General features: G+C 46.3%; 90 protein-coding genes, 1 tRNA gene and 3 pseudogenes (2 of these 94 cut by a window edge). 43 read left to right on the forward strand and 51 right to left on the reverse strand.

Annotated features, from left to right (window positions below; translation table 11 throughout):
• On the reverse strand, positions 1-1,072 hold the 5' portion of the coding sequence (locus C9I98_RS06530) for a heparinase II/III domain-containing protein (RefSeq protein ID WP_036831808.1). 1,070 nt of this gene lie to the left of the window's left edge; the window shows 1,072 of its 2,142 coding nt (coding positions 1-1,072); it begins with the start codon at positions 1,070-1,072; its stop codon lies beyond the left edge, outside the window.
• Positions 1,073-1,381: 309 nt separating this feature from the next.
• On the opposite strand from C9I98_RS06530, the gene C9I98_RS06535 reads away from it, so the two are divergent.
• The 4 genes from C9I98_RS06535 to C9I98_RS06550 all read left to right on the forward strand — a co-directional run bounded on the left by C9I98_RS06535 (position 1,382) and on the right by C9I98_RS06550 (position 5,228).
• The gene (locus C9I98_RS06535; RefSeq protein WP_036831811.1) at positions 1,382-3,148 is read left to right on the forward strand and encodes a sodium:solute symporter family protein; all 1,767 of its coding nucleotides are present in this window, start codon (positions 1,382-1,384) and stop codon (positions 3,146-3,148) included.
• Between the two features lie 92 nt (positions 3,149-3,240).
• Positions 3,241-3,570, forward strand: coding sequence for a cupin domain-containing protein (locus tag C9I98_RS06540; RefSeq protein ID WP_036831814.1), 330 nt, complete (start codon positions 3,241-3,243; stop codon positions 3,568-3,570).
• 70 nt (positions 3,571-3,640) lie between these two features.
• Positions 3,641-4,573, forward strand: a complete 933-nt coding sequence (gene kdgK, locus C9I98_RS06545; protein WP_036831816.1) for a 2-dehydro-3-deoxygluconokinase — start codon at positions 3,641-3,643, stop codon at positions 4,571-4,573.
• A 31-nt stretch (positions 4,574-4,604) separates the two neighbouring features.
• Complete coding sequence (locus C9I98_RS06550) at positions 4,605-5,228, forward strand: bifunctional 4-hydroxy-2-oxoglutarate aldolase/2-dehydro-3-deoxy-phosphogluconate aldolase (RefSeq protein WP_036831819.1); 624 nt, start codon at positions 4,605-4,607, stop codon at positions 5,226-5,228.
• Positions 5,229-5,674: 446 nt separating this feature from the next.
• Here the strand turns inward: C9I98_RS06550 and C9I98_RS06555 are convergent, their stop codons facing one another.
• The 4 genes from C9I98_RS06555 to malE form a co-directional block, all read right to left on the reverse strand.
• The gene (locus tag C9I98_RS06555) at positions 5,675-6,439 is read right to left on the reverse strand and encodes a 3'-5' exonuclease (protein WP_036831821.1); all 765 of its coding nucleotides are present in this window, start codon (positions 6,437-6,439) and stop codon (positions 5,675-5,677) included.
• Between the two features lie 24 nt (positions 6,440-6,463).
• Positions 6,464-8,341 carry a DUF294 nucleotidyltransferase-like domain-containing protein gene (locus C9I98_RS06560; RefSeq protein WP_107271751.1) on the reverse strand — a complete coding sequence of 626 codons (1,878 nt, stop codon included), beginning with the start codon at positions 8,339-8,341 and terminating at the stop codon, positions 6,464-6,466.
• Positions 8,342-8,544: 203 nt separating this feature from the next.
• A complete protein-coding gene (locus C9I98_RS06565; RefSeq protein WP_107271752.1) occupies positions 8,545-11,364 on the reverse strand; it encodes an amylo-alpha-1,6-glucosidase in 2,820 nt (939 codons plus the stop codon).
• A 130-nt stretch (positions 11,365-11,494) separates the two neighbouring features.
• A complete protein-coding gene (gene malE / locus C9I98_RS06570; protein ID WP_036823171.1) occupies positions 11,495-12,679 on the reverse strand; it encodes a maltose/maltodextrin ABC transporter substrate-binding protein MalE in 1,185 nt (394 codons plus the stop codon).
• 214 nt (positions 12,680-12,893) lie between these two features.
• Between malE and C9I98_RS06575 the strand changes: the two genes are divergently transcribed.
• Both C9I98_RS06575 and C9I98_RS06580 read left to right on the forward strand, forming a co-directional pair.
• Positions 12,894-13,229 carry a MalM family protein gene (locus C9I98_RS06575; protein ID WP_158262666.1) on the forward strand — a complete coding sequence of 112 codons (336 nt, stop codon included), beginning with the start codon at positions 12,894-12,896 and terminating at the stop codon, positions 13,227-13,229.
• 248 nt (positions 13,230-13,477) lie between these two features.
• On the forward strand, positions 13,478-13,939 hold the full coding sequence (locus tag C9I98_RS06580; RefSeq protein ID WP_107271754.1) for a hypothetical protein: 462 nt from the start codon (positions 13,478-13,480) through the stop codon (positions 13,937-13,939).
• Positions 13,940-13,985: 46 nt separating this feature from the next.
• On the opposite strand, the gene C9I98_RS06585 is transcribed toward C9I98_RS06580, so the two are convergent.
• From C9I98_RS06585 to C9I98_RS06600, 4 genes are all read right to left on the reverse strand, one after another.
• Positions 13,986-15,170: a potassium/proton antiporter gene (locus C9I98_RS06585; RefSeq protein WP_036824796.1), complete on the reverse strand. Its 1,185-nt coding sequence runs from the start codon at positions 15,168-15,170 to the stop codon at positions 13,986-13,988.
• A 249-nt stretch (positions 15,171-15,419) separates the two neighbouring features.
• Complete coding sequence (locus tag C9I98_RS06590; RefSeq protein ID WP_107271755.1) at positions 15,420-17,252, reverse strand: alpha-amylase family protein; 1,833 nt, start codon at positions 17,250-17,252, stop codon at positions 15,420-15,422.
• 235 nt (positions 17,253-17,487) lie between these two features.
• Positions 17,488-18,369, reverse strand: coding sequence for a MalM family protein (locus tag C9I98_RS06595; RefSeq protein WP_107271756.1), 882 nt, complete (start codon positions 18,367-18,369; stop codon positions 17,488-17,490).
• Between the two features lie 122 nt (positions 18,370-18,491).
• On the reverse strand, positions 18,492-19,814 hold the full coding sequence (locus tag C9I98_RS06600; RefSeq protein WP_036820098.1) for a carbohydrate porin: 1,323 nt from the start codon (positions 19,812-19,814) through the stop codon (positions 18,492-18,494).
• A gap of 370 nt (positions 19,815-20,184) precedes the next feature.
• On the opposite strand from C9I98_RS06600, the gene glgX reads away from it, so the two are divergent.
• Positions 20,185-22,134 carry a glycogen debranching protein GlgX gene (glgX, locus tag C9I98_RS06605; protein ID WP_051902083.1) on the forward strand — a complete coding sequence of 650 codons (1,950 nt, stop codon included), beginning with the start codon at positions 20,185-20,187 and terminating at the stop codon, positions 22,132-22,134.
• 134 nt (positions 22,135-22,268) lie between these two features.
• Here the strand turns inward: glgX and C9I98_RS06610 are convergent, their stop codons facing one another.
• Together C9I98_RS06610 and C9I98_RS06615 are read right to left on the reverse strand one after the other, a co-directional pair.
• Positions 22,269-23,381 (reverse strand): tyrosine-protein phosphatase, encoded by a 1,113-nt coding sequence (locus C9I98_RS06610; protein ID WP_081878898.1) that lies wholly within the window; start codon positions 23,379-23,381, stop codon positions 22,269-22,271.
• 123 nt (positions 23,382-23,504) lie between these two features.
• On the reverse strand, positions 23,505-25,148 hold the full coding sequence (locus tag C9I98_RS06615; RefSeq protein WP_036820106.1) for a glycoside hydrolase family 13 protein: 1,644 nt from the start codon (positions 25,146-25,148) through the stop codon (positions 23,505-23,507).
• A gap of 241 nt (positions 25,149-25,389) precedes the next feature.
• Between C9I98_RS06615 and C9I98_RS06620 the strand changes: the two genes are divergently transcribed.
• Together C9I98_RS06620 and lamB are read left to right on the forward strand one after the other, a co-directional pair.
• Positions 25,390-26,304 carry a LysR family transcriptional regulator gene (locus C9I98_RS06620; protein WP_107271758.1) on the forward strand — a complete coding sequence of 305 codons (915 nt, stop codon included), beginning with the start codon at positions 25,390-25,392 and terminating at the stop codon, positions 26,302-26,304.
• 221 nt (positions 26,305-26,525) lie between these two features.
• A complete protein-coding gene (lamB, locus tag C9I98_RS06625) occupies positions 26,526-27,779 on the forward strand; it encodes a maltoporin LamB (RefSeq protein WP_036825305.1) in 1,254 nt (417 codons plus the stop codon).
• Between the two features lie 123 nt (positions 27,780-27,902).
• On the opposite strand, the gene C9I98_RS06630 is transcribed toward lamB, so the two are convergent.
• From C9I98_RS06630 to hppD, 7 genes and pseudogenes are all read right to left on the reverse strand, one after another.
• Positions 27,903-30,878 carry a hypothetical protein gene (locus tag C9I98_RS06630; RefSeq protein WP_245907103.1) on the reverse strand — a complete coding sequence of 992 codons (2,976 nt, stop codon included), beginning with the start codon at positions 30,876-30,878 and terminating at the stop codon, positions 27,903-27,905.
• Between the two features lie 130 nt (positions 30,879-31,008).
• Positions 31,009-31,539 carry an MltR family transcriptional regulator gene (locus C9I98_RS06635; protein WP_036827393.1) on the reverse strand — a complete coding sequence of 177 codons (531 nt, stop codon included), beginning with the start codon at positions 31,537-31,539 and terminating at the stop codon, positions 31,009-31,011.
• Between the two features lie 143 nt (positions 31,540-31,682).
• Positions 31,683-32,711 (reverse strand): annotated as a pseudogene (locus tag C9I98_RS06640) (PTS mannitol transporter subunit IICBA); the annotation flags it as partial.
• Positions 32,712-32,848: 137 nt separating this feature from the next.
• Positions 32,849-33,217 carry a hypothetical protein gene (locus C9I98_RS06645; protein ID WP_036827396.1) on the reverse strand — a complete coding sequence of 123 codons (369 nt, stop codon included), beginning with the start codon at positions 33,215-33,217 and terminating at the stop codon, positions 32,849-32,851.
• 89 nt (positions 33,218-33,306) lie between these two features.
• A complete protein-coding gene (locus C9I98_RS06650; RefSeq protein ID WP_170111209.1) occupies positions 33,307-34,452 on the reverse strand; it encodes a mannitol-1-phosphate 5-dehydrogenase in 1,146 nt (381 codons plus the stop codon).
• Positions 34,453-34,551: 99 nt separating this feature from the next.
• Positions 34,552-36,495: a PTS mannitol transporter subunit IICBA gene (locus tag C9I98_RS06655; protein ID WP_036827128.1), complete on the reverse strand. Its 1,944-nt coding sequence runs from the start codon at positions 36,493-36,495 to the stop codon at positions 34,552-34,554.
• A 586-nt stretch (positions 36,496-37,081) separates the two neighbouring features.
• A complete protein-coding gene (gene hppD / locus C9I98_RS06660) occupies positions 37,082-38,149 on the reverse strand; it encodes a 4-hydroxyphenylpyruvate dioxygenase (protein WP_036822548.1) in 1,068 nt (355 codons plus the stop codon).
• A gap of 274 nt (positions 38,150-38,423) precedes the next feature.
• On the opposite strand from hppD, the gene C9I98_RS06665 reads away from it, so the two are divergent.
• Positions 38,424-39,398, forward strand: coding sequence for a CHAD domain-containing protein (locus C9I98_RS06665; protein WP_036822545.1), 975 nt, complete (start codon positions 38,424-38,426; stop codon positions 39,396-39,398).
• On the opposite strand, the gene C9I98_RS06670 is transcribed toward C9I98_RS06665, so the two are convergent.
• Positions 39,395-39,877: a glutathione peroxidase gene (locus C9I98_RS06670; protein ID WP_036822542.1), complete on the reverse strand. Its 483-nt coding sequence runs from the start codon at positions 39,875-39,877 to the stop codon at positions 39,395-39,397. The two genes, C9I98_RS06665 and C9I98_RS06670, sit on opposite strands and share 4 nt — an antisense overlap.
• Positions 39,878-39,986: 109 nt before the next feature.
• Here C9I98_RS06670 and C9I98_RS06675 point away from each other — a divergent pair, with 109 nt between their 5' ends.
• A complete protein-coding gene (locus tag C9I98_RS06675; protein WP_036822539.1) occupies positions 39,987-40,538 on the forward strand; it encodes a hypothetical protein in 552 nt (183 codons plus the stop codon).
• A 359-nt stretch (positions 40,539-40,897) separates the two neighbouring features.
• Here C9I98_RS06675 and C9I98_RS06680 read toward each other — a convergent pair whose 3' ends face one another.
• The 13 genes and pseudogenes from C9I98_RS06680 to C9I98_RS06740 form a co-directional block, all read right to left on the reverse strand.
• Positions 40,898-41,917, reverse strand: coding sequence for an adenosine deaminase (locus C9I98_RS06680; protein ID WP_036823446.1), 1,020 nt, complete (start codon positions 41,915-41,917; stop codon positions 40,898-40,900).
• Positions 41,918-42,061: 144 nt separating this feature from the next.
• The gene (locus C9I98_RS06685; protein WP_036823443.1) at positions 42,062-42,331 is read right to left on the reverse strand and encodes a hypothetical protein; all 270 of its coding nucleotides are present in this window, start codon (positions 42,329-42,331) and stop codon (positions 42,062-42,064) included.
• A gap of 240 nt (positions 42,332-42,571) precedes the next feature.
• Positions 42,572-43,348 carry a lipid-binding SYLF domain-containing protein gene (locus tag C9I98_RS06690; RefSeq protein ID WP_107271761.1) on the reverse strand — a complete coding sequence of 259 codons (777 nt, stop codon included), beginning with the start codon at positions 43,346-43,348 and terminating at the stop codon, positions 42,572-42,574.
• Between the two features lie 395 nt (positions 43,349-43,743).
• Positions 43,744-45,135 (reverse strand): hypothetical protein, encoded by a 1,392-nt coding sequence (locus C9I98_RS06695; RefSeq protein WP_036819840.1) that lies wholly within the window; start codon positions 45,133-45,135, stop codon positions 43,744-43,746.
• Positions 45,136-45,476: 341 nt separating this feature from the next.
• A complete protein-coding gene (gene mog / locus C9I98_RS06700; RefSeq protein ID WP_036819837.1) occupies positions 45,477-46,010 on the reverse strand; it encodes a molybdopterin adenylyltransferase in 534 nt (177 codons plus the stop codon).
• A gap of 209 nt (positions 46,011-46,219) precedes the next feature.
• A pseudogene (gene ribB / locus C9I98_RS06705) lies at positions 46,220-46,849 on the reverse strand (3,4-dihydroxy-2-butanone-4-phosphate synthase); the annotation flags it as partial.
• Between the two features lie 52 nt (positions 46,850-46,901).
• A complete protein-coding gene (locus tag C9I98_RS06710) occupies positions 46,902-47,492 on the reverse strand; it encodes an NUDIX hydrolase (protein ID WP_107271762.1) in 591 nt (196 codons plus the stop codon).
• Positions 47,493-47,575: 83 nt separating this feature from the next.
• Entirely contained in the window at positions 47,576-47,965 is a 390-nt protein-coding gene (pcaC, locus tag C9I98_RS06715) for a 4-carboxymuconolactone decarboxylase (protein ID WP_036819230.1), read from the reverse strand.
• Positions 47,966-48,048: 83 nt separating this feature from the next.
• Positions 48,049-49,497, reverse strand: coding sequence for an NAD-dependent succinate-semialdehyde dehydrogenase (locus C9I98_RS06720; RefSeq protein ID WP_036819233.1), 1,449 nt, complete (start codon positions 49,495-49,497; stop codon positions 48,049-48,051).
• 95 nt (positions 49,498-49,592) lie between these two features.
• On the reverse strand, positions 49,593-50,105 hold the full coding sequence (locus C9I98_RS06725) for a flavin reductase family protein (protein WP_051902027.1): 513 nt from the start codon (positions 50,103-50,105) through the stop codon (positions 49,593-49,595).
• Between the two features lie 13 nt (positions 50,106-50,118).
• Entirely contained in the window at positions 50,119-51,597 is a 1,479-nt protein-coding gene (locus tag C9I98_RS06730) for an aldehyde dehydrogenase (RefSeq protein ID WP_036819234.1), read from the reverse strand.
• Entirely contained in the window at positions 51,587-52,447 is an 861-nt protein-coding gene (locus tag C9I98_RS06735; protein WP_051902029.1) for an alpha/beta fold hydrolase, read from the reverse strand. Before C9I98_RS06735 ends, C9I98_RS06730 begins: the two co-directional genes overlap by 11 nt.
• A gap of 9 nt (positions 52,448-52,456) precedes the next feature.
• A complete protein-coding gene (locus C9I98_RS06740; RefSeq protein WP_036819236.1) occupies positions 52,457-53,059 on the reverse strand; it encodes an amino acid synthesis family protein in 603 nt (200 codons plus the stop codon).
• Positions 53,060-53,575: 516 nt separating this feature from the next.
• On the opposite strand from C9I98_RS06740, the gene C9I98_RS06745 reads away from it, so the two are divergent.
• From C9I98_RS06745 to C9I98_RS06765, 5 genes are all read left to right on the forward strand, one after another.
• Positions 53,576-55,189 carry a BCCT family transporter gene (locus C9I98_RS06745; protein ID WP_036831921.1) on the forward strand — a complete coding sequence of 538 codons (1,614 nt, stop codon included), beginning with the start codon at positions 53,576-53,578 and terminating at the stop codon, positions 55,187-55,189.
• A gap of 77 nt (positions 55,190-55,266) precedes the next feature.
• Positions 55,267-56,304: an LLM class flavin-dependent oxidoreductase gene (locus C9I98_RS06750; protein ID WP_036831924.1), complete on the forward strand. Its 1,038-nt coding sequence runs from the start codon at positions 55,267-55,269 to the stop codon at positions 56,302-56,304.
• A 105-nt stretch (positions 56,305-56,409) separates the two neighbouring features.
• The gene (locus tag C9I98_RS06755) at positions 56,410-56,694 is read left to right on the forward strand and encodes a DUF1330 domain-containing protein (protein ID WP_036831926.1); all 285 of its coding nucleotides are present in this window, start codon (positions 56,410-56,412) and stop codon (positions 56,692-56,694) included.
• A 190-nt stretch (positions 56,695-56,884) separates the two neighbouring features.
• On the forward strand, positions 56,885-57,616 hold the full coding sequence (locus tag C9I98_RS06760) for a GntR family transcriptional regulator (RefSeq protein ID WP_036831928.1): 732 nt from the start codon (positions 56,885-56,887) through the stop codon (positions 57,614-57,616).
• Between the two features lie 51 nt (positions 57,617-57,667).
• A complete protein-coding gene (locus C9I98_RS06765) occupies positions 57,668-58,030 on the forward strand; it encodes a VOC family protein (RefSeq protein ID WP_036831931.1) in 363 nt (120 codons plus the stop codon).
• On the opposite strand, the gene C9I98_RS06770 is transcribed toward C9I98_RS06765, so the two are convergent.
• On the reverse strand, positions 58,027-58,428 hold the full coding sequence (locus C9I98_RS06770; protein WP_036831934.1) for an OsmC family protein: 402 nt from the start codon (positions 58,426-58,428) through the stop codon (positions 58,027-58,029). The genes C9I98_RS06765 and C9I98_RS06770 overlap by 4 nt on opposite strands.
• Positions 58,429-58,657: 229 nt before the next feature.
• Here C9I98_RS06770 and C9I98_RS06775 point away from each other — a divergent pair, with 229 nt between their 5' ends.
• Both C9I98_RS06775 and C9I98_RS06780 read left to right on the forward strand, forming a co-directional pair.
• On the forward strand, positions 58,658-59,578 hold the full coding sequence (locus C9I98_RS06775) for a M14 family metallopeptidase (RefSeq protein WP_036831936.1): 921 nt from the start codon (positions 58,658-58,660) through the stop codon (positions 59,576-59,578).
• 81 nt (positions 59,579-59,659) lie between these two features.
• Positions 59,660-60,793 (forward strand): DUF3626 domain-containing protein, encoded by a 1,134-nt coding sequence (locus C9I98_RS06780; protein WP_036831940.1) that lies wholly within the window; start codon positions 59,660-59,662, stop codon positions 60,791-60,793.
• Between the two features lie 87 nt (positions 60,794-60,880).
• Here C9I98_RS06780 and C9I98_RS06785 read toward each other — a convergent pair whose 3' ends face one another.
• Positions 60,881-62,158, reverse strand: coding sequence for an MFS transporter (locus C9I98_RS06785; protein WP_107271763.1), 1,278 nt, complete (start codon positions 62,156-62,158; stop codon positions 60,881-60,883).
• 51 nt (positions 62,159-62,209) lie between these two features.
• Entirely contained in the window at positions 62,210-63,688 is a 1,479-nt protein-coding gene (locus C9I98_RS06790; RefSeq protein ID WP_107271764.1) for a M81 family metallopeptidase, read from the reverse strand.
• A 1,193-nt stretch (positions 63,689-64,881) separates the two neighbouring features.
• Here C9I98_RS06790 and C9I98_RS06800 point away from each other — a divergent pair.
• The 8 genes from C9I98_RS06800 to C9I98_RS06840 all read left to right on the forward strand — a co-directional run bounded on the left by C9I98_RS06800 (position 64,882) and on the right by C9I98_RS06840 (position 75,078).
• Complete coding sequence (locus C9I98_RS06800) at positions 64,882-65,640, forward strand: MFS transporter (RefSeq protein WP_281260936.1); 759 nt, start codon at positions 64,882-64,884, stop codon at positions 65,638-65,640.
• Positions 65,567-66,367: a hypothetical protein gene (locus tag C9I98_RS06805; RefSeq protein WP_036829328.1), complete on the forward strand. Its 801-nt coding sequence runs from the start codon at positions 65,567-65,569 to the stop codon at positions 66,365-66,367. Before C9I98_RS06800 ends, C9I98_RS06805 begins: the two co-directional genes overlap by 74 nt.
• A 138-nt stretch (positions 66,368-66,505) precedes the next feature.
• Positions 66,506-66,871, forward strand: coding sequence for an MFS transporter (locus C9I98_RS06815; RefSeq protein WP_036829327.1), 366 nt, complete (start codon positions 66,506-66,508; stop codon positions 66,869-66,871).
• A 4-nt stretch (positions 66,872-66,875) separates the two neighbouring features.
• Positions 66,876-67,823, forward strand: a complete 948-nt coding sequence (locus C9I98_RS06820) for a nucleoside hydrolase (protein ID WP_036829325.1) — start codon at positions 66,876-66,878, stop codon at positions 67,821-67,823.
• Between the two features lie 170 nt (positions 67,824-67,993).
• Positions 67,994-69,448, forward strand: a complete 1,455-nt coding sequence (locus C9I98_RS06825) for a hypothetical protein (protein ID WP_036829323.1) — start codon at positions 67,994-67,996, stop codon at positions 69,446-69,448.
• A gap of 98 nt (positions 69,449-69,546) precedes the next feature.
• Positions 69,547-70,839 (forward strand): alpha/beta fold hydrolase, encoded by a 1,293-nt coding sequence (locus C9I98_RS06830; protein WP_036829320.1) that lies wholly within the window; start codon positions 69,547-69,549, stop codon positions 70,837-70,839.
• A 207-nt stretch (positions 70,840-71,046) separates the two neighbouring features.
• A complete protein-coding gene (locus C9I98_RS06835; RefSeq protein ID WP_107271767.1) occupies positions 71,047-72,960 on the forward strand; it encodes an ATP-dependent zinc protease family protein in 1,914 nt (637 codons plus the stop codon).
• Positions 72,961-73,260: 300 nt separating this feature from the next.
• Positions 73,261-75,078 (forward strand): ATP-dependent zinc protease family protein, encoded by a 1,818-nt coding sequence (locus C9I98_RS06840; protein WP_245907104.1) that lies wholly within the window; start codon positions 73,261-73,263, stop codon positions 75,076-75,078.
• Between the two features lie 107 nt (positions 75,079-75,185).
• Here the strand turns inward: C9I98_RS06840 and C9I98_RS06845 are convergent, their stop codons facing one another.
• Together C9I98_RS06845 and C9I98_RS06850 are read right to left on the reverse strand one after the other, a co-directional pair.
• Positions 75,186-76,121, reverse strand: a complete 936-nt coding sequence (locus C9I98_RS06845; RefSeq protein WP_036827752.1) for a bile acid:sodium symporter family protein — start codon at positions 76,119-76,121, stop codon at positions 75,186-75,188.
• 265 nt (positions 76,122-76,386) lie between these two features.
• On the reverse strand, positions 76,387-77,223 hold the full coding sequence (locus C9I98_RS06850; protein ID WP_107271769.1) for a bifunctional allantoicase/(S)-ureidoglycine aminohydrolase: 837 nt from the start codon (positions 77,221-77,223) through the stop codon (positions 76,387-76,389).
• 171 nt (positions 77,224-77,394) lie between these two features.
• Here C9I98_RS06850 and C9I98_RS06855 point away from each other — a divergent pair, with 171 nt between their 5' ends.
• Together C9I98_RS06855 and C9I98_RS06860 are read left to right on the forward strand one after the other, a co-directional pair.
• Positions 77,395-78,279: a LysR family transcriptional regulator gene (locus C9I98_RS06855; RefSeq protein WP_036821087.1), complete on the forward strand. Its 885-nt coding sequence runs from the start codon at positions 77,395-77,397 to the stop codon at positions 78,277-78,279.
• Positions 78,280-78,506: 227 nt separating this feature from the next.
• Complete coding sequence (locus tag C9I98_RS06860; RefSeq protein ID WP_036821084.1) at positions 78,507-79,823, forward strand: outer membrane protein transport protein; 1,317 nt, start codon at positions 78,507-78,509, stop codon at positions 79,821-79,823.
• Positions 79,824-79,883: 60 nt separating this feature from the next.
• Here the strand turns inward: C9I98_RS06860 and C9I98_RS06865 are convergent, their stop codons facing one another.
• The gene (locus C9I98_RS06865; protein WP_036821081.1) at positions 79,884-80,819 is read right to left on the reverse strand and encodes a LysR family transcriptional regulator; all 936 of its coding nucleotides are present in this window, start codon (positions 80,817-80,819) and stop codon (positions 79,884-79,886) included.
• Positions 80,820-80,958: 139 nt separating this feature from the next.
• Here C9I98_RS06865 and C9I98_RS06870 point away from each other — a divergent pair, with 139 nt between their 5' ends.
• The 4 genes from C9I98_RS06870 (at position 80,959) to C9I98_RS06885 (ending at position 87,018) form a co-directional block, all read left to right on the forward strand.
• Complete coding sequence (locus C9I98_RS06870) at positions 80,959-82,140, forward strand: M20 aminoacylase family protein (protein ID WP_081878916.1); 1,182 nt, start codon at positions 80,959-80,961, stop codon at positions 82,138-82,140.
• A gap of 110 nt (positions 82,141-82,250) precedes the next feature.
• Positions 82,251-82,523 carry a hypothetical protein gene (locus C9I98_RS06875; RefSeq protein ID WP_107271770.1) on the forward strand — a complete coding sequence of 91 codons (273 nt, stop codon included), beginning with the start codon at positions 82,251-82,253 and terminating at the stop codon, positions 82,521-82,523.
• A 384-nt stretch (positions 82,524-82,907) separates the two neighbouring features.
• On the forward strand, positions 82,908-85,457 hold the full coding sequence (locus C9I98_RS06880) for an Ig-like domain-containing protein (RefSeq protein ID WP_107271771.1): 2,550 nt from the start codon (positions 82,908-82,910) through the stop codon (positions 85,455-85,457).
• Positions 85,458-85,950: 493 nt separating this feature from the next.
• The gene (locus tag C9I98_RS06885) at positions 85,951-87,018 is read left to right on the forward strand and encodes a porin (protein WP_036822190.1); all 1,068 of its coding nucleotides are present in this window, start codon (positions 85,951-85,953) and stop codon (positions 87,016-87,018) included.
• 115 nt (positions 87,019-87,133) lie between these two features.
• On the opposite strand, the gene C9I98_RS06890 is transcribed toward C9I98_RS06885, so the two are convergent.
• The 3 genes from C9I98_RS06890 to C9I98_RS06900 all read right to left on the reverse strand — a co-directional run bounded on the left by C9I98_RS06890 (position 87,134) and on the right by C9I98_RS06900 (position 92,707).
• On the reverse strand, positions 87,134-87,319 hold the full coding sequence (locus C9I98_RS06890; protein WP_036822193.1) for a hypothetical protein: 186 nt from the start codon (positions 87,317-87,319) through the stop codon (positions 87,134-87,136).
• 195 nt (positions 87,320-87,514) lie between these two features.
• Positions 87,515-90,562, reverse strand: a complete 3,048-nt coding sequence (gene ydiJ / locus C9I98_RS06895) for a D-2-hydroxyglutarate dehydrogenase YdiJ (protein WP_107271772.1) — start codon at positions 90,560-90,562, stop codon at positions 87,515-87,517.
• Positions 90,563-90,601: 39 nt separating this feature from the next.
• Positions 90,602-92,707 carry a 3-hydroxyacyl-CoA dehydrogenase NAD-binding domain-containing protein gene (locus C9I98_RS06900; protein ID WP_158262667.1) on the reverse strand — a complete coding sequence of 702 codons (2,106 nt, stop codon included), beginning with the start codon at positions 92,705-92,707 and terminating at the stop codon, positions 90,602-90,604.
• 343 nt (positions 92,708-93,050) lie between these two features.
• On the opposite strand from C9I98_RS06900, the pseudogene C9I98_RS27085 reads away from it, so the two are divergent.
• The 9 genes and pseudogenes from C9I98_RS27085 to C9I98_RS06945 all read left to right on the forward strand — a co-directional run.
• Positions 93,051-94,235, forward strand: a pseudogene (locus tag C9I98_RS27085) (AMP-binding protein); the annotation flags it as partial.
• Between the two features lie 123 nt (positions 94,236-94,358).
• Positions 94,359-94,679: an AMP-binding enzyme gene (locus tag C9I98_RS27090; RefSeq protein WP_338049197.1), complete on the forward strand. Its 321-nt coding sequence runs from the start codon at positions 94,359-94,361 to the stop codon at positions 94,677-94,679.
• 35 nt (positions 94,680-94,714) lie between these two features.
• Positions 94,715-95,932 carry an acyl-CoA dehydrogenase family protein gene (locus C9I98_RS06915; protein ID WP_051902108.1) on the forward strand — a complete coding sequence of 406 codons (1,218 nt, stop codon included), beginning with the start codon at positions 94,715-94,717 and terminating at the stop codon, positions 95,930-95,932.
• Complete coding sequence (locus C9I98_RS06920; protein WP_081878908.1) at positions 95,929-97,110, forward strand: CaiB/BaiF CoA transferase family protein; 1,182 nt, start codon at positions 95,929-95,931, stop codon at positions 97,108-97,110. Before C9I98_RS06915 ends, C9I98_RS06920 begins: the two co-directional genes overlap by 4 nt.
• Positions 97,111-97,118: 8 nt before the next feature.
• Positions 97,119-98,327: a 3-oxoadipyl-CoA thiolase gene (gene pcaF / locus C9I98_RS06925; RefSeq protein WP_107271775.1), complete on the forward strand. Its 1,209-nt coding sequence runs from the start codon at positions 97,119-97,121 to the stop codon at positions 98,325-98,327.
• Between the two features lie 138 nt (positions 98,328-98,465).
• Positions 98,466-99,362 carry an amidohydrolase family protein gene (locus C9I98_RS06930; RefSeq protein WP_211318308.1) on the forward strand — a complete coding sequence of 299 codons (897 nt, stop codon included), beginning with the start codon at positions 98,466-98,468 and terminating at the stop codon, positions 99,360-99,362.
• A gap of 66 nt (positions 99,363-99,428) precedes the next feature.
• Positions 99,429-100,670 (forward strand): aconitase X, encoded by a 1,242-nt coding sequence (locus C9I98_RS06935; RefSeq protein WP_036816346.1) that lies wholly within the window; start codon positions 99,429-99,431, stop codon positions 100,668-100,670.
• The gene (locus tag C9I98_RS06940; protein ID WP_036816348.1) at positions 100,660-101,085 is read left to right on the forward strand and encodes an aconitase X swivel domain-containing protein; all 426 of its coding nucleotides are present in this window, start codon (positions 100,660-100,662) and stop codon (positions 101,083-101,085) included. The genes C9I98_RS06935 and C9I98_RS06940 overlap by 11 nt, the downstream gene beginning before the upstream one ends.
• 5 nt (positions 101,086-101,090) lie before the next feature.
• A complete protein-coding gene (locus C9I98_RS06945) occupies positions 101,091-101,828 on the forward strand; it encodes a sulfite exporter TauE/SafE family protein (protein WP_036816351.1) in 738 nt (245 codons plus the stop codon).
• A 108-nt stretch (positions 101,829-101,936) separates the two neighbouring features.
• On the opposite strand, the gene C9I98_RS06950 is transcribed toward C9I98_RS06945, so the two are convergent.
• The 10 genes from C9I98_RS06950 to C9I98_RS06990 form a co-directional block, all read right to left on the reverse strand.
• Positions 101,937-102,872, reverse strand: a complete 936-nt coding sequence (locus C9I98_RS06950) for a LysR family transcriptional regulator (protein ID WP_036816354.1) — start codon at positions 102,870-102,872, stop codon at positions 101,937-101,939.
• A 69-nt stretch (positions 102,873-102,941) separates the two neighbouring features.
• Positions 102,942-104,387 (reverse strand): sulfatase family protein, encoded by a 1,446-nt coding sequence (locus C9I98_RS06955; RefSeq protein ID WP_036816357.1) that lies wholly within the window; start codon positions 104,385-104,387, stop codon positions 102,942-102,944.
• A 142-nt stretch (positions 104,388-104,529) separates the two neighbouring features.
• The gene (locus C9I98_RS06960) at positions 104,530-105,996 is read right to left on the reverse strand and encodes a tripartite tricarboxylate transporter permease (RefSeq protein WP_107271776.1); all 1,467 of its coding nucleotides are present in this window, start codon (positions 105,994-105,996) and stop codon (positions 104,530-104,532) included.
• 61 nt (positions 105,997-106,057) lie between these two features.
• A complete protein-coding gene (locus C9I98_RS06965) occupies positions 106,058-106,582 on the reverse strand; it encodes a tripartite tricarboxylate transporter TctB family protein (RefSeq protein ID WP_107271777.1) in 525 nt (174 codons plus the stop codon).
• Positions 106,583-106,600: 18 nt separating this feature from the next.
• Positions 106,601-107,449 carry a tripartite tricarboxylate transporter substrate binding protein gene (locus tag C9I98_RS06970; RefSeq protein WP_051902200.1) on the reverse strand — a complete coding sequence of 283 codons (849 nt, stop codon included), beginning with the start codon at positions 107,447-107,449 and terminating at the stop codon, positions 106,601-106,603.
• A gap of 57 nt (positions 107,450-107,506) precedes the next feature.
• Positions 107,507-108,618 (reverse strand): IS3 family transposase gene (locus C9I98_RS06975; RefSeq protein WP_107271778.1). Its coding sequence is split into 2 segments (ribosomal slippage): positions 107,507-108,357 and positions 108,357-108,618, totalling 1,113 coding nucleotides; the frame shifts between segments, so codons are not numbered across the junction.
• Positions 108,619-109,323: 705 nt separating this feature from the next.
• Complete coding sequence (locus tag C9I98_RS06980) at positions 109,324-109,872, reverse strand: outer membrane beta-barrel protein (RefSeq protein WP_081879061.1); 549 nt, start codon at positions 109,870-109,872, stop codon at positions 109,324-109,326.
• Positions 109,873-110,433: 561 nt separating this feature from the next.
• Positions 110,434-110,508 (reverse strand) — tRNA-Gly (locus tag C9I98_RS06985).
• A gap of 193 nt (positions 110,509-110,701) precedes the next feature.
• Positions 110,702-110,878: a hypothetical protein gene (locus C9I98_RS26630; RefSeq protein WP_170111210.1), complete on the reverse strand. Its 177-nt coding sequence runs from the start codon at positions 110,876-110,878 to the stop codon at positions 110,702-110,704.
• Between the two features lie 148 nt (positions 110,879-111,026).
• The gene (locus C9I98_RS06990; RefSeq protein WP_107271779.1) at positions 111,027-113,375 is read right to left on the reverse strand and encodes a glycosyl hydrolase family 18 protein; all 2,349 of its coding nucleotides are present in this window, start codon (positions 113,373-113,375) and stop codon (positions 111,027-111,029) included.
• Between the two features lie 387 nt (positions 113,376-113,762).
• On the opposite strand from C9I98_RS06990, the gene C9I98_RS06995 reads away from it, so the two are divergent.
• On the forward strand, positions 113,763-114,671 hold the full coding sequence (locus C9I98_RS06995; protein WP_173424670.1) for a chemotaxis protein: 909 nt from the start codon (positions 113,763-113,765) through the stop codon (positions 114,669-114,671).
• A gap of 182 nt (positions 114,672-114,853) precedes the next feature.
• Positions 114,854-115,343: the start of an FMN-binding glutamate synthase family protein gene (locus C9I98_RS07000; RefSeq protein ID WP_107271780.1), read on the forward strand. It continues 992 nt past the right edge of the window; 490 of the gene's 1,482 nt are visible here — the first part of the coding sequence; it begins with the start codon at positions 114,854-114,856; its stop codon lies beyond the right edge, outside the window.

Here is a 115,343-nt window from a genome sequence, read left to right on the forward strand (position 1 = left end):
CTTCATTTAGCTCAACGCTGGGCCAGAATGGCGGTTCGACGTTGTCTTCTGCTTGGTGGGCTCGAGATAGTGCCAGGCCACATGCGTTCAGCCAAACTTGCTGCTGGATATCTGCCATACCTACCAGGTTTTTATCAAAACCATAGCGCTTGAAGTACATACTCACGGCAACAACAGCGCCCATGTCGGTAATACCCATGGTATGAGATGCATCGTTCAATGCAGGAAATTCGCCATTCGGGTACGCCGTTGCCAGCAGTGCTTGCGTGGTTTGCTTAATCACCTGCCCTTTGTAGTTATAGATATCCACTTCAGGCATGTGTCGATGGATCACTTCCGCAAATACAGCCAAAGGACGGATAGCGAAGCGATGATAATAAGGGCCTTCCATATAGTAGCCGGAAGGGGCAAACAACTGCGAAATTTGAGCCAGGAAACCACCGGTTTCGCCGTCACCGTTCAAGCCATATACGGACATTTCAAGGTACTTGCGCTCGCCAATAACGATACCGCAAATACCTACTGCAGCTACTGCCCAAATGCCGTGGTTATGAATACGGTCGAAATCATGACCATATTTAACAGTAAACATTTCGAGCATCGGCTTAAATAGATTATCAACGATATGAGCACGTTCTTGCTCTGATAGCCACGCACTAATGCAGGAATATCCTAAACTTGCATACATGAGCCACATATGCTCGTTCAAAATTTGGTGGAAGAGACGACCCGGAGGATTCGTGTTGCGCTGGATATGAAAACCAAACTTCAAGTATTTGTCTGCATACTCACTCAGTAATGCAGCAGTAAATTTCGCGTATTTTTCATCTTCAGTGATCAGGAACAAACGACCAGCCAAGTTAATGTATTGGTAGTTTTGCTTGTGCTTGTTGTGTTCGTAGCCACCAGCTTCACCGTGGCCAGGCACATCGATCGGCATTGCCATATAAGTATTCAATTCGGCTTTAAGCTTCTCGATAGTTTGCCCCATTAATGAATCAGTGCCGATTTCCTTTTTTAAATCAGCGACTTCCTCTTGGGTAAATAACACAGGCTGTGTTGTTGTGTTCATATTGACCTCAATTGAGAGATATTACTGCACTTAAGCGATAGACATAAAATAATACAAATAGGCAAATAATTCACGCTCGTTTTGATAAAAGTCGACCTGAATCACAAATCACCACCTGTGGTTGATTTACAGACAAAAACACACCAAACCCATTAAATACAACAATTTACACTCAACAAAGAAAATGCACCACTACCCAACGAAGAAAAATAAACATGATAGCCGTCACGAAAATAGCACCCTTGTATTACAATATAACTTTTCAAAACCTACACTAAGCGCAGTTCGATAAACTTAAGGCTGAAAAAAATGACCATAGATACTTTTGTAGTTCTAGCCTATTTCCTGTTTCTAATCGCTATCGGTTGGATGTTCCGTAAATTCACAACATCCACCAGTGATTATTTCCGGGGGGGCGGCAAGATGTTGTGGTGGATGGTAGGTGCCACAGCATTCATGACACAATTTTCAGCATGGACGTTTACTGGTGCAGCAGGGAAAGCATTCACAGACGGTTTCGCGATTGTAATCTTGTTTTTAGCGAACGCATTTGGTTACTTCTTAAACTATCTGTACTTCGCACCAAAATTCCGTCAGCTACGAGTAGTAACCGCTGTTGAAGCTATTCGTATGCGTTTCGGTAAAACTACTGAGCAATACTTCACTTGGGCAGGTATGCCAGATAGCTTGATCTCAGCCGGTGTATGGCTAAATGGTCTGGCAATCTTCGTTGCTGCCGTTTTCAACATCCCGATGGAAACAACCATTGTCTTCACTGGTGTCGTTCTGATGCTAATGGCGGTAACGGGTGGTTCATGGGCGGTTATTGCGTCTGACTTCATGCAGATGCTAGTTATCATGGCGGTAACCATTACTTGTGCGATTGCAGCTTACTTCCACGGTGGCGGCATCGGCAACATCGTTGACAACTTCCAAGGTGACTTCCTAGTTGGTAACAACCTCAACTACATCAGCATCTTCATTCTTTGGGTAGTGTTCATCTTCATCAAGCAGTTTGGTGTAATGAACAACAGCATCAATGCTTACCGTTACCTTGCTGCAAAAGACAGTGAGAACGCACGTAAAGCAGCTGGCCTTGCATGTATCCTGATGATCATCGGTCCAATCATTTGGTTCCTACCACCTTGGTACGTAAGTGCATTCATGCCTGATTTTGCTGCACAATACAGCGCAATGGGCGACAAAGCTGGCGACGCAGCTTACCTAGCATTCGTTCAAAACGTGATGCCTGCAGGTATGGTTGGTCTTCTAATGTCTGCCATGTTCGCGGCGACCATGTCTTCAATGGATTCAGGTCTGAACCGTAACGCGGGTATCTTTGTATGTAACTTCTACCAGCCGATTCTTCGTAAGAACGCGACTCAGAAAGAGCTTGTACTGGTAAGTAAGGCAACCACCATCATGATGGGCTTCATCATCATCTCGATTGGTCTGTTCATCAACTCACTACGCCACCTAAGCCTGTTCGATATCGTATTGAACATCGGTGCCCTAATCGGCTTCCCAATGCTTATTCCTGTCCTGCTAGGTATGTGGATTCGCAAGACACCCGATTGGGCTGGTTGGACGACACTAATTGTGGGTGGTATCGTTTCTTACATCTTCGGTATCGCACTTAAGCCATACCACATCGAAGCACTATTTGGTCTAGAGCAAGAACTCACTCGTCGTGAGTGGAGTGACCTTGTTGTTGGCCTAAGCCTAGCGGCACACGTAGTGTTCACCGGTGGTTGGTTCATCCTAACAACCCTATTCTACAAAGGCCTGACTCCTGAGCGTGAGAAGGAAGTTGACCAGCTATTCGAAAACTGGAATACCCCACTTGTTGCGGAAGGTGACGAGCAGCAGCAGCTAGATACTAAGCAGCGTTCAATGCTAGGTAAACTAATCAGCACTGCAGGTTTCGGTATCTTAGCAATGGCACTGATTCCAAATGACCCGTCAGGTCGAGCACTGTTTATTTTGTGTGGATCTATCGTGCTAACAGTAGGCATCTTGCTAGTGAATGCTTCAAGAAAAAAGCCTGAAACGGCTGCCGAGGTAAGCACCCTTTAAAGCCGATAACAATAAGAACAAGAGGTTGACCCTCTGTACCCTAATTTAAATTGTAATATTTTAACACATAAGTTTTTTTGGAGAATCACACAATGTTTTTCGAAATCAATAACACCCCATGGGAAGACCTAGGCGACGGTATCAAGCGTAAAATCGTTGGTCACACTGAAGACCTAATGGCTGTTCACCTAGTATTCGACAAGGGCGCTATTGGCCACCCACACGCTCACGATATCCACGACCAAATTGGTTACGTGGTTGAAGGTAGTTTCGAAGCTGAAATCGACGGCGAAAAGCGTGTGCTTAAGAAAGGTGATGCTTACATCGCCAAGAAGCTAGCCGTGCACGGTGCCGTTGCACTTGAGCAAGACAGCATCCTACTGGACGTTTTCTCACCTGTTCGTGAAGACTTCCTGAAGTAATCCTTCTTGTTTACCCTTGATGGGAAGGCAGTTCCCCAACGCCCTTCCCATCTCCTTTCCCGGAGTGACTATGGCCACATTCAACATTGCCATTATTGGTGAGTGCATGATTGAGCTGCAAGAAAAAGACGCGCAGCTTAACCGTACTTTCGGTGGTGACACGCTTAACACGGCGGTTTACCTATCTCGTCTAACCAAAGACAAAGATATCAATACCACCTATATCACAGCGCTTGGCACAGACAACTTCAGTGATGAAATGATGACAGCATGGAATGCTGAAGGTATTGATACCAGCAAGATCCTTCGCCTTGAAAACAAGCATCCAGGTCTGTACTACATCGAAACAGATGAAACTGGGGAGCGTAGCTTCCACTACTGGCGTAACGATGCGGCTGCTAAATACCTACTTGAACAGCCGGAGAGCGAAGCCCTACTTGCTGGCCTGATGGACTTCGATGCGATTTACCTCAGTGGTATCAGCCTCGCCATTCTAACCGAAGCCAGCCGCGAGCAGCTTTTCTCTTTCCTAGAAGCATTCAGCGCGAAAGGCGGTAAAGTTTTGTTTGATAACAACTACCGTCCAAAGCTATGGGAAAAGAAAGAAGATGCGCAAGCCGCTTACCTTCGCATTCTTTCTATGACTGATATCGCCCTGCTGACATTTGACGATGAGCAGCTACTTTACGGTGACGAAACCGTTGAAGATTGCATCGCACGTACCCAGGCAGCTGGTGTCGAAGAGATTGCAATCAAGCGCGGTAAAGAGGCTTGTCTTGTTGTAGAGCAAGACGAACATACATTTGTACCTGCACTGGTGGCGAAAGCCGTTGTTGATACAACAGCTGCAGGCGACTCGTTCAGCGGTGGCTACCTAGCGAAGCGCTTTACCGGTGGTTCTGCTATCCAAGCAGCTCATGCTGGTCACCAAGTTGCATCAACGGTTATCCAGTACCGCGGGGCCGTTATCCCTGCCGACGTAATACCAAATATCTTTGCCTAACCGACCACATTTTCACTTGTAGGAAACTATCATGAGTAACCTAAACGATAAACTAGCGGCACTGAAAGTTATTCCAGTGATTGCGATTAAAGATGCTGAGGATGCTATTCCACTAGGTAAAGCACTAGTAGACAACGGCATGCCTTGCGCAGAAATTACTTTCCGTACTGAAGCGGCAGCACAAGCTATCCGCAATATGCGCAACGAATTCCCAGAAATGCTGATTGGTGCTGGTACGGTACTCACTAAAGAGCAAGTTGACGAAGCAATCGATGCTGGCGTCGACTTCATTGTTAGCCCTGGCTTCAACCCAACAACAGTGAAGTACTGCCAAGAAAAAGGCATGCCAATTGTTCCAGGTGTTAACAACCCAAGCCTCGTTGAGCAAGCAATGGAGATGGGCCTACGTACCCTTAAGTTCTTCCCTGCTGAACCTTCTGGCGGTACATCAATGCTTAAAGCACTGACTGCAGTTTACCCTGTTAAGTTCATGCCAACTGGCGGTGTGAGCCTTAGCAACATTGATGATTACCTATCAATTCCTTCTGTATTGGCTTGTGGTGGTACCTGGATGGTTCCAGCCAGCCTAATTGACAACAAGCAGTGGGATGAGCTTGGCGCATTGGTTAAAGATGCAGTAGCTAAAGTTCAGTAATTTGTTGTTTATTGAAATCCTGATGTAAGTCGATCATTTTATTTTTGCGTTTCAAAGACAGCCTATCCTGTTTGTCTTTTATTTATCCTCTTTTGTCCCAGCTTCGTGCTGGGACTTTTTTTATCTGCATTTCCCAAACCTCTAAGACACCGGCTGAGTTGGCCGCAAAATAATAATCGGCATCGGCTCAGGCATTGCCTCCATCGTTCGGATAAACCCTATATGCTGCTTTCGTATATTTTCCTGCTCACTAGCCGACGACTGCGAGATAGGCTGATAGCTAGAAGCACAGCCAAGGCATGTAAGAGTCAGTATTAACAATAAGAAATAACGAAACATAAGCCGCACTCTTAAGCGAACCAATTTTAAGAAGGTATCTTAATTGTAATGCAGCCTATCGTGTTTGAGACGGTTTCTCCTGGGTTACTGTGATTGGACAATATGAATCAGCCACTCACCGTCATTTCATAGTGAACAGCATCATAAATTTGGTGAAGTTGGGGAGTTTCTGTGCCAAACATTTTCTTCATCATAACCAAAAAAAGTTCGCCAGTGGCCACGGCGTCGATTAATGCACCGTGGCATGGGTACTCGGGAAGCCCATAGCGCTCACGGATAGAAGAAAGGCGGTAGTCCCCATCTCTTTTGTTGTGCATATTCACGGCCATCGACTTTTCGATTTGTAAGGTATCCAGCCAGAGGGTCGGCGGAAAACTGATACCAAATTTATCCTGCATGTATTGGTCGATAAAGCCCCTTTCAACCGATAAGCCATGAACGACGACCACTTTGCCCTTCATACGCTCGAACAGGGCACTCATTGCTTCATCCAGGCTTTGCCCTTGTTTGAGCATTTCCGGGGTGATCTGGTTGATAACAGCCGTTAAGGCATTAATACCACTGCTGTCTTTGATATAGGTTTCATGGCTGGTGTTAAGGTCTAGTGTGCCACCCTTTAACTCTACATAACCAATACTCAGGATATTGTCGGTTTCTGGTGACAACCCTGTTGTTTCGAAATCTAGCAACAAGAACTCAAGTTCAGCAAAGTTTTTGCTCTTCTCAGGCCATGAAACCGCAGAGATAGCATTAATTTCTGTTGGAAGGGCTTCTATACCTGCACCCTCTTTACCTTGCACTTGCTCAAGCCACTTCAAGCGCGCCTTTTCAAGGCGGTTTATAGACTTAAAACGTGAAAACAACTGTTTCATCAATAATACCCTACCCTGAATACCTTATTGGTTGCTGTAATTTAGCTTCACCGCTTCTTGCAGCTCAGACACGATCCTGAATGCATCTTTCAGGTGTTTACGCTCAAAGCTTCCGAACATATCCGGCGAGATATTATTGTTGGGTGTTTCCCCTTTCTTAAGGGCATCAAGTTGATGGGCATAGCGAACACGGGTGATAAACCGATAGGCCCCAATCACGTTCTTCAAGCTATCTTCACTTAATACGCCTTGCTCGTGGGCGTAGCGGAATCGCTCTTCGGTTCCGGTTGCCGAGCCGCCTGTCGATAGGCTATAAATTCGCGCCAAATCCACAATCAAGTTCAAGGCAAACTTCTTGATATTCAGTGTGTTGGTATGCTCACCATTCTTTTCTAGTACAAAGTTATTAAAAATACCCAGAGGCGGGTGGATAGTCGTTGCCTCTTTGGTCAAGATCGGCAAGAAGGAGCGGTTATCCATCAACAATTGGTGCAAATGCGCTTGTAGCTGTTCCGAAAGCTCATGGGCACCATAAATTGAGCGCACTTCCAGGAAGACGCTGATATTCAGCAAACGCTCATATTCAGGGTTGGCAGTCCATTTACGGTAATATTCTTTCCAAACTGACAATGGCTGACACCATTTTGGCACCGAGGCCATGTACTTACCCGAGCATAAGCTATAGCCACACGCATCTAGCCATTTGCATACATCCATCGCCATTAACTGGAAGTACATACGTTCATCGTCATTCACCTCATCCGATAAGATAATGGCATTATCTTGATCAGACAGAAGGTGTATTTCGTTACGCGCATGGGAGCCTGCCACCACCCAAGCATATTCACACGGCGGCTCACCCATTTTCGCCTCGACCAACTGAATGATACGGCGGTTGTAGGCATCCATGATCATCGACATGACCTGACCAATGATCTGCGATCCCACATTGCCTTCCACCAGCGCTTCAAAGATAGCCTGCCTTTCAGCAGTCAGCGCCGGGAGTGCTTCCAATGAATTGGTGTATTTAATTTTTTCAATCAAGAAGATAGCTTGTACACGGTGCTCTTGTACTAGGTGAGTGGTTGTTAGCAAGCCAACAACTTGCTCGTTTTTCACCACCGGTAGGCTGCGAACATTGTGCTGCATCATCATGGATGCGGCTTTCATTACCAAGTCATCAGGGTCTATCAGCAACGGATTGCGAGTCATCACATCACGGATAGGCTGCTCAGTACTCAGTCCCAAGGCAATCACGCGCTTGGCAAGGTCACGGTCGGTGATCACCCCAGCAATTTTATCGTCTTCGGTCACCACCGCCATGGATGAGCGCTCTTCAATCGTCATGGTATAAGCGGTCTGCTGAATAGTCATATCTGCAGGCACAACCGCAACCCGGCCACTTGCCACTTCCGACACCTTCTTGAAAAAGAGCCCCTTCTCATCGTCAGACCACACCACACTCAGCGCTGACTGGATCCTCACCTGTGCCTGCGCGGCAAAGTGCTGGGCATATTCCGGAAATGATTCAAGAATCACTTTTAGCTTGCTATGCGGCACAAGGTACAGCAGGGTATTTTCCATTGCCGTGGCAATATACGCCATTTCATCTTGGCTATTGGTGCCCTCTTCGGTTTTAAGGAAACTAAAACCAAAAATATCCTCTTCACCCAATTTCGCTCGAAGTACCCCATTGCTCTTACGCTGTTCCATCGAACCGGTACGAATAATATAGAGGTATGATTCTTCCTGCTCGGTACTGAAATGTATGCGCTCACCCTGTGCCATATAGGTGATTTTGATGGATGCTGCAATTTGACGCTGGCACTCGGAAGGCAGCTTATCAAACGGGTCAACATGAGCGATAAATTCAACAATATTAGGCAGTAAGGTCTGAGGCATGGGTGGTACTTCCGTATAGCAGCTAGTCGGAACAGCAAGAAAATGGCTGCCCTCACAATTGAGCTATCTTAACACAATTTGCTTTCAACTCGCCGACACATCGGAATACTTATAGCGAATTTCGAATAAAAATAGCCGCACAGCTACCAACAAAAAACGCCACCTGTCGGCAGCGCTTTACTTAGCTCGCAGTTTGTTTTGGATCAGTCTGTTGCCTGCTCCAAATTCGCACTCTCAACTTGCTGCTGCAATACATGCTGCCCCTGCAATACAGGAAACACTTTGCTGATATCCGGCTGGGCAAACTTCAATTCACCAATTACAGACTCAAAGCTCGCTTGAACCTGCTTGATAGCAACATCTCTTCCACCTAACGAAGCTGTCTCAGTCTCTGGGTCAAATAAAACCACAGCAGGCAAATCCGCTGACTTAATGGTGAGTGCGTATTTCGCCTTATCAGAAGCGGTCAAGACAAGCTCAATATACCCGACGGTCGAAGCGGCCTCTGCGTGGTTGAAATCCAACTCATAGCGCTGCTCACCGTTGTCCATTCGCTGGAAACTCACATTCAATGAGTGGCAAGCACCAAATCGTAGTTCGGCATCGAAATGTAACCAAGCCGATGGCAAGCAAGGTGACAGGGTCACTTTGCCCGCCAGTAATTCAGGTTTAAACCCGATATAGTCTTGGTAGCCATTACGGGTAAATTCTGACACTGACCAAGCCTGGGCATAGGTTCCGGTGGTAGTACGTTCGCCAGTTTCACTTAAAAACGCATCCAAGTTTTCACTCATGGCACCACGGTGACCAATATTGAGGATTTGATCAGATAAGTTCTGCGTTAACTGGTAAGCAAAATCGGCATAGCCATATTCCACCAAACTGGATACAGTAAAGCCCGCATTCCAACCCCAAATCGTCCCATTATGATAAGCCGCATCTTTGTGATACTCGTTACGGTTCGCATGATATGGGTGGAAGATTGGATCATGTTGCGACAGCGAGGTGATCCCCCACGGGAATAGCAGCTCCGACACGGCATTTTTTACCACATTTGCGCCAACTTGCTTTTCAAGCAAACTATTGTCGAATGGTACTGTCACTGTCATCAACTGGTTAGAGCGTACTTGTAGATCGCGCTGATCGTCTTGGTATAGACGATCCGCTAGCAATGAACTTTGCTGATCCCAGAACAGCAATTGGAAGTTCTGGCTTACCCGGTCAGCCAATCGCTGGTAACGCACAGCATTTTCATGATCACCTGTGAGTTTCGCCAACTCCACCGCCACCTTCAAGCTGGTGTACCAAAGCGCCTGAATATCGTTTGCACGTGTACCGCGGGCAGACCAAGGTAACTTACCCTCGAGTTTGGCATCCATCCAAGTATCTGGATCACGGTGGGTCATTAAGCCGTATTCATCCAAGTAGTGCTTTTCGATACCGGCAATGTAGGTTTGAACCACTGGATAAACCGACTTGGCATAGGCCTTATCACCGCTATAGCGTAAATAATCCCAGATTTCACGTACCATCCAAGGCGTGCCATCGGTGGTGTTGTAGATAATATTGGTAAGGCTGGTAACTCGGTTGGGGATTCGCCCGAAGTTGATACTGTCTTTATCCTCCAACTGCATAGCGGCAAAGTTATCAATGATACTCTTCGCGTCCGAGAAATCACCATTAACCAAGGTGATGCCCGGAACCGCAATGAACGAATCCCGTCCCCAGCAATCTTTGAACCAAGGTAAGCCAGCCCAGATCCCCTTACCAAACTCGTTAGAAACAAATACCTTGCCCGCTGCTTTCGCCCACATCAACGCACGGTTATATTCCAAATCCGACGTCCAGACATAGGAGTGAGTCAGCATGTCATAAACCTGCTGAAGATGAGCCGTCACGCCATCCTGCTCTACCAAGAAATTAGCATGGGCAATGGCCTCTTCTTCCGTTTCAGCGAAAGTGAGGTACACCGTCATCTCATTTACCGCCTCTGTAGCGGTGATGAGCGGTTTAGTATGGTGGCCGCTTAAGTGGACATGCTCTTTTAAAACAGGTGTATCAACAAAAGTGGTTTCTCTGAACTGGTGTGATTTGTCCGCACATACTGCAATATATGAAGGCGTTCCCTTTTGCCTTAGTTGCGGTGCAATGCGATAGACGACACCATGCTCAAAACTCACCACCGTCGAGTTATCCATTGCGATATTAAGCTGCGGAGCCACCGAGAGTTGAGCTGGCTCTAATGACGATACTCTAATCGCAGCACTGCGCTGGCCAGCGGCTTGACCTGAAAACAACATGAAGGTTTCTTGCGCGCCATTGCCAAAATGGTGAGTCACCCCATACGGCAAGATATCTGCCGATTCTGCCATTGTTTTGTCGTTAATCTTGCCGTTAGCAAAACTCGCGCATGTGCCAAGATACCAACCTTGCTTATGTCGGTATTTACCTGCTGCAACATATCCATGAGTAACCCCATCGAAATAGCCATCAAGGTTATCACCGAAGACATAAGGCGCTGACTGCTCAACACGGATCGCTAATTTCTCAAACAAAGCCGCGGGTGCTAATACCTTGCCACCTTTTGCTACTAACTGGGCTTGGCCAGCCTCGACCGTATGCTCAGACTCAAACAATGCTCGGCTTGGTTCGCTATCTTGGTTCTCGCCACCAGACGCAATAGTCATCGTTTGACTGTCACCCTTTACCGTCATGCTAACCGTGTATAGGCCGGTATCTGGGGCGCTAAAAGTGAGGTCGTTACCAATCCCCTTGGCAGGGATCAGCGCCTGAGGTTTGTCTAGCTGGCAATCAACCGCTTTAAATTTATCCGCGGCGAAGCAGAAGGCTTCACTGCCCTGTTGATCGGAGATCTTAAAACTATGCACATCAGCAGATAAGCAAATGACAGCTTCATAACAGCCATTGCCGACATAAGCCATAGGGGTGTCATCCCCCCACCCGTTAAATGTCCCTTTAACGTACATCTGCTCACTAAAAGGCGCGTTATCTATTGTGCTCACTTACATTACTTCCAAAACATTAGCCATATCGGCTGGTAGTAAATACAAAAAAGCGCAGTGCCTATTGTTCCCTTATAGGAAAAAAGACACTGCGCATTTATTAGGATGAAACCAAGCTCATTCGATCAGCTTATTTCAAGATCTGCTCAGCAGCGGTATCCAGTGCCTCTTTTGGCGTTTGGCGGCCAAGCAATGCATTTTCGATCGCCGCACCTTCAGCAAACCAGTATGGCGTCATTTCCGGAATGTTCGGCATGATCTCGCCATTTTCGGCATTGATCATAGAAGCGGCAATGCGGCTATCCTTTTCAAGTACCTGTTGGAATGACTTCAACGTCACCGCACCCAGTGGCTTGTCGTCATTCATTTTTGCCAGGCCATCGTCTGTGATCAGGTAGTTCTCAAGAAACTCAACAGAAAGATCCACGTTAGGGCTTGCCGCGTTAATACCGGCGCTCAATACACCAACAAATGGGTTCGATTTGCCACCATCCAGTGTTGGGAAGACAGCAACACCATAGTTCAAGTTCGATTTCTCAAGGTTCGCCCACGACCAAGGACCATTGATGGTCATGGCAACATTACCCTTATTGAATTCTGCTTCAGACACGGCGTAATCAAAATCGGCAGAAACAACACCTTCCTTCGCAAGATCAACCAAGAAGCTCAAGCCAGCAACGCCTGCCTCGTTATTGATTCCCACTTGTGTGCCATCAAAACCGCCTTCTGTTTTCTTGAAGGCATAACCACCATTGGCTGAAATCATTGGCCATGTGAAGTAGGCGTTCTTGATATCCCACATGATGGCTTTTTTACCTTTAGCCGCCATCTCTTTTTCTATTGCGTACAGCTCTTCCCATGTTTTAGGCGGCTCAGGCAGTAGATCTTTGTTGTAAATCAGCGACGGTGATTCTAAAGCGATTGGGTAGCCGATTAATTTGCCATCGTAGGTCACGGCATCCCAACTAAAATCAACCAACTTCTCTTTAAACTCTTGGGAAGGTTTGATCTCAGTTAGCAGGCCTGATTTCGCATAACCGCCGAAGCGGTCGTGAGCCCAGAAGATGATGTCTGGACCGCCGCCTGTTGGCGCAACCTGCTGGAACTTCGCTTCAAGTGAGTCAGGGTACTGAACATTGACCTTTACACCGGTATCTTCTTCAAACTGGCGACCAACTTCTGCTAGGCCTTCGTAGCCTTTATCACCGTTGATCCAAATTAGAATTTCACCTTCCTGCATTGCAGAGGCAGCCATAGGAAATGCTAACGCAGCTGCTAAAGAGCACAGAGCAAAGGATTTGATTGCACGTTTCATAAAATGTCCCAAATTTTTTTATTAGTTATTTAACGTCAGCATTCTCCTACTACTCCCTCAAGATGAGCATCCTCCTCCTGCCTACGCCCCCCTACTCCTTGCTCCAACAATGTGAAACTGAACACATTTTGTAAGTGTTAGAAGCAATAATCATGATGCTCAATAGGTGAAAATTTGAGTTACGGTGCAAGTGTCGAGAATATTGATACTGGTTTTGGTACCTTCTCTGCACTCGGCTAAAGCCTTCGCCATCGCGAAAAATACCGTGTCACCAGAAATTCCCGATCCGGTTGTCAACCACACCGCTTCTGGCAGCTTTTTCCTGGGAGTTGAGTCTGCTTATATGCAACCAGTCAAAACTGCCCAAGCAGAGCCCACCAATGACTATGCGCCGGCTTTAGACCAAACCCAAGGCTATTATCTAAATTCAATTGAACAGGCGGTTGCAGACGGTGAGATCAATAAAGCGATGCAACTACTAGAAGAAGCAGAGCGACTAGGTATTAAAGATGCACGTAATACGTTCGTCAGTGCGGTAGAAAATAAATAAGGACGAGCGTTATACCCTCATTACTCGCCCCACATACATGCATCAGCCCCAGAACCAAACAAGGCTGCCAATAGCAAATTGGCAGCCTATCAGAACTACGATAGTAAGCATTCTGCCAAAAATATGACTACACCCACAGAATTAAGCATCAGTAATTGGAAACAAAAAATCCCCACCTATCATTCAGCAGGAAAGAATAAAACTAATTATCAACAATATATGGATATATTCACGATTAAAGGACTAATATGTATAAATTTCTTTTACGCTTGCTCATAGCTACTTGTTTTATAGCTAGTAATCCTACCTTTGCAAAATTTGAGAATGTCAATGATAAGTTTGAGCAATCGTTACAGCATTGCCTTATAAATGAAGACTTCAAAGAAGAGTCACTCGGTTGCTTTAACGCCTTACTAATTGATAGCTTCAGCTTTTTTAATGGTGAAGCTGCTACAAACTTATCAAACCAACTAACGGATATATTAAAATCTTGGGTTGCGGATAAAGATTTTTATGCTATCCATCCGCTTTTAACTGAAAAAAGAGGCAGCATTGTTGAAAGAAGAGCATATTTTATTGAAGATGACTCCGGTGGATTAGTTTTATTACATGTAACTTTCATTAAGCGACTTAGCGAATGGTCACTTAACTCTGTCTACTTAACAACTAAAAAGGCTGAAATGGAGCAGCTTTTAGGGTTTTACTTCTAAGACAATTAAAGGCGCCTTATCCAAATCAGATAAGGCGCAAATACTACTAGTCGGTTAACCCTAATTTCTTCGCTAGCGGCTCAATCGCCCAGCCCTGTACCATGACAGAAATGAGGACAATAAAGAACACCATGTGCATCATTTCTTGTGCGCCAGTTACCCCAGCAGAGGCCGGAATAAGGGCAAAAACAATCGGTGTGGCCCCTTTTAAGCCAATGGCTGAAATGAATGCCTTCTTCTTAAGCGAGACCCCGCGGAACGGTAAATAGCTCAAGAATACCGCTAATGGCCGTGCTAAGAAGATCAAAGCCAGCGCAGGCAGTATTGCCGAGAAAGCATCACCGAATAGCTCTTTCGGGAAGAACTGCAAGCCAAGAATAATAAACATCAGCGCCTGTGCCAGCCATGACAAACTGTTGAAGAAGTGCTTACTCACTTCCCGGCCTCGCTTGAGCTCATTACCAATCAATACGCCCGCCACGTATGAAGCGATGAGGATGTTCCCGCCCAGCATCTGGCTGCCGTACGCTGCAATAAAGAAACAAGCCAGAATGAACACTGGGATCAAGCCGTACTCTTCCAGCTTAATTTTGTTAAGTAGCTTAACGCAGCAAAACCCAATTAAGTAACCGATGCCTATCCCCACCACGATTTGCAGAACCAGTTCAACAGCGATAGTCGAGCCACTGATTATATCGCCGGTGCTCACTAGCATTTCGGTCAAAATCGCCACCAGCAACAAAGCCACTGGGTCATTGGTTGCCGATTCGAACTCAAGGATGGTATCGGTACTTTCTTTGAGCTTTAATTTTTTAGATTCAAGAATCGAAAACACCGCTGCCGCATCAGTAGAGGACACCACCGCCGCAAACAATAGACAGGTCAGGATATTAAAATTAGTGATGTAATAGAGAATGCCACCAAAGATAAAAGTGGTCAGCAATACGCCCAGGGTTGATAAAACGCCACCCTCTTTATAAGCCACTTTGATACTGGCTTTAGACGTATTTAAGCCACCAACAAACACAATCACATTCAAGGCCAATGAGCCGATGAATGACGTTAACGCGAGGTCATCGTAAACAAAATTAAACTCACCATTACCAAATAGCAGCCCAACCCCCATAAAGATAAGCAATGAAGGTAGACCCAATGTTTTGGATGGTTTGTGCAGCAGGATACCAACCGCAATCAACGCTGCCATGCCAAGCATGATTAATTCTGTACTCAATAGACTTCTCCTAACACCACGAGGTTTAAACACCATTAAATTGTATCACGCACAGTGTTAGTTAAAGGCAAACCATTCCTTACAACTATTCATTTATTGCTGTTTAGATGTTACGAAAAGTTAATATTTCCCGAACAACACTACATACAACAAGGCCATCTATCATTTCAGTGCTTTAATAGCCTTAGAAACAACAAATGGCCTTACTTTTTATATGCTAAGTAAAGTTAGTCTACTAGCGAACGAAAGCTAGCTCAGCGCAAAAATAAAACTATCCAGCGCGTTTATTTTAAGGGTGAGTTGCCCTTCTCCCCCTTCTACCTTCAACTGGATCTCTTTTTGTTTGTAGAGCTGCTCGGTAAGCGTATAACTGCCATCAGCCAGCTGCCAGGCATCAATTAGAGAGGCCGGTAATCGCAAAGTGACTTCCCCTTTCGCCTTGTCTGCAAAGTTGGCAATAACCAATAGCTTTTGCTCTGCATCATAACGGCTGAATGCAAACATTTGCCCATCGTAGCCATTACCTGTATTGCCACCTGTACTGCGGCTTGCACCTTGCTCTCGGTTATAGCTATGAAGCTGAACATATTCACCCATCAATGCCGAGCTCTCCAACGAGAAGGTCAGCAAGCGCTGGTAGAATTCACGCAATTCACGCTCTTGTTGAGTCAGCTGGCCGCCATCGAACTCGCCGTTGTTCATCCAACGCTGGTGGCTAGGTACACCAAAGTAATCAAAGATGGTAGTACGAGACGCCAAACCAAAGCCCGCATCTTCAGCCCCAGCCTCACCCACTTCCTGGCCAAAGTAAACCATGGTCGGTGATGTACTTAGTGCGGCCGATACCAACATTGCCGGTTTGCCTTTGTTTGCATCACCCGCAAACTCAGGGCTGGCCACCCGCTGTTCGTCATGGTTATCAAGGAAGTGCAGCATGTGGTGTTCGATATCCATCAACTGATCTTGTACTTCGACAATGGCATCGGTAGAGCCCGTACCTTGCATAACCAGCTTCAAGGTGTCGTAGAGATCGACTTTGTCGTAAAGGTAGTCCATCTTGCCTAGGTGAATATAATCACGATACAAATCAGGTTGATACACTTCTGCCATCAAGAAGGCATCAGGATTAACCTGCTTAATTGAAGCGTTCATGAAGCTCCAAAACTCAACCGGCACCATTTCCGCCATATCGTAGCGGAAGCCGTCTACCCCCAGCGCTAGCCAGTACAACGCGATATCACGGAACTTCACCCAAGAATCAGGCACCGAACGCTGCTGCCAAAACTCGAAATGCGCAGCATGATATTTGTGTTCAAAACCGGCAGGAAGCTCATCAAAGTCTTTCGTGCCATCCGGTCGAACACCGTAGTTCACTTTCACGGTCTCATACCAGTCATCAAACTCTGGCTGAGCCAAGCGTGAACCATTACCGGTCCATTTAGCCGGGCTTTCTTTAAATGATTCAACCATCGTTGGATGTTGCTCGCCACCCAAGGGCTGATAGCCGCCTTTGGGTTCTGGCACCTTAAAGTCTTGGCCCGGAATATAGTAGAAGTTGTTATCTCGGTGGTACGCCACACTGGTGTCATCAGAGGCACCAAAATCTTCAACCCCTTCAGGGTTGGTTAGCCCTTGATACCGACGCGCAACATGGTTCGGTACAATATCGATGATCACTTTCAAACCGTTGCGGTGGCTACGATCAACCAAGGCTTTGAACTCTTCGAGACGGTTCGCAGGATCAACCGCAAGATCTGGATTCACGTTATAGTAGTCTTTAACAGCATAAGGTGATCCTGCCCGACCTTTCACCACGCTTGGATGATCGTCTTCTATACCAAACTCGCTATAATCACGAACCAATGCATGATGAGGCACACCGGTGTACCAAATATGGGATACCCCTAGCTGCTTGATCTCAGACAATGCCTTATCGGTAAAATCATTAAATTTACCCACCCCATTCTCTTCTAGGGTGCCCCAAGGTTTATTGGTGGTATTGGTATTGCCAAACAGGCGGGTGAATACTTGGTAAACCACCTGCTTTCGGTTTTTAGAAATTGGTTGAATTACATCAGTCATGAAAATTAACACTCAAGGCAAATAGTAAATCGGGTCACCAACCTAAGCATATTATCATTCGGTAAAACGGGATGAATCGTGTACTTGGTTGGGAAAATAAGAGAACGGGCAGACGACCGTCTGCCCGACAAGCCCAATATCCAAAGGTGTGGATTCGAAGCACCTTCTTCTGGTGGGCATGATTTAGTGGATATAACTTAAACCATAACTCCCGGCATTATGCTCACGCCTTGGCTTACTTCTTAATAAGCTCAAGAAACGTTGCTTCTGCACTGGTAGAGCCGGCACGCTTGGCTTCTTCCATCAAGGAAAGTGCTTTTTGCATGTCGTTCTTCTCTACCGCCGCTTTAATCTGGCTGTTATAGAACGCTTCGCTTTCTGGCAGCATGGCTGGCGCCGATGCCGCAACCGCCTTCTCTACTTTCACAGTTTGAGGTTGTTGTTTCACAGGCGCTTCAGTAGCTGGCACAGGCGCTGGTACCTGAGTTGCACGGTAAGAACGAAGAGCTAGCGGCTTGAGGGTTAGTTCAAGCGAGCCAAACTTTTGGTGTTGGTAGACAGGATCTGTCACCATCGGGCGTGCCAAGCCTAGCTCTTCTGCACGAAGGCGCTCGGGATGAGGCACTTGAATCTCACCTTCACGATATTCCTGTGGTGAGTACACCACCATGTATGGCGTAGATTTACGTTCCATCACGAAACGGTTATGGTAGCTCGACAAGCGGAACATATCCGATAGCTTCAATTCAAAGTCATTCAATTCGATGCTTTCTACGACTTGAAAGTTTTCATCGAGCAACAAGACTTTCGGCGCAAAAACACCCGCTACTCTTAGCCAGCTATTCAAATCTACACGCATACGATCGACATTTTCTGGCAATACAAAGCCAGCGAAGTAGCTTTTGCCCTCTGCAAAATCACCAATTTGTGAATATTGGTCAATCGCAAAATCGATATCATCACCTTGCATTGGGATCCATTCAAATTCGCTGAATAAAGCGCAGCAAGCTGGTTGAGAAATAGTCACGTCTTTAACGTTTTCTGTCGTTGGGGAAGTCGCACAGCCCATTAGTGTCGCGGCCAATAGTGCGGCTAGTGTCGTTTTTATAATTTTCATAGTTCTCTCCGATACCCTAATGTTGTGTGGGTATATCTATTTGCTCTTGCTAATTTACTTAAAAAAGCAAAGAGATATACCGGAAAAAGGCAGCCCGAAGGCTGCCTTGACAGAAATGTGATTTAGAACCAGATTTCAGAGTGGATGCCGAACACAAACTGGCTCTTCTCGCCGTTGATTGCAGCATCTTCGTTTTCAGCGCCGAACCAAGTTACGTATGGCTTGATTTGCGGACGACCGAAGTAGTCAGCGTTAACTGTGAATACTGTTGCGGCTTCTAGGCTGTAGAAAGAGTTTTTCTGCTCAGAACGTCCCCAACTAGTCGCAACTTCGCCTGTATCTTCAATGGCGTAAGAACCAGTGAACTCAAGACGTAGGTTGTCATTTACTTTGTAAGTTGGACGAGCAGCAAAGATCAGACGCTCAACTTCATCTTCGCGCGCACCATCAGCACCTGTTACCCAGTTAATGTTCTCTGGTGCCCAGTATGTAATTTCAGTACCTAGCTGCCAGTTTTCACCGATGTTTGCTACACCGTATGAAGTAATGAATAGTGATTTAGAATCTTCGCTGAATGCACCGCCGCCACTCCAGCTACCGAAGTTAACGCCACGGTTAGTTGCTAGGCCTGTACCGTAACCAACAGCAGTTTGAGACCAGCCATCGAAGCCGTAGAAGTCACGGTTATAGGTAATCGAACCACCGATACCGCGGTCTGCATCATCAGAACCAACCTCTGGGTTAGTACGTGAGGCACGCATTAGTTTTAGGTCGAAGTCGAATGAACCACCTAGTGCCTGAACACCGTAGTAGTAGAAATCTAGAGAGGTTGCTGTCTGACGCTCATCAAGCTTGTCAACTTTACCCGCATCAGGGTCAACAGAAACGATTGCCACACCCGTCTTGTGACCAGATTCTAGGTTAGTTTCAAAACCCGCACCCACACCAGAAGACTGTTTCCAGAATTCACCTGTTAGGATACCCGCAGAACGGTTAAGGAAGCGCTGACCAGCCCAGATTTCAGAGTTAGCAGGTAGATAAGGTAGGTTACCTAGAGCAACGTACGCTTCTTTAATTTCGAACATCGCATCGGTATCTGTTTTCTGAGAACCTTCAGATGAGTATGCGTGGGTGTTACCGTTACCGTATTCAGAACGAATCACGAAGTCACTGTAAACACCGTTTTGGAATTCAGTGTGCTTCTTGATAACGAACTCAACTTGGTTGGTGCTTTCACTGGTTGCAGTGTTAGCGTAGCGGTAATCTTCTTTACCCATATCGCCATCGAAAGTAGCGAAGTTTTCATCGTAGCGCAGGTTCATCGAACCGTAACCATGGATTTCCCAACCATCAGTAATGATGTCCGTGGCAGATTCAGCAGCAACGTTGTATGAAGTTAGCGCGGTAAGTAATGCCGCTGCTACAGGTACTAACTTGTGTTTCATAGGAATGTCCCTTCTTATTTTTTATCGTGACTGCTATCTAGCAATCTTTTCGAGGCTCATATTCAGCGTTGATACAGATTTAGACATCCTCCTGATTAGGGGGGGATGAGGGAGGATGAGAGGGGCGTAGTAAAAGAGGATGAGAAGGGTTTCGTGATACGCTTCACAAAGGTTAGGCGTAATACTGAAAGAAAACTACATCAAGAGCCGTAAAAGTAAGAAGTGAGTCAAATTAATTACATAATCTTGAAGCACACTAGTACGAAAATAATTTCTAATTTTTTTGCAAAAAAAATCAGCTCTTGACTGATTTTTTTTTATCGTTTTAATAACCGTATAGACGTCGTAAATTCGCAAAGAGATATACAAAATGTTCGCTAAATTAGCCCAGCCTTTTCCATTAGGGGCTACATTATGTGATCGGGGTTGTAATTTTTCCATTCACGCTCCTGACCACAAAGAAATAAAACTGGTTTTATTTGATAACGAGAATAAAAAAAAGATTATTGACCTTGATAACCAGCATTTAGATATTCATTATACTTTTGTTGAAGGTATTACCGCCGGCCAAATATACGGCTACCAAATTAAAGACAAAGATGAAATACGCTTAGTGCTAGACCCTTATGCCCAAGCATTAAGTAAAACACCTTTCTACACCGAACCATTTACGGCACAACGCAGTTGGGATTTTGCTAAATCCGTTGTTGTAGACCAAAGATTTGATTGGGAAGGGACGACCCTACCCCAAGTCCCACTAGAAGAAACCGTCCTGTTTGAAACCCATGTAAAAGGCTTCACCAAACGCCACCCGGCCATAGACCAAACCAAACAAGGCACCTACCTTGGCTTATGCCAGCCGGCGATGATCGAATACTTTAAGCAACAAGGTATCACTAGCCTGCAATTGCTACCTGTCACCTCCTGCATGTCTGAGCCACATCTGCTTAAGATGGATAAGGTCAACTATTGGGGATACAACAGCTTGTGTTTTATGGCGCCAGAGCCGCGCTATGCCCAGCAAGACCCTGTGACCGAAATGAAAACCATGGTCAAAGAGCTTCATCGCCACGGTATCGAAGTCATCATGGACATTGTTTTCAATCATACAGCCGAAGGGGGCGAAGGCGGACCAAAGTTTCATTTCAAATGCCTAGACAAGCATTACTACTTGCTAGATCGAGAAAAGAACTACAAGAACCACACCGGTTGCGGTAACACATTTGATCTTACCTATCAGCCGAGCCTGAATATCGTACTCGATACCCTGCGCCACTGGGTGACCAACTACAAAATAGATGGCTTCCGTTTCGACTTGGCAGCGACACTTGGCCGTAATGGTGATCGGTTTGATATGCACAGCGCTTTCTTTAAGGCTATCGCCCAAGACCCTATTCTTCAAAAGGTTAAACTGATTGCCGAACCATGGGATATCGGCCCTGATGGCTACCAGCTCGGCTATTTCCCTCGCGGGTGGAATGAGTGCAACGATAAGTTTCGCGACACGGTGAAAAGCTACTGGCTATGCCAGGAAAATAACGTCAAAGAATTTGCGACGCGCTTAATGGGATCGCGGGATCTGTTCAGTGCCGGTAAATGGCCTGACAAACTGCCGGTGAACTTCGTCTCTTATCATGACGGCTTTACCCTGCAAGACTTGGTTTCCTACAATCACAAACACAACCATGCCAATGGTGAAAACAACCGCGATGGCCATGGCGACAACCGCTCGAATAACCAGGGCGTTGAAGGTGAAACAGAGAACTATGCCGTATTGAGTCGCAGGGAGCGCCAAAAACGTAACCTGATGACGACATTGCTGTTTAGCTTTGGCATTCCCCACGTGCTTGCCGTCGATGCCCTCTCCCACACTCAGGGCGGCAACAACAACGCCTACTGCCAAGATAACGAGATTAGCTGGGCAGACTGGACACCAAGCAAGGATAAAGCCGAGTTCAGCCAATGGCTTGCCACCATGCTAGAGCGCCGCAAAAACATCATGTCGCCATTTATTCGCGCCTTCAGTGGCCATAACCGTGGGCACCACCGCATTCAGTGGAACCGCTCAAATGGCCATACCATGAACGCAGAAGATTGGCAGCGCCTTGAAGCCTTTGCCCTTTATTTGGGCTTATTCAAAGACGGCAAAGAGATGATGTTCCTCGTGAACAGCTCTTCGATTCCAACCCGCTACCGACTACCGGCCGGCAGCAAATGGCAGGTAGTTTGTGATACGTCCGAAGCCACACTGGGTTCCAGACAAGTACAGACAACCTACATGCAAGGGGCACAATCACTCACTATCCTATACCGAGACTAGGGGTCTAACGATGCCATTGCTATAGGCTAAAACAATACGGCTAAGCACATAAGTAAGCCCTGCATTGCAGGGCTTGTCTTTCGCCGTCATATGTATTGATGAGATCAGGATTGGTTAGATCAAAGCTGGTGCAATTAAGACTGGTGAGATTCGGACTGATAAGATTTGGCCAAATTGGCCCTTGCCTGCGCCAGCTGCCCGTCGTCAACCCCGAGGCGGGCAAGGTAACGCTCTACACTCTGCTTCGGCTGCTCAAAGCATTCCGTACCTAAACAGGCAATTAAGCTTCGCGCTAGCAAACGAAAACTACGGTACTCCCCTATCCCCATTTCATTGGTTTTTAAGTAGTTTTCTTCAACAGCTGCTTTGTCGCTCCCCATTAATAATTGCAAGAAGGCCGAAACAACACCGGTGCGATCGGAGCCCAACCGGCAGTGGACGAGATAGGGTCCCTCAACTTCAGCAATAACAGAAATGACGCGCCTAATACCATCCTCGAAACCCAGCTCATCGTCATTAAATGGCTGATTGCGATCTGACATAAAATAGACCGTCTCGTATGCCATTGGCACACTAAATACCTGTCCTTGTTGGCAACAGCGTTGGTAGTAGCTCGGTGGAAAGTCCGATGCAATACGCGATATATCATCGCCACTATCGCAAAGGTTTATCACGGTTCGTACTCCCGCCTGCTCGATTAAATCCCGCACCGTTGCTTGCCTTAGGCGTTCAATAGCAGCCAGTTGAGGGTGAGCACTTCTTGATGCAATAACAGGATGGTATGAACGATACATGCTACCAACTGCCATTTCGCCACCCGTAACGACTCTAAAATTGGCTAACTGGGCTTTATCGGTAAAGTGGCTGGCTTCGCTTTTAATTTGATAAGAGTGTTGGGAAGCGCGACTAATCGCAGCTAGGGTTGAATCTGAAGGCGGTGTTAAAAAAAGTAAATGATTATACTCACCGTTAAACTGATTATTGAAATAATGGCCTGGCAATAATTGTTCTTTAAAAGACACATTAGATTGTAAAGTGTCATTCCAAATCGAATACTCAATATAACCCGAGTTACCAATTTTATCGATTTGATGAAGTTCTTTTATTAACGCCTGATTATCACCATTATTGGTAAACTTATATTCGTTATCTCTTTGCCAGTTGGTAAAAGTACCAACCAAATAAAAGTCACCTTGGCTTTTTGGCAAAGTGAACTCAATAAAATCGCCACGAATGACATATTGCATATATATGTCCTTGTATATGCTCATGTACGAAAAAAGGCTCTATTTCAATCGGGTGAAATAGAGCCGCCTAACACAATAACGACAGTAGGTATTGCTCTTAGTCAATTGACCATGATGATCAATTTACTCAGGTAGCAGTACAGCAAATGACTCATAAGGTTTGAGTGTCACGAGATCACCCAGTTGCTGACGCGCTTCATAGTTATGAATCACACACTCAACTTGTGCCGATTGTAGGTGCTCAGGGATATCTACCGTGACTGGCTCGTTGCTGAAGTTGTTCATAACAAATAAGCGTTGCTCGTCGTTTGAGCGCAGGTAGGCAAACACCTTATCGTGCCCTTCAAACACGGCTTCAAAGTCACCGTAAACAATCACAGGCAACGACTTACGCAGCTCAATCAAACGCTGATAATGGTAAAACACCGAGCTATCATCATTTAGCGCCGCTTTAACATTCACCTCAGTGTAATTCGGGTTAGCTTTGATCCATGGTTCAACTGCAGAAAAACCACCGTTGGCACTATCGTCCCACTGCATCGGCGTACGGCCGTTATCTCGGCTGTTTTCATGCACTGCCGCTAACATGGTCTCCGGTGCGACACCGTTTTCTGTACGCTCTTTGTAGAAGTTCAGCGTTTCAATATCACGGTAATCATCAATGCTCTCGAACGCCACATTGGTCATGCCAATTTCTTCACCTTGGTAGATGTAAGGCGTGCCTTTTAGCATATGCAGTGTTGTTGCCAGCATCTTGGCCGATTCAACACGGTACTGGCCGTCACAGCCATATTTCGATACCGCTCGTGGTAGATCATGATTGTTCCAGAACAACGAGTTCCAGCCTTGATCTGCCAGTTCCACCTGCCACTTGGTCAATACTTTCTTAAATTCAGGCAGATCCAGCGGGACTGGCGTCCACTTGTCTTTGTTTTTCCACGTAAGGCAAATGTGCTCGAACTGGAAAATCATCGAAAACTCTTCGCGGGCAGGATCACTGTATAGCTTGGCAATCTCTGGGGTAGCATCCCAAGTTTCACCCACGGTCAGAAGATCTTTATCGCCAAACGTTTCTCGGTTCATCTGCTGGATCAACGGATGAAGGCGCGGGCCGTTGCCGGTGATCTTCTTATCAATTTCTTTACCAATAAGATCGATAACATCGAGACGGAAACCGCCGATGCCCTTGTCGATCCACCAGTTCATCATCTTATGGACTTCTTCCTGAACCTTCGGGTTCTCCCAGTTCAGATCGGGTTGACGCTTAGAAAAGATGTGCAGGAAATATTCGCCAGTCTGCTCGTCAAACTCCCAACCGCTGCCACCGAATACGGAGCCCATTTCGTCAGGCACGCCACCATCTTCACTTGGTTGACGCCAGATGTAGTAATCGCGGTATGGGTTGTCTTTTGATTTACGTGCTTCTTTGAACCAAGGGTGCTCATCAGAGGTATGGTTAACCACCAGATCCATGATAATACGAATATCACGTTGCTTAGCTTGCGCAAGCAGTTCGTCCATATCCGCCATGGTGCCGAATTCAGGCGCGATATCTTGGTAATCTGAAATATCATAGCCATTGTCATCCATAGGCGACTTGTAGACAGGTGACAACCAAAGAACGTTAACCCCAAGGTTTTGCAGGTAGTCTAACTTGCTGATGATCCCACGTAGATCACCCATACCATCGCCATTGGAATCGCAGTAACTGCGAGGGTAAATCTGATAGACAACAGCATCATGCCACCATTTAGGTGTAACGTTCATGGCAAAACCCTCAATAAGAAACTGAATATAAATAACGGTATCGTAATAACCAATATCTTATGCCGTTATACCCCAGCTGAAAAATGCCGATCACAGCCTGTGATATAGCTTTTTCCTATATCAAAGGGATTATTACCGACCGTGATCACAACTTCGAGCGCTTTTACTTTGTGATGGATTTCAAAAAATGTGAGACTGGCTACAAACATTTTTCATCAGTCTCAACCTCACTGAGTCAGTTATGGATAAGCACTACCGCCAATTTCTTGCCATTGCCGAATTCGGTAATATCAGCTTTGCCGCAGAGCAACTGAATCTAAGCCAGCCTACCCTCACCAACAATATGAAAAAGCTTGAAAAAAGCTTAGGGGTTGCTTTATTCACCCGACGCTCGAAAGGGGTCGAGCTCACCGAATACGGCAAGCTGTTCCAAGAACAAGTACAAGATCTAAGCCGGCGTCATGACGCCATGCTCGACAAACTCGCTGATCTCAAAGCCAGAAAAACGGAAAAAATAAAGATGGGCACTGGCGATGCCTGGTGGGAAGTGTTTGTTAAATCCGCCTTGCAAAATTACTGTCAGCAACATCCGGGGATTTCTATTCAACTGGAATTCGGTAACCACCTTAAGCTGATGGATATGCTGATCCACGGCCAAATTGACTTATTTATCGGCCATGAAATCCACGGACTTTCTCGGCGCTGCAACGTCCATTTCACCCCGATTTTGCAAGATCAAGAAGCCCTGTTCGTGCATCACTCACACCCCTTGCTGATAAATGGGGCGAACCATGCAAACGCGCAGCTCTACCCACTTTTACAGGTCACCCCAGACCAAGAGAGCTATCAGCATTTAATCGAAAACCCCCAGCCCAAACAGCAGGAAAAAGAGCGTAAACAACTCGGAGAACGGATTGTTTACGAAATCAACTCCCTCAGTGCCAGCCTCGATTTATTGGCAAGCTCTAAAGCTATCATGCCCTACACCTACAGTATGGTGGACTACTTCCAGCAATTTGGCATTGTCCCCCTGCCTCAAGCCGAGCCCCCGCAAACCGGTATTGTCGGCATTTATCACCTCAATGAGCCACTAGCTGCACACATTAATGATATTAAAGCGATTTTTATAGAATCAAGTTCAATAACCCGTATCTAGTGATCCGCGATTGTGTGAACTGATCCACGAAATGGGAACATTCCCATTTACCTAGTTACATTTCCTTGCCATTATCCAGCCCAACAAATGGGAACATTCCCAAGGGTGTTAAATGAGTTAAATGAATAGGTAGCTTAGAGAGTAACCTGTTCAAAAATGCCCGCAGGTAACGTGTCCCAACACAATAAGTTAGAAAAACAATTCCATATCAGGGGTGAACAATGAAAAAGATGAACCTTACCGCACTGGCAATTTCAGCAGCACTGCTGGCGCCAAGCGCTTTGGCCGACGATGGTTTCGTATTCCACGGCTACGCACGCTCAGGCATCGGTATTAGTGGCGACAATGGCCAAAATGTTGAATTCAACAAACAACAGCTAGGCCGCCTAGGTAACGAAGCCGATACTTTTGCTGAGTTTGGTCTTGGTAAGGAAATCTACAACGAAGACGGTGCGCGTTTCTTCTTTGATTCAATGCTGGCTGTTGGTAGTGATGGTTCTAACATCTTTGAATCACTAAAAGATGACGAAGAAAATGGCTTCATTGATTTCCGTCAGCTAAATGTTCAGGCAACAGGCGTACTTAACTTCGCCCCTGAAGCCACCCTTTGGGCAGGTAAGCGATACTACCAACGCCATGATATTCACATTACTGATTTCTACTACTGGAACACATCGGGTGCCGGCGCCGGTATCGAAAACGTTAACCTGGGTGACGGCCGATTCTCGTTCGCGGTGATCCGCAACGATGACAACATGGTTACTGACGAAGGCAACCGTGGCGAAGCGCTAAACGTGAATGTTATCGATATGCGCTATGCAGGCATTGAGCTTTGGAACAATGCAGACCTTGAGCTGGGTATCAACTATGCCATTACCAACCCGTCTGATGACGCCTCTACCGAAGCAAAAGAAGCGAAAGACGGTGTAATGGCAACGGCTCAGCTAACCCAGAACCTAGACAACGGCTTTAACAAAACGGTTGTCCAGTACGGTACAGAAGGCTACGCCAAAGAGCTGGCGACCTTTGGTGCGGGTACCTCTTACCACGCAACAACAGAGCAAGGTGGCAGCGCATACCGTTTGATCAACTGGGGTATTGTGAACCTGTCTGACAACATCGAGCTTGGCCACCAGCTGCTATGGTCATCAACCATTGACGACATCGAAGCTAATCAAAAAGACGACCTGACTTACCTTTCAGCTGTGGTTCGCCCGGTATATAACTGGGATAAGCACCGCAAAACCATTCTTGAAGCAGGTTACTTCAACAACCAAGATGTAAACGGCAAAGATCTATCCGGCCAGAAGATCACCATCGCCCAGGCTTGGAATGCCGGTGAAGATTTCTTCGCACGCCCAGAAATTCGTCTATACGGTACCTACTTCTCTAACATCGATACCGTAGAGGAAGGCGTTTACTCAACCGTTGATTCAGAGTTCAACGTGGGTGTTCAGTTCGAGGCTTGGTGGTAAGTAAGCACCAAACCAGCACTAAGTTAAAACCTGGACTCAGTTAAATTGATATCCCCCAACCTGAGCAAACCAAGGCCAGCATTCGCTGGCCTTTATTGTTTTAATACCAAGGGTCAGTTGATCTTAAAACAAGCTCGACACCCTGAGGTAGAATTCATCTTTGCCGAGTTCATCATCAAAACCATAGGCATAACCCACCGTGACGGGAAACCGCAAGCCATATCCCAACTTCGCTTCAACGGTCAACTCAACGCCTGTCCCCGTTAGTTGCTCCAATGATTCGCCACTGTCCCAAGCGGCGCCTGAATCGACAAAAGCGGTGCCCGAAATGTCACCCAAGCCAATGGGGAATAGTGCCCAGTTGCGCTCAACCCGCGCCAAGTGCGAGGTCAATGAAAGGCGCTGGGTGAAATAGCGATCACCACGCTGCGCGTTGTCATCATATCCGCGTATCGCTTGGCTATCTCTGCCGAATAAACGCCGTTCTTCGTATATATCCGTGCCGCCAATACCAAAGCGTTGGGCACCGTCATCTGCATATCCCCCCGCTAATCTTGCCGTCAGTGTGGTGCGTCCCGGTAAATCCCAAGTCACGTTCCACTGTGCTTGATATTTCTGGCCTTCATAATCGCTGTTTATGACCTCATTCGTTTCGGCTACAGCATCAAAATAATGCCCCCAACCAATGCCCGGCACATTCAAGTAGCTCTCGCGATTATCGAACGTCACGGCCAAGCCTACTAACGACTCTTTTATCTCCCGATACCTAAATGCCGAAGCAAAATTGGGTTGTGACACTAAGGACTCACTATCAATATACACCCCGGCATGGAGGCTAAGTTGATCTTCAAAGGCATTGAAAAGGTGACTTCGTTGCAGTAATAAATAGTCATCACGGGTTATACGGTAGCCACTCTGATCGCCCAATGTGAGCTTGTCGTAACTGTGGCTGCTATTGAGAATGGCCAACCAGCGGTTATCGTATTGATAGATAGCGGTGAAATCACCGACATCATTGTCAGTATCCCAGAGTGCCGACAAGGTGTAGTTATGCTGCCCCAAAGCATCGGAACCAAACGTAAACGCACCGATTTGCGTCCTGACATCATCAATATACGCCAGCGGTAGCCAGTTATGCGGCCGCACAGTTTTCCAAGGCTGGTAAGGTTTGGGCTCCCCTTTCTCTGCTGGCTGCTGAACAACGTCTGGGTAATCATATTGAGCTTGGTATTCGCTCACTTGAACATTCGACAGTGCTTGAGGTTCCGCTAATAGCTTCACCTCATAGCCCTGCGAACCATAGCTTTGATACACCAAGCCCAACTCTGGCTGCCAAACAGGTTTTAAGGCACCGCCAATCTCTCGCGTCCAGCGCTCCAGATTGCCACTGGCAATATCCAACGCATAGACATCAAACACCCCGTCATAATCAGCGCTGAAAAGCACCCGACCATCAGGAAGATAAGTGGGTGATGATTCATGCGCTTTGGTGTTGGTGATCGGTGTCCACTGTTTTTGTTTTTTTTGCTTTTGAGAATCGCCCTCAGGGCCAATATCCAGCTGCTCAAGGTTCCAACCTTGCTGGTGTCGCTGCAAAGCAGCAATAACATGCTTGCCATCATTCGAGACATCAAAGCTGCCTAACACCTCACCTTTATTGGCTTGCCACAATAATGTCCTTTGCTTAGGGTTTGTTGCATCGAGTTGCCATAGCTCACTAATCCCCGAAACCTTTCTCATGGCGAGTAGGTGCTTACCATCGGCAAGCCATCTAACTTGCTTGAAGCGCTCTCTCTCAGTTAGCGCCTGCCACCTCCCCTCTCGAAGAAGATAAATATCATTGAATGCCCTGCCATCGGCTCGGTTAACTTGGCGGGTAGCGATAATGCCACCGCTCGGATGGCTATCTAGCGAAGTGATGTTTTTACTGCTAACCAATGTCTGCCAATTCCCTTGATTTGTATTGACTCGGGGCTTGGCATTGGCTTGGAGCTCATCACTAAACTGGGGTTGCCACCGTTCAACTCGGGTTCTATCTTCACCATTATTTCGGTTTAGTAATAGGCCTTCATGGCTAGCCGCCATGACTTGCAAGAAAGGCAATAGCTCTGAGTGATCAAGCGAATGGCCGCCGACGTAATCAATGCTGGCTTGCCGCAGTTCGGCACTGAGCATTACCTCCAGTTCGGTAGAAAAATCCAACCATAGCGCTTCAAAGTCCTTGCCAAATGTCTGCCTGGCGGTACGGTTAATCAAAAAATAAGGGATCAAACGGCGGCTGTAATTATCGAGAAAAGCACTGACCTTTTCTTCGCCATAGGTCTGAACCAAATACTGCACAAAATAGGCGCCGTACAAATATTGATAACCTAAAGGCCATTCCCTATCTGCCACCACCACTTGATTTAACGGTTTCAACTCACCACTTGCCGCTTCCATCCGTATTTTCATTGCATAGTTAGTGCTTTGCAGGCGCCCGTACCCGCGCTCGGCACGACCATCAACCGGGTTACTTTCTAGATATACCGCCAGCCCTTCAATCAACATGGACGGGGTTAAAGCATGAGGAAATAAGAACCCCTGACGACCAAAGACGTTTTGTAGCGCTTTTGGCGCACCCGCTGCCAGCTCCATATGGGCAATATGAACATATTCATGGCGGATCAGCATATGCAACCATTCATCGCTAAAGGCGAGATCACTCCCCTCTTCCGGCGGGCTCATGTACAAACGAATTTGAGCAAATGGCAGCGGAGTGGCCCAACCGTTAGAAAAGTCGAAATCATCAACCAACACAATTTCAGTTTTTTTCGCTGGCATGGTGCTGAAGAATGGCCGCAAGTCACGATGCACCTGCTCAGCGATATCTAATGCCCGCTCGGCAGCGTCTTGGTGACCCTGCACATAGTGAATAGTAAAATGTGGGGAGCCTTGGCTTAGCCACGGCTTTCCGGCTTCTTCCCAACCTACCGGCATCGCAGATATTGGCGCGGCCATGCCACCCAGTGCTATTGCCAAAGCAGTAAGCACACCTCGCCATTGATGGTTTTTCTTGTTATTTCGCATCGACATATCCATTTGTCGCATATTTCTTGTCATTTAACCTAAGCTTCTACCCCTAAACGAAAAAAAGCAATCATCCGCAGACAATTGCTTTCATCAATTTGAATTTTTGAGGCTGGATTAACCCTAGTGCGAGTTAAACGCCATTAATGGGATAGAAACGAAACTAAAACGGACTTTCTTTATCAAGCTCATCGCAAATGCTTGAAACTGCCAGCGCTAACGCCGACTTGATCACCTGCTCCTGACGCGCCAGTTGCATCTTATAGAAAGTAATATCGGCATCGTCCGACGGTGGGGCGATTTCCAGCTGTACAACCCCCATCTGACTCATGACATTGAGCTTTTTGATCGGCTCCAAGATGGCAGGATCAGTAAAGCTATACTCACTGCCATCATTGTTCAGAAAATCACGCAGCGTTAGGAAGGCTTCAATGTCTTGATAGACAGGATGTGGCACGACACCCAACCCAAGCAACAGCTTTAGCCTAACAGGTAGCTCACCCAATGGGCCTGCATTGCCCAACAGCGGCTCAACAACCGATTTGACCGCGAAGTCATCTTTACGGAATATGCGCTGAATTAAATTTTCGACAGCCTGCTCAAACACCTCAACAGAGGTGATAAAAAAACCGCGTGCGGTTGGTGCATCGTTAAGACGCTCTAGAATGTCAGACTCGTGGTCACTGTGTGCCATAAATTATGTATCTCTATAACCAAAGGAGACAGCTTGTCTTCTTGAGTTGGTGTTATAACAGGGCGATTGTATCACCGACCGCTCAGGTATCAAAACCGTCTAACTCGCTCCTTTTAGGCTTATCCTGTTGTATTCTGCATCTTTTCTTCAAAAATGTTTTCTGTTTTCAATAAAATACTGGCGACAATAAACGAAGTTACTGTTGCTGAAACGATGGATAATCCAACGCCAATCAGCTCTGATTTAGGGGTTAGCAACAAAATAGAGAAAATCGACCCTGGTGACGCAGGTGAAACCATCCCCGCCTCAAAGAAAACCAAGACAAACGTGCCTACCATTCCCCCGGCTATCGCTGCCAAGATCAATCTTGGCTTCATTAGAATGTAAGGGAAGTAAATTTCGTGAATACCACCGAAAAAATGAATGATCGACGCTCCACCTGCACTTTGTCTTGCCATCCCTTTACCAAAGGCCATGTATGCCAGCAAGATACCCAAGCCTGGGCCCGGATTGGCCTCAATCAAAAAGAACAGCGATTCACCGGTTTCACGCACCTGCTGAATACCAAGGGGCGAGAAAATACCGTGGTTAATCGCATTGTTGAGGAACAAGATTTTTGCAGGCTCAACAAAAATAGAGGTTAGCGGCAATAGGCCTAAATCAATCATTACATTAACACCGGCGGTTAACGTAACAGAAAGCAACTTAACGGCAGGGCCAATCATGAAAAAGGCGATAATCGCGCAAATCATACCGATAATGCCGGACGAGAAATTGTTCACCAGCATCTCGAACCCTGATTTCACCTTGCCTTCGACGGCTTCATCAAAGCGTTTAATGATCCAGCCCCCCATAGGACCAAGGATCATCGCACCCATGAACATAGGAATATCGGTGCCGACGATTGCCCCCATGGTAGTGACGGCACCCACCACTGCGCCTCGCTCTCCGCCCATCAACTTACCGCCAGAATAACCAATCAACAACGGCAACAGGTATATGATCATCGGCTCAACCAACTGGGCTAGCGTTTCATTCGGCAGCCACCCGGTTGGAATAAACAACGCAGTAATAAAGCCCCAAGCGATAAATGCACCGATATTAGGCAGCACCATATTGGTAAGGAATCGCCCGAAACTGTGGATCTTAATTTTTGTGGCTGGTGAAAGCATAAATCATCCCATCAATCGTCTTTCTTAACGCTAACTTTCTTTATGCCTATACCTCTAACAAATCAAAGCATTTTGCACAAATAGTTATCTCACAGTATTGTTTTCAGCCGCATTAATTGCCACTTTTCGCTTACTTTTTAGCTAAATGCGAAATCGCCATAAGAATAAGCCCGCTTACGTTTAGGCAAGTGCAGGCAATGCTTTATAAACTTCTTTCCTCTAGCCGATGAGCACAAAGAAAGATCATTTTCGGTTAATTGCATGGTTTCAAAATCAAGCCCCAGCTCCTCGCAAGACACTCTCAGTACGCTGTTATCAGCCAGTGTTTCCCTATTCCAACGCACCTTATACATAAAGCTATGGATAAAACCTGCATCATCAAAGTGGCGAACCTTTTCAACGGTACCTATCCAACCTGAGATCTCTTGACCAAAATCAGGATCCACCATCCCGCCATTGACGATCACCACATCGCCGACACTGAATTTATTCTTCGCCTGCTTCATTATCATACCTATCTATAATTCAACATTTGATCATTAAGCGCCATAAAGAAAGGGAGGTGCCTCTCAGCACCTCCCCTATTCATAATCCATTACAGTGACTGATATAACGCTTCAATACGTTTCGCTTCTTCACTTTCTGCATCTAGGCCAGTGTACTTAGCCAGTGTTGAACGCAAGCCCACTTCTTTTAGCGAGGTCTGCAACTCAATTGCTTGCGGGTCAGAATCATTGGTGTATTTAAACGCTGCCGCGATACCTTTAAGTAGCGTGCCATTTTCAGTGCCGTACTCGATGGTGCCTAGCAGCGGCTTGGTTAAACGGTCATTGGCACCCAGTTTACGGATTGGCTGACGGCCTACACGGTCGATCTCGTCACGCAGGAACGGGTTAGCAAAGCGACCCAAGATTTTCTCGATATAAGCATTGTGCATGTCGCGATCAAAACCGTAACGGCGGATAAGCACTTCACCACTTTCCTGCATGGCCGCTTTTACTTGGTCGTATACTTCTTTATCTTCAATCGCGTCGCGGATTGTCTCGTGGCCTTTTAGCGCGCCAAGGTACGCAGTCACAATGTGGCCTGTATTCAAAGTAAATAGCTTACGCTCTACGAACGCCATTAAGTTGTCGGTGGTTTCCATTCCTTCGATAGCCGGAATGTCGCCCTTGAATTGCTGCTTATCAACGATCCACTCGCTAAAGCTCTCAACGGTCACTTCTAGCGGATCATCGTTCGCGGCTTCCGATGGCGGTACGATACGGTCAACCGCAGAATCAACAAAGCCGACCAACTCATCAGCCTGTGAGTGGTAAATGCTGTTGAGATGCTTATACACTTCTTCTTTCAGGTGAGTGGTACCGCGAACCATGTTCTCGCAAGCAATGATGTTCAACGGATTGTTGTTACCCGCCTCGAAACGGTGAGTCAGGCCAGTCGCGATAGTTTTCGCAATAATGTCCAGTACGTTCGGTCCTACCGCTGTTGTTACCATGTCTGTGTGGATGATCTGATCGATAACGTCTTGGCTTGCCGAGTTAACCGCCGTTACGTGGGTAACGGTATCAATTTGGCACTCAGTGCCCACTACTTTTACCTTGTACGACTGGTCATGGCTTAGCTGGTCAACCAACGGCTCATCAACGTCTGCGAAGGTAACGGCTACGTTAGCGTCTGCTAGCAATTTACCAATAAAACCACGACCGATATTACCTGCACCAAAATGTACTGCTTTCATAATAATCTCTACCTTAAAACTTGTTATCTAACTATTAGATAAGAGGGGTGAGGCCGGAGGGGGATCACCGGCCTCAGGGTGACTTAATGATTGAGTGGATTAAGCGGCTTTCTCGCCGGCTAGGATTTCTAGCACTTCGTTAACATCAGTCGTTGTTGTTAAACGCTCAATCGCATCTGTATCATCAAGTGCGTTGGTGATGGTAGTAATTACCTGAATGTGTTCATCGTTCTTGGCTGCGATACCGATAACGAGCTTAGCAATATCATCTTCGTCTTCAGTAAACTGGATGCCTTCTTGGTATTGGCAAATAATGATGCCGGTTTTCATTACCTTGTCTTTCGCTTCCACTGTACCGTGCGGTACCGCGATTGACTCACCAAGGTAGGTTGGAACCATCTTCTCACGCTCGAACATGGCATCAACATACTCTGCTTCTGCATAACCCAACTTCACCAGCTGCTCACCCGCATAGCGGATAGCTTCTTCTTTGCTGTTGGCTTTTAGGCCTAGGTGGATATTCTCAGCTTGGATTTGGAAAACCTGCTTAGGCTGCTCTTCAAAACTCGCATCGTTAGCCGCAACCGGAGACACTTTAACCATTGCTTCATCGTTTGCTGCCGCAGGGCTACCTGCCGCTACAATGCTAGTAATAAGGTCGTTGTACACCTGGCTATCAAGGAAGTTGGTTAGAGAAATATGTTTTGCATTCGCAGCATGCTTGCGAGCACGCTCGGTTAAATCTTTATGAGTAATCACGATGTCCACCTCTTGTGGCAAGCTGTTGATAGCACAGTTAGTTACATTGATGTCTAGGCCCGCTTCCTGAACTTTTTTACGTAGCAAGCTAGCACCCATTGCGCTTGAGCCCATACCTGCATCACAGGCAACAATGATGTTTTTGACATTGGCTAGGTTGAAGTCAGACTCTGCTAGCACCGCATCGTTTGCACTTGCTGTCGGCGCTTTCATGCCCTTCATCTTGCTCGTTGCTTCCGCTAGGTCATCACCTTCTTCGTCAGTCACTTTCTGTGTTTTCATCAGCAGGGCAGCAACGCTGAACGATACGGCTGTCGCAGCAAGCACTGACAGAATCACGCCAACAAATGATGCTTTCGGTGTCATCAACAAGATGGCGAAAATTGAACCTGGTGATGCTGGAGATACGATACCTGCATCGAACATATTTAGGGTGAACACACCAGCCATACCACCAGCGATTACCGCTAGGATTAGACGAGGATTCATCAGGATGTACGGGAAATAGATTTCATGGATACCACCGAAGAAGTGGATAATTGATGCACCACCCGCAGTTTGTTTCGCAGTGCCACGACCGAATACCATGTAAGCCAGTAGGATACCTAGGCCAGGACCTGGGTTCGCTTCAATCAAGAAGAAGATTGACTGACCCACTTCGTTTGCCTGCTGGATACCCAGTGGTGAGAAGATACCGTGGTTAATCGCGTTGTTTAGGAACAGGATTTTCGCTGGTTCAACAAAAATAGACGTTAGAGGAAGTAGTCCAGCACTCACCAATGCGTTAACACCACCAGCCAGCGCAGAAGACAGAACTTTCACGAAAGGACCAATCATGTAGAAGGCTAGGATGGCACATAGCATACCCACGATGCCCGCAGAGAAGTTGTTAACCAACATCTCAAAGCCACTCTTCACTTTGCCCTCTACCCAGCGGTCAAATGTTTTGATTGCCCAGCCGCCTAGCGGACCAACCATCATTGCGCCCATGAACATCGGGATATCGGTACCAACAATCACACCGATTGTGGTGATTGCACCAACAACGGCACCACGGTCGCCGCCAACTAATTTACCACCGGTATAACCAATCAACAGCGGCAGTAGATAAGTGATCATTGGGCCAACAAGTTTCGCCAGTTCTTCATTAGGGAACCAACCTGTTGGAATGAATAGTGCAGTGATGAAGCCCCACGCGATGAATGCGCCAATATTAGGCATCACCATGTTAGATAAAAAGCGACCAAAATTTTGTATCTTGATCTTTGCATCTGGTGATATCATATCGATTCCCCGTCTGATGTTCAGTTATGAATTCTGTTGTAGATAACGGTTCGCCAAAACCGTCGATTGCTTAGTACCCAATTAATCTACCACAGAATTTTCAAACCGAACTGATGACGGGAATTTTGTGACTTGCGTCAAATTTTATTTTATCTCGACCGCCAATCGAGGTGACACAGATCACAAACAGGCATTGAAAGTCAGTAACAAACGGCCTTATTAACAAAAAGCAATAAATATTTAAGAACCCAGATCACATAATTGGATTTTTAATTTAAAAATAAATGGTGACACAGATCACACTTGACGCTTTTCACGCTAATGCCATGAAAGTACTTAGTGATCGGGATCACCCATGGGATTTTATTCACGACGCGAATAAATTAATTTTTAATCGCTTCTGGCTTTTTGTAATTTTATTTCAGTTTTCATCTCGCGTATTCGTGCCGATCATATCTGGTTTTTCCTACCCATTAAGTGGCAAATGAACGGCATAAAAAAGCAGCTACCCTGCGACAAACACGGTAACTGCCTTCTGTATCCGCCACCTTAAACTGACGTTATGTACCCGACTCTCTGTCTAGATTTACTTACTTTCGGCATCCAGTACGCCACGACGAATTTGGTCTAACTCGATAGACTCAAACAATGCCTGGAAATTACCCTCACCAAAGCCTTCATTACCCTTACGCTGAATAATTTCGAAGAACACGGGCCCAATGACTGTATCGGTAAAGATCTGCAATAAGATTCCGCTCTCATCACCATCAATCAAGATCTTCAACTGATTCAACTTAGCGATATCCTCGTGGTGATCAGGTACCCGCTTACTGATCCCTTCATAATAGGTATCGGGGGTATCCATAAACATCAGGCCACCCGCTTTCAGTTTTGACACCGTTGCAAATATATCGTCGGTGCTTAAGGCAATATGCTGGATACCCTCACCGTTATATTGTTCAAGGTATTCGGCAATTTGGGATTTATCATCGCTCGACTCATTAATCGGTATACGGATCTTGCCACAAGGGGCAGTCATTGCTCGCGACAATAATCCGGTCATCTTACCTTTGATGTCGAAATGGCGAATTTCCCTAAAGTTAGCAATGCGTTCATAGAAACCCGCCCATACATCCATATTACCGCGCTGTACATTATGGGTAAGGTGATCAATCACCATTAACCCAGCGCCACTTTCGGACAAACGCTGCTGATAGTCAGGGTAGTAGTCAAAATCAACCTCGTAGATGTCGTGCTCACCATAACGGTCAACAAGGTAAATCAACGAATCACCAATACCGTATATAGCGGGGATGTTGAGCTCCATTGGCCCTGCTTGTGCTGGGCACGCTTTCGCCCCCTGCTCCACCGCATAAGCTAATGCCTGGCTTGAATCAGCCACCCGAAATGCCATTGCATTCACACTGGCCCCATGCACACCTGCAAAGCCAGCGGCCTGAGAGTGCGACTCACCATTTACAATGAAATTGATATCCCCTTGGCGGTACAGCCACACATTCTTGTGTTTGTGCTTTGCTATTTCCGCAAAGCCCATCAAGTGAAAAAGCTGTTTTAACTTGGCAATCCCTTCTGGTGTGGGTGCAGTGTATTCAACAAACTCAAAGCCATCCGTACCTAATGGATTCTCAACCATCTTTCTTGTCCTTTTGTGTTCAACTTACTTATAGAATTAGCAGTGAAACCAGCAGGATGAGAAGTTAGCGCCGCAATTGGTGTTAATGATTTGTAAACAAACAACGTAAAGGCAAATTGCCAAACTCAATGCCATATCGCCGATGCTGGAAAGCCTATATGGCAACTAAATTTTTTTATATGAAAAAACAACGACTTTGATCACTAATCAGCGATACAAACTGGTTTTCACCCACCGACACACTAAATTTAATAGAGAGCAGTTGAGGTGGAAGATGACAGTCACAAAGCGCGACCAACTAAAATTACCCAAAAGAAAAAAAGCATCGGCAGTACTGAACACATCCGTTCCACTCCCCAATGCCACCAATCAATTTTTGATCAACGAATTCAACCATGCCAGAAACCACGAAGCAGGGATCATTCGTGACGATCACGATGAATTCCTTCACCAATACCGGGTGTCGCTGCGCCGTTGCCGTGCCCTGCTTGCTTTATTAAAGCCCTTATTCCCACAGCAGAGCCAACAAGCATTGAAAATAGAGTTAAAAGGGTTAATGCAACATACCAACCTACTTCGCGATCTGGATGTGTTTTTGCTCAAAATGGATGACTACTTTTATGAACTTGAACATTGCCACCATCAAGGACTGACCCGATTCTTTGACGAACTACAAGATCAACGCCGGCAAGCCTTCAAAACCGTTCGCAAGCAACTAAAGAGTGAAGGCTACCAACATCAATGCGTGGTGATCCTTGAACAACTGGAACAGCAGAGTAAAACGCTGACCAAAAGCAGTGACGAAGAAAGCCAAGTATTTGCTCAGCAATTACTGTGGAAGCATTTCAAAGTGGTTGAAAGTGATAGTCAGCGATTAGATGCGGAAAGCCCAGATGAAGATATTCACCAACTTAGAATAGATTGTAAAAAGCTAAGATACCTGCTGGAGTTTTTCAGCCCGCTGTTACCAGCAAAAGCCGCCAAAACACAGGTTAGCCAACTCAAGTTATTGCAAGACAAGCTGGGAGAGTTCAATGATCTGTCGGTTCAGCTTGCGTTCTTTACCAGCTACCTCAGCAAACAAAAACCAAGCAGCAAGCGCTACCTTGCGATCACCGAGTTGCTTTCTCTCACCCAAGATCAACACAGGCGAGCAAGGGCCGAGACGTTTGACCAACTAGGCCACTTTCTTGCACCTGCTCACCTTGATCTGTATTACGCGTTATATCCTGATTCAGGTGAAGACTAACGGCGCAATGCGCGCTCGATGTCTTTCTCAATCGCCTGCGGCGTTTTAGTTGGCGCATAGCGGCGGATTGGCTTGCCATCACGCCCGATCAAAAACTTGGTAAAGTTCCATTTGATCTTCTGCCCCATTAGCCCCGGTAGCGCCTTTTTCAAGAAGGTAAACACTTCATGGCTGTCTGGACCGTTAACATCCACTTTGGCAAACATAGGAAAGCTCACGCCATAATTGATTTGGCAAGCTTGGGCAATGTCGGCATTTTCCCCAGGCTCTTGCCCGCCAAACTGATTGCATGGGAAACCAAGGATCACCAGCCCTTGCTCTTCATATTTGGCGAACAAATCCTGAAGACCTTGGTACTGAGGGGTGAAGCCACATTCGCTGGCGGTATTCACCACGAGTACAACCTTACCCTCAAAGTCGTTCATCGAAACCGACTCGCCATTAATCCTTGTCGCATTGAGTTCGTAAAACCCAGACATAACCTTCTCCTTTAATTATTATTCGTCAACAGTCTAAGCCAATGAATTAGAAAGAGAGCTCTAATTCAGTTACTCTAGCAGCATATTCAAAAAGATCATCGGTTAATAAATGCAAACGCTCGAAGAAACACTCAATGCTATTGGCTTACCCACACTTGTGCTTGATGACCACGAGCGTGAGTTTATCGCGGGGTTTATCAGCCACCGCTCAGCGTTTTTCGACAGCGTATGCCAACAAAAAGCAGAGAAGCCACAACGTGAATTGGTCCTCGGCCTGCTGACCCAATCTGTTGAACAAAATCGTGAAGCGTTTTCTTCCACCCAGGCGACCATTAACAACATGACCCAGTTATTCGAGGAACATGTAGGTAAAGCACACGCCGGAAAGTTTAAGACCAGTAACCAGCTAGAGTTGGCAGCCCTCGCCAAGCTTTGGTTTTTAGCCCAGGGTTACAATGGGATTGATGTCAGTTATGCCAATGACCACGCCAGTGAAATAAGCAACTTGTTACGCCCTGATGAAGATTCGCCTGAATGGCACCACCAACGCCAGCGCTTTATGCAGGCCTACTATGCGGGTATCGAGCAACATCACAAAAATCAGCCGAAGGCGTCGATTTTTTTAACAATCAAAAATCAGCTCAAGAAGGCATTTAAATAAGTTTTTTATGAGATTAATTGCGTAATATTGGCGAATAAATATCGGCCGTAATAGCCGTAAAGCCTTATTCCTTATACGGTTTATCGCCTTTAATGAAAAAAAACAAACGCCGAACAAAAAATAAACGTATCGCTAAGTTTTTGCCCACAAAGCAATTTAACAAAACCACATACAACTTTTACAAAGTCGATCGTTGCGCGTTTTTTGAACAGTCGATATTATGCTCGCACTTCAAATATGTTGTTCCTTAATCATTTATTGCTACGCCTATCAAGGATTTGATAGGCGTTTTTTTTTATCTTTTTTAACCCTTCCATCCATCATCAAATCACAAGCCATCGTCAAATCACAGGCCACCATCAAATCACAGGCTTGAATTGGACGTCTAAGTAATGATTAAGCCGTTCATGCAATTTTGCTTTCGCCACCTCGTCAATAAAACTGGCATCAATGGCGTTACGGGTAAACTGGGCTAACCGCTGTTTAGGCAAATCAAACGTTGTCGCAATTGCCATGAAATTGGCATTCATGTAGCCACCAAAGTATGCCGGATCATCTGAGTTGATTGTCACCTGCACGCCTTTATCCAATAACTCGACAATATTGTGCTCCGACATATCCGAAAATACTTTTAGCTTTGTGTTCGACAACGGGCAAACTGTCAAAGGCATGTTGGTTGCAGCCAGCTGTTCGACCAAGTGGCTGTCATCTGTACATCGAACCCCATGATCAATCCGTGACACCTTCAATAACTCAATGGCATTAATAATGTTCTCGGGTGGCCCCTCCTCCCCGGCATGGGCGACGGTTAAGAAACCTGCATCCCGTGCCATTTCAAACACGCGCTGGAATTTCTCGGGGGGATGCCCTTGCTCCGACGAATCAAGCCCAACAGCAATGATCTTGTCTTTATGGAGCAATGCTTGCTGCAGGGTTTCAATCGCCGCGTCTTCGCTTAAGTGGCGCAAGAAGCACATAATCAACTGGCTAGAAATACCCAGTTTGGCTTCACCGTCGCTCAAGGCCCGATGAATACCACTAATCACCGTATCGAAGGCGATACCGGTATCGGTATGGGTTTGCGGGTCAAAAAAGATTTCGGTGTGAATAACGTGTTCTTCTTTACAACGCAGAAGATAGGCATAGGTTAGGTCGTAGAAGTCTTGTTCTGTTCTTAAAACTTGTGCGCCTTGGTAATAGAGATCGAGGAACGATTGTAAATCATCAAACTCATAAGCCGCCCTGACGGCTTCAACTGAATCGTAAGGTAATGCAATGCCATTCTTCTGGGCCAATGCAAACATCAATTCAGGCTCAAGCGTTCCTTCAATGTGTAAGTGCAATTCAACTTTAGGTAATCCGCTCACAAATCCTTTCATTGCTCACCACCTTAGTAGCTTCGTCACAAAATAATAGTTTCGTCACAAAATAGTATGACTTACTGGAATAGTGTAGCTTATAGAAACCATTGAGCTAAAAGGATTTACTGATAAAATTACCGTCTTTTGCATAACATCACTGTCTTACGACTTGCCCCATTGCCCTTTCATCATCCATCCGCCAAGCAACGAAAAAAAGATACCGATAGCAAGGATAAGCTGGTACTTGCTTCGAATCGCCGTCGCCACATGATCAACATAAATTCGTTCGTGGCCACCTATAGGAACAAGCCCACCCACATCGTGAAGTACTTGAGCCTGGCCAATAAAACCACTGATTGAAATCGCTCCCCACAAAATTGAAACACAGCCCAATAGCAGTGAAAGGTAACCCCAAGTACGCTTAGTATCCATCGCCCAACCCTCGTATCCATTTTGATTGAGCACTAGTTATAATAAGCAAGAGAATGGGATTCAAAACGAATCGATAAAATTATGAGCAGTTACTGACATACATATTACTATTCCTACTAGGCATCTGATTTTGCAGCCTTTATTTGAAGTGAATCGAAGAATTTATCCTCTGAAGCCACCTATAAAATTGCCCCAAGTGGCAAGCACCTTGGGGCATGACATTGCGAGTTCAATCGATGTTTACTGAGTTAATTCATCATCAATCCAGTATTTAGAACCTGTGATGTTGGCATCAAGCAATAAGCCTTTTTCGCTCAATTGGAAAATAGCCATGCCGCCATTGTATTTGGCTGTTAGCTCTGCGCTTTCTGTCCCTGCGACAGCACCCACTTCAGAAGACGCTTCCCAGCCATCTTTCACGAAGCCTTCATAGGTTTCTTGGTCTTCAAACAAGATGACTTGCTGGTAGAACTTGCCGCCAATGCCAGCTGCCAAGCCTGCACCGAACATTTTCATGTAGGTGCGCTTATCGTTCTGGCGGTTAACCGCAACCCCAGCCCCTTGGTTGGTATGTAGCATCAGCGAGAATTTACGGGAATCAAACACCGCATAGCCATAGGCACTATCGAACAGCAACTTCGCAGATGGTTCTTCATTGAACAGACGCACCAACGCGGTATCTGCCATGGTATCAAGCGCCAAACGCGCTTCTTCCGGTGTTTCAGGCTCAAGCATTTCATCAAGCTTAGCATCGGCCGCATCTAGCCACTCTTTGCTTTTCTCGACCGAAGCATCCGTCCATTCGCCAGCGGTGTTATAAGCATCTTCGCCCCACTCTGCTACCGAATCCCAGGTTTCTTTCGAGAAGTCTGACACGTTATCCCACGCTTCTTTTGATCCTTTACCAACTTCTTCACCTAACTTAGAAGCCGCATCTTTAATCTCGTCCCACCCAGCATGAACCGGTGCTACGACTGTTGCCAGTGCCAATGCAATGGCCAGTGCTTTTAACTTCATTTTTCTCTCCTAGCGCCCTACCCACCCATACGCACGATAGGTAAGGCCAATGCCTCGCACATTGTTGTTAATAGTAGTCGTCTACCACTAGTAACAACAAGATTACGCAAGATGGCGCAATTCCTGTCAATTAGCGGTAAATTTTAAGGAAAGCATTGAAAGTATGGAACTATTTTGTTGGTAAATCGGTGGTTTGGTCGCAAGAATGGTGGGGCAGAGTGTTGGGGGTATAGGTAGGTAAGCTCTGCTAAGTGCATAGCTTACCTGTTTTGCAGCTCGTTTTTGGACAAATATTAATCAACGATTTGGCTAAATTAGAAAGCTGTAAATGACTCAAAATATGGCAAAAGCTAACGGTTTCAACAGTATCTTGAGCTGTGCCATATGAAACTATTTCATTTATCAGTTTCCAGTTGCACTGGCTTTTGGTTTGAAAGCTTCTTACCATTAATATCTAGCTCACCAGAACCAAGAGGTAGTTTTATTGATTCTGTACTTCGAATTAAAGCTGAAGCTAACTGCTCTACTGGATGAGAAATCTCATGATTAGGCTGTGTTTTGTCTTTAAACAACCCCTCAGTCAAAGAGTCCAGTAGGCGCTCTGGGATGTCTCCATCTTTTTTATCATTCCATTCAAGACACATCTCAACAGCCAAATGAGCTCTATTCAAATCACGCACAAATCGTTGATTTTCCAGCTCTTGTTGAGCAATTCTATTTGCCCATGAATTAAACCATTTGATCATGTATATGGTCGAAGAAATAAACAATGCGGAACTAAAGAAAGCCCTGACATACAAGAACCAAATGTAATTTGATTCTTTGATCGCTGCTTGTTGAGCCTCGACAGCCTCTTTAGTGACTTCTTTATAACCTGACTCTGTTACTAGCGTTAAACCACTAGGGTACTCATAATAAAGCGTCTTCAATTCAAAGGCACTCAAGTAAGTTCCGTAAGCACCTGCGACCAATAGTAGAGCGGCTAAAACAACAGCCCAAAGTGATCTGAGTGTAACAGATGAAGAAAAGTTGAAATATTTAGCTTTCTTTTGGACATCTTCAAGCATAGACGTTGTAGTTTTTCGTCTAGCCGTTGTATTATCTGCATCTTCAATTAGCTTAGCTCTCACATCAAGCTCTTTATCCCTAGCTTTATGCTCCTTTTCTAACTTCTGCATCTTAGAGATATAATCAGCCTCTAAGGTTTGGTGCTTAGTAGTGAACTCATCATTCTTCTGATCAAGAAACTGAGACTTTTCAGCATCTAATGCTCGAACTTTTTCGTGTTGCTTATCAATAAGAGAAGCGTTTAACCCTTCCAGTTTTGTTAAAACTTCATGATGCGCACCAAATAAATCAGATTGAATCTCTCCTGTTGAGGCAGAGATAATATTCATCTGAAGCTTTTCTTGTAGGCGAGTATATACAGCCACCAAGTCTGCGGGAAATATTTGATTACTTGTTATAACCAATTTATCGACAAGAGAATCAGGAGAGCGCTGATAGGTTATTGAGCCATATCTTTTGGTTGTGTCATTAAGAACAATTTTTTCAATTGAGCAACTATCGCTTGCTGAAGTCCTCAATGATTCTAAAAATTCATCCTTTAGCGAACCATTTTCATTTAGTCCGTTAATAGCCTGAACATTGAATGCATTTCGGGCAATTGTAACTGAAACTGTGGAGGTGCCATCCAACCCTAACTCTTCATATTTAAACAAAATATCATTCATGAATACTTGAATTAACAAGTTATCACTTACACGTGGAATTGCGATTGCCGTCATACATCTCCTTATACATCACACAAAGCAAAACATTGAAAATAAACAAATAATCTTTGGGTAATAGTACCTGATGAGTGCTATCTAATCCAGTAACTATGTTTGCAGTAATTTCTCACTAACTCATCTGGCTCTAGTCGCTTCTAAAGGTTATTTCAGAAAAATGAAAGCCATCGATAATTTTAGATTAGAAAAGTAGGTCATAATGCTACTTCGTTATTACTATTTATATAGCTAACTAAAACACAATGGGACAAGACCTATTTAGTTAACCCTTCTAAAACAAAAACGCCAACTAAAAGTCGGCGTTTTTATTTATCCAGCGAATAACTTAACCGATAAAATTACTTCTTCTTCGGGCGGAAAGGTTTAATTACCTCTTCGTTACACTCTAGGTATGGGCCTTCCATTAAATCGATGCAGTAAGGAATTGCTGGGAATACTGCGTCTAGGCATTCACGAATTGATTTTGGCTTGCCCGGTAGGTTTACGATTAGGCTGTCGCCACGTAGGCCAGCTGTCTGGCGAGAAAGGATCGCAGTCGGGACGAATTTTAGCGATTCTGCGCGCATTAGCTCGCCAAAGCCTGGCATCATACGGTCACACACGGCTTCTGTTGCTTCTGGGGTTACGTCGCGTTTCGCTGGACCTGTACCGCCAGTGGTCACAATCAGGCTGCAGTCTTGCTCGTCAGCCATTTTGATTAGCGTCGCTTCAATCACGTCCTGCTCATCAGGAATAACTTGGTAAACCGGCTCCCACTCTGATGTTAGGTAGTCATTTAGCGTATCGATGATCGCTTGTCCTGAAATGTCTTCGTAAACACCTGCGCTTGCACGGTCGCTAACGGTAACAATACCGATTTTTGCTTTAGTCATTCGTTATTCCTCAGGCTGAGCCTTGCTTTTGTTTGCATGCTAACCACCAGCATGGGTTCGTGCTGGGATTAGGTAATTTAGATGCAAGTTTAAGAAATTATCCAACAATGATAAACACCTAAACGCAAAAAGCGCAGGCATTTGCCTGCGCTTATAAAACGTGACCTGCGATTCTTATCAAACTCGGCAGGCGGTGGTAACCACTAAGCCGCGGTTTCTTCGGCCAGTTGCTCAGTTTTCAAGCGGTATTGCACCAAATCAGAAATAAGGCCAAGTTTAAGGCCGTGCTTTTGGGCGTAGATTTCCAACTCTGGGCGACGTGCCATGGTGCCGTCTTCATTCATGATTTCGACAATCACACTCGCTGGCTCAAAGCCTGCCAAACGTGCTAAGTCACATCCGGCTTCGGTATGACCTTCTCGTACCAGTACGCCACCATCACGGGCTTTAAGTGGGAAGATATGGCCTGGACGGGTTAAATCGGCTGGCTTGGCACCTTTGCGAACGGCAGTTTGTACTGTGTGGGCACGGTCATGGGCAGATATACCCGTTGTCACCCCTTCTGCTGCCTCGATAGTGATGGTAAAACCCGTGCCTTGCGGATCAGTGCTGTTCTCAACCATCATTGGTAGTGCAAGTTGCTCACAACGCTCGACGGTCAGTGTCAGGCAGATAAGCCCGCACGCATTACGCGCCATGAAGTTAATATGTTCAGGCGTTACACACTCGGCCGCCATGACGAGATCGCCTTCGTTTTCCCGACCTTCGTCATCCATCAGGATCACCATTTTACCTAGGCGGATATCTGCAATGATATCTTCAATATTACTGATCGCCATTTTATGTCCTCGAACCGTGTGGTTTTTTCGTTATTCTAAAAACAGTGTGTACTTAATTAATACAAGGGTTTGCGTTGCCAAATGGGTGTACTAGCCCTTGCTCGTAACATCCCATATAAAGACCAAACTGACCATGATCTTCTTCATTAATGTAGCGAGTCAGGATTTGGCCAATGGCAGGGTATGTTAGCTCATTCCATGGCACTTCGTCTTTGGTGACAAAAGAAACTTCGGACGTTTCATCACCAAAGGGTTGTTCGAAGCCAACAAAGCGAGCGCGGAAGATAATATACACCTGATTCATTTGCGGTACGCTGAATATGGAATACGGGCCAAGTACTTCGACCGTGGCGCCTGTCTCTTCCAGTGCTTCTCGAACTGCCGCTTGCTCTACCGTTTCACCATTTTCCATAAAGCCTGCGGGAATACTCCATTTGCCCAGCATTGGCTCAATCGCACGCTTGCCGAGCAAAAACTTCCCTTCGTGTTCGATAATACAACCGGCGATAACGGTCGGGTTTTGATACACAATATGACCACAGTCCTGGCAAACTGGGCGCGCATGGGTATCACCTGAAGGTACCTGCATCAGGACCTCATCCCCCCCACATTGTGAGCAAAAATGAATTTTTTTATGCAACATACCTTCCTCCTTGGCGTATCAACGATGCAAGCTTTTCGATATTGACACCCAAGCCACTTCAAGATGCAGCTTGGGAATACTAGTTAAGCAGGCTGAGCCTCACGCTCGTATTCATCAATCACTTCTTTAGCAGTGCGGAATGCATCAATGGCAGCCGGAACACCACAGTAGATAGCGGTTTGTAGCAGTACTTCGCGGATTTCTTCTTTCGTACATCCGTTATTTAGGGCACCACGTACATGCAGTTTCAATTCATGTGGGCGGTTAAGCGCGGTGATCATCGCAAGGTTAATCATGCTACGGGTTTTTAGCGGCAAGGTATCACGCCCCCACACTTCTCCCCAGCAGTACTTGGTGACCAACTCTTGCATTGGCATAGTGAAGTCTGTGGCGTTGTTGATTGAGTTATCAACGTATTCTGCACCCAGTACCTGACGGCGTATAGCTAACCCTTGCTCGAACTTATCGCTCATTTTTATATCCTTATTCATTCGTATTTTGCAGTCTCCCAAGTGGCAACAAGGTTTCCGGTTGCCACTTGAGATGGTTGGGCTACCTACAGGCCGCCCATCATGACGTATTTGGTTTCTAGGTAGTCTTCAATGCCCTGACGCGCACCTTCACGGCCAAGGCCTGACTCTTTCACGCCACCAAATGGAGCGACTTCGGTCGAAATCAGCCCTTCATTAATGCCGACCATGCCTGACTCCAACTCTTCACTGATGCGCCATGCACGCTGTAGCGACTGGGTATAGGCATAAGCAGCTAGGCCTGAATCGGTATCGTTAGCACGTGCGATAACTTCATCGTCTGACTTGAAGCGGAATAGCGCCGCCAGCGGACCGAATGTTTCTTCACGCGCCACACGCATGTCGTCGGTTACTTCAGTCAAAATTTGTGGTGGGAAGAAATTAGTACCTTGAGGCTGCTCAGCTCCAAAAATGCGCTTCGCCCCTTTCGCCAGTGCATCATCAACATGGCTTTGGACTTTGGTGACGGCAGCTTGGTTAATTAGCGGGCCAATTGTCGCGCCAGCTTCAAAGCCGTCTGCGACTTTCAGTTCAGCCACTCGTGCTACTAGCTTCTCGGCGAACTGATCATAAACGGCATCGTGAACATACAGTCGGTTCGCGCAAACACAGGTTTGTCCGGCATTGCGGAACTTGGCAATCATTACGCCTTCAACCGCCGCGTCCAAATCGGCATCATCGAAAATGATGAAGGGTGCATTGCCGCCGAGTTCCAGTGACATTTTCTTCACTGATGACGCAGACTGTTCCATCAACAGTTTGCCGATAGCCGTTGAGCCAGTGAACGAGATTTTCTTCACGGTTTTACTGCTGGTTAGTGCACCACCAATTTCAACGGCATTACCGGTTATCACACTGAACAAGCCCGCAGGTAAACCTGCTCGCTCAGCCAGCTCGGCAAGCGCCAGTGCTGTTAGCGGGGTTTCTGGTGCCGGTTTCAATACCACCGCACAACCAGCAGCGAATGCTGGGCCACACTTACGGGTGATCATGGCGGCAGGGAAGTTCCAAGGCGTGATTGCGCCAACAACCCCCACCGGCTCCTTGCTCACCACAAGGCGAGAGTTAGGCTTGTGGCTTGGGATCACTTCACCGTAGGCACGCTTGGCTTCTTCGGCAAACCACTCGATAAAGTTAGCCGCATAGGTAATTTCACCTTTTGCCTCAGCAAACGGCTTGCCCTGCTCAGCAGTAAGAATAGTGGCAAGATCATCTGCGTTTTCAATCAACAGCTGATACCAGTTACGCAAAACAACTGAACGCTCCTTCGCCGTGGTTTTCTTCCAAGCCTTCTGCGCTTGCTCGGCAGCCTCAATGGCTGAAAGGGTTTCTTCACGCCCCAGCTCAGGCACAGAGGCAATCACTTCACCCGTTGACGGATTGACGACTGGCACGGTTTCACTATTGCCTGCATTAACCCATTGGCCTGCGATGTAACATGACTGCTTAAGTAAACTCGAATCAATTAATTTCACGGGGGTATCCTTATCGCGTTCTAATTTAATTTTGCGCCAAGCTGCCTATTCTCACCACCTGATCTGCACACTCAGCATGCCTGTTGTGAGGCCGTTTATCCCATCTCTGGCAAGCTACCCATTTTGCTGCGGCAATACAGTAGCGGGTGCTGCTCATCGGTATTTGCCAGTTGGGCATCAACGACTTGACCCACCAAGATAGCATGGTCGCCGCCCGGATAGTCATTCCACAGCTCACATTCCAGCACAGCCAATGCACCTTCGATAACGGGTAGGCCATGTTCACTCTTCTTAATCGCCAAGCCTTCAGATTTGTCGATGCCTTTTTTCGCGAACTGGTAGGCAACCGCTTGCTGGTCGTCAGCCAAGATATGGATGGCAAACTTCTTGGTATCGCGGATCACCGGGTATGAATCCGAGGTGTAGCTTGGGCATACCAACACCAACGCAGGGTCAATTGAGAGTGCGCTAAACGCACTGGCGGTAAAGCCAACTACATCACCCAAGTCGTTGTAAGCCGTAATTACCGTTACGCCTGTTGGAAACTGACCCATGATGTTTTTATATAGATCAGGAGATACTGCTTTTTCTACTTGTTGTGTTGTCATGATGCTTCCCTTCTTAGCGCATGATAAATGGGTCGGCCATAGGCTCTGATGAAGTGTTGATCCACACGGTTTTCAATTGGGTGAACTCGTTAATGGCATCGCTACCACATTCACGTCCGTAGCCGCTCTGACCATAGCCACCGATAGGTGCCGAGGCTGAAACTGCACGGTAGGTGTTTACCCAGACGATACCCGAGCGAATGCCCTTGATCATACGGTGTGCTTTCGCCAAGTTTTGCGTCCAGATCCCCGCGGCAAGGCCGTACTTGCTGTCATTGGCGAGCGCCAAGGCTTCAGCTTCGTCAGCAAAAGGAATAACCGTGGCAACCGGGCCAAAGATCTCTTCCTGCACCACCGTCGCGCTATGGTCTGTACACTCAAGAATAGTCGGGGTGTAATACCAGCCCGATGCGATATCAGGGCGCTTACCACCGGTGCGCAGTTTCGCGCCTTCGGTTAGGGCGATATCAACAAATCGCTCTACGGTTTCTAGCTGCGCCTTGGTAGCCATCGGCCCCATTTCGGTTTCAGGCTGCGACGGATCACCAATCACAATCTGCTCTGCACGTGCTTGCAACTTGCTCACAAACTCGTCGTACACATCTTGCTGGACCAACAGGCGTGAGCCGGATACACAGCTTTGACCCGCAGCGGCAAAGATACCCGCTACCGCGCCATTAACCGCGCTATCGATATCCGCATCATTGAAAATGATATTCGGTGATTTACCGCCAAGCTCTAGCGACAATTTGGCATAGTTCTCTGCTGAATTACGGATCACGTGCTTCGAGCTTTCGCTACCGCCAGTGAAGGCGATTTTGCGTACCAACGGGTGGCTGGAAAGTGCCGACCCACAAGGTAGGCCATAGCCGGTAATCACGTTAACCGCGCCTGCAGGGAAGCCCGCTTCTAACACCAAACGGCCTAGTTCTAGCAAGGTGGCAGAGGCATGCTCAGATGGCTTAAGTACCACGGTGTTACCCGCTGCCAATGCCGGGGCGATTTTGATTGCCGTTAGGTAAAGTGGTGAGTTCCAAGGAATAATGCCAGCAATCACACCCAAAGGTTCGCGCACGGTATAGCCGAACATATCTTGCTTATCCAGCGCCAGGGTTTCACCTTCGACTTTATCGGCCAAGCCTGCAAAGTAGTAAAAGAACTCAGGTAAATAGCCAACCTGACCCAGTGTCTCGCGGATCAGCTTACCGTTGTCACGACTTTCTAGCTCTGCCAATTGCTCTTTATTTTCAGCAATTAGGTCACCAAGGCGACGCAGTAGTTTGCCGCGCTGAGCGGGTGTGGTTGAAGACCACTCAGGTGACAGGAAAGTGCTGTGTGCCGATTGCACTGCTTGCTCGACATCTTGCTCGTCGGCATAAGGGAATGTTGCCCACGCCTGCTCAGTGGCTGGATTAAGACTTTCGAACGTTTTGCCGCTAGCTGCCGCTACCCACTCACCGTGAATAAGCATCTGAAATTGCTCAAGCGCCATTGACTACCTCCTGTAGTATCACTTGATCTTGCTGACTTTGTTCCGATTGTTCTTGCTTTGGCTGCCCTTGAATGAACGCCAGTAGCATGTCATTCACCTGATGCGGTGCCTCGACCGGCATCATGTGACGTTGTTGTTCCAGTACAACGACCTGTGCATTGGGTAGATAACGTGCCAACCCGTACGCCATCTCCGGTGTCGAGCCAACATCCAGCTCGCCGGTGGCAACAAGCACTGGGAAGTGCAACGTATTTAATTGCGAGACACCATAGTTATCATTTTCACCAAACAACTGATAGGTCTGTAAATAACCATTTTCGCTATTCGTGACGATGCGCTCTCTAAATGCATTAATTTGCGCTGGACTTGCACCTCGGTACTCCTTGCTGAACCAGCGCTCGATGGCGGCTTCAACATTGGCACCAGGTCCTAACTTTTTCACTTCTTTACAACGAGACAGTACATTGCTTCGCTGCTCTTCCGTGCGGTTAAAGACACTATTGAGGATCACCAGGCGGTCGATTCGGTGTGAATACTTCAGGGCAAATGCTCGCGCCACAAGGCCACCCATTGAAAAACCCACCACCGTGATCGGCTTGTCCAATTCAAGCTCACTGATCAAGCGCTCCAGCTGATCAGCGTAGGCTTCTATCGTCGCGTCTTCTTGCGGGTCAGGGCTTTCGCCGTGACCCAACATGTCGTACCCGATGATGTGAAAGTGTTGCTGAAGGCCGGCCACTTGGCCGCCCCACATGGATTTATCCAGACCTACACCATGAATGAAGATGACGGTATCGCCTTCTCCACATGAATAGTAGCTGGTTCCATCAACTAATTTCATGCTCTCCATATCGCTTCCTTATTGCTGCTGTTGTGCGGCTTTTTCTTTTGCGATTTCTTCAAGATCGATATAACGGTTGCCGATACGAGGGTGAACACGACCACCATCTGACGCACCTAATACCACGACGATTTCATTTGCAGCTGGTGCATCTTCAATTTTCATTTCCAGCGTAATGTAGTGAGAACGTAAACCTTCATCATCTTTATGCATCATTGGCACTTGGATTGACGTACCACCTGCACCACGCTTATTGGTGAAGCTCAAGTAGCTTTTAGCCTCAACCGCTTCACGGTAGTGGTTACCAAAACGAAGGGTGTGGATCACGGCAGAAGCGTGCTCGATTTCACCTTCCATGCCCACAACAGCGGCCTTACCGTAAGCTTCAATGTTTTCCGCACCACCCATTACACCAACTAGCTTGTCAACGATTAGCGCACCTAGGTCTGAACAATGCTCAGTAATTTCAGGGCGTAGGTTTTCAACGAACCCTTTGCCGTGCCAAGGGTTTTCGATGACAGCGGCAACAGCAGCCATAGTGACAGGCTTGTCACCAACTTTACCGCCTTCAATGCGCGTTTCTTCAATGTAGGTACAGATCTTACGGATATTAAAAGCCATTGCGTTTTCCTTCTCACTTGTATGTTTTCTAGCAATAACGTCTCTGTCACTGCTCAACCTGTATTATGGTATACCAAATTTTTTGAACAAAAAGAAAGCGTTTTATTTTATCCCTCTACTCATTAAATCAAACAAACCACAATTAAATTGTTATTTATCAATTATTTAAATCTAAAAATCAAACTTAACCTGATAATGACCCATTTATCAAAAAATCTACAACGATCACAATTTGTTAATTTAATTAACCATCATGCAAATGTTAAAAACCACATCAAAGTCAACTCAATACTTTTAAAATCAACAACTTAAATAAAAATCAATGTTAAATCATTGTTAATATCACTACTTGATACGCTGTTTTTTGGTGTTATGGTATACCAAGAAACACAATACAATATCAGCAAGACATGTGCTGATGACATAAAAAAGGGGTGTCCGGGGTGATGTAGTCCGAGGGCTGCTGCAGTTCAAACCAAGGCACGATCATACAGCGTATAAAGGAGCAATCCTGCTATGATTTCCAATAACAATATGGTTAACAAGCAAGGGATTTTTCAAGGGGTTAACCAAACCATGACCATCGCCTCGCTGGCAATGGTTTCAGCATTTGTCCTCTTTTCAGTTTTACAAATTGACTTGGCAAATACTGTCTACAACGGCGTAAAACAATGGATCACCAGCAACTTTGGTTGGTATTACATCGCCGCTGTTGCAGTCATCTTCGTTTTTTCGGTTTGGGTAACTTTTAGCAAATTCGGTAGCATCCGCTTGGGTAAAGACACAGACCGACCAGAGTTTAATAACTTCACTTGGTTCGCCATGCTGTTCAGTGCTGCTGTCGGTACAGGCTTGATGTTCTGGAGCATCGCCGAGCCACTCACCTATATCCAAGGCAACCCGTTTGCGGATATGGCAAATGTGCAGGCCAACACTGCCGAAGCAGCACAGATCGGTATGCGTATTACTATCTTCCACTGGGGTTTGAACGCCTGGAGTGTCTACGTATTGGTTGGCTTGATCTTGGCTTACTTTGCCTACCGCAAAGGCCTACCGCTCACCATCCGCTCTGCTTTATACCCAATTTTAGGTGAGCGTATCTATGGCCCAATCGGCCATGCCGTCGACCTGCTGGCTATCTTCAGTACCCTATTTGGTACCGCGACAACGCTAGGTTTGGGTGTATCGCAAATGAATGCGGGCCTTAACTACCTGTTTGGCATTGAGATCAACTCGGTTAACCAATTGATCTTGATAGTGGTTGTTGGATCAATCGCGACATTCTCGGCAGTATCAGGGCTACAAAAAGGCATTAAATTCTTAAGCCAATGGAACGTTCGCATCAGCTCTATCCTGTTTGCTTTCTTCCTGATTGCCGGTCCAACTGCTTACTTGTTCGGTAGCTTCTTCACCAACCTGGGTGATTACCTTAACAACTTCGTGGCAATGTCAGTGTGGGTTGATACAAACCCAGAAAGCCAGTGGCAAGGTTGGTGGACAATCTTCTACTGGGCATGGTGGCTAAGCTGGGGCCCATACGTTGGTATCTTCATCGCGCGTATCTCTAAAGGCCGTACTATCCGTGAACTAATGCTAGGCGGTATTCTAAGCAGCACACTCGGCGCATTCACTTGGATCACCATCATGGGCGGCACGGCAAACTACGTCGAGCTATACGGTGCCGGTGGCCTAACAGAAGTAGTAAACGAAAACCTAACCATGGTGCTTTACAGCACAATCGAAGCACTGAACGTACACTGGCTAACATGGCCAATGGCGGCACTGGCAACCTTGATGATCATCTCTTGGTTCGTTACCTCTGCTGACTCTGCCACCCTGGTTATCTGTACCATCCTGTCGATGGGCGGCAACCACCCACCAATTAGAATGCGTGTGGTTTGGGGAGCTGGTCTAGGCGTGGTTGCAGGTATCTTGCTGATGGCCGGTGGGTTACAAGGCCTACAAGCAGCCTCTATCGCAGCGGCACTACCATTCTCGATGGTGCTAATCGTGATGGGCTACTGCCTAATGAAAGATCTATACAGCGGCACCGAATACCAAGAGTCGCCAACACCGCTAGTAAAAGAAGAAACACAAACATTAAAGCCCGCGTCTGCTCTGTCTAAATAAGGTACTGCAGACAACTAAGAAAAAGAATGAGGCTGCTAGCCAGCCTCAAACAAAAACATCACAGAAAGGATACTGCTATGAAATTCTCTCTTTTCCTGCATATGGAACGCTACGATGACAACAAAACTCACCAAGAATCATTGGCAGAGCTAACAGAGTTAGTACAAATTGCCGAGAAAGGTGGTTTTGAGATGGCGTGGGTGGGTGAGCACCACGCAATGGAGTTCACCATTGCGCCAAACCCAATCAACTACATTACTTACCTTGCCAATAAAACCAGCTCTATTCGCCTAGGTGCCGGTACCTTTATTGCCCCATTCTGGCATCCGGTTAAGTTAGCAGGTGAAGCAGCATTAGCAGATATCATGTGTGATGGCCGCTTGGAATTTGGTATTGCCCGCGGCGCTTACCAGGCCGAATTTGACCGCTTAATGAATGGTATGCCAGCGGCTGATGGCGGTAAGTACCTTCGTGAAATGGTACCTGCGCTGCAGAAGCTATGGACCAGCGACTACGCGCACGATGGCGAACTATTCCAGTTCCCTACCACCACCAGCGTACCTAAGCCATTGCAACAGCCTCACCCACCGATGTGGGTTGCAGCTCGCGATCCGGATTCACACAACTTTGCTATCAGCAGCGGTTGTAATGTCATGGTGACCCCGCTTCAGAAGAATGATGAAGAAGTACAAGATCTGATGAACAAATTCAACGATGCCTGTGCTAACAACCCACAAGTTGATCGTCCAGACATCATGCTGCTACGCCACACATTTGTTGGTGAAAATGAGCAGGAACTCACCGTTGGTACCGATGCCCTTCACCACTGGTACTCGATGTTCATGGCATGGGCACGCAACAACCAAACACCGGATAACGGCTTTGTTGATCGCCTAAGCAGCGAAGATCTGGGCGAAGGTTTCAGCAAAGAAGTACTACGCAACAACCTTGCTGTTGGTACACCAGAAGAAGTGGTTGCTCGCTTGAAGTACTACGAAACACTGGGTGTTAGCCAGTACAGCTACTGGGCAGATAACAGCCTTAGTTTTGAAGAGAAGAAAAAGTCGCTTCAGCTGTTCATCGACAAGGTAATGCCAGCATTTAAACAAGATTAAGTTCTTTGAAAGTGTAACGATCTCTGCTTTCCTAGCTTGCCCCATTCGCGTGGGGCCTTTTTCTCGCAACACCTCCCCACTTATTAGCCAAACAAGGAAGAAACAATGAAAGGATACTGGCTCGCCCATGTTACCGTCCACGATACGGAACAATACTTAAAATACACTGCCCTCGCCCCACAAGCATTTGCTGCCTACGGTGGCAAGCTACTGGCTCGTGGCGGACGGTACCAACAGCTTGAAGGCGATGAGCGTCAGCGCCATGTAGTGATTGAATTCCCTTCCTTTGATGATGCGCTTGCCTGTTACCATTCAGAAGCCTATCAACAAGCAGCTGCTGAGCGCCAAGGGGTAGCGGCAGCAGAAGTCGCGATTGTTGAAGGGGTATAACCTGCTGTTGTGATGGAAATTCACCCACCTAGCGGGTCAAATAAAAATAAAACAACAATTGAATTAACAATCGCTTATAATCGCCTTTGTAGAACAACATATAATCAAAAAGATGCACAAAAAGGCGCATGACTCTTTTCAGCATTCCATAGGTTTACCAATGAATGCTTAACCGTAGTGAGAATACAGCATGATTAGGCAACCTTCCCAAATTACCAAGATAGATAACAGCCGCGTTCCTTTACGTGAGAAAGTACTCGCCACCTTGCGATCTGCCATCATGAATTTTCAGCTTTTACCGGGTGATCGCCTGGTAGAGCGCGATTTATGCGACATGCTGGGGGTGAGCCGGACGTCAGTGCGTGAAGCGCTACGCCACCTCGAATCAGAAGGCTTGGTTGATTACTTGGAAAACAAAGGGCCAATAGTTACCCGGCTGACTCTTGAAACAGCAAAAGAAATCTATGAACTTCGCGCCAGCCTAGAAAGCCTGATTGTTCAGCTATACACCATCAATGCCACCGACAAGCAATTGCAGATGCTTGAAACAACCCTGCACTTGCTGACCCGCCGCCTAACCCAAGGCAACGTGGCGAATATTCTTGATAGTGTGAATGACTTCTATGAACTGCTTTACGAAGGCTGTGGTAACCAAACTGCCGCTAAGCTACTGCGCCAACAGCAAGCGCGGATAAACCTACTGCGTGCGACTTCCATTTCACAAGAAAACCGCTATATGCAGAGCATTGAAGAAATGAGTGCCATTGTTGATGCCATCATGAAACGTGACTGCGCAGCGGCTCACCATGCCTGCATCGAGCATGTAAAGCGCGCATCTGAAGTGGCACTTGCCGCCATGGCTGAAAAAGAAGGCATTGCAGAGATACCAACCATCTTTGTATCAGAGCAAGCCCTTGCCTAACTCATCACAGCATTGAATACTTAGGGTAAACACCCTTATATAGGCATTGAAATGAACCAGCATGAAAAGCTCAACTATGTTGAATTCTCGGCTTCTGACTTAACCGCAACCAAAGCTTTCTTCTCTGCGGTCTTCGGCTGGGAGTTTGTCGATTACGGCCCGGAATATACAGCGTTCTCAAACCAGGGATTGGATGGCGGTTTCTTTAAGGCTGACGCTTGCTCCGAAACCCTCACTGGTGGCGCGTTGCTGGTCTTTTATAGCGCCGATATCCAATCGACGCTCGATAACGTACGCAACAACGGCGGCACCATCGTCCGTGATATTTTTGATTTCCCCGGCGGTTGCCGATTCCACTTCAAAGAACCTAGCGGCAACGAGTTCGCGGTATGGTCTGAGTCCGTTGCCAACTAAGGCTTAAGGATTTCTACCGAGTGAGTCACTTTAATTTTCGGCTGTAGCATCAAGCAAACATGGCAGTACTTTTCCAATGCATTGTTAGCCGCAGCCGACACTTGCTCTTCAGTCACATTAGCAGCCTTGACCACAAAGTGCAGATTCACACTTTCGTACAACCGTGGCGAGCTTTCGGTCAGGGTATAAGTCAATTTGTTTTCAAACTGCCTTAACTCGACACCCTCATCCTGCAGCCCCATCACTACATCAGTGGCGCTGCATGTACCTAGTGCTGATAACAATACTTCAGTGGGGCATGGGGCTTTTTTGCCATCGGCATCAATGGTGAATTCGAACTTATCTTCTGTCACCACGTTAAACTGACAATCTTCTAACCAACTTACGCTTACTGCCATTGTGATATTCCTACAAAATTAAACAACTAATCTTCCTTTCAAATACTTCTCCCTATTGCTGTTAAACCCCACGAACTATTAGATAACAGTGACTTAACTGGGATAACAATGTTTCAGCAACAAAATAATGGTTAGAAGCAGATTTATCCCTAATATCAATACGTTTGATTCATCAACCACAGTAGATTACTCTGTTTGGCACAGGAGTAAACACAACACAAGGTTAATAATGGAAATATCAAACACATACCCAATCGGTACAGTAGGCCAGAAGTGGGGCGACGAAGAAAAAGCGCAGTGGTTGGCACAACAAAAAATCCAGCGTTCTTACCAAGAAGAAGTCGTGACCAAAATTGATGCCCTGCGTGATCGTTTTGATGTTTCTCAGTATGGCGCTTTAAGCTATAACCCTGAGAAATACCCTCTTTATGTGATTAAGTCACGTAACTGGGACAACAGCAAACCAACCGCACTGGTTACTGGCGGTGTTCATGGTTACGAAACCAGTGGCGTGCACGGTGCCCTACTGTTCGCTGATGGCGAAGCTGAGAAATACACCGAACACTTCAATATTGTCATTGCACCTTGTGTTAGCCCTTGGGGTTACGAAGTGATCAACCGCTGGAACCCACAAGCTGTCGATCCAAACCGCTCATTCTTTGAGGACAGCCCTTCTGAAGAAGCCGCTAACCTGATGGCAATGGTGAAAGATCTTGGCTGCGATATCCTTGTTCACGTTGATCTGCACGAAACAACCGATTCTGACGAAACCGAGTTCCGCCGCGCACGCGCTGCTCGCGATGGCATTGACCACTTCGAAGAGATGATCCCAGACGGTTTTTACACGGTTGGCGACACCGAAAACCCACAGCCTGAACTACAAAAAGCGGTTATCGATTCGGTTCGCAAAGTAACCCATATCGCGCCACCAGATGCGAGCGGCAAAATCATCGGCTCACCAATCACTCAAGAGGGTGTGATTAACTACCCGCTTAAAAAACTAAGCCTATGTAACGGCCTGTCTGACTGCCAATACGGTACGACTACCGAGGTTTACCCAGACAGTGACAAAGTGACTGACGAAGAGTGTAACGTGGCACAAGTTGCTGCCGTCACTGGTGCACTTGACTACGTTATTAAACAGCTGTAAATATTTAATTCTGTTGGAATAAAGGGCTGTTCAACAGCCCTTTTTTGTGTCTGGTCATCAACTCAATGGAGCCCTCACCTTATGCTGAATACCTCGCAGACGCTCGCCCTGAACCATATTCGCTCACATGCAAAATCGCGCCAAGCCAAAGCGCAGGCGATGATTGAGCACATTTTGCAGATGAGTAACATTGAGCCGCGTCGTTTTCAGCAAGCCATTGAAGCCATCAAAAGCAACGCCCCTGTTGCATTACACTTCCACCCTGACAGGATCGCCAGCCAAAACCTAACCGTGGTTGACCAGCTGCTGCAAGATGGCAGGTACAAAAGCCAGTTTGAAACCCATATCTCTAACGGCAAGGTCAGCCCAGAACAAGGTGGGCCAAGAGATAACTGGGAAAATGCCCTGTTTGGCGACGCTTACACCCAAAACGGGTTCAACCCAGTCGAGCGGCCGAAATATGGTGCCTTGCACCTTATGAACCACTCGGATGGCCCTTGCCCTCGATTTGGTTCTTGTTACTTCCTGCTCAACCCTGAAGTTAGCCAGCGAGCAACATTCACCTATCGCGACTCCCATACCAGCCCGCAAGAGCGCGGCACCTTAGACTGCTTTGACGATATTCTGGTAAACTTGCTCATAGACGCTTTCGAACTGGACTTTGCTTTAGGCTGTCACGGTATGCGTCCAGCTCAGTTGGTGGATAGCTTAATCAACCGTTTCGAGCAATCTAGATGCTCTTTTGACGCTCACTACCCTATCAACACAATGCCGCTTGGGCGAAACCTCGATCATTATATAGAAGCGCAAATCCACGGTGATATTTCGCTAACGCATGATGTAATGGCATTGGTTGCCGACCCATCCTTCAAAGGTACTGAGATCGGGCAAACCCTATTGCGGCTTTGCCAGCAATATAATATCGAGTTGATGTGGCATCAGGGGTACGCACTTAACCCAGATAACGTGCCAGATGATTTCCGCGGCAATACCATGCCTGCACTGGCCAATCTAGTCAGCCAGTTCCAGCAACAGCAAAACCAGCAGGCAGGCGAAACCAAGCTAGGTGGCACTCACTTCATTACCGCAAGCACCATTGGCGCTGCCGCAGCCAATTTGATCCACCAGCCCGATAATTGGCATACTTTTCACTCTCAAGAAGAAGGGCTGCAGCAACTTAAGTTGTTATGGCATGTGCTGGTGAAATTTGGCTAACTTGTATGTACCATCCAGCTAAAAAAATAGCCAGATAGAATCAATCTTTCTGGCTATTATGAGGATTATTTTACTTTATATAATACGTTATGCACCGGCTTCGGAAACAACCTGCTTAGGTTCCTTCTTCGGCCCATATATATAATTGATACTAAACGATGCCAGTAGCGACATAGTGGCAAATACCGCCATGAGGCCAAATAAATAGTTGTACCCTTCAATACCTTGGTAAGAGTCTAGCCAAGAGCCAATCAACGGGTGTACAAATACATCAGGCATAAAGCCAACAAAAGAAACAATCCCCGTTGCCGTACCAAACATATATACGGGTACTTTACCATCAGCAAACTGTGCAAAATAAACACCATAAGAGCCACCAACAAACAACGCGGCAATCAAAGTGATAATGGTAACAGGTAAAATAAAGCCTGCATCTTTAGGCAATAGTACAAAGCATGCTACACAGACTAAAGCAATAATACTTGAATAAACAATCATCCGTGCTGTTGAGCCAATCTTCATTGCTAGATAACCGAGTAATGGTGCAGAAATCAGCATTAGCCCATAAGTTCGGATTGAAGAAATAATCGAGACTGTAGACTCCGAAATCCCATAAATATTGGTTAGGTATGGTGTTGTGTAAGAAACGGTAATGTACAAACCATAAACAGAGAAAACTGAAACCGTTGTTAACCAAACAATGGGTAGTCTTAGTACTTCCTTCACAACAGATAGAGATAACTTGCCATTACTGCTTTTAGTCTCAGCCGAGATTTCATCATCAAAACGAGGTATCACAATATAGCTCAAAGCCCCAAGCACAATCAGCGCAGCACCATAGTAATATAAGGCAACTTGAAAACCTGATTTGTAATCCAGTGACTGGCTGATGACATAAGTAATGAAAAAGCTAAATAGCATTGAGGTACAGCCCAAAATGCCTGAGCTAAGACCTTGGTTTTTAGGGTAGCTATTACCGTGAGAGATCAGTCTAATCGCTTTTTGTCTAGAAGCCCAAAAAGTAAGAATAGAAAAAATAGCCATTAAAGCATAAATAACCTTCAGCGTATTATAGCTTGGTAATGTTGACATCCATAATGTTAATAGCCCCATTACTACCATTGACATCGAAAACAAATTCTTAATTCTGAATTTATCTGAAAGAATGCCTCCGATTGGGTAGCAAAACATTGCAATCATACCGTAAATACCACTCAACTTACCTAACTCCGTATTGGTAACATTCAGTGCTGCGACCATTTGATCGTAGAATACATATTTTAAATATGGTACCTGATATATAATTGATGCTGATATACTAACCACCATCAAAATAATAAATGATTGTTTATTAAACACGAGCATAGATTCTTCCTTCCTAGAGGTGTACTTTATAATTATTCCATTTATAAGGCGTTAAAATTTATCTAAAGGATAAATAGGCCTCCTAATGTTTTTATAGTAAAAAGAGGTTAAGTCATTGCTGTTCACGCCATTGGTATTGACTTCAATGGTCGTGATCGCCCTGTCTTTATAAAACGCTTTGAAGTGTTGAGAAGACTTGAGAGCAACAAGCCTTTTCTGGCTAAGATCAACGCCTGCGGTGACAAAGGGCGTATCATCGTAAGTTTGATTCTGAACAGAGCACACTACGATTTCAACATTACCCGAACGCAAGCAGACTGTTGGCCCATATGTGCCATGGATACCCTTCATCAAAGGTGTGGTTGCTTGATAATGCCCCTCTGATATAGAACAAACGACTGCGTCAATTAACGATATTGGCTCACCATGAAAATGTGATTCCTCAATTTTGCCACCTAAATCAACACTAACACGATTACCCACGCCAGCTTTTAAAGCAACTTGTACGGCCTGAGGATCGTAAATATACCCAAAGGCTGAACCAGGGATATCACGCTCAAGCATCTCACGCAGCAACTGAGTACCATCCCCTGGCGCTCCGCCCCCAGGGTTATCTGAAGATTCATTTAAAACAACATATCCTTCCTTCTCGTTAGATAATGTCGTCAGAGCAAGATCAATCGCCTCTTCTGGCTCAACACGGTAAATTGAGCTTAGTCGCTCTTTTCTTTCTATTAAGTAGTTCGCTAATACTTCGGCATGGTATTCAGAATTTTCATATGCGGTAACAAAGACAGAGCTGGAGACATGTGGGCCATCTGCATATGGAAAACCATGGAAAAAGGCAGCATCAAGCAGTTCATGGTCAGCTTTATAAGTATTAAAGTACTCTTTAACTGTGTTTAGCTCTCCGTCGATATTTTGGCTAATAGGCATAAGGACAGGAATTGGCTTAACCGAAGTTTTGGCTCGTACTCCATGCTCGATAGCGTTTATCAAAGTACTCATAGCTTCATATCCACTAACCGCATAGTCAGTATGAGGGTTTTCTTTTACGCCAAAAAGCCCTTGGGTTAAACCAGCCATTTCTTGGGTAAGGTTACCATGGAGATCTAACGTCACTGTAATTGGAATGTCATCACCAACCACTCTTCGGATCGCTCTTAGTACATCCGTTTCCAGATCATCAATACTTTCAGATACGCCAGCCCCATGCAGCCCCAAACAAATACCATCTATACATTCTTTATTTTGCTTTATGTATTTAATAATCTTGGCTAAAACTAATTCGTGACACTCATCGGTTAGTATTGGCCCCGCATTTTCTACAGCGAAGGTAGGAATGATATTTATATTATTTTCATTAGCGCAATTAATCATTCCACCGAGATAACTGGGTGTGTCTGTAAACTGAGTAATTATTTCCTCTCCTTCCCAGCAACCTTGAGAAGTTAGCAACGAGAAATCAGTTCTATTTCTAGAGAAAGAGTTACTTTCATGGCCATACCACGCAATCAGAACATTAGTCATTGTTAATTACTTTCACCACTTTAAATAAAACATCAACACTTAATACAAATCGTCATAGAGTCACATCAAGTCAGCAATTAATATTTTTATCAGAATATATTATGCATGAATCCAAACCCGCACAAAGACAATTCATTAACATAAATATTAACAATACATTTACAATAACCCCTCCTCTTAATTTGGCAATACATTTCTCCTAACAAAAGCGTTTAGTTTTACTAAACACAAGCACTATCAATGTCCATATGGCGTATAAGTGGTCAACTGAGCACCAGTTCAATTTATCACCAACAATAAGAGCATTATTTTACCCCTTACTCATAACGCTATATTTTTTAATGAAATATTTAAACAGATAGTAAGATCGCCAAACTCATTAAAATTCAGCCGAGTATCCAGCCATATAAGCTAGACTCAATTGCATTTATGGAATTTAAATTCATCAAAGCAAACTTTATTAGTAATTAGATACAAATAACTCTCAGCATTAGCGACAAAACACCAAGCCGGAACCTCAAGTAATTGACGTCGCCTTGAGAGTCCTTTCACACGACAGTTTAAGAAGAATTGCTTTGGATGTTTGCAGCCAATTTGTTCCACCAGCCCTTCTTCTTGGCATACTTTCATGCTCAAGAAGAAGGGCTACAGGAACTTAAATTGTTATGGCACGTGCTGATGAAATTTGGCATTGAGCACAAGCTTACATTTTGAAACAACTCCCTCACCTTTAAAGTGAGTGAGTTTATGCTAGCATTCGACCACCAGCGCAATCGTTTTCGCCAAATAGGGCTCTAACCAAGCCCAAATCACTAAAACACAGAATATATTATTCAAAGCAACCACTGATCATATTCATCACTATGAATAAGATCGGTATTGCTATTGGTTTAGCTCAACCATGTATTTCTTCCTGCTTTAACGGTAGAAATATAAATAAATTAATAGTTTAAAATAGGTGTAGAGAAAATGAGTTCACAACTCGGTAGCCATATACCACCGAAAACCATTCACGGAAAGAATATTACCCACTTTATCTTATTTGCCATAATGTTTTCGGTGTACTTCCTCATGGGAACGTCAATGATTACGCTTGTAATCTATATGAATGAATCTGGTATGCGCGACTTGATCGTTTATGCGGTTACCAGTTTCCCACTATCAATGGTGATATCACCTTTGATTCAGGAGCGATTGCCGATAGGTACTTCTCTGCTAACAAAATGATTTCATTCCTTTTTGTATGTAGTGGCTTACTTTTATTATTGGCAGTTAGCCTATCTTCAGTGCCACTGCTGTTTGTTTCACTTTTCTTCATTTATAAGCTCGTTTACGCCCCAACCCTTGGCTTAGCCAATAGTATTGCGATGGCGCATGTTGAGAATAGAGAAAAGTTTTTCCCAATTATTCGTATCGGTGGCACTGTAGGCTGGATTTTCGCAGCGACAGTGATCAGCCTATTAAAAGCTGAAACAACGGCAACACCATTCATTATTAGCGGGGTGGTCTCTATTGTTTCTGGCATTATTTTCTTCTTCATTTTGCCATACACACCACCAGCGGCTAAAAACTCAACCTTCAACTGGCGAGATGTTGTTGGCGTCGATTCTTTCAAAGCCCTGAATGTCGAGGGTAGCGGGTTTAAAGTGTTTATTACTACCTGCTTCTTTGCCACCATGCTGTCGACTCTATACGATCAGTATGCGCCCCTATACTTCCACTCGGCAGGTTTAGAAAGAACCGCGGCCTACATGTCAATCGGACAGATCAGTGAAGTGTTGGTTATGGCGCTGATCCCGCTATTGTGCCTTCGCTTCAACCTAAAAACACTAATGACATTTGGTTTGCTGTCTATTGTTATATGCAATGGAGAATTCAGTGGGAACATTTTTAAGAGATCAGTTCATCAAGAATGTGACTGTAGACGAAGAGCTTTTGCAGCAGGTAAATGACTTTCTTGCTGAAAGGTGCACATCATCTAACGAACAACTTGAAAAGAAAGGTGGAGTTCAAGAAGACGTTTTACTTCAGAACTACATTATTAGGTTTGATAATCGTGGCTATAAGCTGACAGAGTTTTCTGATGTGCAAAAGCATTATGCTCAGGCTACAAAAGTTGAACGAGTCATATTTACGCTAGACTCCAATCGAGCTGTATTCTCGAACAAACAACAAGGCACTAGTATTGAGTTACGCCTAGATTCCAATGAACCCAACAACACAAACCTGCAAGTCTCTTCAGATGACGGTGACCTTGTGGATTCAGTTTTCTGTGGTCTGTTGGAGATTATCAAAAAATTTCAGAATCATAACGGTAAAATTCGCAACAACTGGACTCAATTATTAATTCAATTGCTTGGAGTTGGCTTGGGCTTCGTTGCTAGCTTAGTTACGGCTCTGAAATTGTACCCTTATGTAAAAATTGAAAGTGCATTTATTATTACCTTTTTGTTTACATTTCTGGTTTTCTCAAATGCTTGGGGTTTCATCAATCAACAAATCCTTAATTTGGTTAACAAGCTATTTCCTAACGTTAGGTTTTCAAGGGCAGGACGCTCACCACTGAATTGGCTGTGGCAAGCTCTTGTTGGCGGGCTTATTGTTGCTTTTGCACTTTTAATCATCAATGGAATTCTTGATTGGGTAATAAAAGTACTCAGTAACTACGTTCAGTGGTAAATGCATATAACAAACTGTTTAAGAGTGATTCGCAACGCGTGGCATTTTCACTATGCGTTGCGTTTAGTGTTTAAGGTGGTATGCGGAGGCATCGGTATTGCGTTGCTCACACCTTAACAGGGCGTTTTACGATACACATTGCTGCTAACCAACACCTATACCCCACATATTGTCTTAGCCATTGGTGCAATCGCTGTTCATGGCTTCATCATGGCACTTTATATTGTCGTCTCGCAAATGGTGATGGACATGCTCGCGACCAAAGAAACGCGCTCGCAAGCCCAGTCATTAATGATGTTTATTTCAATGGGAGCAGGTTCGTTACTTGGCTCATTGGTTATGGGGAATATTCTCAATATTTTTGTTTCCGACGTGAATGATCTGGCCCAATGGCGTGTCTTCTGGTCCCTACCTGTCATTGTTGGCATTTTAACCACGGTTCTATTTGTATTTGGCTTTAGAAATAAGTCGCTTTCAGCCCCTAAATTAGTAAATGAAGGATAATTTGATGGAAAAGGTCATTATCGATTGTGATGCAGGCATGGATGATTCCATTGCCCTAATTCTTGCTGCAAAATCAAAAGAGTTAGATATTCTTGGCATCACCACTGTATCTGGCAATTTACATGTTGATGAAACTACGCGTAATACCTTGGTTTCACTAGAATTGATCAACCGCCCTGACATCCCTGTTTATAAAGGGCAGGCAAAACCACTGATCCGTGAATTGCCAAGCGACCCGTTCAGCCATGGTGATGACGGCCTTGGCAATAACCACCACCCGGCGCCAACCCTGGTTCAGCAGCAGCAACATGCGGTGGACTTTATCATTGATACTGTTAAGGCAAACCCAGGTGAGGTCACCCTGCTCACCTTGGCACCATTAACAAACATCGCATTGGCATTTATCAAAGCACCAGAAATCATCCCTCAAATCAAAAAAGTGGTTGCGATCGCAGGGTCATTTGGTACCAACCGTGCTTCGTTTGAAAATGCAACCGGTGACAACCCTCAGTCAGAGTGGAACGTATATGTAGACCCAGACGCGGCAAAAGTCGTATTCGAATCTGGCGTTAAGTTCCAAGCGGTTGGCTTAGATGTTGCGACCCACTTCGATGTCAACTTCGACGAAAGTGACATTGTTGATCTGGAAAACTCAGCACAACCAGAAGCCAAGCATATGGCGAAAATGATGCGTTTTGTGCTGGGCCGCGACTACCAGTCCTACTGTGTATTGATTGATTCAATGGCAGTGGCCGCTGTCATTGACCCATCGCTAATCAAAACCCTGACAGCCCGTGTTGCCGTTGAAACTCAAGGGCAGGTAACACTAGGGCAAACTGTTGCGGACTTCCGCCACTCCCACACATGGCACCACTTACCAGAAATTGAAGTGAGTGTTGAAGCGGATTACAAAAAGTTCATGAACATGGTGAAAGAGCGCGTAATGGCGTAATCGATCTGTCTAATGCCGTTCACTTAACGTGAGCGGCATTTTTTTCTCTCTTTCTTGCACTTGCACTTGCACTTGCACTTGCACTAAAACCTACCAAAAAATACTTAACAACCATTTTTCATGCGCAATACTTAGATCAATTACTTATCCTGATTGGTATGAGGCTCCTAATGCGCTACTTTGCTACCGTTATATCTGCCGTCGTGCTATCAGCATGCGCCAATATCACAGATAGCCAATATGCCGCGCCTTCTTACCCAACATCTCTTGATTCGTGTATCGACCAACTCAATGCGTTCAAATCTGAGGTAAAGCGACAAGGCGTCCAAGATGCACAAGTGGTTTGGGATAACCGTTATCCTCACCTAGCCTTCAACCGCTTCAGCCAAGCCCAGCTTTCAAAGCTTGAAACTAGAAACGATCAACAGCAATGGCTGAATTACACCGCTAGTCAGGCCAAGTCACAGCGCCATGCAGAGTACAATAACCTCATTGATAAGCAGCATTTCGAATTAGCCTCGCTTGATTACTGTGCTGATAAGCTCACCCAACACTCTCGGTTTGATACCCCTTTCTGGCAAAGCCTTGAGCAATCGCCGCCTACCATTGATTCAAGCTACGAGCCTTGGTACCGCTTTTTTGGGGTTTTCCCTATTAGCAAGCAAGTTGCCAAACCTGCCATAGAAAATGAAAAAAAACGCATTCTGGACGAGTTTAACCAGCCAACCGAAGGCTACAGCGTGACTTATGCCATGGCCCCAGATTCCGCCACGCTATCCACTCACCAAATACAGCGCTGGTTTGACAACGCGTTAGTACAATCAGACTTTGACTGGCCGCAGTTATCTGAGCGACAGATCAATCAGCTGCTCCATCACTATGCGCCTGTTATTGAGATTGAATCTGCCTCACTAGACGACAAGCCGGGGCGTGTCGAATACAGCCCTCACCTTCAGCCCGAAGTGAACACCAATGCGCCGACAATCTACCTCGACCACAGCTATACCGAGTTTCATGGCAAGGTATACCTTCAACTCAATTACTCGCTTTGGTTTGCCAACCGGACACCGGAATCAAGCTTTGATCCTTACGCCGGAGCATTTGATGGGGTTGTACTTCGCCTAACCTTGGATCACCAAGGCCAGCCATTAGTTTTAGATAGCATTCACCATTGTGGCTGTTATCACATGGTATTTGCCTTGCAACCTCAGCTTGTCTTCCGAGCACAGGATGATGGTATCGAAAAGCCACTGACGTTCACCAAAGCCATGCCCGTCGTAGCGAGCATGCTAAACGTCACCCTTTCTCATGGCGAGCATATGATCAAACAAGTGGAATGGCGCTCCAAGCAACCGAGCCACGCCCGCCAGCTGCTGCCACTACACTACGATGCACTCCGCAGCATTCCGACCCAAAAGCACTACAATAAAAGCCTGTTCGACCAGCGAGGGTTCCTGCTCGCCAGTGAACGTCTAGAGCGAATATACCTCTGGCCATTTGGCGTCCCTTCACCGGGCACCATGAGGCAGGTTGGCCATCACGCAACGGCATTTATCGGTGAACGCCACTTTGATGATGCGACAGTGCTAGAAGCCCTCCTCCAGCCAACAAGCAATGAGTGCTAAGCCGTTCATCTTGTCTTACATTCAGGCCAGATGATTATGTTAGGCATGCACCATAAAAGTTGTTAACATCTTGTTTTCATGTGTTAAAGGAGCAACCCGTGCAGACTACATTCATCGATGGCGATATCTTGTACCGCCAACACCAGTTTGAGTTACCGCTAGATTACTCAAACCCGCAAGGAAAACAGATTCAGGTATTTGCACGTGAAGTCGTTGACCTAAACAAAGACAATTCGGCCCTACCTTGGCTGGTGTATTTCCAAGGCGGCCCTGGCTTTCCTTCTCCGCGCCCAGATAGCCGCTCTGGCTGGTTAAAGTGCGCCTTGTCACAATACCGTGTACTGTTGCTCGACCAACGAGGGACGGGCAACAGCACAGTGATCAGCCACCAAACACTGGCTGCCATGACGCCACAGGCACAAGCGGAGTACCTGACCCATTTTCGTGCTGACAACATTGTGCGCGACGCCGAAGCCATCCGTGAGCAATTCGGGGTAGAAAAATGGGCAATTCTCGGCCAGAGCTTTGGCGGCTTTTGCTCACTGACATACTTGTCGTTCTACCCACAAAGCCTGTCTCGTGCTTACCTTACCGGTGGCGTACCATCATTGGTTCGCCATGCTGACGATGTTTATCAAGCGACCTATCAACGGGTATTAGACAAGAACCAAGCGTTCTTTGCCCAATTCCCACAGGCTCAAATACAGTGCCAAAAAATCGCTGATTACCTACAAAATAATGAGGTTTACCTACCAAATGGACAGCGCTTTACGGTAGAGCAGTTCCAGCTAATAGGTATAAACCTTGGCCGTAGCCATGCCAATGTGCCTATGTACTATTTGCTTGAAGAAGCCTTTGTGAATATTGATGGCAAGGAGACACTGAGCTATACCTTCCTCAATGCCATGCTGGCGGAGCAAAGCTACCAGACCAACCCAATCTACGCCATTTTGCATGAATCAATCTATTGCCAGCATACGGCGTCTGAATGGTCTGCCCATCGTGTACGACAGCAGTACCCAGCGTTCAACTACCAAACCGGCCAACCCTTCCTATTTACAGGTGAAATGGTTTTCCCTTGGATGTTCGAGCAGTTTGAGTGCCTGAAGCCCTTGAAAGAAGCGGCCGATATGCTTGCCATCAAGCAAGATTGGACAGACCTTTATGATGTGAACGCCCTTGCCAACAACACCGTGCCGGTCACATGCGCGGTCTATGCCGAAGATATGTACGTCGAGATGGCGTACTCGCAGGAAACCCTGAAAGGGATCCCAAATAGCAAAGCGTGGATCACCAACGAGTACGAGCACAATGGCATAAGAGCCGACGGCGAGCGTATCTTGTCCAAACTAATCGAAATGGGCGAGGCAATCGCCAACCTACCGAAATAACCCTCCTACCTTACCCAACAGTTGTCTATGCTTAGGAAATCGGCTGTTGGGTAATACCAGCCTGCATAATACTTAGATCAATTACTTATCCAGATTGGTATAAGCTGAACCGCCACTGAATTTGGCACAATAACTACCACCTATAGTTTTTACAATCTGTACACTTAGACCCAATTATTTTATGACTATCACCTACACAGGATGGATATGGCTTCGCTTCGATTAATCACAACCTTGTGCCTTTCTGTATTTGCCGCAGCACCCACTATGGTTATGGCTAACCCACCTCAAGCAGCGGAAGCAGCGTCGCTTTGGGAGCAACGCAGTGTCATCGACGACAAAATCGTACTTGGTCGTACTGAGAAAGTTTACTTTCCGCAAGTTGACCAGCTGGCCGGCGTAGGTATCCCAGCTAAAATTGACACCGGTGCGGATTCCACGTCTATCCATGCCACCAACATTGACATCACCGCCAGAGACGAAGTCTTCGATGGCCTTGAAGGAAAAGCGCTGCTTGATGCCATTGCCAAAGAGTTCGATGCGCTGAACACGACCCTGCTTCGTGATCGCGAAGACAAAACCGACATCATGGTGAGCTTTGATATCACCCACCCTTACACCGGTGAAGCTATCCGTTTAACCAAGCCGCTGTTTAGGCTGGCAATGATCAAAACCCGCAGCGCTGAAGGCCACCTTGCTCGCCCTGTTGTCGAGTTAGATCTCGATATTGCAGGCAGAACTGTACGCACCGAAGTTAACCTTGCCGACCGCCGCCGTTTCTCATACCCCATCTTGATCGGCAAGACGTTTCTAAGGGACACCGCTTGGGTGGACGCAGGCTTTGATTACTTGCAAGAGCAGAAAAACGCCCAAGTTATCGGCCGCAAAGAGCGCGCTGAAGTCAATGGCGTCATCATGGAAGTGAGTCACTCGCTGCAAAACCGCTACAGCATCCTTCACGCGACCAACATTAAAGTCGACGAGAAAAAGCAGCAAGTCAGCTTTACCACCCAAAACCGTACCAAAGAACAAAAGCAAATGACTTTACCATTGGTCAAAATGCTGAAGTTCAAAGATGCCAGCCGCCCGCTGGTTTACCTGCCAGTGAATATTGGGACGGCAGATAACCCAGAAGAGCAATTTGACGGCTATGTGTTGGCCTACCTGCGTGATCGTTCGAAAAACAGCAGCCAACTTCGCCTTGGTCGAGAGGCGCTTAACAAAAACTTCGTGGTCAACCTTGGTGAAACCTATCTGGGTAAAAAGCCGCTTAAAACACTGGCGTCTCAACTAGCTGACGACACAACATTTATGATGAGCCCAGAAGAAACGATCATCATCGACGGAACTGCCGTCAACGCGGTGCCATCGGGCCTGATTAAGACGCCAGTACTGAATATTCCAGCCCTAAACGAGCACAAAACCGAACACGGCCGTGTGGTGCAATACAACGTGATTGACGCTTATGGCGTACCTCACAGCTATGAGAAGCCAATAAAAACCAAAGTCCGTATTGGCGAAACCGTCCGTACTGTTGTTGGCTCTGAAATCAAGCTACCGTCTTCGCTACTGCTCAAGGACATTGCGTTGGAAGCAAACCCAGAGACCGAGAACGATGAGTCGCTGTTTGAAGTTAGCCCTAGCCTGATGCACGGTGCTTTGCTTGTTAACACCCGTTCGACCAACTTGCTTGAGAAGCAATTCCCAACCAAAACCGGTTATATCGAGAGCGTTGAGCTCGAAGGCATGCGCTTCCCTGCCAAGCTTGATACCGGCGCTGACGTCAGCTCAATGCATGCAACGGATATCGAAACCTTCGATAAGGACGGTAAGAAGTGGGTCTCGTTTACCTACAAAAATGCCCAAGGCAACGAACAAGCATTCACCCGCGAAGTCATTGATGAAATGCGCATCCGGGCCCGTGCAGGTGAAGAGCCGCAAGTACGCTTGGTGGTTAGCATGCGTGTGAAGCTAGGTAACATCGAAAAGGATGTGGCGGTTAACCTGCGTGATCGTAGCCGTTTTGAATACAGTATGATCCTAGGGCAGAACTTTCTTAAGAATGACATTGTAGTAAGCAGCGACCAGCAGTTTATCTACACCAAAAAAGCGATAGAATAACGATAAGCCGGCCCCCAATCATGAGGGGGAGCAACGCTCCGATTTCAACGCCTGGTGCCCCGCATCAGGCGTTTTTTATTTAAGGTGCAAGCGCTTAAACACCGATTTTTTCACAATTTTGAATAAAACTCCTCATATCAAGCGAATAAAACTTACAATATCTATATTGCAATCAATTTTTTACTAACACTATGTAGGATGGATATGGCTTCGCTTCGATTAATCTCAACCTTATGTCTTTCTATCGCTGCTGCATTACCCACAATGGTTACAGCTAAGCAAACACAGCAGGTTTCTCTTTTGGAACAGCGAACAATCGTTGATGATAAGATTGTGCTTGGCCGTGCTGAAAAAGTTTATTTTCCAGAAATAGAACAATTATCTGGCGTTGGCATTCCAGCCAAAATCGATACAGGGGCTGACTCAACCTCTATCCATGCAACAAATATAGAGATCACCGCTACCGATAAAGTCTTTGAGGGCTTATCAGGCATGGCGCTACTCAATGCCATCGCCGAGGAGTTCGATACACTAAACACCTACCGAATGAGAGACCGGAAGGACAAAACTGACCTCATGATCAGCTTTGACATCACCAACCCATATACTGGTGAATCCGTCCGCCTAACTAAGCCGCTGTACCGGTTGGCAATGGTCAAAATTCGCGGTGAGGAAGGGCACATTCCACGTCCAGTCGTTAAACTCGAACTTAAGATTGCTGACAAAACCATCCTGACTGATGTCAACCTCGCAGACCGAGAGCGCTTTTCATACCCGATTCTAATTGGTAAGACGTTCTTGAGCGATACGGCCTGGGTCGACGCCGGGTTTGACTACTTGCAGGAACAAAAAACAGCACAAGTAATTGGGCGCAAAGAAATCGCGACAGTCAACGGCTTAGCGATGGAGGTCAGCCACTCACTCCAGAACCGTTACAGTATCCTTCATGCGACAGACATTAAAGTCGACGCGAAAAAGCAGCAGGTCAGCTTTACCACCCAAGGCCGAACCAACGAAAAAAAGAAAATGACCCTACCGCTGGTCAAAATGCTCAAGTTCAGGGACACCAGCCGCCCTCTCGTCTCTCTTCCTATCAAGATAGGCGAAGCTGAAAGCCCAACAGAGCAATTCAACGGCCATATTCTCGCATACCTGCGTGACCGTTCGAAAAATAGCAGCCAACTTCGCCTTGGTCGAGAAGCTCTTAACAAAAACTTTGTGATCAGCCTTGGCGAAACCTACCTTGGCGAAAAGCCTCTGGACACTTTAGAGACACTGCTAAAAGACGACACATCGCTCATGATGAGCCCCAAAGAAACAATTAATATCGATGGGACAGTCGTCAATGCTGTTCCTTCTGGGTTGATCAAAACCCCAGTACTCAATGTCCCGGCGATTAATGAGCACAAAACTGAACATGGGCGCGTTGTCCAATACAATGTGGTTGATGCTGATGGCAGCGCCCATAGCTTTGAAAAGCCAATCCAATCCAAAATACGCGTTGGTGAAACCGTCCGTACCGTCGTTAACGTAGAAGTCAACTTGGCGTCATCTATGCTTTTAAAAGATGTAGCATTGGAAGCTAACCCTGATGCAGTGGAAGAGGGTTCTCTGTTCGAAATAAGCCCTGACTTGATGCACGGCGCCTTACTGGTCAACACCCGTTCGACCAATTTGCTTGACAAGGGTCAGCCAACCAAGGCCGGCTATATCGAGAACGTTGAGCTCGAAGGCATGCGCTTCCCTGCCAAGCTTGATACCGGCGCTGACGTCAGCTCAATGCATGCAACGGATATCGAAACCTTCGATAAGGACGGTAAGAAGTGGGTCTCGTTTACCTACAAAAATGCCCAAGGCAACGAACAAGCATTCACCCGCGAAGTCATTGATGAAATGCGCATCCGGGCCCGTGCAGGTGAAGAGCCGCAAGTACGCTTGGTGGTTAGCATGCGCGTGAAGCTAGGTAACATCGAAAAGGATGTGGCGGTTAACCTGCGTGATCGCAGCCGTTTCGAGTACAGCATGATTCTGGGACAGAACTACCTTAAAAATGACATTGTTGTAAGCAGCGACCAGCAGTTCATTTATACCGGTAAAGCCAAAAGCGATAAGCAGTAGTCAATTCGCTACTGCTTACCCTCATCAAAAAAGGAGCGCACGGCGCTCCTTTTGTTTATGGCTATCTTTTTATTGTTATCTGTTTACGGCTATCACGCACTCAGCAGTTATGAAGTCGCAGTCTGCTCTTCTACCCTACCTTGTCGCTTTGCCCAGTACCCCGCCAATAGCGAACCTGAGATATTGTGCCAAATCGAGAAGATAGTGCCCGGAATAGCTGCTGCTGGGGTAAAGAATTTCATCGCCAGCGCCGTCGCCAAACCTGAGTTTTGAAGGCCAACCTCAAAGGCGACCGTCCGGCAAATAGTTTCGCTAAAGCCCAGTGCCCGGCAGCAGAAGTATCCGGCAACCAAACCAAAGCTATTGTGAAGAATCACGGCAAGGGCAATGATTGGCCCCAGGGTGCTCAGGTTATCGACATTCAGCGCAACCACGATAGCAATGACCATCACAATGGCCGCCATCGACACCAATGGCAACACTTCACTCACCTTATCAATATGCTTACGTGCCAGCGTATTGATCAACACACCAATCGCAACAGGCACCAGCACGATCTTAACCAAACTCATCAACATCGCACTCACCGGTACATCGACCGTTTCACCAACCTGTAATTCAACCAGTAATGGTGTGAGCACCACACCGAGCAAGGTAGATACCGCCGTCATTGAAATCGACAGGGCAACGTTGCCTTTAGCAAGAAACGCCATCACATTCGAAGACGTACCGCCCGCCACGCTACCCACCAGCACCATACCGACGGTCAGATCTGCATCAAACCCCAGCACGAAGCTGATCAACAGTGCCGCTAATGGCATGATCAGAAACTGTAATACCACCCCGACGCCCACAGCCGCCTTATGGGTAAGAACATTGGCGAAGTCTTTTGGAGACAGGCTGATCCCCATCGCCAACATAATGATGGTAAGCAATGGCACGATTTGTGTTTTTAAATCGACAAACAAAGCGGGTTGGAAGAAAGCCAATACTGAAATCAGTACAGCCCAAAGTGGAAACAGTTGAATGATTTTCCCTATCATGAACAATCCCTATAACGTTTTTTATCCAAGTATGTTGTTATAGAAGAAATATTTCATAGATAAATCAGAATTAATAGCGGGAAATATTGATTCACAACGAGAGGTTAAAAATAGATGTATAAGCGATATATATCGCCTAATAACAAAAATATCACCTAGGAAAAATAGTAACTAATGCGATATTTTCAGCATTAAAAAAACCGGCACCATTATCATGGTGCCGGAAGTGTGGCTAGGGATTTAATGCAATCTGAAGCTGCTTAAATTAGTTCTTCGGACGAATAAACGGCATATGGCGGTTAACGTCTTTGTACAGTAGGTAACGGAATGGACCAGGGCCGCCGGCATAACAAGACTGCGGGCAGAAGGCGCGTAACCACATAAAGTCGCCAGCCTCTACTTCAACCCAATCTTGGTTCAAGTGGTACACCGCCTTCCCTTGCAGCACATACAAACCATGCTCCATCACGTGGGTTTCATCGAATGGGATCACTGAGCCCGGCTGAAAGGTCACAATATTAACGTGCATGTCGTGACGCATATCTTCAGGGCTTACAAAACGGGTTGTCGCCCAGCCGCCATCGGTATCTGGCATCTCGATCGGATCAAGCTCATTTTCATTGGTCACAAATGCCGGCGGTACTTCAAGCCCATCAACAAATTGGTAAGCTTTACGAACCCAGTGGAAACGCACAGGCTGGTTGCTGTTATTGTGTACTGTCCAATCACAACCAGGCGGTAGGAAAGCATAGCCACCCTCTGTCATGTGGTGGTGCTCACCTTCGATGGTGATATCCATTTCACCCGCCACTACGAACAGTACCCCTTCCGCACTCGAATCAAGCTCAGGACGGTTTGAACCGCCGTTCGGATCAATCTCAACAATATACTGCGAGAATGTCTCAGAAAAGCCACTTAGCGGGCGAGCAATAACCCACATGCGCATGTTTTCCCAGAACGGTAGGAAACTGGTCACAATATCGGTCATAACACGCTTGGGGATAATCGCGTAGGCTTCGGTTAATACGGCGCGATCTGATAATAATTGTGTTTGGGGAGGAAGGCCGCCTTGCGGTGAATAGTACTGGTGTTTATTGCTCATATCTTGTCGTCCTTCATACAAGAAAGTAGTTATATCAGCCACGCTATCTTTCGCAGCCTACATTCGTTATGTTGTGTGTATAAACACATCATACACAAATAATTAACAATTGATAATTTAAATAATTTTATTATTATCAGTGGAAATGCCACTAATTTCGTAGGTAAAGCTATGCAGCAAACGCTAGACCCGATTTTACTGAAAAGCTTGGTTGCTGTTGTCGATACTGGCAGCTTTACCCGAGCAGCAGAAAGTACCCACCTCACCCAATCGACCATTAGCCAGCAGGTCAAAAAACTCGAAGCGCAACTCGGTTGTGAGTTGCTGTCTCGCAACAAGCGCCATACTACTGCTACCCTTGAAGGCGAGCGGGTTGTCACCTATGCCCGTCGCATCCTAGACATGATGGAAGAAGCCGTTGCCCAAACCGCCATTGTTGCCGAACAGCGCCCTATTCGACTTGGAGTGCCTGAAGACTTTGCCACCCACGAACTCATGCCCACCCTCACCCGTTTTGCCAAAGCATTCCCCGATGTCCGGCTTGAAGTAAAGAGTGGCATGTGCAGTGATATCTGGACTCAGTTCCAAAACCTCGACTTGGATCTTGCCTTGGTTAAACACCGGTTAGGCACCGCCCAAGGAGAAGCATGTTGGTCAGAGCCCTTATGCTGGATAGACGGCAAGCATGCCAATAGCCTAGAACAGGACACAGTCCCTTTGGTTGGCCTGCCTAGCACAGGGCTCTACCGAAGTGAAATGGCACACACCTTTGATAGCCTTGGGAAGAAATGGCGAATGGCCTATATCACCACCAGCTTGTCTGGAGTGGGTTGTGCTGTTGAAGCCGGACTGGGTATTTCCCTGCTGCCGAAGCGATTAGTCACCCAGCAGCATCGGGTGTTGGGTGAAAAACAAGGGCTGCCCAATGTGTCACCTCTGGAGCTATGGCTCCATGTCGGACCACAACGTTCAAGCCAAATGAAATTATTAGCGGAATATCTTACTGAAGCTTGCGACGGTATTTTTGCGAAAAATACATGTCCTGAGGAGGGCTAAATGCGCCTATTGCTTCAAGTGTAATATTACTCATTCACTAAGCACTCTTAATTACCTTAACAGAATACCCAATTGCGATAGGCCATTTAATCTATCTCTAAAACCCTGCTTTTACTTAGTATGTTGATACCTTTGCGTAGCTTGAATAAACCAAGATTGCGCTGTCGCACATGTTAATTGCTATGTGCTAACACATTTAAAATTAAAACGAATATCAACTAAAAACTATGAATAAGAAGCACGTATTATATTGCGCAGTCATTGCCACAATCTCCGCTACCTCCGCGCCTGCAATGTCGGCCGGATTTCAGCTCAACAGCCAATCAGCAACCGGTCTAGGCCGTGCTTTTGCTGGTGACGCTGTGATTGCCGATAACGCCTCTGTCGTCGCGCGTAACCCAGCTGCTATGGCTCTGTTTGATGAAACCAGCTTCTCGCTAGGCTTCAACGTCATCGCAACTGATGTCAATGTCGAATCGGGCACCTACAACCAAGCAAGTGCCAACTATATCCCCGGTACGCCTGGTGTTGGCCCTGTACCTCCAACAGATCCCTCCGTGGGCTTTAGCTCCAATAGCTATGATATTGGTGGTACTAGTGATATTGGTGGCACCTCTGTTGTACCAAACCTACACTTGGTTGTTCCCCTCAACGATCAATGGGCTTGGGGTTTGTCTGCCTACTCAAACTTTGGTACTGAAACCCAATTTGAGGATGACTTCGTCGCGTCCATTTTTGGTGGCACCACCAGCGTAATGAGCATGAATTTTGGCACTATGTTGTCTTACCGCCTTAACGAAAAACTGAGCATCGGTGCAGGTATCGATGTGATTTATGGTATGGGTGAGCTATCGCGTACTATCGGTGCCGAAGCATGCGTACTTGGCACTAATTGTGATGTCTACCAAGCCAACGTCGTAGACGTCGATGCTTCCGGCGTGGGCTTTGGTTGGAACGCAGGTTTGGTGTATGAACTGAGTGAGCACCACCGCTTTGGCCTAAGCTACCGTTATAGCCCTACGCTAGAAGTGGATGGCGATGTTAAAGGCGGCACCACTACCGCTGATTCAATGGATATCCCACTGCCAGACATGGCCGAATTCTCGGGTTACCACCGTCTAAGCGAATTATTCGCGGTTCACTATAGCTTGCAGTGGGTGCAGTGGAGTGCATTTGATACGCTTGTTATTGGTGGACTTGAGAAAGAATACCAGTGGAAAGATGCAGGTCACGCCTCTGTTGGCGGTACCAACTATCTCAACGATGAATGGACCCTAAGAGCCGGCTATATGTACGATGTTGCCGCAACCGATGAGCTTAAATCCATTTCAATTCCAGATTCAGACCGCCAATGGCTATCTGGCGGCTTTACGTATCACTTAGATCGTCAACAAAACATTGATTTCGGTATCACTTACCTTATCGGTCAGGATGTGACATTCGATGAAACACTGCACCCTGCATTGCCGGCACCTTCGATCACCGATGCCACCACTCGATCTGATGCGATCCTTGTTGGCTTGCAGTACAGCCGAACGTTCTAATTGGCGGTTATGACTCACAGCGCGGCGACTTCATCGTGAAGTAGCCGCGTGTTTCTGTGCCTAGTTGTCCGTTATAAGCTGGCTACCACACTGATAAATTTTGCGCTCGATGATCTGCTTCAGCTCCATAACCAGTTTCTGGGTGGCAGGATCCATATTCTTATCCAACGGCAGGATCAGCTGTAATTGGCTCTCAATCGGTTCCTCGAATGGCCTGCAAACAACACCCCAGTGCTGCTCAGCATCCAATGCTGACACTGCATTGATAACCGATATGCCCTTACCGTTAGCAACAAGTCTGGTTGCGATATCACTTAAAGACACCGTCCATATTTTCTTTGGCTTTATGTCTAACTCGTTCAAGCGATTAATAATGGTTGCCCGACTACGCTCTTCAGGCTCACCGACAATTAACGTTTCACCTTGCAAGTCTTGAGGGGTAATGACCGACTTTTGAGCCAACGGATGATGCTTGGGCACAATAAACGCAGTTGGTAGCGAATAGAAATAGCTTTGATAGCGGGCATCTTGCTCTGCCGATAAGGTAATCGCAAAATCAAACCGCTCCGCCGCCATATCAGTAGGGATTTGTTCTGAGCGATACGAATACAAGCTCATTTCCAACTCAGGAAATTGCTCAGCCAGCAAGATGGCGGCACTGGGCAACAGGCTGGTGGCGAAGGATGGCATACTGACTATCCGCAATTGTCCCGCTGCTGTGTCTTTGATCTTATCGGCAAATTGCTTTAAATGATTCAAGCCAACATAAACACGCTCCACCTCGTTATAGAACAAACTACCATGCCTTGTCGGTAGCAAGCGGTTATTCACCCTTTCGAACAAGCTAAAACCCAGTCGTTCTTCAAGTTGTTTGATCAAGCGGCTCACCGCTGGCTGGGAGATCAGCATTTTTTCGGCAGCCTCTGTCGCACTTCTGGTTTTCATCACCCAAGTGAACGCTTCAATTTGGCTGTCGGTAAAGCCACGGCTTGCCATAACATTTCCTTATAGTCCAATAATCACAAGTCATTATCACCTTAGGATATATCCATATAAAGTGGATTTAACCTATAACGTTCTGCTTTAACCATAACAAAGCATTATACACTACAGGCTATTCAAGAAAGGAATTCAGATGATTGAAGCACTGCAGCAAAACAACGAAATTTTCACGCTATGGCGTCGAGATATACATCAACATCCCGAACTTGGTTTTGAAGAAAGCCGAACCGCCGAGCTTATTGCCAATAAACTCACCGAATGGGGATTTGATGAAGTCCATACCGGCATTGCCACGACAGGCGTTGTTGGCGTCCTCAAAGGTAGCTATGACTCTGATCTTGCCATAGGCCTAAGAGCCGATATGGATGCTCTCGCCATGGAGGAGCACAACCAATTTGAACACGCATCTGTTCATCACGGTAAAATGCACGGTTGTGGGCACGATGGCCACACCACAATGTTACTTGCTGCTGCCTGGTATTTAGCGCAACGACGTGAATTTGCTGGCACCGTGTACTTCATTTTCCAGCCTGCGGAAGAAGGCTTGGGCGGTGCAAAGGTGATGGTTGAGGAGGGGTTGTTTGAGCGCTTCCCATGCCAACGTGTTTATGGCATGCACAATATGCCCGGTATCCCCCAAGGTGAGTTTTGGTTAAAAGAAGGGGCGATAATGGCAAGCTCAGATCGCTTTGAAATAACCATCACAGGCAAAGGCGGGCACGGTGCTATGCCTGAGTCGGCTATTGATCCAACCTTGATCATGAGCCAGATTGTTTTATCGGCCCAGTCAATCATTAGCCGAAATACCTCTTCACTTGATGCCGCCGTACTTTCATTTACCGACCTGCATGCCGGTAGCGGTACCTTTAATGTCATTCCCGCTAAAGCTGAGATGAAAGGTTGTTTACGTGCCTTTGATGAACAAGTGAGAACCCACTGCATTGAGCGTTTAAAAGCCATTGTTGAGCACACCGCAATTGCCAGTGGCGCAGAAGCTAGCATCACTATCCGTCCAGGCAGCTACCCTGCTACCGTCAATCACCCTGAGGCAACCGTTATTGCGACAAAAGTAGCAGAAAGCGTCGTGGGTAAAGACAAAGTCAACCCTACTTGCGCCCCACTGCCAGGCAGCGAAGACTTCTCATTCATGGCTCAGCAAGTGCCTGCATGTTACCTGCTACTGGGCAACGGTACGGATGGAGGGAAAGGCGGTATATGTGTTCACAACCCAAACTACGACTTCAATGATGAGATCATTCCAATTGGGGCATCATTTTTTGTCAAAATGGTTCAAGAAGAGCTGAAAATCGGTTAATAGCTTCGATTTTAACGACTAAGAATACGGCCGCACTGCAGCCAATAATCACCTTGCTGTTAGCCATATCTTTGATACTCTACCGAACGTAATCTTCATGAGTATTTGATATGGCTTCTTCATCTTTTTGGCCCCGAGTAAAGCAAGCGACCAGCGAATTGTTAGACTTCAGCGGGCGGGTTTGGGTTATCAATATCCACTCCAGCACATTTCAAGATGAGTCTTTTGTCATCAACGAAGACAACTTCTCTACACCACTACAATGGATGAAAAAACGAGGCTATGAAGAGGCGACACTGCAACAAGTGGAAAATATGAAAGTCTCACAAGTCTTGGTGTTTCATATCAATGGCGAAAGGCATAGGTTGTTGCGGGTAAAGTGATCCCAGCAATCATTAATTATGATTACCCTACCTAAAAAATAATAATATGTTGTTTTAAAACCATCCCCTTCACCGTTATTACCCATTATTTAGCTAATACTAGCTGGTTATATTGTCGCAAAATGATATTGACTCAACAGATAAAGTTAAACCTTTGATAATAGTGCACTTATAGTAACCCTTCACTAATCATTACTGTTCTTGGGAGCAGATCACAACAATAAAATACAAATTTTATGAAATAAAAAAACTAGGACTAAACCGCTTTCATTATCAGGGAAAAAGATATAAATATATTTTTAAAATTATTAACAACGTCAAATGAAACTTATAAATAATAACTATCCAACCGGTAAATAAATCCACAATTAAAAAGGATTTCTGATGAATAAACTCACCCTCACCGGCATTATTGCCGCCCTATTGTCACCCCAAGCCTTTGCCAATGGGTATGACTGTACAAATCTCGATATTTGGAACAGTACCACTGCCTATAATGGTGGCGACAGTGTACAGCACCTCAATCATGCCTATCAGGCAAACTGGTGGTCGCAGGGTAATCCGCCCGACGAATACTCCGACCAATGGCAGGAATGGAGTCTGCTTGGCCAATGTGAGTCTAGCGAGCCGCAACCGCCAACTATTGATATCACTTCTCCTCAAGACGGCGGTCAATTCGTTCTCGATAAATCCATTTTGCTTGCCGCCCAAGTAACCAGCCAGAATTCCGAAATAAAAGAAGTGGAGTTTATTGCAAATGGAGAGTCGGTTGCCATCATCCAACAAGAGCCCTTCTCGACCGAGTGGACCCCCTCTCAATTAGGACAAACGATCATTGCTGTTAAAGCAACTAACATCGACAACCTGACAGAAACCAGCCAAGTGAGTATTACCATTGTCGATGGCGATATTAGTTTACCACCTGAAGTGACACTCACCTCTCCGGGTACTGGCAGCACTTATGATGAGGGAGACGTTGTGACATTCTCCGCCGATGCCAGCAGCGAGCACAGCAGCATTGAGCGAGTCGAATTCTTCCTCAATGATAGCCTTGTCGGCAGTGACAACAGCGCCCCATACCAACATAGTTGGACCGCTAAAGCAGGTAACCATGCTGTGTTTGCTCAAGCTATCGACAGCAACCAGCAGAGCACTAAAACTGAAGCCGTTAGCTTCACGGTAAACGGCAACGCCCCTGGCGGTAGCTGTAAAGATCTGCCTGCTTATACCGAAGGAGAAGCCTATACCCAAGGCCAAGTGGTCACCAATGTTGATAACCAATACAGCTGCCAGGTTGCTGGCTGGTGTGGTGGCGCAGCTTGGGCCTACGAGCCAGGCGTCGGCCAGTATTGGGAAGATGCATGGAAACACGAAGGTGACTGTGGCACAGCGCCTGAGCTGAGCTTTACTTCACCAGCGGCTGGCGAAACCTTACTGGCAGGCATTCCAACCAACCTAGTCGTGAACGCCAATGCTGGCGACTTTGCTATTACCAAAGTACAGTTCTTCGCTGATAGCCAGCTGATTGGGGATGGAATTGTCGATGGCAACAATTACCAGCTTGAATGGACACCAGTCACCATCGGGAACACTTCACTCAAAGCCATCGCAACTGACGAAGATGGCGGTGAAGGTGAAGCCACCCAGCAAATCACAGTAACCGACCAAGCATTGGTTGTTGATGTTACCAAACCAACACCGGGTTCGCGTTTTGGCTTAGGCACACCTGTTGAAATGGAAGCCGATGCCAAGTCATTTACCTCCGATATCGACCGCGTTGAGTTCCTAGTGAACGGTAAAGTGGTGGCAACTGCATCACAAGCACCTTACAAGGCAACGTGGACTTCCGAAGCGGCTGGTGAATATCAAATCCAAGCTAAAGCCGTTGACGGCAGCGGTGATGAAGAATTCTCGAGTGCGGTTCCAATCAGTGTCACCCTCACCGAAGAGAAAAAACACAAGCTTGTCGGTTACTGGCACAACTTTGTGAACGGCTCTGTTTGTCCAATGAACCTGAGCGATATTCCAACCGAATGGGATGTCATCGACATTGCCTTTGCTGACACCAACCAGTCGCAACCGGGTACCAACTACTTCAACTTGTTCTCAGGGGATGCGGGTTGCCCTGCCATTGATGCAGAGCGTTTCAAGCAAGACATCAAGGCACTGCAAGCCGACGGTCGCAAGATTGTACTATCGCTAGGTGGTGCGGAAGGCACAATCACGCTTACTGATGATGCTTCAGAGCAAGCCTTTGTCGATAGCCTAACCGCCATCGTTGAGGAATGGGGCTTTGACGGCTTGGATGTCGACTACGAAAGTGGCTCGGGGCTGGTCAACGGTTCTGAAATCCAGAAGCGCCTACCACGTGCATTGCGTAGCATCCAAGACAAGCTGGGCCGTGACCTGTACCTCACCATGGCACCTGAACACCCTTATGTTCAAGGCGGTTACGTGAGTGTCGCTGACGGCACAGTTTGGGGGGCTTACCTACCTGTGATTAACGAAACCCGCGATATGCTAGACCTGCTACATGTCCAGCTATATAACAATGGCGGATTGGAGCACCCATATGGCGGCACGGCACCGATTGGCTCTATTGATATGATGGTTGCAGCACAGAAGATGTTGGTGGAAGGCTTCCAGACAGCTTACGGTCATGGCCCTGACTTTGCCCCACTGCGTGATGATCAGGTTTCAATCGGTCTACCTTCAGGCGCTAAAGCAGCCGGTAGTGGCCAGGCAACAATAGAAGACACCAATAAGGCACTCGATTGTTTGGTTCTTGGTACTCAGTGTGATTCAGTCGTACCAGAGAAAACCTACGACAACTTTGGCGGTGTAATGTACTGGTCAATTAACTGGGATGAATATTACGACCGCGCATATTCACAAGGTGTTGGTGCTAAGTTAAGCGAGCTAAATCAGCGTTAACAGTTAGTATTCAATTATTATAATTGAAGCCCGAGTGACTCTCGGGCTTTTTTGATGGGTGTCAAACTTTTGCTTAAAAAATATATAAATTTTATTTTATCCAAACTTTAAACAACGTCTAACCAAAGCAACTACACAACTAAAGCCCCCCTTTTACCCACAAATGCCAACACCAAATAAAAACATAACAACTCAATGACTTAGATTCAAAAATAAATTTACACAACATTTAGCAACCTACCTAATCAAAAGACAAAAATTAATTGTTATAAACATCACTCACACATCCCCAAAAATACAAAACAACTCTTATCTTTCATCAACGTAATAAATATCCATAATTACCCGCCGTTGTATCATGCTAACTACTAATAGTTTGCTGCTTTTTGATATCTGCTGATATCTATTTTTCAGCCTTCATCAAATATTGATGAAGGCTTTTTTTGACAGACACAATAAATATGGAACTAGGAATTAGTTTTAAGGAGTATAAATGAAACGCCATATTTTAGCGGCGGCAGTAACCACTGCTTTTGTCTCTAATGCCCACGCGCTCACTGTATTCGAAGATGAAAATAACACTTTCAATGTCGGTGGCCGTATCGGTATCGTCGCGAATGTTACGCAAGACGGTACTCATCTTCGTGGTGACTCGTCTCGAATCAACTTCGTTTATGGACATGATTTCCAAAATGGCTGGAGCAGCTCGGCTACTGCGGAATGGGGCTTTCGTGAACTAAACAACTACAACGACGATGGCGCGGCTGACGATGTCCTCTTTAACCGACTAGGCAACATTCAACTAAGCCATAACAAATACGGCTCATTCACGGTTGGTAAGCAATGGTCTGCCTACTATGATATCGCTGGCTGGACAGATATGTACAACCTCGGTGGCGCTGCGGCCTTGGGTATCTATGATGATGGCGATATTTCAGGTACTGGCCGTGCAGATGATGCCTTTATTTGGCGTAATTCTTTCAACAACCTTAATATCTCTGCCCAATACCAATTCGAGCGTACCAGCGGTGCGGTAGATGACCCTCTGCAATCTCGCCGAAGCAGTGGCGCTTTCGAGCGAGAATACGGATATCAACTATCGCTAAGCTATGACTTGCCAATGGGGCTATCTATTGGTGGTAGCTTTGGTGAAACCGCCTACGAAACAGAAGATGACGTTGCATTCATGCTAGGTGCATTGAAGTACCAAAATGAAAAAGTATACCTTGCTGCAGCTTATGGCCAATTTGAAAACATGACCAATGCAGCATCTGGCGGCTTTGACCAAGAGTCTGAAGGTATTGAAATTTACGCCCGCTACAGCGCAGATCAACTTATGGAAGGCTTGTCTTTCAATGCGGGATACAACAACCTTGACGTCACCAAGGACAGCGAGGGCAATGACACAGATGCACAACGTGTTAACTACATGATTGGCACAGCGTACACCGTTGGCCCAATGCTATTTGCTGCAGAATACACCATCTTTGATAACAAAGACGGCATTGGTGGTGGCGATGACTCTGATCAATTCGAAATTAATGCTCGCTACTATTTCTAATATTCCGAACCTTACTTAGAGCATACCTAAAACACTAAAACATAGGCTGCCACTGATCGACTCTGTAGTGGCCGCCTATTTTACTCAATGCTCACTTATCCATATAACAACGGCACTAACGCAGTAATTCAAAGCTCAACTGCTCGCACAACTCCTGTGCAGACTCTGCACCTTGCTTGTTTGCTATCACTTGCACGACCTCTCTCAGCAACAGCTCAAGCTCACCTTCCGTGTTCTCCCGCTTACCAAGCTGGTTAATATGTGCGTATAGCGCTTGTTTGGTATTGGTTACCTGGCTCACGATATTTCATCCTTAATCAATGTCCTACCCGCATCATATTTGCCAGCCACTTGGAAAAACAGGAAGCTTGTCACACTCACATTTTTTCAATAAGTGAAGTAACATGCTGACACAAAATGTTTTTTATTGTGTCGCGAAGTGATATAGACACCAATTAAATCAGCTGAAGCTTTCTTACCGCAACATCACAATCTGTTACATCGATAATATCTTTAAAAGCGCCTGAACGGGGTGCTGAATGTTTATGTTTTCAAATCGCTTCACTTGGCTTCTGCAAGAATACCCGGTCGCTAAACACCGCTCGGCGGGCAGTTCTTCTAACCTTGGTTGCCAACTTAAGCCATAAATATCCCGGGACATTTGTTGTTTGTCTGCCTCGTGGCCGAAAGTGCCGGCCATACCGCAGCAGCCGACAGGAACAGTTTGTAAGCGAGCCCCAAAGTGTTTGAAAATCTCCCCCCACTCTTTTTCTGCGTTAGGCAATTTGGTTTTCTCGGTACAATGGGCAAACAAATACCATGGCTCTTCATCACTTACCGCATCACCAAACTCAAGGCTATATAACTCTGGCAACAGCCATTCATGAACCGTATTGACGGTGAAGTTAGTCTTCTTATCGCCCAGGATTTCTTTGTACTCGTCGCGATAGCACAGCACTAAGGCTGGATCGACGCCCACCATCGGAATACCTAGCTCAGCAATAGCAAGTAGAACCTCAGCCGTTGATTCCGGTGTTTTGCTAAAGCTTCTAATAAAACCCTTAACATGTTGTGCTTTACCATTTGGCTTAAAAGGCAACAAAATCGGATTCTTACCCAACCTAAGCGCCAAATGGGCAAGATCATCCACCACCCCTGCGTCGTAAAAGCTGGTAAATGGGTCTTGAACAATAATGACAGACTGTTCTTTTTGCCCTTGAGTTAAGCGCCTTAATTGCTCCAGCCCAAGGGTTTGAATGCCGCTTGAGGCCAAACGTTGTTTTAGCGTTGGCGTCGAAAGCAATGGGGCATCGACATAGCCCAGCGAGGATGCCAGCAGTTTATTCACCCAAGGCTGAGACATCACCCCATTCACCACGCTTGGTGAACCTGCCATTATCGGGATCAAGCTTTCGATATTCGCGACCAAGTAATCTTTCACCGGTCTTTGGTAACGACTGTGGTAAATATTGAGAAAACGAGAGCGGAAACTCGGTACATCCACTTTTATCGGGCACTGACTCGCACAAGCCTTACAGGCCAAGCAGCCACTCATCGCCTCGTAAACTTCATGGGAAAAATCATACTCATGCCGCTGGCTAAGCTTATTTCTCACCCGCTCGACCATTTGCTTGATACTAGTGCCTTCTTTAAGCGTGGCTTGTTCGATATCCAAAATATCAACGCCTTGCTCGCTTATCTGTCGAAGCCACTCCCTGACCAAACCAGCTCGACCTTTGGGAGAATGCCGGCGGTCGGCCGTCACTTTCATCGAAGGACACATGGGTGAAGCCGAATCGTAATTAAAGCATAGGCCGTTCCCATTGCACTCCATTACAGGCTTAAAGCTATCTCGCACTTCGATATCAATTTGCCTATCAAACAAACCACGCTTGGCATCACTGACCTTCACCAACTCGGCTGTGCTTGATAATGGAGTGCAAATCTTTCCCGGGTTCATTTTATTAAACGGGTCAAAAGCCGACTTAATCCTTCGCAGCTCGGTAAACAGTGCCTTACCAAAAAACGCCGGACCATATTCAGAGCGGAACCCCTTGCCATGCTCACCCCACATTAGCCCGCCATACTTGGCAACTAATGCAACGACCTGATCCGAGGTTTCACGCATCAATCTTTCTTGTTCGGGATCGCACATGTCTAAAGCAGGGCGAACATGCAGTACACCAGCATCAACATGACCGAACATGCCGTAATGAAGCGACTTTGAGTCCAATAAGTTTCTAAAATCAGCAATAAAGTCGGCAAGGTTTTCAGGTGGAACACAAGTGTCTTCTGCAAAAGCAATCGGCTTGGCACTGCCTTTCGTTGCGCCTAGCAAGCCAACGGCTTTTTTTCGCATCGCATAAATGCGGCCAATACTCGCCAAGTCATCACAAACTTGATAGCCAATTACACCCGCCTCGCCCTTGGCTATCATCACATCCAACTTGTCTGTGAGTGCTTTAACCTGGCGCGCAATTTTTTCGCTATCTTGCCCTTCATACTCAACCATATTGACGCCAAGCATTTCTTTGTCTGGCACTTCAACAAATAAATCACTCACCGTATGCCAAATAATGTCTTGCTTGGCCAAGTTCAGTACTTTCGAATCAACGGTTTCCACCGACAACGCGTCAGCTTCCACCATAAATGGGGCATGCCGGAGCGCTGAATCAAAGCTGTTGTACTTAACATTCACCAAAGTGCGCACTTTAGGGATCTGAGTTAAGTTAAGCTTGGCCTCAGTAATAAAGGCCAGCGAACCTTCTGCTCCACATAATATACGGGTGATATCGAAATCATCATCTTCCGGCAGATAGGCATTCTTAAGGTCGTACCCTGTTAAAAAGCGATTGAGCGAAGGGAACTTCTTATCAATCAAGGGGCGATTGTCTCGACACACGGCATGAGAAACAGTGAGTGCCTGACACGCCAATGAGTCCTCAGCCGGTAAACCGCTTGAGAGATCGGTCTCAAGCATTGAGCCATCGGCAAATACGGCCTGAAGCGAGAGGACATGATCAGAGGTTTTGCCATAGCGCAATGAGCCTTGCCCGGATGCATCGGTATTGATCATACCGCCAATTGTCGCTCGGTTGCTTGTGGAGAGATCGGGCGAAAAGAAGTAACCGTAGGGCCTTACCGCATCATTAAGTTGATCTTTTACAACACCGGCTTGAACCCTCACCCAGCCTTCATCTTCATTTATTTCCAACACCTTATTCATATAGCGGGAAATATCGACCACAATACCGGCAGTTAGCGATTGTCCATTCGTGCCCGTGCCCCCACCTCTTGGCGAAAACACCACTTCCCGGTACTCTGCCGAATGACTCAGTTTTGCCAGAGTAGCAACGTCTTCACTGGTCTTGGGAAAGACAACGGCCTGTGGCAGCTTTTGATAAACACTATTATCGGTTGCAACGGCTAAGCGGCTAGCATAGTGGGTCTCAAAATCCCCGCTAAATGCGGTATCGGCTAGTGCATCTAAGAACTGGCTGGCAACTGGCTGGATGCTAGAAGCACCATCTAATCTTGGTAACATACGACCTCAACGCGTTTTTCAAATACGATATTGTTGAAGCTAAACAACTTCTTCCCATTTTCCGTTTTGGCTTCCAGCCCTTAAACTTGCTGCCGATTTCCACCAGCGATCGCCATATGAGCTTGAGAATTGGTCAATCGTTTTAGCAACATGATCCAACCCACTCGCCTGCGCATAATGCATAGGTCCACCCAAATGCCTAGGGAACCCGTAGCCGTTGACGTAAACCACATCAATATCACTGGCACTGGCGGCAATACCTTCATCGAGGATGTGCGCGCCCTCATTCACGAGAGCCAAAATACAACGGTCAATGATTTCGTTGTCTTTTACTTCCCTTGGCTGAAAACCGAGCTCACTCGCCGTTGCAGCGATCAGTTGCAACACACTAGGATCAGTGCCAAGTTTTTTGCCATTTTCATCATATTTATAAAAACCCGAGTGAGTCTTTCTGCCTTTACGATTCGATTCGACAAGGCGATCGTGAACTAAGAATGCCCGGCTATCATAGTCTTCTTTATTGAGTGACTTTCTCATCATGTAGCTAATATCAAGACCCGACATATCTGCAACCGACAACGGGCCCATCGCCATCCCAAAGTTATATAACGCTTGGTCAATTTGCTTAGGGCTTGCGCCTTCAAGCAAAAGTAAACCCACCTCTCTTTGGTAACTCTGGTACATTCGGTTCCCGATAAAGCCATGACAAACACCACTAATCACGCTGACCTTATTAAGATGCTTTAACACCTTAATCGCAGTCGTTAACGTAGCCTCACTGCAGTAATCCGTTCTGATTACCTCTACCAACTTCATAATATTGGCCGGGCTAAAAAAATGCATGCCGATAATATTTTCTGGATAGGGGCTACCCATCGCCAACACATTGATATCAAGGTAGGAAGTGTTGCTCGCTATGATTGCATCTGATCGGCAATGTTCATGGATCTGCGCAAACACCTGGGACTTAACCTCTAAGTCTTCGAAAACGGCCTCAATAACCATATCCACGTCTTGTAGGCTTTGGTAATCGGTTGTTGGCGTGATCAGATTTCGTGACTTATCAGCTTGTGCCGCAGTGATCTTTTCGCGTTTAATACTGGATGCCAGCATTTTTTCTATACGTGTTATGCCTTGCTCAAGCGCTACGTGGGATTTCTCTAAAAGCAAAACAGGATAGCCAGCATTGGAGAATGCCATCGCTATCCCCGTTCCCATTGTCCCCGCCCCAATGACAGCCACTTTTTGAATTTTCTGTGTGCTTGGCACTGACTTGGTATTAAATTGACCGGCTTTCTTTTCAGCAAAGAATATATGGCGCAATGCTTTTGCTTGCTGGGATTCCCTCAACAACATAAATAAATTACGTTCGAGTTTGATTGCCTCATCAAATGGCTGTTTGGTTGATGCCTCCACCGCATCTATCGCAGATTGGACCGCATTCAAGTTCCGTTTGCGCTTGTGCATTTTGGTTCGCCATTCATCAAAAACCCCCTCTGCAACTTGATGGGGCATAGGTGCTTGGCTTAACCGCCGTAAGACTGGGGTTTGCTGAGGCACCTTCTGGCAGTAATTTAGCGCTACCTTCAGCATATTCTGGGGTTCATCGGATTTTTCAGGCAAATGGCCAATAAGCTTGTCGACCAACTTTGACTCTAGGGCCTCTTCTGAAGAGATAATCTTCCCACCTGTGATCATATCCAACGCTTTACTCACACCCACCAGTCGCGGCAAACGTTGCGTACCTCCCGCTCCCGGTATCAGCCCCAAGTTGGTCTCGGTCAAACCTAGTTTCGCCCCTTCCTGCGCAATTCTATAATGGCAAGCCATGGCGATTTCCAAGCCACCGCCCAAAGCATAACCATGGATCAAGGCAACAACAGGTTTAGGGCACGCTTCAATACAGTTAACAACATCGGGTAAACTAGGAGCTAACGCTGGCTTATCAAATTCACTAATATCCGCCCCGGCCATGAAGGTTTTGCCTTCACAACGAAGCAGCACGCTTTGGGCTTCAGGATCAGCACTCGCCCTATCAATACCTTTGATTATTCCATCACGCACCGTTTGAGATATGGCATTTACAGGCGGATTGTCGACAGTTACAACGGCAACACCTTCAATTACTTGATACTCAGCGGTCATCATAATCTCCTTTTACTGATGGGCTTGTGCATAGTGATTTCGATGTTAGCAAAGGCACAACAGTCAAAATAAATAGTATTTATGTTTACTAGCTATCTGTTTTTCTTATATCCAAGCCAAGCGTTACATAAAAACAGATAACCAAATACAGAAGCCAAAATACAAAGGCCAAATAATGCTTCGCACTAAAGGGGTATAATTTTTTCCTAACATAACAATAACTATTTAATATTTTCATATATCTAAAATCTCTCTAATAATAGAAAGCGACTAACCACAAGACAGTCAGCCCGCATGAGCTCATGGAAATTACTCTTAGATAAAAGAATTTAGGAAGAACGAAATGAATATCGGAAGTTTATTTGAGCGCAGCGCTCTATTCTGGAGTGAGCGTACAGCATTAAAAGACGAAAGGAAGTCGTTAACTTATTCCCAGCTAGATGAACGCTCTAACCGCGTTGTTAACACCCTTGCGTCATTAGGTATTGAGCAGGGCCAACGTGTTGCCGTATTAGCTTGGAACAGAGTAGAGATTGTCGAAGTTGAAATTGCCCTATATAAAGGCGGTTTTGTTCGCGTACCCATTAACGCCAGGCTATCACCAGAAGAAACAGTGCATGTCTGCAATGACTCGCAAGCCAACCTTCTGATTGTTGATCCTGAGCACCTCAACGCAGGCATGCTTGCGCTAAGCAAATGCCCTACCCTCAGCCAGCTGCTGGTGATGGGCGAAGGCATTGAGGAATGCAGCTATGAGGATGCATTGAGGAATGCAGCTATGAGGATGCATTGAGGAATGCAGCTATGAGGATGCATTGAGGAATGCAGCTATGAGGATGCATTGGCGAAGTCCGATACTTCAGCGCAGTTAGCTCAGGTTCAAGAGGATGATATTGCCGTTCTGCACTACACGTCGGGCTCTTCCGGTGTGCTAAAAGCGGCAATGCAAACCGTAGGGAACAGGCTGTCAATTCTGCATAAAGTGATTTACCGAGCAAAGTTAAACCCGGATCACCCAGAAACCATGGTGCACGTCGGCCCCATCACCCACGCCTCGGGGATGTCTATCATGCCGCTGCTTACCCAAGGGCATAAGCACGTTATCCTGTCTCGCTTTGACGTCGATAACTTCCTTGGCACGGTGGAATCAGAACAAGCCCAGCAGACTTATCTGGTACCAACCATGATTAACCGGATCCTCGCCCATGAGAACCGCCATAAATACGACATCAGTAGCTTGAGGCAAATCCGTTATGGCGCGGCACCGATTTCAGCCGCCCGACTCAAAGAAGCGATAGAGTTTTTCGGCCCGATCCTTAACCAGGGCTATGGCGCAGGCGAAGTCAACCACTCGGTTTGCATGTTGAGTGAAGCCGACCACGCCAGTGCAATCAATGGCAACCCGGATCTGCTCAACTCCTGCGGTCGTCCTTTGTTTGAAACCGAAGTCAAAATCATTGACGAGAATGGCAACCCCCAACCCGTCGGTGTCCGAGGCGAAATGGTTATCCGCGGCAAGGATGTGATGAAAGGCTACTGGAATGCCCCTGCCCTGACTGAAAAGGTGCTCATTAACGGTTACTACCATACCGGTGATATCGCCTATAGCGATGAGGAAGGCTACCTATTCATTGTCGACCGTAAGAAAGACATGATTGTTTCGGGCGGCTTCAACATTTACCCAAATGAAGTTGAAAATACGCTCTACAACCACCAAGCCGTTTTCGAAGCATGCGTTGTCGGTGCTCCCGACCCCGACCTCGGTGAGGTAGTCAAAGCTGTCGTTGTGCTTAAAGATGGCTCGAACGTCTCTGAGTCAAAGCTCATCGACCATTGCACCAAGGAACTTGGCAAATTCAAAAAACCCGATTCGATTGATTTCGTCGCGAGCTTACCCAAAAACAACGCGGGAAAAATCCAGCGCCGCGATGTACGTGCGACTTATTGGAAAGACGAAGACCGTCAAATCTAGATCGTTACTTTGGAAACCAACAAGGAAATGTACCTATGCTTCACAGCAAAAATAATGGCATTCCAGAACAAGACTTCATTGCGCTACGTAATAAAATGAATAAGTTTATTTATGAAGAACTTATCCCATTAGAAAAAGAACGTGGCCTAACCCCGGAAACCTGTTTTTCCCGCGAATTGCTTGAAGAAATTTGGCAGCGCTCGTACGAGCTTGGCATTTATGGTTGCAACCTGCCTGTTGAGTTTGGCGGCTTAGGTTTGTCAATCCAACAACTGTGCATCCTCAAGGAAGACGTGACCTATAGCAACGCGGCCTTATACGGTTGCGTATTGGGAGAAAACGGCGGCCCAATGCGAATTGGCTACATCTTGAATCAAGCCACTGAAGAGCAACTGCTAGAGTACTTCATCCCTACGGCACAAGGTAAACGCGCAGGTTGCTTTGCCTTAACCGAGCCACAGGCGGGCTCCGATGCGACTCGAATCCAAACATCTGCTGTCAAAGATGGGAATGATTATATTCTCAACGGCCACAAACGGTTTATTACCGCATCTCGCACCGCCGACTACGCCATTGTCATGGCAGTGACCGACCCAGACGCAGGCACTAATGGCGTGACAGCCTTTTTGGTCGATGCCAACTCCGAAGGCTACACCATCGCCGGCGAGTACTTACCAATGTCGGGCCAGCATATCGACAATGACATTTACCTTGAAAATGTCCGCGTGCCTGCCAAAAACATTCTCGGTGGGCTTGGCAACGGCTTTAAGTTGGGAATGAACCGAATCAATATCAACCGCTTACTTCAATGCCCGACCATGTTAGGCCATGCGCGATTTGCCTTTGAAGAAGCCGTCAATTATGCCCATAACCGCGTTCAATTCGGGAAGTCCATTGCTGATTTCCAAGCGATCCAGCACATGCTGGCTGACATGAAAACATCCATTTTTGCGTGTCGTAGCATGATCGACTCTGCAGCCGCGAAAGCCGACCGAGGTGAAGATATCCGCAGCGAGTCTTCGATGTGCAAAGTCTTCGTTGGGGAGAACAGCTTCCAAGTCGCAGACAAAGCTATCCAGATCCACGGCTCAGTCGGTATGACGCAGGGCGAGCCCGTAGAGTGGGTATTCCGCCGCTTAAGGATGTTCCGCATCCTCACCGGTTCTAGCGAGATCCAGCGCAACACCATCGCCAAGGGCATTAAAAAAGAGTGGAAAACGTCACAACCTGTCATTGAGGAGCAAGAAGCATGAGCAGCAACAATTGGTCATTCCTAAAAGATATCCGCATCGTTGATATGTCACGATTACTTCCAGGCCCAATGACAACCCAACTGCTTGCCGATCTCGGTGCAGAGGTGATCAAAATCGAAGAGCCTAAAGAGGGTGATACCGGCCGGGTGCTGGGTAAGGATATGTTTGCCCGGCTTAACCGCAACAAGAAGTCGCTGACCATCAACCTGAAAACCGAAGAAGGTAAAGCTATTTTCAAAAAGCTGATTGCCGAAGCCGATTGTGTGGTTGAAAGCTTCCGCCCTGGGGTCATGGATCGCCTTGGTTTTTCCTATGAAGAACTAAACGCGATTAACCCAAAACTGATTTACCTTTCGCTTAGCGGATATGGCCAAACCGGGCCTTACGCTAACCGGGCCGGACATGACATCGACTTCTTGGCCCTATCGGGGTACTTTGGCGTGCCTTCTCAAGTGAACGATAAAATTGCCCGCCCAAAAATCCGATTAAGTGATTACGCCGGTGCCATGTATGCCGCCCTATCACTCAGCGTTGCCCTGGCAAGTGCCAAACAATCGGGTGTGGGCCAATACATCGACGTTGCCATTTTAGATGCCATTTCAGCGTGGTCAGCCCCCTTACTGCGTGTTGCCCATGACGTCTGCGACAGCGATCCCGACAAAATGCCCTTCGTCATGCCGGATAACGATATCTTCAGTACCAAAGACGGCGAGCATTTGGCTATCGGACTCTTTGAAAACAAGTTCTGGAATCAACTTGTCACCATGATCGGTGATGACTTCCCTGCCCTGGCTGACGAACGCTTTGCCAATACGCGTCTGCGTAACCAATCCAAGCGTGAAGTGCATGCGCTGCTATCCGACGTTTTTGCATCCAAAACACTCGATGAGTGGACAGCTATCTTCGAACCGACGGATATGCCTTGGGCCCCTGTCCTAAGGGACATGCGTTTCTTTGATGACCCGCATATTCAGTCAAGAGGGCTCATGCAAACCATGCCGGACCGAAACAGCGAAAACGAAACATTCCAGGTTCGCTATCCGGTTAAGTTCTCTGCGGGGCTTGATGACCTTCGCTTGCCGCCACCAGAAAAGGGAGAGCACACAAGAGAATTACTTTCCTCTTTGGGGTTGAGTGAATTCGAAATCGATATGTTACGCGAGTCTGGTACCGTATAGGAGGCATTATGAGTGACGCATATATTTGTGATGCTATCCGCACCCCCTTCGGGCGTTATGGCGGGTCGTTATCAACCATTCGTACCGACGACCTAGGGGCAATACCACTAAAGGCACTGATGGAGAGAAACCCGCAGGTTGATTGGTCAAAGGTCGAGGATGTCATCTTTGGCAACGCCAACCAGGCCGGGGAAGACAATCGAAATGTCGCTCGGATGTCGGCACTGCTCGCCGGCCTTCCCACTGCCGAGCCCGGTACCACGGTTAACCGCCTGTGCGGCTCTGGTATCGATGCCATCAGTATTGCGGCAAGGGCCATCAAATCAGGCGAGACCGACCTGTTGATTTCCGGCGGTTGCGAATCAATGTCGAGGGCACCATTCGTGATGGGCAAGGCGGAATCTGCCTTCAGCCGCACCCCTGGCGGGTTATATGACACCACCATTGGCTGGCGGTTTATCAATGAAAGAATGAAGCGCGAATATGGCGTCGACTCCATGCCAGAAACGGCAGAGAATGTGGCCGAGATGTTCAATATTTCTCGGACGGACCAAGACAAGTTCGCCCTTCGTAGCCAACAAAAAGCGGCTGCGGCTATTGAGCAACGTTTGTTCGCAGACGAGATTTGCCCGGTAGACGTTCCTCAACGCAAAGGAGAGCCTGTCACCGTTGATAGGGATGAACACCCCCGCTCTACCTCGTTAGAGAAACTGGCAAAGCTCAACACCCCCTTCCGAGACGAAGGCGGAACCGTGACGGCGGGCAATGCTTCGGGCGTCAATGATGGTGCGTGCGCGCTGTTGATCGCCTCTGAAAAAGCTATCGACCAGCACAAGCTAACCCCGAAAGCCCGTATTCTTGCGACTGCCGCCACAGGGCTAGAACCCCGAATTATGGGGTTCGGACCCGCGCAAGCGATTACGAATGTCTTGGCTAAAACTGGGTTAAGCCTCGAACAAATGGATGTTATCGAGCTTAATGAGGCATTTGCTTCGCAAAGCTTGGCGGTGATGAGAGAAGCCGGGCTGGCGGATGACTCAGAAAAAGTTAACCCTAATGGTGGTGCAATCGCCCTGGGCCATCCTCTTGGGGCCAGTGGTGCGAGACTAGTGACGACTGCGATGTATCAACTCCACCGAACAGGCGGGCGCTATGCACTTTGCACCATGTGTATTGGTGTTGGCCAAGGTATCGCCATTATTATCGAGCGGGTATAAGTCGATCCTATAAATAGCTAACCTTCACACGAAGGTTAGCTATATGATTTTCTTATAATGAAGGATAAATATTTAATATTTCATATCTCAAAACCCCGCTGATATATTTATATCACCCTCACAACGAGTTCCAATAATATGCGTAATCTAAATGACATTAATACAATGCCGCCTTATTGCTCTGCTGCCGATCCTAATATCGCACCAGCAAGTTTTGTGCTGCCGGATAATGCATGTGATTGCCACCTGCATGTATTTGGCCCAGAGAACAAATACCCATATACGGAAAACCGGACTTATACCCCGCCCGATGCATCATTAGGCCAATATAAGGAATTGCAAAGCATTCTGGGCTTGAAACGAGCCGTTATTGTGCAGCCAAGCGTTTATGGTGTTGATAATAGAGCAACACTCGAAGCTGTAAAACAAGGTGGAGAAAATTTCAAAGCTGTTGTGGTCGTTAATGACGATATTGCCACCAGCCAGCTTGAAAGTATGGCGGAGATGGGGGCAAAAGGTGCTCGGCTAAACCTGCTATTTCAAAGCAACGTCAATATTAAAAGCCTCGAAAGTTTAGCCCACAAATTGGCTGAAACCGATATGCACTTGCAACTGTTGATTGATGTATCGAAATCCGCCGATCTTATGACTCAATTAGGTAAGCTTCCCGTCCAGCTTGTATTCGACCACATGGGGCATATGCCTACCACCGTCCCACAAAATAATGTGGGATTCCAAGCAATGTTAAAACTGATGGATAAGGGCAAAGCCTGGGCAAAACTATCTGGTAGCTATCGCTTCACGAGCGAAAAAACCACGCCTTATCATGACGTTACCAAGGTTGCCCAACAGCTCATTTCAACCAACTCAGAAAGGGTGGTTTGGGGTTCAGATTGGCCGCACCCGCATATTCCCGTCGATATGCCTAGAGATGGCGACTTATTAGAAATGCTTAAGCGGTGGGCGCCAGACGAAAACACTAGAAATAATATATTGGTAAATAACCCAGCCCATTTATACGGCTTTAAACGCTAAATAAGACAATCAATTATAAATAATCAAATCGCAATTATTCTTTATTCATGACAGTAAGGAACACCAATGAATTTAAACTCAGAACAGCAGCGGATGCTTGATGGTGAGTTTGGCCCCTCAATCCAGTGGGCAATCAAGTTTCTGGTTGAAACTGGCACCATGCTAGGTGCTGATTCACTGATCCCTATCCGCTACGCCTTCTTAATGGCCGATACCGACGCCATGGGCGAAGCGGGGATCAATTTTGTTCAAGAGCTAGGACAGCAAATAGAGCAAACCAATACGATGCCAAGGGCAAACCTGTATCTTGAAAGCCGCCACACGGCCAATGAGCTAGTAGAGTTCGGCTTGCCTGCATGGTTCGTTGACTTAGATAATCGCCGCTTAGAAGCCATCTCCAAAATTGGCTGCATAATGGAATTTGGCCATATCAATAACCACTCCGTCCCGGCCCCATGCTATGGAGAAGCCATTGCCATGGGCTCGACCCCTTCAGCCATTTACGCCAACTCTGCACTCGGCGCTCGAACAAACTTCGAAGCTGGACCCGCTGCTTTAGCAGCCGCGCTCGCAGGCTATGTACCAAGGTGGGGATTACACCTTGATGAAAACCGGGTGCCCCAGCGTGCTTTCAGCGTCGAGCGTACACCTCAGTCACTGACTGAATGGGGCGCCCTGGGTGCGATAGTTGGCCAACGCCTCAACAACAGCAGTGAAATACCGATCATCCATGGCATTGATGCTCACCCCGGTGCGCTTGCACTTAACCACTTTGGCGCGGCAATCGCAAGCTATGGTGCTGTTGGCCTCTTCCATGTGGCTGGCTGGACACCTGAAGCGTACAAATTTGCTTCACTTCAACTACCAAGCGAAATAGTCAGCAATGAAGAAATTAGCGCATTCATTTCGGGAAAACAGCTAGAAAACGAACCTTTGGATTTAGTTGTCTTTGGTGCACCGCAAATGGGACTGGATGAGATCATTGAATTGGAGCAAGGCTTACGTGGCAACCAAGTTGCCGAAAGGGTAACAATGCTTGCGTTTAGCGACAAGGGCACCATCGATGCCGCAGAAAGGCTAGGCATACTTCGTTCGCTGGAGCAAAGTGGTTGCCAGCTCTTAGACGGCATCGACTATTTCCAAGCTGGCTCTGAACCTATTCGCCAGAGCAACAATTGGCGCACTGCCATCACGCCATCAGTGAAGCTAAGCAACATTCTAAACGGGGCTGGCTATACGGCTGCGGCAGTCACAATCAACAACGCTATACAATCAGCCATCGCAGGAAAAGTTATTCATGAAAATTAATGCATTGCAAAAAGGTCTAGGCGAAGCATGTGAGGGCGAAGTACTGGTTTTAAATGGTGCTTTTTCCGCTCGATACGACTTAGATATCAAAACAGGCGAGTTTCTACGCCCTAATATCGTGGAAGACGGCGTCAGTGTTAAAGGCAAAATACTGGTCGCCGACCGTGCCAAAGGCGGCGTCGCCAGCTCATGGCTGTTCCATGAAATGGTGAGGCTAGGTACTGCGCCCAAAGCGCTTATCTTCAATAATGCCGGCCCAGTGATGATCCAAGCATCTGCATTTTCTGGGATCAGCATATTAGATAAGTTCGACGGGAATATTTGTAGCCAATTAAATAACGGTCAACGAGTCTTTGTATCCCCGAAGGATGGCGTTATTGAAATATTGAACAACGGTGGGGTGGCAATCCAATAATCAATATGCTCATACCTAGCTTGGATATCATCTATATACTTGCACCAATTATCAGCTTAGTCGCGGCCCTGGTATCGTCCTTGGCAGGCTTCGGTGGTGGGATTGTCATGCTCATTTTGCTCTCACCGCTGATCCCAACCAAGGAGCTAATGGCCGTGATTTGCCTGGTGCAATTTGCATCGTTAATCAGTCGCGTGTTGATTTATCGCAACCATATCTCAACCCGTTTCATGCTTGAATTTATGGTCGGCGCTATTCCCGCAACGATTATCGCCTCGCTTGTTTTTGACCAAATTAATGCAGCTAGCCTAGCGGTAATATTGGGTTTGTTCCTGCTCTACTCCGCAATTAAGCCCAATGGCTTACCCTTTGGCAAGCTCGGAAACAATACGCCTTTCTCAGGCGGCGTTCTATCTTTTATTTCATTCTTCGTCGGCGCGCCGGGCCCAGGTATTGCGGCATTGTTGCAAAGGCTTGAGTTCGATAAATTCACCTTCCTTGGCACAATTACAGCCTGTATGCTGATGCAGAATGTCTTTAAGCTTACGGCATTCATTTCCATTGGTGTTCCTATGGAAAAATGGATCGTTATCTGCCTAATAATGAGTGCTACTGGCATCATTGGCACCATAATCGGCAAAAAACTCGGCAATGTCATATCAGAGGTCATGATATTCAGGTTTATCCGAATTGCTATGCTGCTGGCGAGTCTCAACCTGTTCTACAAAGCCATGTCCATATAAGTCAATTAAGAGCATGATATAAGAAAGCCTTGATTCAGTGTTTTAACTTACTGAATCAAGGCTCTTTAATTTATGTTTTGAATATAATTTAAACGCTTATTGAACGTATTACCTCAACCATTCGCCCACGATCACGCCTTCCTGATAAAGATCTTCTAAAATACTTAGGATCTTCTCTTTGACGATCATGGTCGCAGTATTCAATGGATAACTGGAAGGCCAAGACAGGTAAATTTGGCGTGACATTTCTGGCTTCACAATCCGCCTCGCTACTATTTTTTTATCTTGGCACAATTTATAGATTGATGGCCATGGAAATACACCATGGGCGACTCCCTCAGTCACAAAATGCTCGATTAGCCTTGTGGATTCGGTTTCCAGTTTAATATTAAGTGGTAGCTTTTTCTTTTCAGACAGTTCTTCAAGCATTGCTCGAAGCGCATGGCTCTTTTGGCTTAACACCAAGGGCTTTCTGGACAGTTCACTGAAAGAAATTTGCCCACCCGTCACCGTTTCAGGCTCACTGCTAGGGTACTGCTCAATAAAGAACAGCGGTTCTTCATAAATGATTTCACTATTTAGGTTGCCCTTTGGCTTATCACCGGCAATCAAACCCAAGTCTGCCCTTCCCCTCTCCACCATCGCTTGGCTAGTAAGGCTACGTGCTTCCATAGGACGAAGGTTGATATCGGGGTATTCAAGCTCGATTTCTTTTACCAGCCTTGGCGCGACATAAATAGATAACATAGGAGGGAAAACGACAGCGACATCACCTTTAGGAATATTAACTTCATCCCTAACATCGTCTTTTGCTTGCTTGAGCTGACCGAGTATCTTCTTTCCGTGCTGATACAGCACTTCACCTGCCGCAGTCACAGTAACACCACGCGGTGAGCGAATAAATAATTGCGTGCCGAGCTCATCCTCTAGTGAGGCGATATGCTGGCTTAATGCTGGCTGGGCTATCAATAAATTTTTTGATGCTTTTAAAAAGCTGCCAGCATCAACAATCTCAGTAAAATATTTCAATTGTCGAAAGTTCATCCCTGACTCCTATACCAAGATTGTTGATCTGGATCATTCTATATAATTAAAAACACTAGATAAAGTGCTTTAGCTCTCGCTTTTATAGCTTGCTAACTCACCCGGTGCCGGTGTCGCACCAAAGCCGCCTTTTTTGACAATATAATCCCGGCCGCCATTCTCATTGACTAATTTTTCCTGATCAGCCTTCGCTCTAATATCCACTTCTTCAGGGTCACAAATTTTGCGTAATTCAGCCTCAAGTTCAATGACCACTTCATTCATTTCAGGTAACTCAGAAATGTCATTCAGCTCTTCCGGATCCGCTTTTAAATTAAATAACTGGGGCTTGTACCCGACGTAGTGAATATATTTATAGTCGCCCTTGCGTATCATGAAAGCGCCACTGATCGCGCCTGCAGCATGGTACTCAGAAAAAACCACTCTTTCTGGATCATAAGGCTCTGATCCAATTTGATTTAGCGATCTTCCAGCCCAATTTTCTGGTATTTCAGCACCGGTTTCCTTGACTATCGTCGCGCTCACATCCACCAAGGAAACGGGCGTATCGCACACTGTATTTGGCTTAACGTCAGGACCTCGCATAATCATAGGGATTGCACCGGCTTCCTCAAAGAAAGTCGATTTACCCCAAAGTCCCCGAGCGCCCATATTATCGCCATGATCAGAGGTATAGATAACTTGGGTATCGTCTTTTAAACCAACCTCTTCCAAGGTGTCTAAAATTTTCCCTATGTTGTCATCCAAGAATGACACCAATCCATAGTAACTTTTGAGCGCCACCTTCACTTTATCGTCATCGAAGAATTCGTCATGGATCCAGCACTTTCTCCACTGGTTAAGCCAACCATGATCGGGCCTTTCTGAAACCTCATAAGCCTTTGGCATATTGATATCCATATCGGCATACAAGTCATAAAATTCTTGAGGCGCAATCAAAGGAAAGTGCGGCGCAACTAAGCCGATATATAGCACAAATGGTTCATCGCGATTTTGATCGCGTAACCAGTCGCATGACAGCCTAGTTATGTTCCTATCGTATTGGGTATAGGTGCTCTCGCCAGGGCCAATCTGCTCAGACATGGATGAGCACTTCATTCGCCTTGGCAAATCATCACGGACAGAGCCTAGAATATCCCCTTTCTCACCCACAACGTGCATCGGCAAAATTTGTTCGTCAAAACCAACGTCATCCTTGTCATTTCGATAATGCAGCTTGCCAATGGAAGCTGATTTAATATTTTTATCTCGGATCAAGTGGCCCCAGCTTGGCACCTTGCCTTCATAAGGATGAGCATTATCCCAATACCCTGTTTCACACACGTATCGTCCAGCCGCAAACGCAGCCCTACCCGGTAAACAAATTGGCGAATTAGTATAAGCTGACGAAAAACGACAACCTTCACTTGCTAGGCGATCGATATTCGGCGTTTTGATAAACGGGTGACCATGGCAGCCAAGTATTTTACTGGCATGCTCGTCAGACATAATCACAATAATATTTTTCGCAGACATAAAAACTCCATTTATTTATGGCGTATTCATTATTTAATGAGGAAAGAGAGGTATACCCAAGCTATATCAAGATGCAACTTGGGTATATACAACAGAGCAAGCACATTAAATTATGTGCTTGCTATAAAGAGGTACAGATAATTTATGCGGTATCTAAATTAACTTCTTGTGGCTTATTCCTAAAGCGAGAATATAGTTTTATCGCAATAGCCAATACAGGAATGGAGAAGAAAATAAGTGCGATAGGACGCTCAGCAAATATCATAAATCCATTATCACCAAGAAGAAGCGATTGGCGTAGCGCTTGTTCGGCACCCGGCGCGAGAACAAAGGCGATAACAGTTGCTGCCGTACTTAAGTTCATCGTTCGCATAAAGTAGCCAACAAGCCCGAACACACAAGCTAGACCGACATCAAATAAGCTCGACCTTGCCGTATAGGCTGATACACAGGCAATCGCCAAAATAGAGGGATAAATATACGTCGGAGGTACTTTATCAATGATGCGGCCAATATGTACACTGCCAAACCAGCCGACCAAGAAGTAAATAAATATCCCGACTAAGCCCGCAGCAAATAGCCCATAAACAATATCACCAGAGGTTTCAAAGATCTGCGGCCCGACTTGGATACCATGAATCATGAAGACGCCAAGCAACATCGCTGCAATGGTACTTCCTGGTACACCCAACGCCAACAATGGGATCATACTAGGACCAGAGACTGCGTTATTGGCTGCTTCCGGCGCTGCAATCCCTTCGATAACACCCGTCCCCCACTTATCACCATTTTTAGCTTTACGTCGACCTTCGCTATAAGCGACGAAACACGCGACAGCTGACCCTACACCCGGCAGCAAACCAATAACAGCACCAATACCTGCACCTTTACCGATAAATGGTAAGCAACGCTTTACTTCTTGTGCGCTAAGGGATTCATCTTCAACACAACTGGCCTTCATTTTTTGCTCTTTATCTTTTTTGGCTTGATGCTGAGTCGCTTGAACAAACACTTCTGAGATAACAAACAAACCAATCAACAGCGGTACTAATGAAAGGCCGTTATAAAGCTCTATCATACCGAAGTCTAATCTTGGCTCTGACGTGATTGGATCCAAGCCAATCATTGCCAATGACGCCCCCAGCAAAGTGGAAATAATCCCCTTTAGAATTGAGCTTGAAATAACACTACCAATAATCAAGAAGGCACACAGATAAATTGCAAAGTACTCTGGTGGTCCTAGCTGTCGAGTGAACGAAGCAATAGTGAGGGCAGCACAAATAAGCAGTATTTCACCGGTAAAATCACCTATCGCCGACGCCAATGACGCTGTTTTGAGTGCTTTTCCAGCCTGGCCTTTCTGGGTCATGGGGTGACCATCGAGAATGGTTGCTGCAGCCGCTGTTGTACCTGGGGTATTAAACAAAATAGCAGAAATCGACCCACCAAAACGACCAGCTTTACCAATTACGTAAAGGAATGCCAACGCCGACAAAGGGTCTACATAGTAAGTAAGCGGGACAAGCATGGCTATTGCTGCCGATGCTGTCAGCCCAGGGATCGCCCCTACGACAACACCCAATATAGCGCCTGCCACAATAAACAACATTGTCGTCGGTTACGAAAATATGGTTAGAAATCCATTTAACAGTTCCATTGTCTGATCCCTATTAGCTCTTCAGAAAACTTGTTATATCAAACACTTCTGCAGGCGGCTCAAATACCCCCATCAGTATGAAGAACAAGTAGTAAAACACCACGGACATCACCACAGGTAAAATGATCAGCGCCTTCCCTCGCACGCTAAAATGGTATGCAGCCGCAAAAATAGTGAACAGCGTTGCAGTTAGATAGCCAAATGCACTAAACATCCACACATATATAAAGCTCAATACTGAAAGGGGAAGCACCTGCTTAATGAATACCGCGCTATTAAACTTTGGCTTATCGTCAGACACCGAGCTTCCCCTCAATCCCTGAACTGCAAGCACCAAGCCTAACAGCCCCATAAAAGCAGAGATACTTTGCGGAAAGAACCGGGCACTTACGCCAAGGTCATCAATTTCTACAGGGATTTTAAAGGACTCGTAAAATATAACCCCTGAGATAATGGCAATAACAACTCCCGTATAGAAGTTATATCGAGATGTGCTGTTGCTTATCTGCTGCTCTGAATAACTTGATGTTTTACTCATTGTGTTACCTATAATCCATTACTTACTAACCAATGGTTTCCAATCCTGTTTAGCCTGATTCAGTGCCAACGTTGATTGAGTAGAGTCCAAGCTGGTGATCGGCAATCCGGCTTTGTCTAGCACATCCGTATAGCCTGTATCTTCAACCATTTTCGCAATACGTTGAGATAGTGCATCGACGGTTTCATCGGAAACACGCTTTGGTGCCATCACAACAATTGGGGAAGATACTTTTACAAAATCGACATTTTGCTCTTGCGCGGTGGAAACATCAGGCACTGCTGGGTGGCGGGTATCAGAAAGCACTCCAATTAGACGAATATCTTGTTCAAAACCTAGTCCTAAATGAGCACCAATCACGCCAAAGTCAATTTGCTTGCTCACCAAGGCCGATCTTACTGACGCGCCGCCTCTGAAAGGGACATCTCTGACCTTAATATTGTTTTTATCTAATACACCAACCCCTGCTATGTGCCAAACATTGCCCCTACCGGTATGTCCCCAACGTGCAGATTTGCCACCCTCTTTCAAGTAAGCGAGCAACTCCGGAATATCTTTAATTGGCGAAGAAGCAGGAACAAAGACACCAGCGGTTAATTCACCCACAGTCGCAACAGCCTTGAAGTCATTAGAAGACACAACTTGGCGCTTACTCAGGTTACGCAGCAACATCGAACCGGCAGAAGAAAGGTATAACGAATAGCCTGTTGGCGGTTGGTCAGCCACGAAACGTCCGCCAATCAATCCACCACCACCAGGCTTGTTAACGACAACAATCGGCTGCCCCTCTAAATAGTCAGGTGCTACTTTAGCCAATGCACGAGCATAAGTATCAACCCCTCCACCAGCACTGTATCCTACAACCATGTTTACTGGGCGCTGAGGAAACTCAGCTGCAATGGTTGCAGTGTAAACCCCCCTTAATTAGTTACACGCATAATTAGAGTTTCCAGCTGATGAATGTAATGCTAGATATTCCCATGGCGTCAAGTCATTCAGTGAGTCATGTGGCCGCTCTTCGTTATATTCGCGTACCCAGTTTTCCGTCAGCTCTCGTACTTCTGTTAATGTTTTGAACACATACATATTTAGGATTTCATCGCGGTATGTTCGGTTGAAGCGCTCGACATATGAGTTCTGGGTCGGCGTTCCTGGCTGTATAAATTCAAGCTTAATACGGTGTTCTTCAGCCCACTCGGCAAGCGCAGTAGAGATAAATTCGGGACCATTATCCATACGCAGTTTTTTAGGGTAACCACGCCAAGCAACGACCCGTTCCAGTACTCGTATCACCCGTAGTGCAGGCAAGTTGAGATCAATCTCGATGGCCAATGCTTCACGATTGAAGTCATCAACGAGATTGAATGTCCTGAAGCGCCGTCCACAGAACAGGCTATCGCTCATAAAATCCATAGACCAACAGTAATTAGCTGTAGTAGGTACTGCTAACGGCTCTGGACTGCGTGTTGGTAGACGTTTCTTACCTCGCCGCCGTTTGTTCAAATTAAGGTCGCAATACAGGCGATAAACACGCTTGTGATTCCAGTTGTGTCCCCAGCGGCGTAGGATTTTAAGTAGCTTACTGAAGCCATAGGCTGGATAACGCTCAACCGCTTCCTGTAGCTTCAGGATTACTTGGTCATTCCTATGAATCTCAGGCTGATACCGATACACTGAATCACTGATGCCAACAGCGCGACAGGCCATACGAAGGCTTGCCCCGTGCTTCTCACGGGCATAATTAACAAGCTCTCGCCTAATCGCTGGCTTTACAGCTTTTTTTCAATAATGTCTTTGAGGATACGGTGCTCAAGGCTGAGGTCTGCAAACATAGATTTAAGCCGGCGGTTCTCTTCTTCAAGCTCTTTCATACGCTTGATATCTGAGGACTCCATGCCACCGTATTTCGCTTTCCAGTTGTAGTACGTGGCATCTGAAATGCCGTATTCACGGCAGACTTCTTTTACCAGTCTGCCTGCCTCTACTTCTTTCAAAATCTTGACGATTTGAGTTTCCGTGTAGCGTGATTTTTTCATTGTTAGCTCTCCGTGTTGTCCCAGTATAGGCCGGAGGACTCTAATTTCATATGCCCCTAGTTTAGAGGAGGTTTACAGCAGAGCTAGCTAAAAGAACAATCAAACTAGTGATACTTTTCTTAATAATATTTCGTATGTACATAGTTATAACCTGCCTTTTCTTTAGAGTCAGTTAGTTATCTGTGCAATATCACAAACATTAACAATAAATTAACACCCTAAAGCACTTCATGAAAATACTATATTCATATTACCAATATAAGGAAATGTTATAACCGAACACATCACAGATTTACAGTTTGATAACAGTTACTTATGGCAAACCCACAAACAAGATAAAACACCAACTCAACGTAACTTATTAGCCATTAACTTCATACATGTATCAGTAATTTGTTTTTTACCCTATATCCCAGAGATTAAATGTTAACCAAAACATTACAACTCATAGGAAAAAATGCAGTTAACGAGCGTCATACTGGAAAACGTAATCAACAAGCAATAGTACAATGTATTTACATTTCACTTACTTCCGATCGAGATAGATAAGCAACCCAGTGCTTATTAAGATAGAGGCAATTTGATTCAACGTGTCGATACGAGCTAACAAATTATTTAACCAATAAAAAAGCACGCCATTGCTAGCAATAGCGTGCCTATATGAATCTCTGCTTGTAAAACTATCTAGGTAAAATAAAGTGAAGTTTAGAAATGGTAATTTGCCATAATCACAACCTGTTGGGTGTTGTCGATTTCTACCTCATTTTCTTCATAGTCTTGATGAATGTACCGGTAGGTAACGTCGGTGCTCCAGTCGTTGCTGATTTTTATCGATGTGCCAACTTGCAGGCCACGCACAAAATCTACCGACGAATCACTCTGTATATCGTTATAGCCAACACCTAATAGAAAGCCACCATTTAGGGATACCCTATTTGACACCCCATACAAATAATCATAAGAAACATAATATAAGCTTTGCGAAAACTTATCTTTATAGCTGTAATTTGCTGCCACTTTATGGTTTGAGTCGATGATCGCCCCTGCATGTAACTGTACAAATGCATCTTCGCCGTTCTCAGATCCAGCACCATCCAGCCTGTCGTTTTGGTAACCGACCCCGGCGCCGACAAAGTAGTCAGTTTCAGCGCTTGAATAAGAGGGGTAAAGCACCAAGGAGAAAGTGGCAATGGCAAAACCGCATGCTGTGCCTATGCCTGTTTTAAACAACTTGTAGTCTTTTGGATTAAACATGATACCAATCCTTACCTAGCCTACTTTAAGTAATAAACGTCGCCCACACGCACTAGCGTGATTGTCTATTAGATAGATTCACCTCCATCAACTACTAATAATCATTTGATTTTAAGGTTTTTTATCACATTCACAGAAGAGAGCAACAGTACTTTCACTTCTACGTTGATATAAAGATAAAGCAAGTGCCCCTATTAAAAACAAATAATTTAATTCGATAACACTAAGCATTTTATTTGTTTAAAATACGAATAAAACAGACAGTAGCCACAACTGAATTATTACTACTTTAATTCAATTTACTATTATTTTTTCATGACTACGCCCGATTAAAGACAATGATTTTTCAATCGTAGTCTAACTATTAAGACACGACTTTCTCATTTTCAAGAATGCTCTTGAAGGCGATAATTTATAAATTCAGGCAAATCTAAAAACGCAAAGACCAACAGTCAATAAGCCTACCAACGTGAAAACAACATGTTTCTACCGCAACGACTTAAGCTAGGCAGAGCAAGAAAACAAGAAATTTATACCGAAGCGAAATACTTGATAATAGATTGGAGCGTGCAGCGGGAATCGAACCCGCATCATCAGCTTGGAAGGCTGAGGTAATAGCCATTATACGATGCACGCTTTTTGGTATTGGCATTGCCAATAGGGGATAACATCGAACAAGATTCATAATGTCAGATTGCGGCATAAAAGGAAGTACTGATTTTCTATATCTGAGCAAGATCACAAAAACAACCAACAAACGCTTAATTAACAACCAGATAGCAAAAAGCCGACTTCAAGTCGGCTTTAAATATCAAGAATAAAAGGGAGGTTATTTACTTGAAGGATACTCCCCTTCTTCTTTCCCCGGCCCCTTCACTGTCCAATGTTCATTCGGATCATAAGCTTCATCACAAATATCTAATGAAAAGCCCATATCAACGACTTCTTTCAAGGTTAAGTTATCTGCCAACTTCGCAATATCGCCTGATTTGTTCCGCAGTTCCATGTTCGCCACCTATCATTGCCGCAACACCTTAACTATAGCGGTGAACAGGTGAGTTTGCCTTTCACGTAGACAGTGAACGAAAACAGCCTTAGTCCTATACCGAACCAAGGCTGTAAACAAGGTTTTGTCTATTACCAAGCGCTGAGGTTTAAATCAACTCCCAAGGCCCATTGGCATCGCCAGGTTGATCACCTTTGGTCCACCACTTGGCTCGGTACTGCTGGCCATTATGGGTGACAACGTCACCACTGTTGTACACTTTGCTTGCACTCCAGCCTGTTGCACTACCGCTATCTGCTGCTTCCCACACACCACTGGTACCCGGCTGCTCGCCCTTGGTCCACCATTTCGCAGTGTATGTGACGCCATCAAATACCACGGTATCACCTGTGTTATAGATCGTATTCGGATCCCAAGTCGTGTTGCCGCCAGTCGAATCAGCCACTACTGTCACTGCAATAGTTGATGTGTCTGTCGCCAAGCCATCAGAGACAGTAACAACAAGGTCGACAACGGTATCAGCGGTCACTGTTGGTGCTGTGAAAGTGATCTCCGCACCTGTTGCCGTTAGCATTACCTCACCGCTCGACGCGCTGTAAGTGAGGAAATCCCCTTCGGCATCATCTGCAGAGACGCTGATCACGACACTCTGGCCGCTGTTGACTGTAGCAGCAGCTGGCGCAGTCAGCACTGGGGCCGTATTCACGACTTCACCAGTCCCCTTCACATTCACCACAACATTGCTCGATACCGACTTACGACCATCGGAGACAGAAACCACCACCACTTCTTGTAGATCTACTCCCGTATTCGGTGCCTGATACGTCACAGTCGCACTACCATTCCCGTTATCAACCACAGTTGCATTGGTGGCGCTAAACGACAGTGCATCGCCATCGGCATCGGTTGCTGAAACGGCAAAGCTGATCACCTGACCAGCATCCGCTGCTTGGCCAGCTGGCACACTTAGTACTGGCGCATTATTAGGGATCACATCCGCAGAAAACACGCGGTCGATTGCTTCTGCAAGCGGTGAGCTCAGTTGGGTACACTCTTTTAGCTTGGTACCGCGGTTAATAAATGTGCCTTCACACTTAATATCACCATGAACTTGCCAAACAATCACACCGCCTAAGTTATTATCAACAATGTACTGTGCCTTTTTCTCCATTGAAGGCACATCGTCGTAACTCAGGAAGTACTTGCCTTTTACGGCATAGGGCACTTCTGCGTTCACATCCCACATGTGCTCCCAGCCGGAAGTTTGCTGAATGTAGTTATAATTTGGCTGGCCTTCGAATTCTTTCCAGTTATCCAAATCAACAGCCGAAAGCGCTGGGCCATCAACACTGAACCTGACTTGTCGCTTGTCTGTTGGGGCGCCTACATAAGCAGTTGCTTCGGTTGTCTGCACCCCACGCCCATAAAAAGCCGCACCGAAGTTAATCTTCTCTGACGGGATACCCTGTGCAGCCATCCATGCACGCAGGTAATCCAAGTTTAAGCCAGGGAATTCTTCTTCAGGGTGCGGGTATAGTGGCGCGTTGTGGCCTGTAATGTTCGACCAACCACCATTGAGGTCGTAAGTCATCATATTGAAGTAATCCATCGAGGCGACAAGGCGCGGCCAGTTGTACCCTTCCAGCTTGGCTGTTGATGCCGAGAATGCCGCTGTCAGAAGCTTATTCGGGCCAATGCGCTCACGAATATCTTCCATCAACTGTTCAAAGTTACCGTAGTCCTCAGGGCTGCCGGCAAAGTTCATCCCGCCAGTACCTGGGTATTCCCAGTCAATATCAATACCATCAAAGCCTAATGCCATCAGCTTGTCGATATCTTGAAGGAAACGTGCTTTCTTGACCGGATCGGCAGCCATTTCTGGGAAGTGCTTAGACATGCTCCAGCCACCCAGCGATGCCATCACCTTCACCCCTTTCTGGTGCGCCAGATCAATCAAGCCAGGCGCCCCACCCGCTTTTTTCAGAGGGATTGGAAACTGGCCGGTTACACCTGTTGGCTCATGCAACCAACCATTACCGCTCTTCACAAACCCTTGCTCTTGCACTTTACGTAAGGCTTCGGCTTCCCATGCCTCATTCCCTGGGTACTGGTGAATATATTCCAACTCACCCCATAGGATATGCAGATCCCAACTTGAGTAAACGTCAGGGTGAAGAAGTGGCCCAGGCTCCTGAACAGCGTTTTCCTGATAGATATTTTTATTACGTAAATCGCCACTGTGTAACGAACCATCTTTGGCGACACCAAAGAATGAGAAATTCAGGATAGAGTAGATATCCATATTCACGTTCAAGTGGGTCGCTTCGCCCTTAACGCTAAAGCCCGCGTTAGTGCCCTTCCATGCTTCCCATTGGGTAATATAACCAATCACATTTTTATCATGAGTTGGCGCAGCTTGTGCGTTGCCAGCAATCCCTGCTAGTAGCATGACAGACATTGCGCCTGCCAATTTGCTGAGGTGTAATCCCTTTCGCATTTTTGTCTCCACGTAATGGTTTAATAAAAATAATGACGTCATAGCCGACCTTTAATTGACCCGACTTATATGACCCAATAAGTGTTAGCGGAGTTTTTTTGTTTCGCGAAAAGAGCCTTACTGTTTTTAATGTCAATTCAAAGATAAGTATGAACAAAATGTAACAAGCAGCGAATTACCCTAGTTTGGGTTCAAAATTTAGCCATATTCTTTATAAGTGTTTGGGTTGTCAGTACCCATTTTACAAAGTGGATGCCATCTATCTGCAAAAAAACTTACTCTGATCAATTAATAACAACAATCTCAGTATCTTTGATTCCTATCGTCTGTGTTAAAGGCTACTATACTGCATTCAAGCCAACTCACTCTTTTACAAGGGATTGAAGAATGATAAAGAATGCCACCAATCAATCTCAGGGCATGTTGTTATTCAAACTCACAGCATTGCAATCTTTCGCTATTGGTACATTGAAAGTGAAAGAAATTGTGCCCTACACACCATTGACGGCTATTCCCCATTCCCATCACACGGTGCTTGGTGCTGCTAACTTGCGTGGCGATACCCTACCCGTCATTGATATGGCAAAAGCCGTTGGCTACCCACCTCTGACGAAAGATGAGTTGAAAGATTGCTATATCATCATTACCGATTGCCGCCGGATGCTAGTTGGTTTCTTAGTGCGTGGCATTAATAAGATCACTGAGTGTAACTGGCACAATATTGATGCGCCGCCAAGTGCACTTGGCAGTAACGTCTTCGTTACCGGCGTGACCACGGTTGAAGATAAGCTCGTTCAGCTACTAGATGTAGAATTGATCCTGTCGAAGATCTTCCCTGATGCGCCTGACAGCCTTCACCCAGTGCTGACTGATGTTCAACGTGAAATTCTCCGACCGCTAAAAATCCTGCTGGTCGATGATTCGGCCGTTGCACGTAGGCAGCTGTCCCAAGCACTCGACAGTATCTCGATTCCGTACTTTATCGCGACCAATGGCCGGGATGCGCTGGAAATGCTTAAACATGCCGCTGAAGCTAACGACCCATTCGATATTCTGGTCAGTGACATTGAGATGCCAGGGCTTGATGGCTACGAGCTTGCATTTGAAGTGCAGAACAGCAGTATCCTAAATCACGCCTATATCATCCTGCATACCTCACTATCGAGTGAAATCAGTGTCTCGCAAGCCCATCAGGTTGGTGCGCACGAGGCGTTAACCAAGTTTGAAGCGAACGAATTAATCCACGCCATGCTTCGTGGCGCTGAGCGCAAAAATGGTGCTGAAGTCGTCGCTTAACGACTTGCTCTGCCGCACACCAATAGTAAATAACCCGTAAAAATCCAATACCAAGCCCATGCCTGGTATTGGGTTTATCCTCATCTGTATGCCAATAGTGTGAAATTAATCCTGCTTAGCCCGCTCTTTATCCCTCATTAAGCTAGCTTTATAACAAGCCAACATCGCGATTAGGAGGCAACATGGGCGACTCGCTAATATTCGGTATTAATTTCCTCTCAGGGTTATTCATTATCCTTATCGGGCTTGGGGTCCTTGCGGTGATCTACATGTACATCACCGATATTCGCCAACATAAACATGCCATCAGGCACAACTACCCGGTTATCGGTCGCTTCCGTTACTTGTTTGAAAAGCAAGGCGAGTTCTTTCGCCAGTACTTCTTTGCCATGGATCGGGAAGAGATGCCATTCAACCGCGCCGAAAGAAGTTGGGTTTATAAGGCAGCGAAAAATGTTGATCGAACCTTGGCCTTTGGTTCAACCCGAAGCCTAGACCCTACCGGTACAATCATGTTTATGAACTGTGCCTTCCCCACGCTTGAGGAAGATGCGGTTGCGCCAGCGCCCATCACCATAGGCGAAGAATGCCGTACTCCCTACACCACTTCTTCGATATTCAATATTTCAGGTATGAGTTACGGCGCGATCTCTAAACCTGCCGTTCGCGCCC

It is taken from the genome of Photobacterium sanctipauli (assembly GCF_003026495.1).
Classification (GTDB): Bacteria; Pseudomonadota; Gammaproteobacteria; order Enterobacterales; family Vibrionaceae; genus Photobacterium; species Photobacterium sanctipauli.

What these genes read in the sequence shown, in the direction of transcription:
- C9I98_RS06535 (WP_036831811.1), top strand. Translation starts at nt 1,382, where the DNA reads ATGACCATAGATACTTTTGTAGTTCTAGCCTATTTCCTGTTTCTAATC.
- C9I98_RS06540 (WP_036831814.1), top strand. Translation starts at nt 3,241, where the DNA reads ATGTTTTTCGAAATCAATAACACCCCATGGGAAGACCTAGGCGACGGT.
- kdgK (WP_036831816.1), top strand. Translation starts at nt 3,641, where the DNA reads ATGGCCACATTCAACATTGCCATTATTGGTGAGTGCATGATTGAGCTG.
- C9I98_RS06550 (WP_036831819.1), top strand. Translation starts at nt 4,605, where the DNA reads ATGAGTAACCTAAACGATAAACTAGCGGCACTGAAAGTTATTCCAGTG.
- C9I98_RS06555 (WP_036831821.1), bottom strand. Translation starts at nt 6,439, where the DNA reads ATGAAACAGTTGTTTTCACGTTTTAAGTCTATAAACCGCCTTGAAAAG.
- C9I98_RS06560 (WP_107271751.1), bottom strand. Translation starts at nt 8,341, where the DNA reads ATGCCTCAGACCTTACTGCCTAATATTGTTGAATTTATCGCTCATGTT.
- malE (WP_036823171.1), bottom strand. Translation starts at nt 12,679, where the DNA reads ATGAAACGTGCAATCAAATCCTTTGCTCTGTGCTCTTTAGCAGCTGCG.
- C9I98_RS06580 (WP_107271754.1), top strand. Translation starts at nt 13,478, where the DNA reads ATGTATAAATTTCTTTTACGCTTGCTCATAGCTACTTGTTTTATAGCT.
- C9I98_RS06590 (WP_107271755.1), bottom strand. Translation starts at nt 17,252, where the DNA reads ATGACTGATGTAATTCAACCAATTTCTAAAAACCGAAAGCAGGTGGTT.
- C9I98_RS06595 (WP_107271756.1), bottom strand. Translation starts at nt 18,369, where the DNA reads ATGAAAATTATAAAAACGACACTAGCCGCACTATTGGCCGCGACACTA.
- C9I98_RS06600 (WP_036820098.1), bottom strand. Translation starts at nt 19,814, where the DNA reads ATGAAACACAAGTTAGTACCTGTAGCAGCGGCATTACTTACCGCGCTA.
- glgX (WP_051902083.1), top strand. Translation starts at nt 20,185, where the DNA reads ATGTTCGCTAAATTAGCCCAGCCTTTTCCATTAGGGGCTACATTATGT.
- C9I98_RS06610 (WP_081878898.1), bottom strand. Translation starts at nt 23,381, where the DNA reads ATGCAATATGTCATTCGTGGCGATTTTATTGAGTTCACTTTGCCAAAA.
- C9I98_RS06615 (WP_036820106.1), bottom strand. Translation starts at nt 25,148, where the DNA reads ATGAACGTTACACCTAAATGGTGGCATGATGCTGTTGTCTATCAGATT.
- C9I98_RS06620 (WP_107271758.1), top strand. Translation starts at nt 25,390, where the DNA reads ATGGATAAGCACTACCGCCAATTTCTTGCCATTGCCGAATTCGGTAAT.
- lamB (WP_036825305.1), top strand. Translation starts at nt 26,526, where the DNA reads ATGAAAAAGATGAACCTTACCGCACTGGCAATTTCAGCAGCACTGCTG.
- C9I98_RS06630 (WP_245907103.1), bottom strand. Translation starts at nt 30,878, where the DNA reads ATGACAAGAAATATGCGACAAATGGATATGTCGATGCGAAATAACAAG.
- C9I98_RS06635 (WP_036827393.1), bottom strand. Translation starts at nt 31,539, where the DNA reads ATGGCACACAGTGACCACGAGTCTGACATTCTAGAGCGTCTTAACGAT.
- C9I98_RS06645 (WP_036827396.1), bottom strand. Translation starts at nt 33,217, where the DNA reads ATGAAGCAGGCGAAGAATAAATTCAGTGTCGGCGATGTGGTGATCGTC.
- C9I98_RS06650 (WP_170111209.1), bottom strand. Translation starts at nt 34,452, where the DNA reads ATGAAAGCAGTACATTTTGGTGCAGGTAATATCGGTCGTGGTTTTATT.
- C9I98_RS06655 (WP_036827128.1), bottom strand. Translation starts at nt 36,495, where the DNA reads ATGATATCACCAGATGCAAAGATCAAGATACAAAATTTTGGTCGCTTT.
- hppD (WP_036822548.1), bottom strand. Translation starts at nt 38,149, where the DNA reads ATGGTTGAGAATCCATTAGGTACGGATGGCTTTGAGTTTGTTGAATAC.
- C9I98_RS06665 (WP_036822545.1), top strand. Translation starts at nt 38,424, where the DNA reads ATGACAGTCACAAAGCGCGACCAACTAAAATTACCCAAAAGAAAAAAA.
- C9I98_RS06670 (WP_036822542.1), bottom strand. Translation starts at nt 39,877, where the DNA reads ATGTCTGGGTTTTACGAACTCAATGCGACAAGGATTAATGGCGAGTCG.
- C9I98_RS06675 (WP_036822539.1), top strand. Translation starts at nt 39,987, where the DNA reads ATGCAAACGCTCGAAGAAACACTCAATGCTATTGGCTTACCCACACTT.
- C9I98_RS06680 (WP_036823446.1), bottom strand. Translation starts at nt 41,917, where the DNA reads ATGAAAGGATTTGTGAGCGGATTACCTAAAGTTGAATTGCACTTACAC.
- C9I98_RS06685 (WP_036823443.1), bottom strand. Translation starts at nt 42,331, where the DNA reads ATGGATACTAAGCGTACTTGGGGTTACCTTTCACTGCTATTGGGCTGT.
- C9I98_RS06690 (WP_107271761.1), bottom strand. Translation starts at nt 43,348, where the DNA reads ATGAAGTTAAAAGCACTGGCCATTGCATTGGCACTGGCAACAGTCGTA.
- C9I98_RS06695 (WP_036819840.1), bottom strand. Translation starts at nt 45,135, where the DNA reads ATGACGGCAATCGCAATTCCACGTGTAAGTGATAACTTGTTAATTCAA.
- mog (WP_036819837.1), bottom strand. Translation starts at nt 46,010, where the DNA reads ATGACTAAAGCAAAAATCGGTATTGTTACCGTTAGCGACCGTGCAAGC.
- C9I98_RS06710 (WP_107271762.1), bottom strand. Translation starts at nt 47,492, where the DNA reads ATGTTGCATAAAAAAATTCATTTTTGCTCACAATGTGGGGGGGATGAG.
- pcaC (WP_036819230.1), bottom strand. Translation starts at nt 47,965, where the DNA reads ATGAGCGATAAGTTCGAGCAAGGGTTAGCTATACGCCGTCAGGTACTG.
- C9I98_RS06725 (WP_051902027.1), bottom strand. Translation starts at nt 50,105, where the DNA reads ATGACAACACAACAAGTAGAAAAAGCAGTATCTCCTGATCTATATAAA.
- C9I98_RS06730 (WP_036819234.1), bottom strand. Translation starts at nt 51,597, where the DNA reads ATGGCGCTTGAGCAATTTCAGATGCTTATTCACGGTGAGTGGGTAGCG.
- C9I98_RS06735 (WP_051902029.1), bottom strand. Translation starts at nt 52,447, where the DNA reads ATGGAGAGCATGAAATTAGTTGATGGAACCAGCTACTATTCATGTGGA.
- C9I98_RS06740 (WP_036819236.1), bottom strand. Translation starts at nt 53,059, where the DNA reads ATGGCTTTTAATATCCGTAAGATCTGTACCTACATTGAAGAAACGCGC.
- C9I98_RS06745 (WP_036831921.1), top strand. Translation starts at nt 53,576, where the DNA reads ATGATTTCCAATAACAATATGGTTAACAAGCAAGGGATTTTTCAAGGG.
- C9I98_RS06750 (WP_036831924.1), top strand. Translation starts at nt 55,267, where the DNA reads ATGAAATTCTCTCTTTTCCTGCATATGGAACGCTACGATGACAACAAA.
- C9I98_RS06755 (WP_036831926.1), top strand. Translation starts at nt 56,410, where the DNA reads ATGAAAGGATACTGGCTCGCCCATGTTACCGTCCACGATACGGAACAA.
- C9I98_RS06760 (WP_036831928.1), top strand. Translation starts at nt 56,885, where the DNA reads ATGATTAGGCAACCTTCCCAAATTACCAAGATAGATAACAGCCGCGTT.
- C9I98_RS06765 (WP_036831931.1), top strand. Translation starts at nt 57,668, where the DNA reads ATGAACCAGCATGAAAAGCTCAACTATGTTGAATTCTCGGCTTCTGAC.
- C9I98_RS06770 (WP_036831934.1), bottom strand. Translation starts at nt 58,428, where the DNA reads ATGGCAGTAAGCGTAAGTTGGTTAGAAGATTGTCAGTTTAACGTGGTG.
- C9I98_RS06775 (WP_036831936.1), top strand. Translation starts at nt 58,658, where the DNA reads ATGGAAATATCAAACACATACCCAATCGGTACAGTAGGCCAGAAGTGG.
- C9I98_RS06780 (WP_036831940.1), top strand. Translation starts at nt 59,660, where the DNA reads ATGCTGAATACCTCGCAGACGCTCGCCCTGAACCATATTCGCTCACAT.
- C9I98_RS06785 (WP_107271763.1), bottom strand. Translation starts at nt 62,158, where the DNA reads ATGCTCGTGTTTAATAAACAATCATTTATTATTTTGATGGTGGTTAGT.
- C9I98_RS06790 (WP_107271764.1), bottom strand. Translation starts at nt 63,688, where the DNA reads ATGACTAATGTTCTGATTGCGTGGTATGGCCATGAAAGTAACTCTTTC.
- C9I98_RS06820 (WP_036829325.1), top strand. Translation starts at nt 66,876, where the DNA reads ATGGAAAAGGTCATTATCGATTGTGATGCAGGCATGGATGATTCCATT.
- C9I98_RS06825 (WP_036829323.1), top strand. Translation starts at nt 67,994, where the DNA reads ATGCGCTACTTTGCTACCGTTATATCTGCCGTCGTGCTATCAGCATGC.
- C9I98_RS06835 (WP_107271767.1), top strand. Translation starts at nt 71,047, where the DNA reads ATGGCTTCGCTTCGATTAATCACAACCTTGTGCCTTTCTGTATTTGCC.
- C9I98_RS06845 (WP_036827752.1), bottom strand. Translation starts at nt 76,121, where the DNA reads ATGATAGGGAAAATCATTCAACTGTTTCCACTTTGGGCTGTACTGATT.
- C9I98_RS06850 (WP_107271769.1), bottom strand. Translation starts at nt 77,223, where the DNA reads ATGAGCAATAAACACCAGTACTATTCACCGCAAGGCGGCCTTCCTCCC.
- C9I98_RS06855 (WP_036821087.1), top strand. Translation starts at nt 77,395, where the DNA reads ATGCAGCAAACGCTAGACCCGATTTTACTGAAAAGCTTGGTTGCTGTT.
- C9I98_RS06860 (WP_036821084.1), top strand. Translation starts at nt 78,507, where the DNA reads ATGAATAAGAAGCACGTATTATATTGCGCAGTCATTGCCACAATCTCC.
- C9I98_RS06865 (WP_036821081.1), bottom strand. Translation starts at nt 80,819, where the DNA reads ATGGCAAGCCGTGGCTTTACCGACAGCCAAATTGAAGCGTTCACTTGG.
- C9I98_RS06870 (WP_081878916.1), top strand. Translation starts at nt 80,959, where the DNA reads ATGATTGAAGCACTGCAGCAAAACAACGAAATTTTCACGCTATGGCGT.
- C9I98_RS06875 (WP_107271770.1), top strand. Translation starts at nt 82,251, where the DNA reads ATGGCTTCTTCATCTTTTTGGCCCCGAGTAAAGCAAGCGACCAGCGAA.
- C9I98_RS06880 (WP_107271771.1), top strand. Translation starts at nt 82,908, where the DNA reads ATGAATAAACTCACCCTCACCGGCATTATTGCCGCCCTATTGTCACCC.
- C9I98_RS06885 (WP_036822190.1), top strand. Translation starts at nt 85,951, where the DNA reads ATGAAACGCCATATTTTAGCGGCGGCAGTAACCACTGCTTTTGTCTCT.
- ydiJ (WP_107271772.1), bottom strand. Translation starts at nt 90,562, where the DNA reads ATGTTACCAAGATTAGATGGTGCTTCTAGCATCCAGCCAGTTGCCAGC.
- C9I98_RS06900 (WP_158262667.1), bottom strand. Translation starts at nt 92,707, where the DNA reads ATGACCGCTGAGTATCAAGTAATTGAAGGTGTTGCCGTTGTAACTGTC.
- C9I98_RS27090 (WP_338049197.1), top strand. Translation starts at nt 94,359, where the DNA reads ATGATTGTTTCGGGCGGCTTCAACATTTACCCAAATGAAGTTGAAAAT.
- C9I98_RS06915 (WP_051902108.1), top strand. Translation starts at nt 94,715, where the DNA reads ATGCTTCACAGCAAAAATAATGGCATTCCAGAACAAGACTTCATTGCG.
- C9I98_RS06920 (WP_081878908.1), top strand. Translation starts at nt 95,929, where the DNA reads ATGAGCAGCAACAATTGGTCATTCCTAAAAGATATCCGCATCGTTGAT.
- pcaF (WP_107271775.1), top strand. Translation starts at nt 97,119, where the DNA reads ATGAGTGACGCATATATTTGTGATGCTATCCGCACCCCCTTCGGGCGT.
- C9I98_RS06930 (WP_211318308.1), top strand. Translation starts at nt 98,466, where the DNA reads ATGCGTAATCTAAATGACATTAATACAATGCCGCCTTATTGCTCTGCT.
- C9I98_RS06935 (WP_036816346.1), top strand. Translation starts at nt 99,429, where the DNA reads ATGAATTTAAACTCAGAACAGCAGCGGATGCTTGATGGTGAGTTTGGC.
- C9I98_RS06940 (WP_036816348.1), top strand. Translation starts at nt 100,660, where the DNA reads ATGAAAATTAATGCATTGCAAAAAGGTCTAGGCGAAGCATGTGAGGGC.
- C9I98_RS06945 (WP_036816351.1), top strand. Translation starts at nt 101,091, where the DNA reads ATGCTCATACCTAGCTTGGATATCATCTATATACTTGCACCAATTATC.
- C9I98_RS06950 (WP_036816354.1), bottom strand. Translation starts at nt 102,872, where the DNA reads ATGAACTTTCGACAATTGAAATATTTTACTGAGATTGTTGATGCTGGC.
- C9I98_RS06955 (WP_036816357.1), bottom strand. Translation starts at nt 104,387, where the DNA reads ATGTCTGCGAAAAATATTATTGTGATTATGTCTGACGAGCATGCCAGT.
- C9I98_RS06960 (WP_107271776.1), bottom strand. Translation starts at nt 105,996, where the DNA reads ATGTTGTTTATTGTGGCAGGCGCTATATTGGGTGTTGTCGTAGGGGCG.
- C9I98_RS06965 (WP_107271777.1), bottom strand. Translation starts at nt 106,582, where the DNA reads ATGAGTAAAACATCAAGTTATTCAGAGCAGCAGATAAGCAACAGCACA.
- C9I98_RS06970 (WP_051902200.1), bottom strand. Translation starts at nt 107,449, where the DNA reads ATGGTTGTAGGATACAGTGCTGGTGGAGGGGTTGATACTTATGCTCGT.
- C9I98_RS06980 (WP_081879061.1), bottom strand. Translation starts at nt 109,872, where the DNA reads ATGTTTAATCCAAAAGACTACAAGTTGTTTAAAACAGGCATAGGCACA.
- C9I98_RS26630 (WP_170111210.1), bottom strand. Translation starts at nt 110,878, where the DNA reads ATGGAACTGCGGAACAAATCAGGCGATATTGCGAAGTTGGCAGATAAC.
- C9I98_RS06990 (WP_107271779.1), bottom strand. Translation starts at nt 113,375, where the DNA reads ATGCGAAAGGGATTACACCTCAGCAAATTGGCAGGCGCAATGTCTGTC.
- C9I98_RS06995 (WP_173424670.1), top strand. Translation starts at nt 113,763, where the DNA reads ATGATAAAGAATGCCACCAATCAATCTCAGGGCATGTTGTTATTCAAA.